Annotated in this window: 101 protein-coding genes, 1 pseudogene and 1 riboswitch (1 of these 103 cut by a window edge); of the genes and pseudogenes, 36 read left to right on the top strand and 66 right to left on the bottom strand. The window is 71.4% G+C overall.

Annotated features, from left to right (window positions below; translation table 11 throughout):
* From EBN88_RS00520 to EBN88_RS00470, 11 genes are all read right to left on the bottom strand, one after another.
* Positions 1–113, bottom strand: the 5' end (the start) of a protein-coding gene (locus tag EBN88_RS00520) for a hypothetical protein (RefSeq protein WP_122181750.1). It extends 319 nt beyond the left edge of the window; only the first 113 of its 432 coding nucleotides appear in the window; its start codon is at positions 111–113; its stop codon lies off the left edge, out of view.
* A gap of 96 nt (positions 114–209) precedes the next feature.
* Positions 210–869 carry a hypothetical protein gene (locus EBN88_RS00515; protein WP_158621292.1) on the bottom strand — a complete coding sequence of 220 codons (660 nt, stop codon included), beginning with the start codon at positions 867–869 and terminating at the stop codon, positions 210–212.
* Positions 870–1,154: 285 nt separating this feature from the next.
* Positions 1,155–1,724 carry a hypothetical protein gene (locus EBN88_RS00510; RefSeq protein WP_122181748.1) on the bottom strand — a complete coding sequence of 190 codons (570 nt, stop codon included), beginning with the start codon at positions 1,722–1,724 and terminating at the stop codon, positions 1,155–1,157.
* 175 nt (positions 1,725–1,899) lie between these two features.
* Positions 1,900–2,352, bottom strand: coding sequence for an XF1762 family protein (locus tag EBN88_RS32525; RefSeq protein WP_122181747.1), 453 nt, complete (start codon positions 2,350–2,352; stop codon positions 1,900–1,902).
* On the bottom strand, positions 2,349–3,917 hold the full coding sequence (locus EBN88_RS00500) for a type IV secretory system conjugative DNA transfer family protein (protein WP_233580350.1): 1,569 nt from the start codon (positions 3,915–3,917) through the stop codon (positions 2,349–2,351). Before EBN88_RS00500 ends, EBN88_RS32525 begins: the two co-directional genes overlap by 4 nt.
* The gene (locus tag EBN88_RS00495) at positions 3,914–4,306 is read right to left on the bottom strand and encodes a DUF6238 family protein (protein WP_233580349.1); all 393 of its coding nucleotides are present in this window, start codon (positions 4,304–4,306) and stop codon (positions 3,914–3,916) included. Before EBN88_RS00495 ends, EBN88_RS00500 begins: the two co-directional genes overlap by 4 nt.
* Before the next feature lie 46 nt (positions 4,307–4,352).
* Positions 4,353–5,831: an SCO6880 family protein gene (locus EBN88_RS00490; RefSeq protein WP_122181768.1), complete on the bottom strand. Its 1,479-nt coding sequence runs from the start codon at positions 5,829–5,831 to the stop codon at positions 4,353–4,355.
* A gap of 2 nt (positions 5,832–5,833) precedes the next feature.
* On the bottom strand, positions 5,834–7,078 hold the full coding sequence (locus tag EBN88_RS00485; RefSeq protein WP_456114796.1) for an SCO6881 family protein: 1,245 nt from the start codon (positions 7,076–7,078) through the stop codon (positions 5,834–5,836).
* A 60-nt stretch (positions 7,079–7,138) separates the two neighbouring features.
* Positions 7,139–7,546 carry a hypothetical protein gene (locus tag EBN88_RS00480; RefSeq protein ID WP_147472610.1) on the bottom strand — a complete coding sequence of 136 codons (408 nt, stop codon included), beginning with the start codon at positions 7,544–7,546 and terminating at the stop codon, positions 7,139–7,141.
* 284 nt (positions 7,547–7,830) lie between these two features.
* Positions 7,831–8,142, bottom strand: coding sequence for a hypothetical protein (locus EBN88_RS00475; protein WP_122181743.1), 312 nt, complete (start codon positions 8,140–8,142; stop codon positions 7,831–7,833).
* 94 nt (positions 8,143–8,236) lie between these two features.
* Positions 8,237–9,268: a C40 family peptidase gene (locus EBN88_RS00470; RefSeq protein WP_456114795.1), complete on the bottom strand. Its 1,032-nt coding sequence runs from the start codon at positions 9,266–9,268 to the stop codon at positions 8,237–8,239.
* Between the two features lie 363 nt (positions 9,269–9,631).
* Here EBN88_RS00470 and EBN88_RS00465 point away from each other — a divergent pair, with 363 nt between their 5' ends.
* The 4 genes from EBN88_RS00465 to EBN88_RS32620 all read left to right on the top strand — a co-directional run bounded on the left by EBN88_RS00465 (position 9,632) and on the right by EBN88_RS32620 (position 12,993).
* Positions 9,632–10,396, top strand: a complete 765-nt coding sequence (locus EBN88_RS00465) for a DNA-methyltransferase (protein WP_122181741.1) — start codon at positions 9,632–9,634, stop codon at positions 10,394–10,396.
* Positions 10,396–11,058, top strand: coding sequence for a DUF4913 domain-containing protein (locus tag EBN88_RS00460; RefSeq protein WP_122181740.1), 663 nt, complete (start codon positions 10,396–10,398; stop codon positions 11,056–11,058). Before EBN88_RS00465 ends, EBN88_RS00460 begins: the two co-directional genes overlap by 1 nt.
* 412 nt (positions 11,059–11,470) lie before the next feature.
* A complete protein-coding gene (locus tag EBN88_RS30335; protein ID WP_158621291.1) occupies positions 11,471–12,214 on the top strand; it encodes a winged helix-turn-helix transcriptional regulator in 744 nt (247 codons plus the stop codon).
* Between the two features lie 317 nt (positions 12,215–12,531).
* Positions 12,532–12,993 (top strand): DUF317 domain-containing protein, encoded by a 462-nt coding sequence (locus tag EBN88_RS32620; protein ID WP_122181738.1) that lies wholly within the window; start codon positions 12,532–12,534, stop codon positions 12,991–12,993.
* Positions 12,994–13,487: 494 nt separating this feature from the next.
* Here the strand turns inward: EBN88_RS32620 and EBN88_RS00445 are convergent, their stop codons facing one another.
* From EBN88_RS00445 to EBN88_RS00420, 5 genes are all read right to left on the bottom strand, one after another.
* A complete protein-coding gene (locus EBN88_RS00445; protein ID WP_122181737.1) occupies positions 13,488–13,910 on the bottom strand; it encodes a hypothetical protein in 423 nt (140 codons plus the stop codon).
* A 141-nt stretch (positions 13,911–14,051) separates the two neighbouring features.
* The gene (locus tag EBN88_RS00440) at positions 14,052–15,059 is read right to left on the bottom strand and encodes a hypothetical protein (protein WP_147472609.1); all 1,008 of its coding nucleotides are present in this window, start codon (positions 15,057–15,059) and stop codon (positions 14,052–14,054) included.
* Complete coding sequence (locus EBN88_RS00435; RefSeq protein ID WP_199742202.1) at positions 15,052–17,028, bottom strand: relaxase/mobilization nuclease domain-containing protein; 1,977 nt, start codon at positions 17,026–17,028, stop codon at positions 15,052–15,054. The genes EBN88_RS00440 and EBN88_RS00435 overlap by 8 nt, the downstream gene beginning before the upstream one ends.
* 682 nt (positions 17,029–17,710) lie before the next feature.
* A complete protein-coding gene (locus tag EBN88_RS00425; RefSeq protein ID WP_233580348.1) occupies positions 17,711–19,315 on the bottom strand; it encodes a vWA domain-containing protein in 1,605 nt (534 codons plus the stop codon).
* A 149-nt stretch (positions 19,316–19,464) separates the two neighbouring features.
* Positions 19,465–20,613 (bottom strand): AAA family ATPase, encoded by a 1,149-nt coding sequence (locus tag EBN88_RS00420; protein ID WP_407703357.1) that lies wholly within the window; start codon positions 20,611–20,613, stop codon positions 19,465–19,467.
* 865 nt (positions 20,614–21,478) lie between these two features.
* On the opposite strand from EBN88_RS00420, the gene EBN88_RS00410 reads away from it, so the two are divergent.
* Positions 21,479–22,261 carry a hypothetical protein gene (locus EBN88_RS00410; RefSeq protein ID WP_147472608.1) on the top strand — a complete coding sequence of 261 codons (783 nt, stop codon included), beginning with the start codon at positions 21,479–21,481 and terminating at the stop codon, positions 22,259–22,261.
* Positions 22,262–22,317: 56 nt separating this feature from the next.
* Here the strand turns inward: EBN88_RS00410 and EBN88_RS32615 are convergent, their stop codons facing one another.
* The 9 genes and pseudogenes from EBN88_RS32615 to EBN88_RS00365 form a co-directional block, all read right to left on the bottom strand.
* A complete protein-coding gene (locus tag EBN88_RS32615; protein ID WP_407703356.1) occupies positions 22,318–22,911 on the bottom strand; it encodes a MobC family plasmid mobilization relaxosome protein in 594 nt (197 codons plus the stop codon).
* Between the two features lie 798 nt (positions 22,912–23,709).
* Positions 23,710–23,946 (bottom strand): hypothetical protein, encoded by a 237-nt coding sequence (locus tag EBN88_RS00400; protein ID WP_147472607.1) that lies wholly within the window; start codon positions 23,944–23,946, stop codon positions 23,710–23,712.
* Entirely contained in the window at positions 23,943–24,188 is a 246-nt protein-coding gene (locus EBN88_RS00395) for a hypothetical protein (protein WP_122181729.1), read from the bottom strand. Before EBN88_RS00395 ends, EBN88_RS00400 begins: the two co-directional genes overlap by 4 nt.
* Positions 24,185–25,174: a DUF2637 domain-containing protein gene (locus EBN88_RS00390; protein WP_122181728.1), complete on the bottom strand. Its 990-nt coding sequence runs from the start codon at positions 25,172–25,174 to the stop codon at positions 24,185–24,187. The genes EBN88_RS00395 and EBN88_RS00390 overlap by 4 nt, the downstream gene beginning before the upstream one ends.
* Positions 25,171–25,764 carry a WhiB family transcriptional regulator gene (locus EBN88_RS32520; protein ID WP_122181727.1) on the bottom strand — a complete coding sequence of 198 codons (594 nt, stop codon included), beginning with the start codon at positions 25,762–25,764 and terminating at the stop codon, positions 25,171–25,173. The genes EBN88_RS00390 and EBN88_RS32520 overlap by 4 nt, the downstream gene beginning before the upstream one ends.
* Positions 25,765–25,893: 129 nt before the next feature.
* Positions 25,894–26,604: an ATP-binding protein gene (locus EBN88_RS00380; RefSeq protein ID WP_233580346.1), complete on the bottom strand. Its 711-nt coding sequence runs from the start codon at positions 26,602–26,604 to the stop codon at positions 25,894–25,896.
* Entirely contained in the window at positions 26,601–27,623 is a 1,023-nt protein-coding gene (locus tag EBN88_RS00375) for a hypothetical protein (protein WP_122181726.1), read from the bottom strand. The genes EBN88_RS00380 and EBN88_RS00375 overlap by 4 nt, the downstream gene beginning before the upstream one ends.
* Before the next feature lie 671 nt (positions 27,624–28,294).
* Positions 28,295–29,020: a helix-turn-helix domain-containing protein gene (locus EBN88_RS00370; protein ID WP_233580345.1), complete on the bottom strand. Its 726-nt coding sequence runs from the start codon at positions 29,018–29,020 to the stop codon at positions 28,295–28,297.
* Between the two features lie 550 nt (positions 29,021–29,570).
* Positions 29,571–30,379: pseudogene (locus EBN88_RS00365) on the bottom strand (IS5 family transposase).
* A gap of 134 nt (positions 30,380–30,513) precedes the next feature.
* Between EBN88_RS00365 and EBN88_RS00360 the strand changes: the two are divergent.
* Entirely contained in the window at positions 30,514–31,050 is a 537-nt protein-coding gene (locus EBN88_RS00360; protein ID WP_122181724.1) for a hypothetical protein, read from the top strand.
* A 470-nt stretch (positions 31,051–31,520) separates the two neighbouring features.
* Positions 31,521–32,078 carry an NUDIX hydrolase gene (locus tag EBN88_RS00355; RefSeq protein ID WP_233580344.1) on the top strand — a complete coding sequence of 186 codons (558 nt, stop codon included), beginning with the start codon at positions 31,521–31,523 and terminating at the stop codon, positions 32,076–32,078.
* A gap of 100 nt (positions 32,079–32,178) precedes the next feature.
* Here EBN88_RS00355 and EBN88_RS00350 read toward each other — a convergent pair whose 3' ends face one another.
* Genes EBN88_RS00350 through EBN88_RS00290 form a run of 13 tightly spaced genes read right to left on the bottom strand, consistent with a single transcriptional unit; the run spans position 32,179 to position 42,008 of the window.
* The gene (locus tag EBN88_RS00350; protein WP_122181722.1) at positions 32,179–32,811 is read right to left on the bottom strand and encodes a mycothiol-dependent nitroreductase Rv2466c family protein; all 633 of its coding nucleotides are present in this window, start codon (positions 32,809–32,811) and stop codon (positions 32,179–32,181) included.
* A 57-nt stretch (positions 32,812–32,868) separates the two neighbouring features.
* On the bottom strand, positions 32,869–33,531 hold the full coding sequence (locus EBN88_RS00345) for a 3'-5' exonuclease (protein WP_122181721.1): 663 nt from the start codon (positions 33,529–33,531) through the stop codon (positions 32,869–32,871).
* A 28-nt stretch (positions 33,532–33,559) separates the two neighbouring features.
* Positions 33,560–34,528, bottom strand: a complete 969-nt coding sequence (locus EBN88_RS00340) for a phosphoribosylaminoimidazolesuccinocarboxamide synthase (RefSeq protein WP_122181720.1) — start codon at positions 34,526–34,528, stop codon at positions 33,560–33,562.
* Complete coding sequence (locus tag EBN88_RS00335) at positions 34,525–35,190, bottom strand: HAD family hydrolase (RefSeq protein ID WP_122181719.1); 666 nt, start codon at positions 35,188–35,190, stop codon at positions 34,525–34,527. Before EBN88_RS00335 ends, EBN88_RS00340 begins: the two co-directional genes overlap by 4 nt.
* Complete coding sequence (locus EBN88_RS00330) at positions 35,187–35,939, bottom strand: nucleoside/nucleotide kinase family protein (protein WP_233580343.1); 753 nt, start codon at positions 35,937–35,939, stop codon at positions 35,187–35,189. The genes EBN88_RS00335 and EBN88_RS00330 overlap by 4 nt, the downstream gene beginning before the upstream one ends.
* Positions 35,936–37,048 carry a DegT/DnrJ/EryC1/StrS family aminotransferase gene (locus EBN88_RS00325; protein ID WP_122181717.1) on the bottom strand — a complete coding sequence of 371 codons (1,113 nt, stop codon included), beginning with the start codon at positions 37,046–37,048 and terminating at the stop codon, positions 35,936–35,938. Before EBN88_RS00325 ends, EBN88_RS00330 begins: the two co-directional genes overlap by 4 nt.
* On the bottom strand, positions 37,045–38,079 hold the full coding sequence (locus tag EBN88_RS00320) for a radical SAM protein (RefSeq protein WP_122181716.1): 1,035 nt from the start codon (positions 38,077–38,079) through the stop codon (positions 37,045–37,047). Before EBN88_RS00320 ends, EBN88_RS00325 begins: the two co-directional genes overlap by 4 nt.
* Complete coding sequence (locus EBN88_RS00315; RefSeq protein ID WP_233580342.1) at positions 38,069–38,791, bottom strand: dTMP kinase; 723 nt, start codon at positions 38,789–38,791, stop codon at positions 38,069–38,071. Before EBN88_RS00315 ends, EBN88_RS00320 begins: the two co-directional genes overlap by 11 nt.
* Positions 38,788–39,606, bottom strand: a complete 819-nt coding sequence (locus EBN88_RS00310) for a class I SAM-dependent methyltransferase (protein WP_122181715.1) — start codon at positions 39,604–39,606, stop codon at positions 38,788–38,790. Before EBN88_RS00310 ends, EBN88_RS00315 begins: the two co-directional genes overlap by 4 nt.
* On the bottom strand, positions 39,596–40,126 hold the full coding sequence (locus tag EBN88_RS00305) for a phosphoribosyltransferase (RefSeq protein WP_122181714.1): 531 nt from the start codon (positions 40,124–40,126) through the stop codon (positions 39,596–39,598). Before EBN88_RS00305 ends, EBN88_RS00310 begins: the two co-directional genes overlap by 11 nt.
* A gap of 40 nt (positions 40,127–40,166) precedes the next feature.
* Entirely contained in the window at positions 40,167–40,802 is a 636-nt protein-coding gene (gene folE / locus EBN88_RS00300; protein ID WP_122181713.1) for a GTP cyclohydrolase I, read from the bottom strand.
* Between the two features lie 52 nt (positions 40,803–40,854).
* Positions 40,855–41,601: a 7-carboxy-7-deazaguanine synthase QueE gene (locus EBN88_RS00295; protein WP_122181712.1), complete on the bottom strand. Its 747-nt coding sequence runs from the start codon at positions 41,599–41,601 to the stop codon at positions 40,855–40,857.
* Positions 41,598–42,008, bottom strand: coding sequence for a 6-pyruvoyl trahydropterin synthase family protein (locus EBN88_RS00290; RefSeq protein WP_122181711.1), 411 nt, complete (start codon positions 42,006–42,008; stop codon positions 41,598–41,600). The genes EBN88_RS00295 and EBN88_RS00290 overlap by 4 nt, the downstream gene beginning before the upstream one ends.
* 231 nt (positions 42,009–42,239) lie before the next feature.
* Between EBN88_RS00290 and EBN88_RS00285 the strand changes: the two genes are divergently transcribed.
* Positions 42,240–43,649, top strand: a complete 1,410-nt coding sequence (locus EBN88_RS00285; protein ID WP_233580341.1) for a Twin-arginine translocation pathway signal — start codon at positions 42,240–42,242, stop codon at positions 43,647–43,649.
* Between the two features lie 301 nt (positions 43,650–43,950).
* On the opposite strand, the gene EBN88_RS00280 is transcribed toward EBN88_RS00285, so the two are convergent.
* Genes EBN88_RS00280 through EBN88_RS00265 form a run of 4 tightly spaced genes read right to left on the bottom strand, consistent with a single transcriptional unit; the run spans position 43,951 to position 45,750 of the window.
* A complete protein-coding gene (locus EBN88_RS00280; protein WP_122181710.1) occupies positions 43,951–44,409 on the bottom strand; it encodes an NUDIX domain-containing protein in 459 nt (152 codons plus the stop codon).
* Positions 44,410–44,466: 57 nt separating this feature from the next.
* Positions 44,467–44,841 (bottom strand): DUF7848 domain-containing protein, encoded by a 375-nt coding sequence (locus EBN88_RS00275; protein WP_122181709.1) that lies wholly within the window; start codon positions 44,839–44,841, stop codon positions 44,467–44,469.
* A 13-nt stretch (positions 44,842–44,854) separates the two neighbouring features.
* Positions 44,855–45,301: a hypothetical protein gene (locus EBN88_RS00270; protein WP_122181708.1), complete on the bottom strand. Its 447-nt coding sequence runs from the start codon at positions 45,299–45,301 to the stop codon at positions 44,855–44,857.
* Positions 45,298–45,750: an ATP-binding protein gene (locus tag EBN88_RS00265; RefSeq protein ID WP_147472605.1), complete on the bottom strand. Its 453-nt coding sequence runs from the start codon at positions 45,748–45,750 to the stop codon at positions 45,298–45,300. The genes EBN88_RS00270 and EBN88_RS00265 overlap by 4 nt, the downstream gene beginning before the upstream one ends.
* Before the next feature lie 408 nt (positions 45,751–46,158).
* On the opposite strand from EBN88_RS00265, the gene EBN88_RS00260 reads away from it, so the two are divergent.
* The 5 genes from EBN88_RS00260 to EBN88_RS00240 all read left to right on the top strand — a co-directional run bounded on the left by EBN88_RS00260 (position 46,159) and on the right by EBN88_RS00240 (position 51,380).
* A complete protein-coding gene (locus EBN88_RS00260; RefSeq protein ID WP_122181764.1) occupies positions 46,159–47,061 on the top strand; it encodes a helix-turn-helix domain-containing protein in 903 nt (300 codons plus the stop codon).
* Positions 47,062–47,066: 5 nt separating this feature from the next.
* A complete protein-coding gene (locus EBN88_RS00255) occupies positions 47,067–47,264 on the top strand; it encodes a DUF397 domain-containing protein (RefSeq protein WP_122181706.1) in 198 nt (65 codons plus the stop codon).
* 222 nt (positions 47,265–47,486) lie between these two features.
* Positions 47,487–48,860: a helix-turn-helix transcriptional regulator gene (locus tag EBN88_RS00250; protein WP_122181705.1), complete on the top strand. Its 1,374-nt coding sequence runs from the start codon at positions 47,487–47,489 to the stop codon at positions 48,858–48,860.
* On the top strand, positions 48,857–49,750 hold the full coding sequence (locus EBN88_RS00245; RefSeq protein WP_122181704.1) for a phosphotransferase family protein: 894 nt from the start codon (positions 48,857–48,859) through the stop codon (positions 49,748–49,750). Before EBN88_RS00250 ends, EBN88_RS00245 begins: the two co-directional genes overlap by 4 nt.
* A 388-nt stretch (positions 49,751–50,138) precedes the next feature.
* Positions 50,139–51,380 (top strand): hypothetical protein, encoded by a 1,242-nt coding sequence (locus EBN88_RS00240; RefSeq protein ID WP_147472604.1) that lies wholly within the window; start codon positions 50,139–50,141, stop codon positions 51,378–51,380.
* Between the two features lie 94 nt (positions 51,381–51,474).
* On the opposite strand, the gene EBN88_RS00235 is transcribed toward EBN88_RS00240, so the two are convergent.
* From EBN88_RS00235 to EBN88_RS00225, 3 genes are all read right to left on the bottom strand, one after another.
* Positions 51,475–52,215 (bottom strand): class I SAM-dependent methyltransferase, encoded by a 741-nt coding sequence (locus EBN88_RS00235; protein ID WP_122181702.1) that lies wholly within the window; start codon positions 52,213–52,215, stop codon positions 51,475–51,477.
* A 56-nt stretch (positions 52,216–52,271) separates the two neighbouring features.
* A complete protein-coding gene (locus EBN88_RS00230; RefSeq protein ID WP_122181701.1) occupies positions 52,272–53,294 on the bottom strand; it encodes a choice-of-anchor M domain-containing protein in 1,023 nt (340 codons plus the stop codon).
* Positions 53,295–53,435: 141 nt separating this feature from the next.
* Positions 53,436–53,909: a Fur family transcriptional regulator gene (locus EBN88_RS00225; RefSeq protein ID WP_122181700.1), complete on the bottom strand. Its 474-nt coding sequence runs from the start codon at positions 53,907–53,909 to the stop codon at positions 53,436–53,438.
* Positions 53,910–54,117: 208 nt separating this feature from the next.
* On the opposite strand from EBN88_RS00225, the gene EBN88_RS00220 reads away from it, so the two are divergent.
* The 10 genes from EBN88_RS00220 (at position 54,118) to EBN88_RS00175 (ending at position 65,092) form a co-directional block, all read left to right on the top strand.
* Positions 54,118–54,768: a choice-of-anchor M domain-containing protein gene (locus tag EBN88_RS00220; protein ID WP_147472603.1), complete on the top strand. Its 651-nt coding sequence runs from the start codon at positions 54,118–54,120 to the stop codon at positions 54,766–54,768.
* 289 nt (positions 54,769–55,057) lie between these two features.
* The gene (locus EBN88_RS00215) at positions 55,058–55,321 is read left to right on the top strand and encodes a type B 50S ribosomal protein L31 (RefSeq protein WP_122181698.1); all 264 of its coding nucleotides are present in this window, start codon (positions 55,058–55,060) and stop codon (positions 55,319–55,321) included.
* On the top strand, positions 55,321–56,466 hold the full coding sequence (locus EBN88_RS00210; RefSeq protein ID WP_122181697.1) for a CobW family GTP-binding protein: 1,146 nt from the start codon (positions 55,321–55,323) through the stop codon (positions 56,464–56,466). The genes EBN88_RS00215 and EBN88_RS00210 overlap by 1 nt, the downstream gene beginning before the upstream one ends.
* Before the next feature lie 203 nt (positions 56,467–56,669).
* Complete coding sequence (locus tag EBN88_RS00205) at positions 56,670–58,736, top strand: choice-of-anchor M domain-containing protein (RefSeq protein ID WP_147472602.1); 2,067 nt, start codon at positions 56,670–56,672, stop codon at positions 58,734–58,736.
* A 176-nt stretch (positions 58,737–58,912) separates the two neighbouring features.
* Positions 58,913–60,448, top strand: coding sequence for an anchored repeat ABC transporter, substrate-binding protein (locus tag EBN88_RS00200; RefSeq protein WP_233580340.1), 1,536 nt, complete (start codon positions 58,913–58,915; stop codon positions 60,446–60,448).
* A 53-nt stretch (positions 60,449–60,501) separates the two neighbouring features.
* Positions 60,502–61,572, top strand: coding sequence for a choice-of-anchor M domain-containing protein (locus tag EBN88_RS00195; protein WP_122181694.1), 1,071 nt, complete (start codon positions 60,502–60,504; stop codon positions 61,570–61,572).
* Positions 61,569–62,315 (top strand): anchored repeat-type ABC transporter ATP-binding subunit, encoded by a 747-nt coding sequence (locus tag EBN88_RS00190; protein WP_122181693.1) that lies wholly within the window; start codon positions 61,569–61,571, stop codon positions 62,313–62,315. Before EBN88_RS00195 ends, EBN88_RS00190 begins: the two co-directional genes overlap by 4 nt.
* Entirely contained in the window at positions 62,315–63,211 is an 897-nt protein-coding gene (locus EBN88_RS00185; RefSeq protein WP_122181692.1) for an anchored repeat-type ABC transporter permease subunit, read from the top strand. The genes EBN88_RS00190 and EBN88_RS00185 overlap by 1 nt, the downstream gene beginning before the upstream one ends.
* A gap of 111 nt (positions 63,212–63,322) precedes the next feature.
* Entirely contained in the window at positions 63,323–63,976 is a 654-nt protein-coding gene (locus tag EBN88_RS00180) for a class I SAM-dependent methyltransferase (protein ID WP_122181691.1), read from the top strand.
* Positions 63,977–64,084: 108 nt separating this feature from the next.
* On the top strand, positions 64,085–65,092 hold the full coding sequence (locus EBN88_RS00175; RefSeq protein WP_122181690.1) for an NAD(P)/FAD-dependent oxidoreductase: 1,008 nt from the start codon (positions 64,085–64,087) through the stop codon (positions 65,090–65,092).
* A 279-nt stretch (positions 65,093–65,371) separates the two neighbouring features.
* On the opposite strand, the gene EBN88_RS00170 is transcribed toward EBN88_RS00175, so the two are convergent.
* Complete coding sequence (locus EBN88_RS00170) at positions 65,372–66,103, bottom strand: class I SAM-dependent methyltransferase (RefSeq protein ID WP_122181689.1); 732 nt, start codon at positions 66,101–66,103, stop codon at positions 65,372–65,374.
* Between the two features lie 19 nt (positions 66,104–66,122).
* A complete protein-coding gene (locus EBN88_RS00165; protein ID WP_122181688.1) occupies positions 66,123–66,914 on the bottom strand; it encodes a thioesterase II family protein in 792 nt (263 codons plus the stop codon).
* Between the two features lie 233 nt (positions 66,915–67,147).
* On the opposite strand from EBN88_RS00165, the gene EBN88_RS00160 reads away from it, so the two are divergent.
* Entirely contained in the window at positions 67,148–68,374 is a 1,227-nt protein-coding gene (locus EBN88_RS00160; RefSeq protein WP_122181687.1) for a cytochrome P450, read from the top strand.
* Here the strand turns inward: EBN88_RS00160 and EBN88_RS00155 are convergent.
* From EBN88_RS00155 to EBN88_RS00140, 4 genes are read right to left on the bottom strand one after another with little or no spacing between them, the layout of a single operon-like run.
* Positions 68,364–70,268 carry a Gfo/Idh/MocA family oxidoreductase gene (locus tag EBN88_RS00155; RefSeq protein WP_122181686.1) on the bottom strand — a complete coding sequence of 635 codons (1,905 nt, stop codon included), beginning with the start codon at positions 70,266–70,268 and terminating at the stop codon, positions 68,364–68,366. The two genes, EBN88_RS00160 and EBN88_RS00155, sit on opposite strands and share 11 nt — an antisense overlap.
* Entirely contained in the window at positions 70,265–71,407 is a 1,143-nt protein-coding gene (locus EBN88_RS00150; RefSeq protein WP_122181685.1) for a saccharopine dehydrogenase NADP-binding domain-containing protein, read from the bottom strand. Before EBN88_RS00150 ends, EBN88_RS00155 begins: the two co-directional genes overlap by 4 nt.
* Positions 71,404–76,893: a non-ribosomal peptide synthetase gene (locus EBN88_RS00145; protein WP_122181684.1), complete on the bottom strand. Its 5,490-nt coding sequence runs from the start codon at positions 76,891–76,893 to the stop codon at positions 71,404–71,406. The genes EBN88_RS00150 and EBN88_RS00145 overlap by 4 nt, the downstream gene beginning before the upstream one ends.
* Positions 76,890–83,513: a non-ribosomal peptide synthetase gene (locus EBN88_RS00140; RefSeq protein WP_122181683.1), complete on the bottom strand. Its 6,624-nt coding sequence runs from the start codon at positions 83,511–83,513 to the stop codon at positions 76,890–76,892. Before EBN88_RS00140 ends, EBN88_RS00145 begins: the two co-directional genes overlap by 4 nt.
* Before the next feature lie 190 nt (positions 83,514–83,703).
* Between EBN88_RS00140 and EBN88_RS00135 the strand changes: the two genes are divergently transcribed.
* From EBN88_RS00135 to EBN88_RS32310, 6 genes are all read left to right on the top strand, one after another.
* Positions 83,704–85,320, top strand: a complete 1,617-nt coding sequence (locus EBN88_RS00135; protein ID WP_122181682.1) for a (2,3-dihydroxybenzoyl)adenylate synthase — start codon at positions 83,704–83,706, stop codon at positions 85,318–85,320.
* 63 nt (positions 85,321–85,383) lie between these two features.
* Complete coding sequence (locus EBN88_RS00130; protein ID WP_122181681.1) at positions 85,384–85,581, top strand: ferredoxin; 198 nt, start codon at positions 85,384–85,386, stop codon at positions 85,579–85,581.
* A 70-nt stretch (positions 85,582–85,651) separates the two neighbouring features.
* Positions 85,652–87,235, top strand: a complete 1,584-nt coding sequence (locus EBN88_RS00125) for an ABC transporter substrate-binding protein (RefSeq protein ID WP_122181680.1) — start codon at positions 85,652–85,654, stop codon at positions 87,233–87,235.
* Positions 87,236–87,261: 26 nt separating this feature from the next.
* A complete protein-coding gene (locus EBN88_RS00120; RefSeq protein ID WP_233580339.1) occupies positions 87,262–88,185 on the top strand; it encodes an ABC transporter permease in 924 nt (307 codons plus the stop codon).
* Entirely contained in the window at positions 88,182–89,033 is an 852-nt protein-coding gene (locus EBN88_RS00115) for an ABC transporter permease (protein ID WP_122181679.1), read from the top strand. Before EBN88_RS00120 ends, EBN88_RS00115 begins: the two co-directional genes overlap by 4 nt.
* On the top strand, positions 89,030–90,514 hold the full coding sequence (locus EBN88_RS32310) for an ABC transporter ATP-binding protein (protein WP_122181678.1): 1,485 nt from the start codon (positions 89,030–89,032) through the stop codon (positions 90,512–90,514). Before EBN88_RS00115 ends, EBN88_RS32310 begins: the two co-directional genes overlap by 4 nt.
* A gap of 43 nt (positions 90,515–90,557) precedes the next feature.
* Here the strand turns inward: EBN88_RS32310 and EBN88_RS00105 are convergent, their stop codons facing one another.
* Entirely contained in the window at positions 90,558–91,946 is a 1,389-nt protein-coding gene (locus EBN88_RS00105; protein WP_122181677.1) for a salicylate synthase, read from the bottom strand.
* A 132-nt stretch (positions 91,947–92,078) separates the two neighbouring features.
* Between EBN88_RS00105 and EBN88_RS00100 the strand changes: the two genes are divergently transcribed.
* Positions 92,079–93,302 (top strand): GTP-binding protein, encoded by a 1,224-nt coding sequence (locus EBN88_RS00100; protein WP_233580338.1) that lies wholly within the window; start codon positions 92,079–92,081, stop codon positions 93,300–93,302.
* Positions 93,303–94,232: 930 nt separating this feature from the next.
* Here EBN88_RS00100 and EBN88_RS00095 read toward each other — a convergent pair.
* From EBN88_RS00095 to EBN88_RS00080, 4 genes are all read right to left on the bottom strand, one after another.
* Positions 94,233–95,099, bottom strand: a complete 867-nt coding sequence (locus EBN88_RS00095; protein ID WP_122181675.1) for an SAM-dependent methyltransferase — start codon at positions 95,097–95,099, stop codon at positions 94,233–94,235.
* Between the two features lie 303 nt (positions 95,100–95,402).
* Positions 95,403–97,157 (bottom strand): ABC transporter ATP-binding protein, encoded by a 1,755-nt coding sequence (locus EBN88_RS00090; RefSeq protein ID WP_233580337.1) that lies wholly within the window; start codon positions 97,155–97,157, stop codon positions 95,403–95,405.
* Positions 97,154–98,941 carry an ABC transporter ATP-binding protein gene (locus EBN88_RS00085; RefSeq protein ID WP_199742200.1) on the bottom strand — a complete coding sequence of 596 codons (1,788 nt, stop codon included), beginning with the start codon at positions 98,939–98,941 and terminating at the stop codon, positions 97,154–97,156. Before EBN88_RS00085 ends, EBN88_RS00090 begins: the two co-directional genes overlap by 4 nt.
* Positions 98,942–98,999: 58 nt before the next feature.
* Entirely contained in the window at positions 99,000–100,400 is a 1,401-nt protein-coding gene (locus tag EBN88_RS00080; protein ID WP_233580336.1) for an MFS transporter, read from the bottom strand.
* A gap of 151 nt (positions 100,401–100,551) precedes the next feature.
* On the opposite strand from EBN88_RS00080, the gene EBN88_RS00075 reads away from it, so the two are divergent.
* Positions 100,552–101,202, top strand: coding sequence for a TetR/AcrR family transcriptional regulator (locus tag EBN88_RS00075; RefSeq protein WP_158621289.1), 651 nt, complete (start codon positions 100,552–100,554; stop codon positions 101,200–101,202).
* Between the two features lie 199 nt (positions 101,203–101,401).
* On the opposite strand, the gene EBN88_RS31065 is transcribed toward EBN88_RS00075, so the two are convergent.
* Positions 101,402–102,049 carry a SpdA protein gene (locus tag EBN88_RS31065; RefSeq protein WP_199742199.1) on the bottom strand — a complete coding sequence of 216 codons (648 nt, stop codon included), beginning with the start codon at positions 102,047–102,049 and terminating at the stop codon, positions 101,402–101,404.
* Positions 102,050–102,745: 696 nt separating this feature from the next.
* On the opposite strand from EBN88_RS31065, the gene EBN88_RS00065 reads away from it, so the two are divergent.
* Entirely contained in the window at positions 102,746–103,861 is a 1,116-nt protein-coding gene (locus EBN88_RS00065; protein WP_122181672.1) for a tyrosine-type recombinase/integrase, read from the top strand.
* Here the strand turns inward: EBN88_RS00065 and EBN88_RS00060 are convergent.
* Positions 103,839–105,212, bottom strand: a complete 1,374-nt coding sequence (locus EBN88_RS00060) for a peptidase C39 family protein (RefSeq protein WP_122181671.1) — start codon at positions 105,210–105,212, stop codon at positions 103,839–103,841. The genes EBN88_RS00065 and EBN88_RS00060 overlap by 23 nt on opposite strands.
* A gap of 227 nt (positions 105,213–105,439) precedes the next feature.
* On the opposite strand from EBN88_RS00060, the gene EBN88_RS00055 reads away from it, so the two are divergent.
* Both EBN88_RS00055 and EBN88_RS00050 read left to right on the top strand, forming a co-directional pair.
* Entirely contained in the window at positions 105,440–106,087 is a 648-nt protein-coding gene (locus EBN88_RS00055; protein ID WP_122181670.1) for a uridine kinase family protein, read from the top strand.
* Positions 106,088–106,138: 51 nt separating this feature from the next.
* Positions 106,139–108,019 (top strand): AAA family ATPase, encoded by a 1,881-nt coding sequence (locus EBN88_RS00050; RefSeq protein ID WP_199742198.1) that lies wholly within the window; start codon positions 106,139–106,141, stop codon positions 108,017–108,019.
* A 56-nt stretch (positions 108,020–108,075) separates the two neighbouring features.
* On the opposite strand, the gene EBN88_RS00045 is transcribed toward EBN88_RS00050, so the two are convergent.
* Complete coding sequence (locus EBN88_RS00045) at positions 108,076–108,315, bottom strand: MarR family winged helix-turn-helix transcriptional regulator (RefSeq protein WP_122181669.1); 240 nt, start codon at positions 108,313–108,315, stop codon at positions 108,076–108,078.
* A gap of 60 nt (positions 108,316–108,375) precedes the next feature.
* On the opposite strand from EBN88_RS00045, the gene EBN88_RS00040 reads away from it, so the two are divergent.
* Positions 108,376–109,023 carry a nitroreductase family protein gene (locus tag EBN88_RS00040; protein WP_122181668.1) on the top strand — a complete coding sequence of 216 codons (648 nt, stop codon included), beginning with the start codon at positions 108,376–108,378 and terminating at the stop codon, positions 109,021–109,023.
* A gap of 70 nt (positions 109,024–109,093) precedes the next feature.
* Here the strand turns inward: EBN88_RS00040 and EBN88_RS00035 are convergent, their stop codons facing one another.
* From EBN88_RS00035 to EBN88_RS00005, 7 genes are all read right to left on the bottom strand, one after another.
* Positions 109,094–109,588, bottom strand: coding sequence for a PH domain-containing protein (locus EBN88_RS00035; RefSeq protein ID WP_407703355.1), 495 nt, complete (start codon positions 109,586–109,588; stop codon positions 109,094–109,096).
* Positions 109,585–110,433, bottom strand: a complete 849-nt coding sequence (gene hisG, locus EBN88_RS00030; protein WP_122181667.1) for an ATP phosphoribosyltransferase — start codon at positions 110,431–110,433, stop codon at positions 109,585–109,587. Before hisG ends, EBN88_RS00035 begins: the two co-directional genes overlap by 4 nt.
* Before the next feature lie 125 nt (positions 110,434–110,558).
* A complete protein-coding gene (locus EBN88_RS00025) occupies positions 110,559–110,831 on the bottom strand; it encodes a phosphoribosyl-ATP diphosphatase (protein WP_122181666.1) in 273 nt (90 codons plus the stop codon).
* A gap of 13 nt (positions 110,832–110,844) precedes the next feature.
* A complete protein-coding gene (gene ribH / locus EBN88_RS00020; protein ID WP_122181665.1) occupies positions 110,845–111,351 on the bottom strand; it encodes a 6,7-dimethyl-8-ribityllumazine synthase in 507 nt (168 codons plus the stop codon).
* A 50-nt stretch (positions 111,352–111,401) separates the two neighbouring features.
* Entirely contained in the window at positions 111,402–112,805 is a 1,404-nt protein-coding gene (locus tag EBN88_RS00015; protein ID WP_122181664.1) for a bifunctional 3,4-dihydroxy-2-butanone-4-phosphate synthase/GTP cyclohydrolase II, read from the bottom strand.
* Complete coding sequence (locus EBN88_RS00010; protein WP_122181759.1) at positions 112,802–113,416, bottom strand: nicotinamide mononucleotide transporter family protein; 615 nt, start codon at positions 113,414–113,416, stop codon at positions 112,802–112,804. The genes EBN88_RS00015 and EBN88_RS00010 overlap by 4 nt, the downstream gene beginning before the upstream one ends.
* Before the next feature lie 50 nt (positions 113,417–113,466).
* A complete protein-coding gene (locus EBN88_RS00005; protein ID WP_122181663.1) occupies positions 113,467–114,114 on the bottom strand; it encodes a riboflavin synthase in 648 nt (215 codons plus the stop codon).
* 363 nt (positions 114,115–114,477) lie between these two features.
* Positions 114,478–114,608, bottom strand: a riboswitch (FMN riboswitch).
* Positions 114,609–114,796 lie beyond the last annotated feature (188 nt).

Raw genomic sequence — 114,796 nt, 5'->3', positions numbered from 1 at the left:
AGGATGATCAGGACCTGCTCGCCGGGCGCGAAGTGGTCGTGGTCGACGCGGCGCGTGAAGGTGGGCGTGTCCACGATGATCGTCATTCGCCGGGTCGGCTGGTCTTCTTCCATGACAGGCTCCTTCACGAACAGAGACGGAGCCGTCAGGGTGCGTGCCGTTCCGGAGCTTGGTGGTGCCGGGATCTCGTGCTAGCAAACGGCGTGTTCTCACCGTCCAGGTCGGGGTGGTGCCGGCGGTGCCTCAGGCTTTGGCGGCGCCGGGTTCGCGGGGTGCGCGGGGTGCGACGAGAGGTCTGGGGAGATGGCGCGGGCCAGCCTGGTGACCTCCGGCTGCAGTGCGGCCCCGAGGCTGGCGGCCGAGCGAAGGTGGCCGACGATCTCCTCGATCCGGTCCAGCACGGAGTCGCCTGCTGGCGGGTCGCCTGCGGCTAGCGCGTGAGCGACCTCCTGGAGGACCTCGACGGTCGCAGCGATCAACGAGTGCCGCCTGCCGAGGAGTTGATAGATCTCCCAGCTCAGCTGCTCGGGGTGCCAGATCTCCGGCAGTCGATCGAAGAGCTGGAACACCGTGTCGATCGCCGTGTCGGTGTCGTCGATGTCCGGCACCGGAGGTAGAGGGCCGCGCATGACGCAGGTGACGCCCTTCGAGTCCAGGAGCCTAGTGACCAGGGAGATCTGCCGGGCAGCCTGGTAGGGGTCGACGCCACGCAGCACGTGGCCCCCGACCTCCACTTGGCGAAAGCCCTCTGCCTCCAACACCTCCACCACCTCTGATGCCGGCTTGGCTCGGGCGATGACGACGGTGGTTTCTCCGGTGACCTGGTCCCACTCGATGACCACCTCGGGTTCAGGGGCGAACCAGTTCATGTCTGCTCGCAGCAGTGCTCGATGTCCGCGGTGCGGTGTCCGTGGTGCACGTGAACGACGGGGTGTCCCGAGGCGCCGAGGTGGGCGACGGCGTCGGTGATGGCTCGATGCTGCTGGTCGACGGGTAGGTCGGCTGGCGGTACCCAGGCGCGCAGTCGAGGGCAGCGAGCGAAGCGGCGGGAGGTGAGGTAGGGAGCGGGGTCGGTCCGGTCGTGAGGGTGGTGGCCGACAGCCAGGCTGAGCGGGTGGTGCAAGCACGACTCCAAGGGGCTGGTCCGGATCGACTCAACGGCCGCGCGAGGTCGAGGCGTTGGGTGGGTTGTGCGGGGAGGGCGGAGTGGGGGCGGGTGGCTGACTGCGGGACGACCCAAGCCCGTCCGCCGGGGGGTGGCGAAGAATCTCGGCGACGGAAAGGAAGTCAGACGTGGCCCAGGACACCCGGGAAGAGATGATCTCGAGGTCGTCCAGCAACTGCGTGGCGCCCGGGTTCAGGCGCCTGAGTGACTCGTATGCGGCGTCGATGGCTTCCTCGAAGCGCTGGTCCTCGTGATTCACGACCGCCTCAATAAGCGTCGCCAGTTCGTCGACGTCCTCCGCCGTGGGGATGGCGCTGACGAGCCGATCCACCGAAGTGGTAATCCCGAAATGGGTGATCCCGGCCGCGACCAAAGTATCGACGGCACGGTGAATGACCGCTTCCTGCCGCTTGGGGTGGGCGGGGTGGTAGTGCTCCCCGGTGACGGTATCGCGGCGAAACCCGACGCTCTCCAAAGCTCGGCTGGCTTTGGAGCTGTAGGCGCCGAAAGCGGTCACCCGGGTGTCAGTGCGTGCGAAGCGGATGGTGGACCAGGGCAAGCTGCCTCCCGTGGGAAAGTGAGGTGATTTCTTTATGCGGGGAATTCCCCATTGAGCCCTGCAGCGGGCTCCCTGGTCAGTAAGCACAGGTCAGCCAGGTGAAAACCTCGAAATTCTTTCGGGCCTTTTGAAGACCTCTCGATATCCCTATTCCATGCGACGAGTATCCGCTGCACTATCCCACCGCCTCCCACAACGTGCGGGCAACATACTCAGTGCCTTGCGAGTTTCGTGGGCGAGATGGGGTGTGCCATCCAGGGCGGGGGCGCCGACGAGCGACGACCCGCCAATTGGCGCCCCGAAGGCTTGCCCCGCTCTCTCCGTCCTGGGTGTAGGTGATCAAGCGCGTGTAGCCCAGAGCTTTCGCCGCCCGCCATGCGGCACCGTACAATATCGAGTTGGCATTTCGGGCGCCGTCGCTGCAGGTACGAGTAACTTCCAGGGTGGCTCCGTCATCATAATGACGTGCGACTGGCCGGCCCACAATCGCGACTGCTCGGAGAATCCCGTCGTCGCCTGCGGCACCTACGGAAAATATCTGTCCGACCGGCGGGGGGTGATGACGATGCCAGTCCCGAACGAACGCAGCGGCCTCGCGGAACCGTACCGGCACGAGATGCAGACTCATACACTCCTCCCCGGCCCGTCTTGGGGCCGGAAATCCACAGCAGGGGATGAATGCGTCATCGGGCCGCCCCCCTTGGGTTCATCGGATTGAGGGTCTGCAGAGGTCGGCACCTCGTGGACTTCGCCAGTCATGCGGGCGTCGGTGTCGAACAGGGCCGCTTCCCTTTCGTGGAGGATGTGGTGGGTGATGAAGGAACGGTCGGCGACCTTCCACAGGCCTCGGCCGCGGGTCAGCGCGGAGATGGCTTGGATTTCGGTGCGGGTGAGTCCCAACAGCGTTGCGGCGGCGTTGAGTTGGTCTGCTTCTTGGCGGTAGATGACGCGGGTGGAGCAGTCGGCGAGGAGGCCTTCGGCCAGGGCCCTGCCACGTGAGCCAACGTCGCCTGCGGCCAGGAGGTCCGAGAGGCGGTGGATGATCATGAGGTTGGCGATGCCGAGCCCGCGCGAAAGCTTCCACTGGGCTTGCATGCGTTCGAGCAGTGGGAGGTGGCGCATCAGTCGCCAGGCCTCGTCGTAGATCACCCATCGCCGGCCGGCGTGCGGGTCGGCCAGGGCAGTCTCCATCCACGCGGAGGCGCAGGTCATGGCGAGTTCGAGGGCGGTTTCGCCGGTGTCGCCGAGGCGGGAGAGGTCGATGGTCAGGATGGGCAGCTCGGGGTCGAAGGCGACGGTGGAGGGGGCGTCGAAGAGGTGGGCGAGGTCGCCCCCAACGAGGCGGCGCATGGCGTGGGCGAGGTCGACGGCTGCCTCGCCCAGGTCGCCGGCGACGGTGCCGCCGCCGGAGCGCAGCAGGTCGGCCCGGTTGAGAGCGTGGTCGATGTGGCCTAGCAGCAGGGTGTGTCCGGCGGCTTCGGTGTGCGTGGTGGCCACGTCGAGCGCCACCTGCAGAGCGGTGTGTTCCATCGGCGCCAGGTCCCGCCCCAGCACCGTCTTGGCCAGGGATGTCAGGAGGGCCAGGCGCCGGCTGCGGGTCTGCCCGTCCCAGTCCTGGCGGCTCACCGAGCGCGGCCGGGGCGCGTCCAAGGGGTTGAGGCGGCCCGGCAGTCCTGGCCCCAGCGCGATGCTCGCCCCGCCGAGCGCGCGGGCGACCGGAGTCCACTCCCCCTTGGGATCGCACGGGACATAGACGCGGTAGCCGAAGACGCTGCTGCGCAGCGCGATGGACTTCGCGAGCGCTGACTTCCCCGTGCCGATCACCCCGGCCAGCACGACGTTCGGGTTGGTGAAGCCCTCGAGTGTTCCGTAGAGCTGGAAGGGGTCGAAGCAGAACGATGCTTCGGCGTGGACATCGCGGCCAAGGTAGATGCCGGCCGAGCCGAGTCCGCCCTCGGCCAGGAAGGGGTAGGCCCGGGCGGCGATGTGGGTGGTGATGCGGTGGGCTGCGGGAAGCCGTAGCCATCCGGCCCGGCCCGAGTCGGGTCCGGGACGTCCGCCCGACCCGAACAACGGCGCCGGCCACGCTCCCGTGGGCTGCTCCTCCTGCTCGTCCCGGCTCGTCCGCCGCCGCTGCGGCTGGTGGCGTTGGCGGCGCAGGAGGAGGTCGAGGTCCCGCTCCCCGGCCTTCATCCTGTCTCCCCGGTGGTCGGGTCGGGGTGGGTGGTATGACCGTGGATCGGGTCGTGTAGCTGGCCGCGGGTGGTGCGCAGCCGGGCCAGTGTGGAGGCGGCCAGGTGCCGGCGGCAGATCCCAAACCGGCGCCCGGCACCGGCTGTTGGGCTGGAAGGGGTGGCGTGGAACGCATCGTGCAAGCAGGAGGCTGCCTGCCACAGGCGCAGCCGCACAGCGGCCAGGTGGGATGCCTGCGCGGACAGGTCAGCGACCCGAGCCCCGCTGGTGAGGTCCTCGGCGACGTAGTGCAACTCCACCAGGTGAGCGTGGAGTTGGTCGAGGTCCTCGCGTGTGGCCGGCCCGGCGGCGGGGTGGGCCCATGGGTTGTGATGGGCGGGTGAACGCACAGCAAGGGGCCTTTCAACGCACGGACGGAGAAGAAAGAAGGAGGGGTTAGAGGGGGCGGGCCAGCGGCAGCGCGGCGGCGGTGAACGCGGAGGCCTGTTGCCAGGTCAGGCGGCGCAGGTCGATCCCGGCGTGGCCTGCGGCGGTCTCGATCGCCGCGCACGCCTCGGCCAGGGCCTGGCGGGTGTCGGCGGAGACGGTGACCAGCCCGGTGAACCGCACGTCGGCATGGCCGGCGATCAGCTGCCGCTCCCTGTCCTGGACGTCGGCGTACTCGATTCCGTGTGCTTCGGCCTCCACGCGGCCTCGGCGGGCTCGCTCGGCCGCGTCTGCCACAACGGAGGCTTTCCGGCGCTGGACATCGCGCAGGGCGGCGTCGATGGAGGAGGGCCGGTAGGTCAGCGAGACGGTCCTGCGCACGCCGGGCGCGAACAGCACCTGGTGGAGGAAGCCGGCGTGGGATTCGGTGCGGGGCCAGTCGTGGACCCAGTAGGTGGTGTGGCAGGCGGTGTCGGTGACCAGGTGGTCTGGGGTCTCCATCTGGACCAGGGGTCCTGCGGCGGCGGGGGCCGCTCGCGCGGTCGAGCTGGTCGAGCTGGGCGACCAGCGTTGGAGTGCGGGGAGGACGGCCGGGTCGTAGGCGGTGCGCATCACCGCGGCGATCTCCTCAGCCGTCAGCCACCCCAAGGACAGCAGTCCGGCCTGCCGGGCCGACTGGCCGAAGGAGGCGAGGAGTTGGCCGGCCACCGCGCAGGCGCCGCTCAGGCCGCCGCCGGCCCGGTTGATGACCCGGCGGGCGGCTCGCAGGTCGATCGCCAGCGCCACATAGGTTTCGTGGGGCGCGGCGGCCGGTCCGGCCGCTTGGATCAGGTCGCGGTAGATGGGCTCGGCCGGCGGCGCGATCGGCCGCGCCTGGCGGTCGGCGTGCCGGATCAGGGCGTCGCCGGCGTCCGGCACGGTGCGCTCCACCACCTGCACCGCGCGCAGGTGCCCGGTGCGTGCCAGCGTGGCAAGGGCCCGGCCCCAGCCGTCGACTTGGTCGGTCTGCACCGAGGGGTCCAGCAGCGCGAACGCGCGGGCGGCGGCGCGGACCACGACGGTCAGGGTGCGGGCGTGGGGGTCATACAGCGCGCCGAAGTGCCGGCTGGGGGCGGTGATCACGCGCAGGGAGCCGGCCGCGCCGGGTAGGTGGAGCGCGCCTTCCTGCTGGGGGCGGGTGGCCGGGTGGGCCAGCCACCGCAGCTGTCCGGTCATCCGCCGCCACAGGTAGGCGAGGATCAGCGGCGCCCAGTCCACCACCGGGCGGCCAGCGCGGCGCACCCAGATCACCGCCGCCAACCCTCCCCAGGCCGGGGCGAGTTGGAGGGCGCGCGGGATGCCGCCGGCGGTCAAAGCGGCAAGGAGCGCCACCACCCCGACCCCGGCGGCGGCCAGTTGCATGGCGGACAGGCCCACCAGCACGCCGCGCCGGGAGCGGTGGGGGAAGCGCACCGTCGGAGCGGGCGAGCCCTCGGCCGGCTGCGGCACGCTCACCGCCCGCCTTCCGGCGGCGCGGCCGGCGGGCGGCTGGACGGCGGCTTACGCAGGTCCGCAGGTGCCGGTGTCCAGCTCGGTGGCGGCACGGGCTGGGACGGTGCCTGCCGGTGCGCTTGGCCACCGGTAGGCGCTTGGGGATTGGCGGCCGGCGGCGTCGGGGACGGTGTTGATCCGGATGCGACGCCCTGCCCAGCAGATGCCGAGGTGGAAGAGGAGGAGGGGACCAGGCCCTCGGAGAAGGAGGCGGATGTCGGCCCCTGCGGCGCTGCCTTTCCCGCGCCCACGCCGGCGCCGGCCGCCAACACGGCAGTCTGCCGTAGGCGTTGGGCTCCGATCCCGATACCGGACGAGCCGGTGCGGTGTGCCTCCTCACCCGCACCGTCACCAGCCCACCGCACGAACCGGTACACGGCGACCGGGGAGAGCAGCACCAGGAGCATGACGACCAGGCCCGCGATGGCATCGGACAGCGCGGCCATGTCACCGGTATCCGCCGGAGAGGCCTCCCCCAGTGCCGCGACGCCCACCACGAAGACAACCGTCATCACGGCCTTCGAGACGATCAGCGTGGCGGTCAGCTCGATCCACCCACGCCGCATCCGGCGGCCGAACTCAAACCCCGCACCGGCGCCGGCGAAAGGGGCGAGTGCGAGGAGGATGAGGAGGCCGACCTTCCGAAGGATCATCACGCCCCAGAAGAGGAACGCGCCGATGGCCATCGCGAGCGCGACCAGCGCGGCCAGCGCCCACCCCAACCCGCCCAACGAGGCCAGCAGGGCGACGTCGACCAGGCGGCGCACCGCGTCGGGCAGCGAAGTGCCGGCGGCCTCGAAGAGCCCAGCGGAGAGTGCGTCGGTGACCGTCAGGGCGATCATCGTCACCGGCACCACGACGAAGGCGAACAGGCTGCCGTGGATGGTGCCGGTCAGGGCCCGGCGCAGCGCCACCCCATCCGCCCGCCACGCGGCGACCACAAGGTTCAGGCAGAACGCACCGACCAACGCAGTCAACGCGATCGGCACCAGCAGGGCGTAGTGGTCGCGAAACCACTGCGCTTCCAGGTTGACGGTAGTGGTGGAGTCTACGGCCGTGGCGGCGAGTTCGGCGGCCGAGCCCGCCAAGTCCCCCAGGGACGCGGCGATCCAGTCGCCGACCGGACCCATCACGGCGCCGGCCCCGGCGGTGGCCGCCTCGCCGACGGCGTCGCAGACCATGTTGATCCCCGGAACATCACACACGCCCGGCACCGCAACCACCCCCCGACAAGTTCGGCTTGGTGGTGCTGATGGTGGCGCGGGTCATGGGGCGACCCCCGGGAGGACGCCGACCAGCGCACACAGGGTGTCGGGGCGGCACTGCACGGCCAGGGTGATGGCCCGCTCCTCCGCACCGCGTCCGCCATCAGTCCAGTGGATCGACTGCCGACCGGTCACCGTCACCGCATAGACCCCGTTCTGGCGAACCAGCTCGGGCCGGTTTTGGAGGACCTCCCGGAAGGACTCCGGATACCGGCCGGCGTCGACCTCGGCGGTGGCGTACTGCTCGATCTGCGCCAGCTGCCCCCAGACCTCCTCCGGCGGCACCGTCGCCAACACCGAGTCGACGTCGGCCAGTTCCTCCTCGCCGGTCATCAACCCGGCCAGCTGCTCGACGCGTTCCCGGTGGGTGGTGGTGCGGGTGTCGTAGACCCACAAGAGGCCGGCCACGGCTTCGGCGTAGGCGATCGGGTCCGTCGAGGACGGCTGCGGCACCGGCCCCGGGCGCTCAGGCGGGATGGGCAGACGAGGAGTAGGACTCGAAGCGCCATCACCCGGCCGCGGCAGCCCCCTGCCTTCCTCCCGTGCCGACATCCCAGCGCCAGATGAGTCGTTCCCGTTGAGCAGGGCGACCGCCAGTCCGCCGGCTGCCACGATCGCCAGCACCAGAAGGCCGATCAGCACCCGCCGCACGCGCGGCACCCTGGCATGGAGGAGGGGGGAGGTGGTCTTCGTCATTCGACACGCTCCCCAAGCGCGCTGAAGAAGGCAATGATGCCGTTGGCCGCGCCCAGCAGCAAAGCGGAGCCGGTCGCGACCAGCAGCCCCCTCTTGCCCGTCTGCTCGGCACCGGGGCTCGACCCGAAGTGCCCGTAGGCCCAGGCCGTGGCGGCCAGGGCGAATGCGCCGACGATCGCGATGATTCCGTAGAGATTGATCGAGCCCATGACGTCCACCAGGACATCGAGCCCGGGCAGCCCGCCCTCCTCGGGTGATATGCCGGGGTCATATGCCAGAACGGAGCGGACGAGGGTGGATATGCCCATGCGGGATCTGTCTCCTCGGGGAACGAGAAAGCGAAGGGAGAGAAAGAGGGGGACGGCGGGGTGGTCCGCCGGAGAAAGTGCCGCGAACGCGGACTTAGGGGACGATGCGCCTGATGTAGCTGATCTGGCCGGCCCAGTCCTGCAGCCGGGAGACCTTCACGACATCGCCCGTGCGGGGTGCGTGCACCACCAGGCCCTGCCCGAGCGCCATCCCGACATGGTCGGGTCCATCCGGCCCCAGACCGGTCAACACCAGATCACCCGGCCGGATATCGGCTTCGGCGACGGGCTGCCCGTCATGGATCTGGGTGTAGGTGGTGCGGGAGATGCTCACCCCGGCCGCGCGGTAGGCGGCCTGCATCAGGCTCGAGCAGTCGCACCGGCCCATCGGATCGGGCCCTCGCGGCGCCGTGCAGGTGCCGCCCCACTGGTAGGGGGTGCCCAGCTGCGCCAGCGCCCAGTGGATCGCGACCGCCACCTCACCGGGCACCCCGGCCGGGATCTGGTAGCCGGCCGGCAGCTCGCCAGCCGGGATCTCCAACAACACGCCAGAAGGAGTGGCGCAGTTCGCGAGGGCGTCGTCGGCGGCGGTCGGCACGAGGGCGGCGTGCAGGTCGACGGCGAGGGACTCCCACCGGGCGTAGGCATCCGGGTAGGCGCTGCGCTGCACCCGCTGGGCGGCCACGGCCAGCGGCATCTCCTGCCACCCGGCCACCTCAAGGAGCGCGCGGTAGAAGCGGGTTGAGGCGTAGGTGGGGTCTTGGATCTCCTGCGCGCTGCCCCACCCCTGCGAGGACCGTTGTTGGAAGAGGCCCAGGGAGTCGCGGTCGCCGTACTCCAGGTTCCGGAGGCTGGATTCCTGCATCGCGGTGGCCAGCGCGATGATCTGCCCCCGCGCCGGCACCCCAAGATCCCCGCCGGCGGCCAGGATCTGGGCGGCTGAGGCGATCTGCTCCTCATCCAGCAGCACCTCGTGCCGGTCCTGGATCAGGGCCGCCACCTCGCGGGCATCGGCCGGGATGCCTGCGGCAAGCCAGTCGGGTGCCAAGCAGCCAGCGGCAGCTGGGGCACCGCCGCCCACAGCGACGGCCGCAGCGAGGGCGACCATCACCGGGGAGGTGGCCATCACCAAGCCAACCCCCAACGCCGTCTTCTTCACTGGTTTCTCCCGCGTTTTCCGCGCCGTCCGGAAGAGAGAGCGATCTCTTCCGGACGGCTCGCCCATGCCCTCGAAGCGATCACCCGAGGCGTAATCTGCCGCGCACGACACATCCCCCCTTCTGTCGAATTACAAGCAGGCCAAGCCCGCGATGTCGAGTTGCCTCTCGACGTCGTGATCGACTGTAGAGACGAATCACGGTCGCCCCAACTGGCACTGTCAGCAGGCGGGGTTAGCCCGCGGTTGCGGCGGGCTATACGCTTTCTTGGGGCGACACGATCCGGCGCCTATCCTCGGCTCTCCTTCGTCTTTTGATTTCGGGGAGTCGATTTGCCTTTCTCTCTCCACCAGGGGGATGCCCTGATGGTGATGGCCACCCTGCCCGACCAAGCGGTCGACTGCGTCATCACCGACCCGCCCTACAACTCGGGTGGCCGCACCACGACCGAGCGGACCAGCCGCACCGCCCGCGCCAAGTACGTCAGCGGCGGCGTGCGCCACCACCTCGCGGATTTCGACGGCGAGAACAAAGACCAACACTCGTACGGGTATTGGCTCACGCTCAACCTGACGGAGGCATACCGCCTTTCGAAGCCCGGCAGCCCCGCGCTGATCTTCACAGACTGGCGGCAGGTATCCACCACGGCAGACGCCCTGCAAGCCGCTGGATGGACCTGGCAGGGAATCGCCACCTGGCACAAGCCCGCCGCCCGCCCCCGAAAGGGAGGCCTGCGCCAGGACAGCGAATACATCGTCTGGGGAACCAAGGGACGCATCGCCGCCTCCCAGAACCCGGTCTATCTCCCCGGCCTGTACTCCGCATCACAGCCTCGCAAGGACCGACAGCACATCACGCAAAAGCCTCTCGCGGTCATGCGGCAGCTGGTGCGGATATGCCCCCCTGGAGGGACTGTCCTCGATTTCTGCTGCGGGTCCGGCTCCACCGGCGTCGCCGCCCTCCAGCAAGGGCTGGACTTCATCGGCATCGAGATGAGCCCGCACTACGCCGGCATCGCCCGCAGCCGCCTGGAGACCGCGCTCAACCAGACCACCGGACCGGACGACCTGGGCCTGGCCGGCCCCGAGGAGCAGTGATGACCGACAGCCCCGAGCCCACCACCCCCAACCAGCTCACCCTGCGGGAAGCAGCCCCACCACCGCAGGAACCGGCCGCGCCGGAGCAGGTCGACGAGCCGGAGCAGGTCGAGGAGCATCTGCCCGAGCCGATACGCCTGGACCCCGCCGACCTCGCCACCCATCTCGCCCGACTCAGCAACGTCTTCAACAACCCCGCCGAAGACAACGAGTTGGACCCCTTGGAGGACCTCGACGACGAGCTGCCGCAGCCAGCCCGGCCGGGTGGAGCCGGATTCATCCTGCTCAAGCACGGCCGCGCACGCGAGCGCGAACTGGCCCGGCTGGTGCGGTGGGTAGATGACATCCTGCTACCGAACTACGGCCGGGAAATCTCCACCCCGGTGCCCTGGTGCCCCTGGTGGCCGCAGCACCCCGAGGCCGTCGCCCGCCTGCACGCCCTGTGGGCGGCCTGGCGCCAGCACATCGCACGGGACGCCGGCCCCTCAGGTCCGGCGATCTGGCACCGCGACTTCCTGGACCACACCATGGCCCAACTCCGCTCTGCTATGGGCCCGTTCGCCGCGTGTATGACCCACCCCCACCGGCCCGCCCACCGCCTCCTGCCCCCTCCCCCCAACACCAACACCGATGACCCCGGCGTCCCGAACGCCGAAGCCTGATGCCGGCCCGCTTCGGCTTCGCCGCGGACCCCCGCGCCATCGAAGACCTCCGCCGCCTACCCATCGGCATCCGCGATATGGCCCTCCTGCAACTCCAATCGCTAGTCCACGGCGAGCAGCGCGGCACTTCTCTTGGGAAGCGCGCGGGGGTGGACCTCTCGGGGTATCGGCGTCTGCACGTCGACCCGGACGCCGAGTGGCGCATCGTCTTCCGCGAACGTGCCGCCCCGACATCTCGCGAATTCCGGCGCGAGATCTTCGTCATCGCGATCGGTCCACGCGAGGCGCACGAGGTGTACAACACCGCGGCCCTCCGCCTCGGCCGCCTCCCCTCCCACGCTCCCGTCCCGCGACACCTCTCCGTGCTCACCACCCGACCGGCCCCCACCAACTCATCTCCTGGACGCCGCCGATGACCACTGCCACGCTCCACGCACCGACCTGGCACGCCCTCACCGACCACCAGCTCACCCACGCCACCACGGCCGTCGAGGTGCTGGCCCGGCCATGGACCACCCGCCTGCTCCATGCGGTGCACCAGCGCGGGCCCTCCACCGTCGCCGAACTCGCCCGAGCCATACCGCATCTGACCCGCAGCACAGCCGAGGACCACCTCGCCCGGCTCGTCGACGAACGCCTCCTCCACCCCCTCGTCCACACCGGCCCGGCACTGTGGGCCCTGGCCCCCGCCGGGCGCGCTCTGGCCCCCCTCTACGCCCAACTCCTGCACTGGTGGCCCGAAACCTCGGCCCGGTGCCCGCGTACCCAGCGCATCGAGACGGCGCTCGCGCTCCTCGCCCGCCGCCACACCCTGCTCCTGCTGTCCACCTTCGCCGCCACCGGCCCGGCCACCCTGCACGCCATCGCCCACCGGCTGCCCACCGTCTCCCGCGCCACCATCTACGCCCGAGGAACCCACCTCCTCCTCCGCCACCTCCTGACCCCCACCAGCGGGTCGGACAGCGCCCGAGGCCAGACCTACCACCTCACCCCCCACGCCCACGCACTCCCACCCCTCCTGCACCGCCTCGCCACCTGGCACACCACTCACCACCAGCCACAACCCGCACCACACCGCTCCCCTCGCCTGTCCTACCGGCCCAGCGACCTGTTCTCCGAGGCCGCCTTCGACCACGTGGGAGATGACCGCGCCTGAACACCGCCGACCAGCCCACCCCGGAAGCCTGGAGTTGGGTCAGCCCCATCTATCTGGCCGGCTCCCGCGACGCCCCCGAGCACGCCCTCGCCCCGCTGCTGGCCCAGGACTGGCCCCTCCACCGCGACTCCGCTGGAAACTGGCACATCTCCAGCCCGGACCACACCATCCGCATCGGCTACCTGCTCGAACGAGATCCCGCACAGCCCTGGCGCATCACCACCGCGAGCGACCCCTACGGACAGCCCCTGTGGACGGCCCACGCCACGGTGGCGCCCGAGGAACTCCTTCGTCCGTTCTTTCGTACGCTCGGGGAGATGTGCCACCACGGTGCCCACCAACACCTCATCGGCCCGCTCGCGCCTTACCTCGCCACCGCTCCCCTGGAGCGGGCCGGGTGGACGACGCACCAGGCCCAAGGCCGCGTCTTCACCACCTCCCCCGACACCCAGGCAGTGGCCATCCAGGCAACCCCGTCCACGCCCGAGACCAGTCCCCTGTCGGTCCCCGGCTGGCAGATCGGCGCCGGACGCCAAGACGCCGCCTGGTGGATCACCTTCAGCCGGGCGACCCCCACCCCCCTGATCGGCGCCCTCACCACCGCCATGACCGACCCCACCCCCACGCGCCGTCACCCACACCGACTCCCCGCCCCCAGCGCCCACATCACCATCTCCCAATCGTCCACAGGCCCCTCACCGCCTCCTGCTCGTCCCGCTCCTCCGCCGTCAGCGGCAGGTGCCAGCCGAAGCCGAGCAAGCAGCCGACTCACCCGCTAACAAGGTCAACGGGCTACGCGAACAAGGTCGCGTAGCCCGTTCACCTTTCTATGTCGGTCGTCATCCTCCAGCGAGGTCGACCGTCAGGTCCAAGTCCATGGACAAGGGTCTCCAGCCGGCGCTCGGCGGTCACACGGTCCGGAGCGGTGACGATGGCGAAGCTGACCCTCGCGTCCGCCGCAGTCCCGCGCGGCGGAAGCGTCAGCAACTCGCTGGGGCGGCGGAGCCAGCTCAGTTCGTGGACCCAGGGCCGGCCGGTGGTGAGCAAGGAACACGTCCGCAGCGTTGCCGCTGCCCCGCACCTTCAGCTGTTCAACTCCGGGTGCCAGAGGCGCTGTCTCGCGCGCTTCGCCTTACGGCAGGCGCACCGTCGCGTCCGTCGTCGAGAAGCACCTCGTACACCGCGCCCGATCGCCCAGTAGTCCCCGATCCGCCTGCTGTTGATCGTCTCGTCGGTTGGGGGTCGGTGCTCGCCTCGGTGCCGGAGGGCGGGGTCACCAGTAGATACCGGCGAAGGTACCGTCGAACCCGAGCGACTTGTCCCGGTGGTGGGCGTCGGTGAAGTATCCGCAGATGCGCCCGGTGTGGCGGCGATACCAGTCGGCGGGGATCTGTAGCTCGACCCACTGATGGGTGCAGCGGCACCGCACGGAGACCTCGTCGGTCGCAAGGTGCAGAAGCAGCAGCCAGTCACGCCGCGCGCCACAGGCCGCGCAGGTCAAAATGCCCTGCTGCAGGGGCAGTTCGAAGGGGTAGTCCCATACCCAGTGGGTGACCTCGCGGCCGCGGCCAAGGGCCTTGGCGGTGTCGGGGCAGGGGATGGGCTCGGTGGTCGCCGGCGGCGCACCAGCGGGGCCGGGTACTGCCTCCTGCTCGTGCGGGCGGTGGGTAACCCGCCGTCTGAGTCGGTTGAACACCGCGCCCCTCCGGTCTCGTTGCTGTCGTGCGAGACCAGCATCATGCGACCAGCCTCGGCAGTTGTCCACCGACGTTTCCCAACACACCCACCAGGCAGGCTGAAAGCCTCGCGGAGGCGACGAGGGGGAGCTTCGCCATCGTCAATCGCGGGTACGCCGCCGGCCTGGTGAGGACGGCGGCGTCGGGGGCAGGCGACCGACAGCGAAGTCCGGCGGCGGCGGGAGAAGGGCTTCGAAGGCCTCCGACGCCTCCTGCGCGGTGGCGAAGCCATGCTCGACCACGCGGTAGGTGAACGTCGGGGACGTGGTGAACGTGTCCTCCACGAGTAGCCGGTAGGGCGATGCGGTGTCCTGGTGGTCGAGCAGGATGACGCTGGTCTTGATGGCGCCTGTTCCCGGGTTGTGGGTGTAGTCCTCCACGAGGCTGTATCGGTCGGGGCTGGTGGCGATCGTGTGCTCGATCCTCACAGTGCCCGCGTCGGCCGGAATAGGGCTGCCAGCCGGGTAGAGCGGGGCCGGGCACCCCAAGGCCAGGAGCCAGACCCGCGCCAGCGGCCACAACGGCACTTCCTGGTCGGCAAGATCAAAGGTGCCGGCGGTCGGATCGCGGGTGATGTGCAGGCCGACGTACTCGCGCGCTCCGGGGATGTCGCTCAACATGGCCGCGTTGTCGTAGAGGAGGAGGTAGCTGTCGCGGTGATCCAGGCTGTGCTGGTGTGCGAGGACGCTCAAGTCCGCAGCCCGCAGGTCGAGACCGTCGGCAACGGCGGCTACCGAATCGCTGACGGGCTCCAAGTCCTCCAGCAGGTGAAGGTCGTCGAGAGTGGCGCGCACCACTGCGGCACGCAGCAGGCGTTCGGTGTCGACGGCGCCCACCCGGGAGGCAAGGTAGGCAACTTGGCGGCCCGGGCCGGCAGCGTTGATGGAGAGGGCCACGTCGAACGCATCCTCCGGCTTTCGGCTGGACGTCGGTGAGACGGCGGTGGCGTCGCCAGTGAGAGCTTCCTCGTAGGCGGTGTGATGCACGACGCCGGCCAGATCGGAGGGTGCGACGCCAAGGGAGGTGGCGAGCGCGACGAGACGCCGCTGGTCGTCCCCACCATCGAAGGGCAACTGCTGGTTCGAGATCGGGTCTCCCGGGTCAAGCAAGGTGGCGGCGGGTGGCGGGCGCGGCGGTCGCAGAGGGAGTAGTGGGCAGGGAGGGGGCCTCGGGGGCCGCGCCGGGGATGCTGCGGATCAGGGCCTCCGTGTCGACCGCGCCGAGGCGGGCCGACAGGAAGGAGATCTGGCCGGCCAGGCCGAGGTTGTTCACTGCGGCGGCAGCTGCTGCGGCCTCGTCGTGAACGGCCTCGTCGAGGTCCAAGGGCTCCAGGTGAAGGGCCTGGGCCAGGTCGAGGAGGCGGTCGACCTCATGCTCGTTCGGCTCATGAGCGGTTGGCGGGCCCTGGGGCATGGTGTGTTCTCCACGGGCTATCGGTTGCGGGTGGGTCGGGCTGTTGGTCTGCGGACGGTTGTGCGGGTTCTGGGCCTCGGCGAGGCGTTGCACGCGCCAGACGAGCACGTCGATCACGGAGTCGGCGGAGCGCAGTTCGCGGCGAGCGATGACGTGGCGCAGCGTCGGGACGAGGTCGACGTCCGGGTGGGAGCTGTGGAAGGTGGCGAGGGCGGCGGCCAGGATGGGCCAGCGGGGGTCGGTGAGGATCTGCTCGGCCAGGTCCGGCGCCGCAGCGGAGTGAACGGCGTTGGCGAGTTGCGCGTGGACGGGCGGGGCGAGGCGGAGCCCACGCTCGTAGAGGCCGGCCATGTGGGGGCGGGCGGTGATGCCGTAGGCGGCGCGCAGGTGGGCGGCGGCGGCGAGTGCGGCGGCGGCCTGCTGTTGGTGCTTGTGAGCGGCGTGCCAGCGGTGGGTGGCGACCACGAGGAGAAGGAGGGCCGAGAGGAGCATGGCGCTGGTGGCGCCGTCCTGCCCGCGACCCAACGCGGGGCCGGAGGAGAGGAGTTGGCGTGCGGCGTGGCGCAGGGCTTGGTGGTGGGCGTGGGCGGCGCGGTGGTGGAAGCGCGTCGCGCGTTCGAATGCGGCAGCGGCAGCGACGACGTGGTGCCGGGTGGGTCCGGTGGCGGTGGTGGCCAGGGCGTCGAGGATCTCGCCGGTGCCGGTGAGGTAGTCGGCCGCCTGGTCGTCGTCTGCGTCGGTCAGTTCGGCGGCGGTGTGCCAGGCGACGTCGGCGGCCTCGCGGGCAGCCGTTGCGGGTGTGGGCAGCACCTCTGCGCTGTCAACACTGGTGGCAGTAGAGGTGAGGCGTCGGGTGATCTGCGGCCAGGACAGGTCGGGGGCGAGCTTTCCGCCGGAGTACCAGATCGGGTCACCGGCGGCGGTGACGTGGTCGGGAAGGGCGAGGGTGTAGCCGATGATGTCGCCGGAGGGGGCCCGCCGAAGCCGGACGAGCACCCTGTGTTCGTCGAGGCGGTCGAGGAACTCGGGGGCGTCGCGGGAGCCGGCCAGGGACTGCCGCACGAGGGTGCGTAGTTGGTCGCGCGGGGCGGTCTCCCGCCCCAGCCGGATGGCCGCATGGCGTTCGGCTCGCGGGGCGGTCGGCGCGGCGGTTCCATCACCGGGGTTGAGCTGGCGCAAGCCGTACTCCTTCTCGATGGCGCGGCAGGTGGCCTGGGCCTTGCGGCGTTCGAAGGATCGGTCTGGGCGGCGACCGTCTTCGCGGACCAGGGTGGCCACGATGTGGATGTGGTCAGCGGCGTGACGGACCGCGACCCACCGGCAGCCAGCCGGGTCGTCCCTGTCGGCGATGCCGACGGCGGCCAGCACGCGCCCGGCGATCGCGGCCCATTCCGCGTCCGAGAGGAGGCGGTCCTTCGGCGCCGCTCGGATCGAGCAGTGCCACACGTGGGAGGTGGGTCGGCGTGTGCCGGCGGCGGCCAAGGGTTGATCCAGCAGGCGCGCCAGCGCCGCGAGGGAGGCGTCCGGGTCCCGGCCCGGGTCAGGTGCGGCCGGGTCCCAGCCACCCACGAGGTGGGGGTCGGTGTGTTCTTCGCGGAGCCCTGGCCCGTAGAGGTAGACGAGCAGGCCGATCGTCCGGGAGCCGGTGGAGATTTTCGGTATCACCGGTCAGGATCAGCGTCCTCGCCCCTCGCTTCGCGTGGGGGGTTCCGGGGCGACGGCAGGAGAGGGCGGGGCGGGGGCAGGGTGCTTGGCGGCTCGCTGAAGATCGACCGCGAGGGTGCCCAGTAGGAAGTGCATGTCCTCGGCGAGGTCGCTGAGTTGGTCTGCGGTCGTCACCACCGCGTGGTGCGCCCAGCGATCGTGTGTGGACGCCTGGCCCTGTTCGTCTGGCCCCCAGGAGGCGATATCCAGCAGCATCTCCCGGAAGCGTTCACTGACCTCGTCAGCGTCTCGAAGGGCGGACCGGAAGACCTCGTGAAGCTGCTCGACGGTGGTGCAGTCGGCCACGCGTTGCCGCCACGCGGCCGTGGTCTGCTCCGCTGCGGCGGTTGCCGGCCGTTCACGCAACCATCGCCGGGCCCAGCGCTGTTGGTCTGCCTCAGTGGGCTCTCCCGTCCGGTGGGAGCGGATCTGCTCACTGTCTCGCCCCACGTTGTCGTACAGCTCGAAATCAGGGGCGTATCCCATATCGTTGGCTTCCGTTCGGCAGAGGCGCGCGACGGTTTCGCACGCGCGGTCAAGGGACTTTGCATCAGTGGGGGCGACTTGGACCTGCTGGCGATCGGTGGTAGAAGGCCAACCCCTGCGCTGCCCCGTGAGGGCCGGCTCAAGGGGGTGCGTCCCTCTAGCGCCTGCGGGTCGAGGCGCCGCGGACAGCTGCGGTGGCGGCCTGCGCGATCACGCTGGCAGCTTGGTCGGGGCGGTGGAGTTCCACCAATGTGACGCCAGGCAGGGGTTTGGGGTGGGGGGCGAAGGCCAGCCACAGCACTGAGCAGCCGGCGGCCCGCAGGCGAGCTACGCGGTCGGTCGCACGCTCTATCTGCTGGTCCGGATGCCAGCCGTCGGAGGCGATGGCCAGGAGACGGCCGGCGCCGGGCCGGTCGAGGTCAAGCGCGGCGGTGAGGGCGTCGATGGCCTCGGTGATGTGTTCGTTGCCGCCCTTGGTGTCGAACTCGGTCACGTCCTTCGGGGCTCGGCCGGGGGCGGTGATCGGCGTGACGTGCCGCGCGAACGCGACGGTGGCGGTGCGGGATTGGGCGTCGAGGCGGGTGGCGGCGTTGGCGACGATCCACGCTGCCGACGCGATTGGCCCCACTGCGTTCGTCATGGAACCGGAGATGTCCACCGCGATCCCTACCCGCAGGGGTGGCGTCGGTGTCGCGCGCCGCACGGAGCGCTTCCAGGGGGTGGCGGTCGGGGTGGCTCCGGCGGCGAGTTGGGCATCCCGGGCGAGGGCCTGGCGCACGCTCAAGCGCCCGGGGGGCGTGGTGGAGGAGACTTGGGTGACGGTGCGTTCGCGGTAGGCGGCACGGCGCAGGCCGCGGGCGAGCTGACCGGCCGCTGCCTTCTCGGCGTCCGTAGGCGCGCGCGTTCCGCGGATCGTGCCCTTTCTTCCGGCACCGCCGGGACCGAAGACCTGCTTGGCCAGTTCTTCGGCGTTCCTCCTGATCGAAGTTGCCTCGCTTCGGGCGGCACGGGCTGCGGCACGCGCGGCATCGGCGCGCGCCGCCTCCTCGGCCTCGTCGCGGTCCCGCTCCACCATCCGAGCGTCCAACTGGTCCAGGGCGTCCGCGAGCGCGGTGTGGACCGCGTCGACCTCGGATCGTGTGAGGGCGGGCGTGCCGCCTCCGGGGCCTTCCAGGGCTTGGCACCAGTCCAGGCCGTGCTGGAGCATCGCTTCGTGGTCGTCATCCGCGGTGCGATGAGCCGCCTGCCAGATCTCCCGCAACCGCGCGAGGAGTTCGGAGCCGAGCAGGCGGTCCAGCACGGGTTCAAGGGGTGCTGTTTCCTCGGGATCGAGTATTCCGGCATCACGGCGTGCCAGGAGTAGGCCGCCTGCCACGGCCGCCGCCTCCCGGGTCGTCGGCATCGAGGCCAGGATGTCCTGGGCGATCAGTGTGCGAGTGGCCTCGCGTAGCCAGCGTCGATCTTGAGGTCGGCGGGCCACGTGCGCGTGCTCCGCCCTTGATTCCTCCAGCAGGGTCGCCGCCTGGTCCGCCTCGGTGCCGCGCCGTCCCATCGGGGCCTCCCATCGGGAGTGCGCGGCGTGCGCGGCCTCATGCACCAGGACTCCCCAGGCGGCCGGGTAGCGCTCCTCGTCACCGGCCCGCCTGGGGTCGATCGATGCCGGAGCCAGGTGTTCCAGCAGCTGGGCGTCGAACTCCAACTCGGCGGTGGCAGGGTAGAAGGCGGCCGGTGCGCCGGAACGGGTGCCGTGCCGGCAGGTCACCAGGACGTCCTCGCGGCCGGCTAGTTCCGCCACCCGTTCCGTGAGCGCGGCTGATATGCGAGGCCAGTGCGGGGACGTGGGCCGGTACCACGACGGGGCCGGCGGTCCACCATCGTCCTCCCAGCTGGCGTGGGCGAGCGCCTCCGCGCTTACCTGCGCGGCAGCGCGCCGGGCGTCGGGGAAGAAGGACACGGCGGGGGAACTCCCTTGGTCGTCGCGGTCGAGGGGGATGAGGTGACCTTGGAGGACGGCCCGAGCGCCAGCGCGGTGACCGTTTTCCCGGTCGCCTTGGAGACGACTTCGGCGACGACCTCCTGGTCCTCCTCGGGCGCCACGCCGATCAGGTTGGCGAAGGCGATGTCGATCCCAAGGGCCTGCGTGATCCGTTTGGCCGCCAAAAGTTCCCGCAGCTGCGGAGCCCAGCCGATCTGTCCGCTCTCCCATCGTTTCGCCAGGTTGCGCGCCACGCGCACCATCGTGCGATTCACGCCCAGATGGGCGGCGAGGTCGTAGTCGGAGGTGACCTTGATCTGCACGGAGAACCGCGATCCCAGCGCATCTGAGAGAACCGCGCCAGGCGCCCCGGGGTTGTGCGCGGCTATCACGTAGAACCCCGGTATGGCGGTGACCAGTTCGTTCCCGTGAGCCTTGATCCGGATCTCCCGACGACCGTCCATGGCCGGATACAGGGCTGCCATCACCGTCGGGGGAATCAAGGTGGCGTCATCCAGCAGCAGGGCCCGCCCTTCCCGCATCGCCGTGACCATCGGGCCGTGCAGGAACTCGTACCGGCCGTCGTCGCGTTGGCTGTACTCCCCCAGGAGATCACCCACCGTCGTGTCGCCATCCCCTGCCACCGTCACCAGATCAGGGAAGGCCGCCTCCAGCAGAGAGGTCTTGCCGGTGCCCGGCGGACCGTGCAGAAGAACCGGAACGTCGGCCTCGCGCAAGCGCTGCAGCGCCTCGACATCCGGCAACCCGGCCAGCTCGCGCGGGAAGTACTCCTGCCCCGACGCCCGGACCACCCCTCCCGACCCGCTCGCCCCACGGGACGCCCTCGAGGTCGCGGCGGCCGATGTCGGTCGACTCCCGGCCGAGGGCGAGAAGGTGGCGGCCGAAGACGTGCTATCCGTCGCCCGGTACCGGCGTGGATTCACCCCAATCCGCTCAGCCTGGCCCCGCTCCACCAGCCGTTCCAACGCCGCACCGATCGCCCCCGATGAATGTCCCAACTTCGCGGACAGTTCCGTCACGCTCAACGCAACGGAGGAATCGGCCGCCATCAGCGCACGCGCCACCATCGCTCGCAGCTCCCCCGGACGCAGTCCCGACGAGGGCAACCCACCACCGGGCGGCGCTGTCATACCTGTTCCTCCTGCCGCGATCCCAAGACCAGCCAGACAGGCACCCTAAGGACGATTCACGGCGGCACCAAGCAGCTTCAGATACCGAAGATCGCCCAAGAAGACGAGCCGCACGGTGATTCGAAGAACCCGGTCACCGGAAAGGAGAAGGACACGCCATGCCCCGCTCAACATATGAAGGCAAGAGGTTCACCTCACTGTCCGAACTCGCCACCGGAAGCGCCCAGTGCGTCATCACGCACCTACGCACACGGCGATTGAGCGACGGGGATCTGAGCGGCGTCCTCACAGAATGCCGCCGCGTCACCGGACCGAAGAGCCCATGTCTCCTGCTCGTCGCCAGCACAGTGCTGGCGCCCACCGTGAAGGCCATGAAAAGCGCGGGATGGCCATGGCGCGGCGTGACACCATGGCCCAACACGGGGGCCGACTTTCTCCTGTGGGGAACAACCGACGCCTACCGAAGCCCCATACCCACAACGCCCGGCTATTTCACGGGAGATCACGCACGCGACCTCCGCCTCCTCATCCGAACATGCCCCCCGGGCGAACCCGTCCTGGACTTCTCCCCCAGCGGCTCGATCGAACGCGCCGCACAAGCAGAAGGCCGCCCCTACATCGGCATCACCACTCCCTTGTCGTAGAACTCGTCGTCCTCGTTGTCGGCAGCACCTCGGCGTGAGCGACGCGGTTCGTCATCCGTCCTGCCGAATCCCCCGTGTTGAACACAGACCCGCCGGCTCAACATCTGTGCGCGCCGGGCCAGTTCTTCGCCGCACAGGTCGGGCATGATCCCGCCGTGAACCAACAGACTCTCCTCGAAGTCACTCCGCACGAGGTCGCATTGATGGCCGTCCTTGTCCCGGTGCTCACGGCCTGGTGGGTCCGAGACGCGACACGACGGGCGTCCAACGAGGCCGCTGCCGTCGGACGGCGGCAAGCCGACACCGCAGTGGAGATCGCACGACGCCAGGAGGAGACAGAAAGGGCCCAGCGGTCTCAGGAGATCAGGCGTGCCGCGTGCGAGGCATTCCTCAGCGCCGCTGATCGACTGGCACACGAGGTCGACAGGCTCCCCCAGGTGACCGACGACCTACGAGAGGCACTCCTCAGCGAAGCCACCGTGGAGGTGCACAAGTCATGGGCCGCGCTGGAACTACTCGGAATCGATGAACTCTCCGAACAGGCCAGAGGATTGCTCACTCATTGCCAACGGATGGAACGGGTAGCCCTCGACCGAGCTGTGCTCCACCATGCAAGCGCCAGGCTGGAAGAGAAGCTGTGCCCGGGCAACTCTGAGTGGTGTGAAGATCCAGTCCACGGCTCGGCGATCCATGCGTGGATATGCCTCACCGAATGGGGCCATATCGAGGAAGACGAGCGAGAGCAACACCTGGAGGAACTCGAATTCTCCCTGCGCGAAAGCGAAGCGCTCACCAACGCCCAGATTCAACGAGTCCTCGCTGTCACCACCCGTCCCTTCGCTTGGAGCGACATGGTCGTGACCTGGCATGCAGACCCACTGAAGACAGGCTTCAAGGCGGCGAGGGAGGAATTCGTCCGGGCAGCGGTGTCCAACTGAGAGCACAACCGGACACGTTCTCACCACCCGGAGCACTCCATGGTTCACCGTCTATCTCAGCTGCGTAGGACCATGTCCACAATCGCGTCGATCCGCCGAACCGCCGACTCGACGGCGACGAGAACGGTATCCGTCTGCGGGGGAGCTTCCGATCCGCTGTTGATCGCCTTCGCGATCTGATTGAGGTTGTTTCCCACCTGGCGCAGGTTTCGTCGGACGGCGAAGAACTCCGTGATCAACTCGCGGTCACCAACAATCCGCCCTTCGGCGCTCTCCGCATCCCGGGAAGCCTCGACCGCCGCTTGGGCAAGGAAGCCGGCCAAGGTCATCCCGCTCGCCCGCGCGGCGGTGGTCACGCTCGCCAGCTCGTCGACGCTGAGGCGGACGCTGCGGACCTGGTCGCGGACCTGCGCGGTGGCCAGCCGGTTGCGAAGCCTGCGGCGAGGGCCAGCGGGCCCTCGGACGGCCCGCTCCGGCGGCCCCTCCCCCTGGTTCGGCTCCCCCTGGAGCCGAACCCTCCCCGCCTCCCCTGGGGCGGGGAGAGGGTTCGAAACTCCTGCGCGTGCGCAGGAGTTTCGAACCCCACAACTTGCTCGGACACAGCAGGTCGTCGCACACCTGCACCCTGTCGCGTGGGTGGCGTCGGTCACGAAAGCTTTCTCCTCATGCAGGGGGTGGGGCGGACGGACGAGGTCCGGCCGGCACGGCGCACCTGGCCCCGGTCCCAGGACGGACCGGCCGAGCAGCCACAGCTCGACCTCGAGCGGACGGACGAGCGCCTCCCCCCGGGGCGCCCTCGAACGAGACCCGACCACGCCCGGGGACGATCTTGGACAGATCGACGTGCCAGCCGGCGCCGCCACCTCGGTGTCCGCGCTGGCGGACGGACGAGCGGACGGACATCTGGCAGCGGATGAACGGACGAACACCCCGCATTCCCGTCGGGTGGACCCGATCCCGCCAGCTCCTATGGGAACGGACCGTCCGCCAGCGCGGTCCCTCAGTCGACCGGGCTGTCGTCCGCCCGCAGATAGACCAACGGGGCAGGCCACCACGGTTGAGGACTCCAGCGAGGTGACGTCGGCGGCCCGTGCAGAGCGCTCGTGCGGCCCGGACGCGGGGTTGCGCACCGGCTGGTGGACGCGGACGGCGGGCCACCGGACGACCCGCACGGACACATCTCTTCGCCGGTCCACGAAGTTGGCGAACCTCCATGGCGACGGGCCCGGGGCGGACGAGGGAGGGAACCGAGCGGCGACCGGGTGGGGGGACGGACGGACGAAGTCCGCGACGCGGACGGGAGCGAGGGTGATCGGCGCAGGGGTTCCATCCGCTGTGGGGGTGGATGGAACCCCCGGGACCGGTCCGCCCCGGGCCCGTCGCCCGGGTGGTGCGGACGGACGAGAGGGACGGACGAAAGGGGTGGACGGACCAGAGGGGTGGATGGGCTACGAGGGGGCGTGAGGTCCGCACCGTCTCGGGTGCCGAAGGTGCTGGAGGTGGGCGACGAGTTCCAGGACCGAGGAGGCCGTGGGCAGGCTCATCGCACCCGCCTGGGCAGTGAGTTGGATGACCCAGCCCTCGCCCTCGGACCTGGCCTGGTGGATCACGCCGTGGCGGTGGAGGGTGGTGATCCACACTGCGGCGAGGTCCTCCTCGTGGCCTGGCGCCATGGAGCTGGTCACCCGCACAGGCGGCAGCGCGCCAGGTGGGAGGAGAGCGCGGCGGCCATGCGCCGTTTGTAGGTGTGGGCGTTGCCGCGCAGGGCGTGTCGGTTGTGGTCGGTGCGACGGCCGGCGCTCTCCTCTTCCCGGGCCGCCGCTGCCTCGTAGTCGGACTTGATCTTGGTGAAGCGTGAGCAGCGATAGGGCCGGCGCTTCGGTTGGTGGGGGTGCTCGGTCTTGTGGTGGGCGTGTTCGGTGGTCACGAACTCCTCCTCGTGTGCTCTTCGCGGAGTTGGGCGATCAGTGCGGTCAAGCGCGCGTTGCTAATGGAGATGGACTGGCTGCGCAGGGCGCCGGCGATGGAGTCGCGACGCACTCGCCCTTCGGCCTGGACGGTCGTGCGGGCCGCCCGGAGCACGCGCTCGTCGAATCCGGTGGCGCTGTCGGCATCGACTTCGGACCTGGGTCTTGCAGATGGCGGCCGGCCGGCGGACGGACCGGCGGACGGGTTGGAGGCCGGTCCGCCCGATCCGGGGGATGTGCTGGTGGCTGCCAGTAGGGCTTGGGGTGCGGCCGCTTGGGCGAAGCCGGAGCGATACCCGGTGCGGTGCCCGGTGCGGGCGGGCTGGGGGATGCGTTCGACGTGGTGGTGCACGGCCGCGTGCGGGGAACGGGTGCGGTGGCGGCTGTGCGCCAGGGATCGGGCAGTGCCGGGATGCACAGGAGATGGGTGGGAGCGGGGCGGTGAAGGCGCGCTCGGGGATGCCGCCTTGGCCGCTCCGGTGTCGCGCTGGGTCTGGTGGGTGGCGGTGTCGGCGCCTCGGGCGATCAGGATGTACAGGTGCACGGCGCCGGCCAGCGCGAGGGGGGCGACGGTGGACAGCACCCCGACGGTGGCGTCGTCCAGCCGCAAATCCCCTGCGGCAGTGGGGGCTTGCTGGTTGAGGCGGACGGCGTGCAGGGCGTTGGCCCAGATGCTGGTGGTGGTCGCGACGCCGAACAGCAGCCAGACGTAGGCGCGGGCCCGCAGGGGCGCGTGGCGGTTGACCAGCAGCGCCCGCACGCCATAGGCGATGAACCCGTCGATGACCAGGGGGAAAAGCCAGGTCAGGCTGTCACGGACGTGGATGGCTCCCGCCATCTGCTGGAGTGCGTCGAAGGACAGGATGGCGCCGGCGCCGCCAAGGCCGGCGATGGCCGCCTTGTCCCAGCCGCTGATCCGCCCCGCAGCGGGATGCTGGCTGGTCATGCCGCCCTCCCCAACTCCGGCTGGCCCACGGGGCGCCCGGCGGACACGGGGGCGACAGCGGAGCGGCGCCGCCCCTGGCGGTGCTGCCGGTGCGCCGCGCGCAGCAGGCGCTCGGCGTGCGCCTCGCTGACCTTCAGCAGGTAGGCCAACCGCTCGGGGGTGACGCAGTGTTGGACAGCGAGGTGCACGAGCGCGCGGCGCTCCAGGAAACTGAGGTGGATATCGCGGCCGGCCAAGGCGGCGTGCACCCTGTCTGGGTCCAGGCGGTGGTGGGTCAGATGGTGAAGGTCGGCACGCTCCTCCTCCGTCGTGCCGCCCCAGATGCCGTCCCGCGCGCCGCTCTCCAGCGCGGTCTGCAGGCAGATCTCGCGGACGGGACAGCCGGCGCACAGCGCCTTCGCCGTGGCGACACGCGCGTCGTCGTCGGCGTCAGGGAAGAACAGCTCCGGATCGTTCGTCGCCTCGGGGGCGGTGCGACAGACGGCGCGCTCCTGCCAGCCATGATCCCCAAGTCGACGCGGTCGCCCACCACTTGACGAGGGCGGTGACACCTGGCGGAGGTATGGCGATATCGGGGTGATGTCGGTCATATGGTGGAACTCCTTGCTCGCTCGCCGGCTCGGTGGTGGCGCCGCACCCCGATCACCCGGGGCTTCGGGTCCTCGGGGGGCGCGCATCACACCGATCCGCATGGGTGGTCGCGGAGGGCTACTGGTGGTTCAGGTGAGGTGGTGGCGTCTGCGGTCGGGGCCGGTCAGCACGACGCGGTCGGCCATCTGCGCGAGCCGGGAGGCGACGCGATCCCCCAACGCCTCGCGGAGGCGGGCGAGCGGCTCGTTGCTGGTGATCAGCATCGGCAAGCAGTGAACGTAGCGGTGGTTGACCACCCGATAGGTGATCTCCTCCGTCCACGGCGATGGTTTCGCGGCGGCCAAGTCGTCGATCATCAGCAGCGGGCAGGTCGCCACCCGCCACACCTCCCGCTCCGTATCAACCCCTTGGCGGGGTCGCAGACTGCCGTAGAGGTCGGCGGCCGACTCCGCCCGCCACTCCACACGCACCCCATGCCGGGCCAGCAAGGTCAGGGCGCCGAAGGCCTGGTGGGTCTTGCCCGTCCCCGTCGGGCCGAGGAGGAGCAGGCTTCGGGCGCCGGCCACGCTCACGGCCCCGACGGGTGTTCTACGGGCGCAGGCCACCACCTGCTCCACCCAGCCCAGCACGCCGGGATGATCGGCCACGGCGGTGCGAAAGAGCGCGGGGACACGCGGATCGAGCCGACCACCGAAGTCGGGCTCCGGCGGTGAAGGCGGCTGGGCGACCCGGATACCTCGCGCGGCCATGATCGCGAACACCCGCTCCACCGCCGTCCCGGCACGCCCTGGCGCCACCTCGGCAACGGAAGCGCGCTCACCCGCGCGTTGGCTCGTCACAGCTCCCCCTCGTAGGCGGCCGGGTCGACGGGGTTCGTCCACGCGACATGCCTCGGCACGGTAGACACCGATCGCGGTCGCCCCAAACCACCACCATCGGCTGGAGGGTTGAGTGCCTCGTTCACCAGGCTTGGCAGCACGCTCGGATGCATCGGGCGCTGGCGGAAGCGCTCCAGCCCCGCCCGCACCGCACCAGGGTCCACCCCCTCGTCGAGCAGGGCGCCAACCTGGCGAGCGAGATGCCCCACCACCTGCTTCGGCGGACGGTGGGCACACCCGGCCACGTACTCCGCGATCAACATCTGCGCGGCGGCGCGGTCGGCGGGCGCGGCGCGCCCCGCTTTAGCGGTAGATCCCAGGTCCACGGTCCTAGATCCAGACGCGACACCCTCGCGAGGACTCGACGAGTCCTCGACGAGGGCTCCTCGAGCGTTCGTCGAAGACTCGTCGACACGCTCCTGACCTGCGCAATCACCCCTCGCGTCCCGAACATCGCCATGATGCGGGCCGGCCTCGTCGACTCCTCGACGAGTCCTCGACGAGCCCTCGTTGAGGACTCGCGGCACGCTCGTCGACGGCTCGTCGAGCCCTCGCGCGGGCTCGACGAAGGAGGTTCCCGGTCGGCTGGGGTGCTGGCAGGTGGCGGCGCCGCACCCGCCGCACGTGGCCTTCGGCTGATGGATCGGGCAGGCCGGGGTGCGCGACTTCGAGGGCCGGTCGATCTTCTGGTGCAGGTGCCAGGTCACGATGTGCAGGTAGCCCCGGCCGTCGCAGCCGGTGTACCGGCAGATCAACCCCGCCTCCGCCAGCGCCCCCAGATCGGCCTCGACGTCCACAGCCGTATGCTCCGGCCGCAGCGGCCACAACACCCCAGCGATGATCGCCGGATGATCCCGAAACCGCCCCTGATCATCCGCCTGCGTCACCAGCCCGAAGAACGTTCGCTCGGCCGTCAACGACACCCCCGCCAGGGACTCGGAGAAGAACGCCTCCGGCTTGATCGTACGAATACGAGCCACCGCTCAACCCACCACCGTTCTCACCAGTGCGGGTAGCCGTAGGAGACAAGACATGTCAGAATCCTTCGCTAGTAGGCGAAGCAGCCCTCACGCGTCACAGTGCAGGGGCGCTTCGATTGCCGAATGTGCTCGCCTCGGCGCGCACTCCGTGGTGCCCGGGGCTGCAAACCCGGGCACCACGGCGCGACCCGCACATCCAACTCCCGTACAGCACAAGGGAAATGAGCGGATACCGCGCGATTCCGCGCAGCCACTGCCGCTGGCGACCAGAACGATAGACACGGCCCGGCAATCCATCCAGACCAAAACCAGAGGTCAGGCAGTCACACATGGCGACCGGGCCGAAACTGGCACCTGGCATCACACCCCCCTTTCAGCGAGAGTTCACTGACCTTACAAACGACCAATTACTTGATCAATACCTTCCATTGACCCGCACACACCCCACCACCCGACCACCCCATCGCTTCAACTCGACGTGGCTTTAACGCATTTGACGGGGCGGTAGGCGTTCGCATGAGGCCGAAGAGACTGCAAAGCGACCGTGGCGCAGATGTGCCAGGCGAGTTTCCGCCATAAAGAAATCGGCACGTGCGTGCCGAATCTGAATCCGGAATCGGCACGCACGTGCCGAATTGGCATTCCAGCACGGCAGAAAGGAGTACACAGGGCTACGGCACCGGAGGCTCCATCGGCGTGATCACCGCGACGCGAGCCGACGTGTCTGCCAGGGGCCGCAGCACGTGCGCGAACACCGCCACCGACCCCGCGCCCGTGCGGGTGGGAAGGTAGAGGCGGAAGGGTCCTCGCGGGACCGCCATCGGCACTGTGGCCTCCGACTCCCCGATGTCGAGGCGACGCCCCAGCTCCGCGATCCGCCCATCCGGATTGTGCGCACGGGCCAGACGCAGAGCAGAGCGCAGCCGCTCCACCTGCTCCTGGTGCGCCTCCTCCCCGAAGACCTCTTGCGCCTCGGGCCGCAAGAGCCACGCAGCGAGGTTCGCGCCAGGCTCCGACATCCACGGGAAGCGCTCCTCCATCGCCGCGTTGGTCGCGACCACGTCCCACGCCCCCGTCGTCAGCACCGCCGGAGCCCGTACATAGGCCACCATCAGCCGCAGCCCCTGGTAGGTGACCTCATCCTCCTGAGCCTCAAGGGAAGGGACCGGCAGCAGTTGCACCGCTTGGAGGAAGAGCGCGGCTCGCGCCGGCTGATCCAGCAGCAGCGCGCTCGCCAGCCGCTCCAGCGTTTCACGATCCAGACGGACCGACTCGCCCTTCTCCAGCTTCCTGTACCAGCGCTCGCTCACTCCGGCCCGCTCCGCCACAACCGCCTGTGTCAACGCACGGCGACGGCCCTCCCGGATGCCAGCCACGCGTCGCCAACCGCGCAACATCTCCCCGAGGCCCGTCTCGTCTCGGCGCGAACGCCCTCCCGCCTCTACTCCTCCTTCGTCGGACACAGCCCCATACTCGGGCAACTCGACCATGGGCGCCGGTCGAGCAGAGCCAATCGAGGGAGGAAACCGTGCAACCAGGAGAAGCACGACTATCGAGAATGCCCACGACGCAACGGGCGTCATCAACAGGGTGAGTGGAACTCCACCACCTCCGTCGTCGCACCACTGGTCGATCCTTGGTTGTCTCATGGCACGTGCTGCGCGCACGGCCGTCAACCCACCAGGCCGGTTCTGCCTCAGGACACAGGTCCATGCACCGTCTCCCCGAACGGCCTCGACTGCGGCCTCAGCCGGCAGGCCGGCATCGAGCTGAGCGGCGCCCGCGGTCGGTGTGTCCTCCCGCAGCGCGGAGGGCCCGCGGCGCCCGGGCGGCTCCCGCCGACGCCAGCGTCGCGTTGCCTACCACTTCGTCCCCGCGCCGGACGGCTACACCGGCGGCCGCCGTCCGCCACCTTCCTCGTCGGCAACCGGCTGCTTAGACCGTGTCCTACGTGGTGAGTCGTCGGAGACGTTTGTAGCAGCACAGGGCTGCGGTGAGTCCGAGAAGGGCCAGGTAGTTGCGCGGCTGACGCTCGTAACGGGGTGAGAGGCGGCGATAGCCGGAGAGCCAGGACATGGTGCGTTCGATTACCCACCGGTGCCGGCCGAGCTGCTGGCTGGACTCGACTCCCTTGCGGGCGATCCGGCACCCGATGCGCTTTCCGCGGAGCCATCTGCGCAGGTCAGGCTGGTCGTACGCTTTGTCGGCGTGGCCTTGCTGGACGGTAGTGCCGGCTGCGGTCGGGATCGTGTCTCGCTTGGAGACCGGCGAGGAGCGGCTTCAGACCCTGGCTGTCGTGGACGTTGCCACCTGAGACAGCGACCACGACAGGCAGCCCGCCCGCATCGGACAGGATGTGCATCTTGGAACCGGGCTTACCCCGATCCACAGGGCTCGGACCCGTGTGTCCGCCCCATTTTTAGCCCGTACGTGAGCCGTGTCGAGAATGACGCGGGACAGGTCGAGAAGCCCGGCCGCGGCGAGTTCGTCGAGCACGGCCCGGTGTAGACGGCCCCACACCCCGGCTCGAGACCAGATCAGGAACCTGCGGTGGGCGGTTGACTTCGATATCCCGAAGCACGGCGGCAGATGCCGCCAGGCGCACCCGCTCGTCAGCACGTACCGATGGCCGCGAACACCGCCTCATCAGGCGTGTTCTGTGTCCCGCCGCCCTGCGGACGCATCCGTGAGGGCGGCAACAACGGCCGACTCACCACGTAGGACACGGTCTTAAGGACACTCAGGTGGGGCCCCACCCGGGGGACGCACCCGGCTTCGGGGAACGGGAGAGGCCGGTTTGCGCTGTGTGCCAACAAGGTGGCGCGCTCGGCTAACGACCGGGCCATTCGCGCGCAGTACGGTGCCGACGCCATCTACGAGAAGAGGGAACGTGAGACGCATCCTGTTCGCTTTCATTGCGGCTATGGGACTGGTGTTAGGCCTGCCCGGCGCCGCAAGCGCCCACAGCACGGACGACTGGTACACCGCAGACAAACCACCGGCGGACCACACCTTCGCCGGCTGCACCCTCAGCCATGTCAGTGGCGTGTACCAGGAGCTCTGCTGGGGCCGCAACGGTAACTGGTTCTCTATGGACGGCTTGATCTCCGACACTGTCACCGACGGATACTGCGCGACGGCGCAGCTCCGCTACGAGATCTATGAAAATGGAGCCTGGGCCGGGCACTGGCACTACCGCAAGGTCCCGGGCCACGACTGCACAACCGGAGGGCCGTACGATGGCGTTTTTGTCGGGGAGTTCGTCTCCAAGTACCCGATACGCAACATCTCCTCACGGGCCTGTCACGCCGACTCCAATGGCGCGATTATCCACTGCGAGTCGAACTGGCACGCGCTTGCGCAGTCGACAGCAAGACATGAGGACCACGGACGACCCATGGAACATCCGTGGGTCAACGGTGAGTAGCCAAGCTCCTTCTCCGGGGTGCGTTTGACGATCCGCAACCCGCAGGGCGGTAGCCCAGGCGCCCACGCCCTGCGGACGCACCCGCGAAGACGGCAGCAGGTTCCGTGCGATCTCCCACGGACCATCTGGAACACGCCATCCCCACCGCGAACTCCCCGTACCCGACCAGCGGCCGACTCACCACGTAGGACACGGTCTAAGCCTGCCCGGTCAACGACACCCCCTCGTCGAGGAGCGGCTGGCCTTATGGAACCGGGCTCCGAGGAGCCTGTCGCCTCGACAACGACGTGTCCGCCACGCCGCAGGAGGGACGCGTTGACCCGCGTGGCCCCGGCTCTGACTTGTAGAGTGCCAACCCCCCGTACGCCATGGACTTTTCGCGGAGTTGCCCGTGCACGTGCTTGTCGCTCGTATCCGAGCAATGGGTTATCGGAGGTTCGGCTCCCGGGTCGGAGCGAAGGTGGCTCGTGATGATCAGTGACTCCGACATCTCGGAGGCCGTTGCGGCCTATCTCGGGCGCTATCCGGAGGAGGCCGAGCAACTGGCCGAGCCGTTGCGGCTGCTGGCCGAGGGCCGGGGCTTCGCCTCCCGGCGCAGCTTCCCCATGCACGTGACGGTGGGCGCGCTCCTCGTTCGCGACAGCACCGAGATCCTCCTCGTCGAGCACCTGGCCTACGGGATCACTCTGCAGCCCGGCGGTCATCTTGAGCCGGCCGACGTCACGCTGGTCGACGCGGCGATGCGCGAGCTGACGGAAGAGACCGGTATCGACCCAGGGCAGATCTCCGTGGTCTCGTCGGCACCCGCCTATGTCGAGTACGGCCAGGTGCCCGCGAGGCCAGCGAAGGACGAGCCGGAGCACCACCACTTGGACATCGGGTTCGCCTTCGCGACGGCCCGTGCGGATGTCGGGCGCATCCAGGAGTCCGAGGTGACCGGTGCCGGCTGGTACCCGCTGGAGCTTGCCGAGCGTCTCGTCGGCCCCCGCATCACACGAGCGATCAGCGGACCCGCCAAGGTCCGCTGACCAGGACAGGTAGTCGTGGGCGCCGCCGTGCCCTCACGTCGTATCCGATGTGAGGGAAAGGGAAGGCCCTTGGCCGGCGTCGGCTGCCGGGTGGCTTCGCTCATGAGAAGGACGGTTTGCCGTCCCGGCTTCGCTTGAGTTCGTAGAAGCCGTCCGTCGCGGCGATCATGACCAGGCCGTCCCAGAGTCGTCCGGCGGCCTCGCCGCGAGGGGCCCGGCGGAGTACGGGTCCGAACAGAGCCGTGCCGGCAACGCGTAGGACGGGCGTTCCGACGTCGAGGCCAACCTCGTCGAACGCCTCGTGGTGCGAGTCCTTGATGCGTTGGTCGAACTCCGTGCTTGTGGCGGCGGATGCCAGGGAGGCGGGCAGGTGCGTCTCGGTGAGCGCCTGGGTGACCACGGTGGGGTCGTCTCGGCGTCGATGGTGGTGCAGTCGGGTGCCGATGGCGGTGTACAGCGGGCCGAGAACGTCGCGGCCGGCGTGCGCGGTGGCGGCCGCGCAGACGCGCACCGGGCCCCATGCCTGCTCCATCAGCGCGCGGTAGTCGTCGCTGAGCCCCTTACCGTTGCGCTGTTCGAGGTTGAGGTAGGCCAGCGACATGATCCGCCAGTCCGCGCGCACCGGCCGGACTTTCTCGACTTCCAGGAGCCAGCGCGAGGTGACCCATGCCCACGGGCACAGCGGGTCGAACCAGAGGGGCACGTCGGTGCGTTCCCGCTCTTCGTTCGGCATCGAAGCGGGCACCGTCCTTTCATGGATCGGCATACGGATGCCTTGTGGTTGGGGTGGTCAGGCGTCGAACAGCCCCGCCTGGATGGGCCGGTTGGTCTTCGCCATGCGCCCCGCCGTCCTCACCAGCGCCGCGAGGTCGACGAGTTGGGGGTCGTTCTCGGCGGCGCTGATGAGGTGGAGGAAGACCTTCGCGGTGACGTCGACATCGGCGGGGGCCCGGTGCCGGTCGGCGGGTTGTGGGATGCCGAAGTGCGCGAGCAGGGTGTCGAGTTTGTAGTTCGCGAGTCCCGGGATGAGGTGTTTGGCCAGGGGGATCGTGTCGAGGAAGTCGGTGCGGGCCAGCGTCGGGCAGTGCTCGGCCTGGTGATGGATGATGCCGGCCTCGGTGGCCGCGTGCTGGGCCACCAGCAGGTACGGGGTGCCGGCCGTGAGCCGCCGGTCCAGCGCTCCCAGCGCTCGGTCCGGGGTGGGCGCCTGCTGGAGCTGCTCGGCGGTCAGGCCGGTCTGGGCGGTGTCCGCCGGGGTCACCGGGGCGAACGAGGGTGGACGGATCAGGGACGCGCTGCGGCCGGTCTCCTGCCATGTGCCGTCCGCGCAGCGCAGGGCGAGCGCGGCGACCTCGATGGGCTGGGCCGGATAGCCGGTGGGGGTCGTCGTCTCGAAGTCGATCACCACGAACGTCGTCGCCCGGAAGGCGGGGTCCTCGGTCAGGCTGCTCATGCGGTCACCTTTCTGGTTGGCTGCGCCGTCACGGGTTGATGAGGCGGGCGGCGGCGTGGGTTGCCGTCGGCAGGTCCGGCGCGTTCCAGTGCCGCTCGCCCGTCCAGGTCTCGCTCAGGGACCGGTACAGGTCCGTCATCACCGGAAGGAACTCTGGTGGGAGTGGGGCCGGCTTCGGCCACCGGCTTCTGGGGACGCCTTCGGCGATCAGCTCGCTGGTGGGGATCTGGAGCCCGGAGCGCACGTACCAGTCCCGCAGGATCTGCTTGCCGCAGTGCACGCCGCCGAACATCAGACGGCTCTCGTCCGGTGTGCCGGGACTGTCGCCGAGCACCAGCTCCTGCTCGACCGTCACCAGGTACTCGACCTTGCCGTCGCAGTGGCTCAGCCCGAGCCCGGCCGCGTGCCCGGTCAGCACCTCGTCGACCTTGACGGTGATCTCCCGCAGGGCGGGGAACCGCTCGTCATCCAGGCCGGAGAGGTACTGGGCTTCGCCGGGGGTGAGGAACCGGTTGGTGTCTTCCCGGGTCGTCGCGTACTCGATGAGCGGTCGCGCCAGCTTCTGGCCGACCGACGGGAGCGCGTCGAGTCCGATGTCGGCCGGGACGAGTTCGCCAGCGGCCAACCGCCGGTGGACGGAGCTTCCGGGCGGAAGCTCGTTTCGGAAGAGGACCTGGAGAGGCAGGAGGTAGTTGCCGGAGGCCGGGGAGTGGGGGCGGTCGGCCGGGTCCGGGAGGCGCGCGAGGGTGAACTCGATCTGGTTCGGCGCGATGTGTCGGCGGAAGTGCGTCCGCACGCCGGCCTCCTCCAACATCAGGAAGTTGAAGGCAGCCATCCGGCAGATCGCCTCGCCCTTACCAGGGATCGGGTCCGGCATTCGGCCGTAGTGGAAGACGGTGTAGTGGTCGGTGTACTCGAAGACGCCGATACCTTCCCGCGTGGCGGTGGGCGGCTCGACGACGTGCAGATTCTTGGTCGAGTTCAGGACCGGCATCATGCTCCTCGAAGCCGACGGCGGCGCGCCGTCATCGCTTCTTCGTGGGCGGTGGCCAGGTGACCGTCGATCACCGTGATGACCCGCGTGCCTGCCGCGCGGGCGGAGGCGATGCCGTCAGGGGCGTCGTCAACCGCGAGGCATCGCCCCGGGGAGACGCCCAGGTGGCGGGCGGCCGTGAGGAACAGTTCCGGGTTCGGCTTGCCGTGGGTGACGTCTTCGCGCGTAACGACGGCGACGAACGCGTCGCGCAGGCCCAGGGCGTGGAGTCCCGGGTTGACGAGCAGTCGGCTCGCGCCGGACGCCACGGCACAGGGCAGCCCGGCGCGTCGGGCCTGCCGCAGGAGTTCGACGACGCACGGGACGGGTGTGATCGTGTGGACCGCTGCCAGCAGGTGGGCGCGGCTGCGTTGGACGATCTCGTCGCGGGGCAGCGCCTGGCCGCCGGGCAGCTTCGCCAGGAGGTCGTGGATGGACAAGCCGATGTGCCGGGCGTACCAGGAGGGGTCCAGGTCGACGCCGTACGGATCGAGGGCCGCTCTCAGGGATTCCTCGTGGCCGCGCCTGGTGTCGGCGAGGGTTCCGTCGAAGTCGAGGATCAGGGCCTCGACGCCCTCGTCGATGGTGGGCACCCAGGTCCCGGCGGTGCTCCCGGCCTGGCTCATGAGGCTTCCACCGGGGTGAGCTGCCCGCAGCACATGCACACCGCGTCCGAGCGCTGCCACGGCTCCACCAGGCAGGCCAGGTCGCTCCCGGCGTCGTTGATCCACGTCCGGATCTGCTCGACCGCCGCGTACTCGTCGACGACCCGCCGGTCCACGACGCGGTAGCGGACCGGGTCGGTGGCGGCGAGCTGTTCGAAGAGGGCGCCCGCGTCGCGCATGAAGTCCACCTGCTCGCTGGTGAGTTCACGGCGGTCACGCCGTTGTGCGCGCTCCACGGCCTTCGAGGTGTCGTCGGTGACGAGGATCGTGAGGTCAGGCAGCGGTCGGTAGGACGAGGCGAGGTCCAGCAGGTCGATCGCCGTCTGGAGGGCGGCTTCCGGGTCGTCGGGGTGCAGCAGGAGTGCCTGGCACACGGCGGTGGTGTCCACGCTGCGGCCCTCGACTACGACCTGCCCACGGGCCAGATCGGTCAGGACGGTGTCCAGGTCGTGTCGCTTGATGGCCATGAGGATCAGGGCCTCGGCCATCGGGGTGCCGCCGCGCAGGAACGGGTCGCCGCCGCTGGCCTCGCGCAGCGCGCGGAGCAGGGCCTCGCCCAGGCCCAGGCGCCCGTTCGCGCGCTGGGAGAACTCGTCCAGCATCAGCGGCTTGACCGCGAGGGCTTCGACGGCACGGTTCGTCAGGTACGTCTTGCCGACTCCGTTGAGGCCCTCGGTGGAGATCAGCGGGCCGCGGCTGCAGTAGGTCATGCGCGCCATGCGGCGGCCTCCCGGGCGATGATGGCGGCGTAGCGGTCGAGCACCGCTTCGTCGTCGCGTTCGGTGATGATGAGCGCGAGGGTGTGGTCCAGGATCTGGGCGGCGCCCCGGCACGGTGCCCGGTCCGCGCTGGTGAACATGGGACGGGTGTCGCACGGCACCAACCGGAAGCTGCCGGTGGAGTTGGGCACGCCCCGTTCAGCGAGGTGCTCGGCGAACGCCCGAGGATTCGGCAGGCCGATGTGCAGGAGCGGGGCGTAGTGGTTCCACGTCTCGTCCGTCGCTGGCCGCAGCGGCGTGAGTCCGCGAGCTTCCCGCAGGGCGCGGAGCAGGTGAACCGTCTGGGCCCGGCGGCGCCCCAACAGAGCAGAAAATTTGCGTAAGTTGGCCCGCGCGAGCGCGGCGAGCGGCTCGGCCAAGCGTGCGTTGACCGCGAGCTGTTCTTGAGGGAGGCTGCCGGGCGGCGGCGTCAACCAGTGGCTGCGGAAGGCCCGTACGTGGGCGGCGAGAGCGAAGTCGTCGGTCAGGACGAAGCCGCCCTCACCACTCCAGAGGAGCTTGCCGTCCTTCATGCTGAAGCACCCGGTTGCGCCGACCGTTCCGGCTCTGACGCCGGCACGCGAGGTTCCCAAGGCCTGGGCGGCGTCCTCGACGATGATGAGCCCTTTCGCGGCGGCGAAGGCGCGGAGGGCGGCCGGGTCGCCCATCCTGCCCCACAGGTGCACCGGGACGATCGCCATGGTGCGGGCCGTGATCTTGGCGGCGGCGTCGGCGTAGTCCAGGTCAAGGGTGGCGGGGTCGCTGTCGACGAAAACCGGTCTCGCGCCGAGCTGAACGACCGGTGCGGCCGTCATGATGACGGTGAGCGCCGGGACCAAGACCTCGTCGCCAGGCCCGACGCCGATTGCGGACAGCGCGGCGTGCAGGGCCATCGTGCCGGAGGAGACCGAGACCGCGTGGCGGCTGGCGAACGCCTCGGTGAGGTCGTGCTCGAACCTGGTGGTGCATTCGGCGCCGGCGGGGTCGGGCATACCGGCCAGCGCGGCCAGGGTGCTCTGGCTCAGCTCCTCCGTCGCGCGGAGCGGTGGCAGGCCAGTCACGGTGCCTCCCTTCCGAGGAGGCGGGGCATGTCCAGCACGAGCGGGCCCATGTTCACGCAGTCCCGGGAGAAGTGGGAGCAGTCCGTGCACGCGGGGCGGTCGGCGAACAGGGTCCGCGCGTCGCCGCCGACGATGGTGCGCCGCGCACTGGCCGATGTGGCGGCGATCCGACGGTCGGAAGGGCAGTCCCATAGCGAGCCGTCGGGCTGGATGAAGAACAGGCGCGCCCCGCCGAAGCAGTCCGCGACCCGGCCGCTGCCCTGGGTGGAGATCGAGACGAGGAACTGCCGCATGTAGGCGGGGTCGGGGAGGGAGAGTCCTCGGGGTTCCGCCTGGAGACGGCGCAGTTGGTCCTTGACGGCGGGGACGTCCCCGGAGGTGTGGCACCGCTCGGCGAACAGCTTGTGGTCGGGCGGGAGGGAGATGGGCTGCGGGACGTAGTAGTCGACGCCGATGTCGGAGGCGAGCCGGGCGACGTCGGTGATCTCCTGGGGGCGGTCGCGCATGACCACGGTGTAGACACCGACCCGGGGGCCCGGCTCGGAGCCCCGCTCTCTCAGCAGGGTGCGGATGCCGGCCAGGACTTCGCGGTGGCCCACCCGACCGGAACGGGAGGGCCGCAGCCGGTCGTTGACGGTCGCGTCCGCGCTGTCCAGGGACACCGAGACACCGTCGACGCCGAGTTCGACGAGCCGGCGGGCGATGCCGGGCCGGATGAGCGGCACGCCGTTCGTCGCGACGACGACCTCGCACCCGGCGTCCTTGATCGTCTTGATCAGGCTGAGGGTGGGCAGCCAGTCCAGCGGCTCACCGCCGGCGAGGACGACCCGTTCGACCGGCGAGCCGGCCAGGGTCCGGGCGAACTCCTTCCTGACGGCACGGTCGAGGTCGCGGACCGGGATATGGGACAGCACACCCGGCCCCTCGGGGAGCGTCTCCTTGTGCTCCTCCAACTCCCCGAAGTAGCAGTGCGGGCAGCCAAACGAGCAGGGCGAACGCACGGCCCACAGCAGGGTGATGTCACGAGGCACGGCTGTCCTCCCGCTGGGTCACGAGAGAGCGGACGGCGTCTTCGACGGCCTCGCCGGTCTCCGCCGGGCCTTGGCCGGTCACGTCGATCACGGTGAACCGGTCGGGCTCGGTAGCGGCCAGTTCTCGATAGAGCCGGTCGGTCTGCTCGATCACGTCCACGGCGCTCGCCGGGAGCGGTCGGCCGATCCGGGCGGTGAACCGGGTCGTGCAGATCTCGCGGTCGCCGGCCAGCAGGAGGGTGGCGTCCGGCATCGACCGCCACCGGCGAGCGGTGGCCAGGATCTGTTCCGCCACGGCCAGGGCGGGGGTGGCCCGGTGCTCGGCGTGCAGGATCGCCCCCTGGCACACGGCCACGCTGTCCACGCCTCGGTCCTCAAGGATCACGTCAACGCCGTCCAGCAGTTCGGGGGTGAGGCGCTCGAACTCACGGAACTTCAGCGCCAGCAGCGCCAGCGTCTCCACGACCGGGTGCCCGGTCCGCAGGCAGACGTCCCCTCCCGCAGCGAGGGCGGCGATCACCTGTCCTGGCAGGGTGTCGGCGGCCTGGTCGGTCAGCTCGTCCAGCCGCAGGCACCGCGAGCCGAGGGAGGCGGCCGCCGCACGGACGGCGGTGGTCTTCCCGACCCCGTTGATCCCCTCCACGCTCACCCACAGCGGACGGCCGGGAACCTCCCCGGCGCGGCGGGGCCCGGGGATCGTGCCGGCGCTCATGCCGGCCTCCGGCACACGAAGAGCAGCTCGGTCGCCCGGTCGGGAACGACGACGGACGACACGGTGTCCAGCAGCGCCTTCGGCACTCGGCCGGCCAGGTCGCGGTACCAGTGGACGGCGCCGGGTCCGTATCGTTCGGCGAGTTCGACGGCCACCTCGTCCGGCTCGGGCGGCAGGAGCCCCATCACGTCGTCCACGACCAGGCCGGCGGTCTCGACGGCGCTCACGACCTCCTCGCGCGACCACTCGTACACGTGGACCCGATACCGCAGCGGGCGGGGCGGGAGCCCGAACGCCTGCGGCGTGGAGAGGTACAGCACGCCGTTGGGGGCGAGCGCCGCCCCGGCGGCGGCGAGGCTCCTCACCCCGAGCTGGTACGGCAGGTGCTCCAGAGCCGAGGTGTACAACGCGACGTCGAACTGCGGCAGCTGCGGCCACGGGCCGGCGACGTCGCACTCGACGAAGTCGACGGGGAACGGGCTGCCGTACTCGCGGCGCAGGCCGGCCAGCCGCGTGCGGGCCTCGGCGAGGTTGTCCGGGCTGATGTCCAGACCGACGTAGCGGGAGATCTTCGGCGCGTACCGGTGCAGCAGCGGCAGGGCCAGCCCCCGGCCGCAGCACACATCGAGCACACTGGCGCCATCCGCGCACCGCTCGGCGACGATGAGGTGCTGCATCAGGTTCATCAGTCCGGACGGCTTCGCCTCACCGAGGTTGAGCGCGGCGTAGAAGTCGTCCATCTGGTTGGTGCTGTACGGGCCGATCATCGGCGTGCCCGGCCGGGTGCGGTACTGCTCGTCCAGTTCAGCGCTCATGCTGTCCCTCCCAGGGGAAAACGATCCAGGTGTCGTTCAGCGACGCGATGTGGTCGATGGCGTGGTGGGGCTCGGTCTCCTGCGTCCAGTTGGCCCGGTTCACCGTGAGGACCGCGGTGCGCACGCGGGCGGTGCCGAGGCCGCGGAGCAGGCTGGCCGTGTGGGCGAGCGTCGCCCCGCTGCCGGCGATGTCGTCCACGAGCAGCACGTCCAAGCCCGTCAGGTCGCCGAGCGAGGCGGGGTTGCGGGTGGTTGGCAGCAGGGTCTTGGCGGCGTGGATGCCGTCGCCGGTGGTGTGGGTGACCTCGATGGCGCGCACGTCGCGGATTCCGAGACGGTGGGCGAGCCAGGCGGCCGGGATCATGCCGCCGCGTACGATGCCCACCACCACGTCAGGCGCCCCGCCGGCCGTCACCTGATCCGCGATGGTCTGGGTGGCGGCGCCGATGTCCTCCCACGTCAGAAACACGGGGGCAGGCCGGTCAGCGTTGCTCGCGCGCGGAGTTCGTGACGTGGCCATCTGCTGTCCCTGCCTCCTTGCTTTGCTTGCCAGTTGAGAGTCAGGCCGCGTTCCACCGGGCAGCGGCGAGGGTGACGAACTGCTGGTTGAGCACCGGGTCGCTCCAGAACCTGCCGCCGGTGTGCACCGTGGTGGTGCGGGCGTCTTCCATCCGCACGCCGCGCATGGTCATGCACAGGTGCGTGCCGCGTACCGCGACGGCGACGTCCTCGCGTCCGATCACGCCGGCCAGGTGCTCTGCGACCTGCCGGGTGAAGCGTTCCTGGACCTGAAGCCGGCCGGCGAAGTGCCGGGCGATCCGCCCGAACTTCGACAGACCCACCACCTCGCCTTCCGGCACGTAGCCGGCGGTCACGTGGAGGTTCATGGGCAGCAGGTGGTGCTCGCACAGCGACCACACGCTCATGCCGCCGACGACGACCAGTTGGTCGCTCACCTGGGACTCGGCGAAACAGGCGGCCGGCGCGGCGCCACCCGGGGACAGGAAGGTGCTCCACCAGGCCGCGACCCGGTCAGGGGTGCCGAGCAGCCCTTCGCGGGAGGGGTCCTCGCCCAGCTCGACCAGCAGCTGGGAGATCAGGTCGGCGACCCGACCGGTGTCGATGGCGGCGATGGATCGATTGGTCGTCGGGGCGAGGCTCGGCTCAGGCGTGGAGCCGGTGGCGAAGCTCGTCATGGACCTCTTCCTCCCGGGAGTTGAGGGGAACGGATGGGCCAGGGGCGGGAGATCAGCGGCCCCGCGCGCCGGCGAAGGCAAGCACGTGCAGCCGGGTGGTGAAGTGCCAGTGCCGGGCCGCGACCGCGTCCGCGAGCGCCCGCGTCGTCGCGGTGATCGCGTCCACGGTGTTGCCCTCGGGCATCACCCACACCGGCGCCAACCGGTGCGCGTCGGCCAGCTCGGCGATCCGGTCGAGGTCGGCCACCGAGGACGCGACGAACTTGAACACCGCCCGCCCGGACGCCGCGAACGCCTCCAGCGCGGCGGGCACGACGCTCTTGGCCTCGTCCACACCAAAGCTGGCGATCTTGGGCGAGACGTTGAAGTGGACGCCGTCAACCACCAGCCCGGGCAGCGGCGCGAGGGTGCCGTTCGTCTCGAACTCCACCCGCTTCCCGGCAGCCAGCAGCTGCCGCACGAGCGGCACCAGACGCTTCTGCTGGAGCAGCGGCTCCCCGCCGGTGATCACGACCAACTCCACCAGGGAGGACGTGGCCCAGGCCACGAGGCCAGCCACCGTCCGCCTCGCCGACTCCTCGCGCGGGTCGAACCGGGACCAGTCCCAGGTGTACTGGGTGTCGCACCTGGCGCAGGTGAGGTTGCACCGGGACAGGCGGATGAACAGGGCGGGGTGCCCGCAGCTCGGGCCCTCGCCCTGGAAGGTCGATGCCTCGACGCCGAAGCACTCCGCGACGATCAGCCGGAACGCCGCATCGTCTGCCGCCGGGTCGATGTCGGTCGGCTCGGAGGTGGTCACCGCTCCTCCACGTCGAAGCGGGCCCAACTGCTCCTCGTCTCACGGACGTTGACGGCGACCAGGCGGCCGTGGACCTTCGGCTGGAGGTGTTGGATGAACCAGCCGGCCAGGAACTGGGCGAGGCGCTCCGAGGTCGGCTCGAAGGGGAGGATCTCGTGCAGGTCGCGGTGGTCCAGCTCGGTGTCCAGGAACTCCTTGAACGGGCCGAGCAGGCCGAAGTCCGTGACGAACCCGGGGATCTCCAGGGTGGGCGCGGTCAGGAGGACCTCGACCTCGTAGCTGTGGCCGTGCTGCCGGGCGCACTTGTGCCCGGGGGCCAGCCCGGCGAGCCGGTGGCCGGCCTCGAAGTCGAACTTCTTGCCGATGGTGAAGGTCCCGGGCGGCAACAGAATGGAACGTAAGTCCATGATGCTCCTTCTTGTGTTGCGGACGAGGCGCCTCCGGCCGCCGAAGGCCAGAGCGGCCCGGTGGGCTGGCGGAAGGTTCAGCGGGCGGTTGACACTGCCCTCCCACGATGCGTGCGGAGCTGATCAGCCGTCATTGCGGGTGTCTTGTTGGAACATTGATGGGTCTGCGCAATGTCCGTCCGGTGTCCACCGGGACGCTGGCGGGCAGGGGTTGTGGCGAAGGGGCGGGCCATGAGCAGAGTCACCCGAAGTCGGCGCGCGGAGATTCAGCGGGAGGCATCCCGTATCCGTGCTCAGTGCCAGCGCGACGGGCACCCCCAGGAACGGATCGTCACCAGCCTCCGAACGGCGCTGCCGGAGCTGACGGCCCTGGAGGCGTGGCGTCTGGCGCTGGGGTGGTCGCGCCCGCAGGCGGTGCGCGAGGTGGCGGCCGTCTACCGATCCGACGGCCTGCTGCCACCGGGCCTGACGCCGGCCGCGCTGTGCCGGTACGAGCACGGGCAGGAGGCGCCCGGAGACGAGTACCGGCTGATGATCTCCCGGGCGTACGGAGCCCGGCCCGACCAACTTGGGCTGGCGACACGCTGCTTGTGGTGTAGCACCTGCGCGTCCCCGCAGCCTCTCCACTACCGTCAGCACCAGAGCGAGGAGACGACCACCAGCCGAAGGGGACCCATGACGACCGCCAGCGGACTGCCCGCCATCCGCGAATCCGTGCAGTGGGCCGTCCTGGAAGCCCCAGGCGACTCCCCGGCCCTCGTTGCTCTGGCCGAGGCGGCCGTGGAGCACTACGCCCTCAACTACAGCAAGCACCCACCGGCCGTCCTGCTCGAAGAGGTCCGCGCAACGCGGAACCTTCTGTCCAAGGCCGTCGCCGGAGCGGACCCCGGGGAAACGGAAGGCCTTCGGCGGCAGGTCGGCTGGCTGTCGGCGCTTCTCGGTAACCTCGCCTACCACCTGGACGACCGCGCCGGAGCCAGAACTCATCTCACCCTGGCCGGCGCACTCGGCGAATCCACGCACGAACCCGCGCTCTCCGCGTGGGCCAGCGGGGCACTGGCCATGGTCGCCACCGCCCGCAGGGACTGGGACCACGCCCAGAACCACGCACGGTACGGCCTGCAACACGCCCCCGAGGGCCTGCGCCGTGCCCAACTCCTGGGCTGGGCGCTGCTGCCCACGCTCGCGGCCACACAGCAGGTATCGGAAGCAGACGACGTCATCAGCGAAAGCGACGAGATCATGCGCTCCGCCGTGGAACTCCCCGGACGCTTCGGCTACGACCGAGCCGAGCACCGCCTGCACGTCGCCGAAGCCCACCTCACCCTCGAACGCTTCGACCGCGCCGCCAACGTCGCCCGCGAATCCATCGCCGCCGCACCCGCCGAGACACCGGCGTGGGTGGCCGCCACCCTCGTCCTCGCACTCGCCGAGGCCCGCGACACCCCTGAAGAAGCAGCCAACCGCGCCCTCGGCGTGCTCGACCTGATCCCTCCACAGCGCCTCCGGGCCACCGCCCGAACCCGCCTGGCCCGACTCGGACGCCTCCTCAACACCTCGACGATCGACTCGGCCACCCAGCTGACGGAACGCCTGAGCACCCTTCCCGCCCCAATCCGAGCCGACGGCACAGCCGCGTAGCTCCCGAACACGACCACAGAGCCGTGCCCACACCGCGAGACGCTTGGAGCTGATGCTCACGGCCATGATCTCCTCTCGCGGTGTGGGCGTGTATGCCGCAGTGCCACACCCTTCGTGGATCAGACGAACGCTGGTATCGCGGGGCCGTTGGCGTCCGGCGATCAGCGCCAGAACACCGTGGTCGCAGAACGCGTCCCCAGCTGTTGGACCAGCTCAGCGAAACCCGGTATCGAGGTTCACCAAGGTGCGGCGCTTTGGCCTACCACCAGCAGGAACTGCGGGGCCGCGCTGTCGGGCTGGGTCAGATGAACGCGGCGTCGGGGCGGTCGGCGTTGACGAGGAGGGGGAGGCGGCGGCGTTGGCCGGCGGCGATGATCGCGTACTGGTAGAGCGCCGGCGGCTCGTGCAGCTCGCGCATCGGCACCCAACTCGCGCCCTCGGCCGGGTCGTTGGACGGCAGCTCCGGGATCACCCCGCCGTCCAGGACATAGGAGAAGCCGGTGAGCGCCCCGTCGTCGTCGGTGGTCGGCGTGACGGCCAGCACCTCGGAGAGCGAACGGTCGAGCCCCGTCGTCTCGTTGAGGACTTCCCGCGCGGCGAGGATGGCGCAGCGCCCCTGCGGGACGGTGCCGTGCGGGAGCACCCAGCCGTCGTCCATCCCCTCCCGCTTCCCCCGCACCATCAGCACGTGGTTGGTCGCGGTGGTGGCCAGGATGTGGAAGGTGAACGGAACGGGCGAGGTGCGGATGGTCGTGCGCATGAAGGTTCCTTGTTCCTTGCTCTGTTGGTGAGTTGGTGAGTTGGTTGGGTCGGATGGCTAGTAGGTGAGGGCGGGCAGCAGCCCGGACAGGGCCGTCAGCAGGCACATCAGCCCGACGAACGCCGGCCCCAGCACACTGCCGCCACGGTGCGTGGACGGTTCGGCCGGAGGGTCGGGGCGCGGCACCACCCGCCAGTGCCTCTCCGTCCGTGCGAGGAAGAGCGTGTGCTCCGGCTGGTCCTGGGAGTGTTGGATCGCCCATACCGCCACCGGCAGCGGGTCGTCGTCGAAGAGCGGGGACGTGGCCTCGCACGTCATGCAGTCCACGCCGAAGATTCCCTCCGGCACCCCGGGCCCGCGTTCTTCCACCAGCACCCGGTCCGAGCCCCTGACGATGGACACCCTGTCGCCGCCGTCGTCGTCGTTCGTCACGAGTCCCCTTTCTTCATCCGTTGGTCGTGTCCTTCGTTGCCCGGTCGCTGACGTCGGTCTCGGGGTGCCAGAACCGTGTGCCGAACGTCGTGCGCGCCGGGTGGTGCCACCGCCCGTGAGGCGGTGACGGCGCCCGGGCGCGTCCGAGCGGTTGGTACGGCGGCACCGGCTGTCCTTCGCCGTCGAGCGGGGCTGCCCGGGCTGCGTCGGTGAAGTCCCAGGCCATGGCGTTCAGTTGGCGCAGGCAGGTGTCGCAGGCGTACAGCGGAGCGGCACCGCCCTCCGAGGTCAGGCACCCGATCCACACCACCGGCGCGACCCGGTGCCCGCAGAAGAACCAGCAGGGCCCCAGGGCCCACTGCTCCTCGCCCAACCGCCCCGGCAGGGGGATCTGGAACTCCCACTCCGCGTCGCCGAAGAGCGCGGGAGCGGTCGGGCGGCCGTCCCTGGCCACGCTCATGCGGCGCCCGCCTCGGGCAACGCACCCCAGCACGAGAACCACACGACCTTGCCCAGTCGGTAGGACGTGTCGGTGACGAGCGGGATGGGCATGTAGCCGAACCCGTCCGCCATCTCCCGCAGCAGCCACAGGCCCCGGCCGTCCTCCGAGCACCAGTCGGGGGTCCGCACCACGGGCAGCTGCTTCGACTCGTCGAAGACCTGCACCACCACGTCGGCCCCCACCCGCACCAGCCGCAGGCCGCACCGCCGACTCGCCGTGTGCTTGGCGACGTTCGCCAGCAGCTCCGAGACGCCCAGCCGCGCCAGCTCCACGGCCTCCCGCGAGGCCCGCCAGTCGGACAACGCGCCTGCGATCGCCGCACGCCACCGCTCGATCTCCTGCGGGCTGACGGTTAACAGCCAGCGGACGTCCTGCTGAGCGCCAACGGTTTGGACATGAGCGGTCATGCTTCCTCCAGCGGGCCGTACCTCCGAAGCACGGCGATCGACCGGCTCCTCGACGAGTTGGTGCGGTCGAGGACGGCCGTCGCCGAGCGGCAGCTGATCGGGCCGGCCGTTCGGCGATGCCGTGGCCCCACTGCCCCTCAGGAGGGCGCTCTCGGAGCTGGTCACCCGGCGAGGGGCAGCAGCCCTGGAGTTGAGTGGTCTGGCCACCGGAGAGCCTCTCGGGTCGGCTGCGGTTGCGTGGAGTTGGGAGTATGGCAACGACTCATGCGCCATGAATCAGTCATGGCGGAAGTGTCCGCATGGCTGATGCGCGTCGACTCGGAAGCCACACATGATCCGCCGTGCAATCCTTGTGGCTGCCCGCACCTAGCGCGGAGACTTGTGGCACTGCTTCAGAGGGAGCGCGTGATGGCGGACAGACAGGGCGATACAGCCGAGTTGGAGCAGGTGGGACCGACGACGCGGCGTCGGCAACTCGGCCTCCGCCTCCTGGCGTTGCGCGAGGAGGCCGGCCTGTCGGCGGGCGTGGCGGGGGAACGCGCCGGGGTCTCCCAGGCCACGGTCAGCAGGTACGAGCGTGGCCACGGCAACGTCCGATGGAACCAGGTGGAGGCGCTGTGCCGCGTCTACGGCACAACGGACGAGGAAACCCAGGAACTCATCTCTCTGGCGAAGCACAGCAAGGCGACGGAGGGGTGGTGGGTTCCCTACGCCGGGCGGCTCAGCCGGCCGATGCGGCTCCTGCTCGCGATCGAGGACGAGGCATCGCGCGTCGAGCAGTACGCGGCCGGCGTGGTGCCGGGTCTCCTCCAGACCCTGGAGTACGCGAAGGCGATCAAGCAAACCCCGGGCAGCACGATCCCACCGGAGGACGTTGACGAGTACCTCGCCATGAGGATGCATCGCCAGCAGATCCTTGACCGGGCAACTCCTCCGGAGTTCCAGGTAGTTCTCGACGAGAGCGTGCTCCGGCGCGTCGTGGGCGACCCGGAGACCACGGGGCGGCAGCTCGACCATCTCCTGAGCCGGGGAGCCGAGCCGAACATCACCATCCAGGTCCTGCCGTTCTCCCAGGGCGTCTACGCTGCCGCACTCGGCAACGTCATCGTCTACGGCGGGGCTGACCCATCCCTCGATGTCATCTTCATCGAGACAGCAGGCGGCTCGCTCTTCCTGGAGGAGCCGGAGGCGCGCCAGGTCTACGCCCAGGGCCTTGCGTTCCTGCGCGAGGAAGCACTCGCCCCGGACGCCTCGGCGCAACTCATCGCCGAGGTCCGTTCATCGCATCTGCGAAAGAAACGAAAGAAGTAAGGGACATGGCAGATCAGGCCGAACCGCAGTGGTTCAAGAGTTCGTACAGCGGCGCGCCCAACAGCGAGTGCGTCGAGTGCGCGACGGCAGGGCAGAACGTTCTGGCCCGCGACTCCAAGCAGCCCGGCGGCCCGCGCGTCGCCTTCTCCCCCGCCGCCTGGTCGACGTTCGCGGAGGCACTGCGCGCCCGGATACTGGGCTGAGCCCGGCCACTTCCCAGGAGCCAGTAATCCCGGCTGGTCGGCTCGGGCCACCCACGTGCCGACCAGCCAACCGTCCCGAAGTACCGCTGCCCGGCCGTGTCTTGTGACTCCCTCGGGCAGGGTAGAGGACCGCCAGTTGATGGAACGTCTGCGGAGAACCCACCGCGATGGGGACATCCCCACACTCGCCGGGTTGTCCGCATCAGCGCAGGCGAGGATGCCATGCCACAGCCAGAACGCCCCCTGGACGACACCGTGTCGATGCGCGCCTGGTTCGGCGTCGAACTGAGGAACTGGCGCAAGGCCAGAGGGCTGAGCACCCAGGCTCTCGGCGACAAGGTCCAGCTCAGCAAGACCTCGGTCGAGAGGATCGAGAAGGCCGAGCGTTCCTGCACACCGAGACTGGCCGCCGCGTTCGACGACGCCCTTCAGGCCGGCGGGGCGCTGAAGCGCCTCTGGCGGCGGGTCGAGGACGATGCGGACCGGGACCGTGATGCGGACATCGGTCGGCTGCCGGGAGACCGACGTCGCATCGGCCCGACGACCCCGGGCAGGATGGCTCCAGACCGACCACCGCTCCTGGAGTCGCCCGTGGAACGCCGCGCCTTCCTCACCGCAGGCGGCATGGCCGCCGTGTCCCTCACCGACCTGGCCCCGCACCTCGCTCACGCCCTGCCCAGGAGCGTGCGGCCGGAGGACATCGAGCAGATTCGCTCGGCGGCTCGCGACCATGCCAGCTGGGACAACCGCTACGGCGGTGGCGGCCTGGCGCGCGCCACGGCGGTCGGGCAACTCCACTGGGCATCCAACCTGCTCAACGTCGCGTGCCCGCCGAAGCTCGAACCGGAGCTGTTCACGGCCGTGGGCGTCCTCGCCGCGACGTTGGGGGCATCCGCCTTCGACGCCTACGAACACGAGCACGCGGCGCAGCTCTTCGACCTCTCGGTCCACTGCGCCGAGCGCTCCGGGAACTGGCATCTGCGGGCCCGGGCGCTCAACTGGCGCTCGCGGCAGGCGACTTGGCGAGGGTCGCCCGACTGGGGGCTGACGTACGCCGAGATGGGGCTGGTGCGAGCCGACCGCCTCACTCCACGTGAGCGGGCGATGCTCCACGGAGCCCGCGCCAGGGCGCTGGCGAAGATGGGACAGCGTGAAGCCACGCTGGCCGCCATCGGACGCGCCGACGACGCCTTCGCCCTCGCCCGCCCCCGCGAAGACCCGGAGTGGATGGCCTACTACGACTACGCCCAACACCATGGCGACACCGGGCACGCCGCCTTCGACATCGCCCTCCTGGACGGCCAGCCCGCGCACCTGGCAGAGACGCGCCTGACGACCGCGATCGAGCACCACACCGACGCCTACGTGCGCTCCCGTTCCCTGTCCGGAACGAAGTTGGCGACCCTGGTCATGCGCCGAGGCGACCCGCAGCGGGCGGTGACGATCGCCCACCGGGCACTGGAGGAGATCGGGCAGCTCCGTTCGCAGCGTGCGGTCACCGACGTCGAGGCACTGGCATCGGCGTCGTCCCGGTTCGCCCGGCGAGCGGACGTCGCCGAGTTGCGCGAGCGCATCCGGACCGCGGTCGCGCCATGACCGATCCCCGCGTCGAAGCGTCCTTCGCGCTCCTGCGACGGATCGCCGCCGCAGCTGGCCTCTCCGCGGAAGGCGCCCAGCCCATCCGCCTCGGCGAGAATGACCTGTGGCGGCTGCCGAAGAGGGTCGTGGTCCGGATCGCCCGCGCCGGCCAGGATGCTGCCGCCGCACGCGAGGTCGCGGTGACCCGCTGGCTCGCCGAACACCACGTCCCCGCCGTCCGCCCCCTGCCGATCGAACAACCGGTTCAGGTCGACGGCCGATGCGCGACCCTGTGGGAGGAACTCCCGCCTCACCGCGCCGGCACCGGAGCAGAGCTGGCTAAGCTCCTGAAGGACCTCCATCAACTCCCGCACCCCGCCCGCGACCTCGGCCTCAGGCCACTGGACCCGTTCGTCCGCCTGGAGGCGCGCATCAGCGCGGCCAGCGCGCTCACCGACGACGAACGACGGTGGCTGCTGGAACACCTCGCCTCCCTGCGGGAACAATGGGCGACCCTTCCTCCCGGCATGGACCTCTGCGTGCTCCACGGCGACGCCTGGTACGGCAACGTCGCCGTCACCGAGAACGGCACGGCCTACCTGCTGGACTTCGAGCGAACGGCGATCGGTCCTCCGGAGTGGGACCTCACGGCCACTGCCGTCGACCACGAAACCCTCGACGCGCTCTCCCAGGACCAGTACCGGGACTTCCGCACCGCCTACGGCCACGACGTCATGACCTGGCCCGGATACCCCACCCTTCGCGGCATCCGCGAACTCCGCAAGGTCACCTTCGCCTTCCAACTCGCCAACCAACGCCCGTCCGCGCTCGAACGGGCCCGCCACCGCCTCGCCTGCATCCAGGGACAACGCGGCCCCCGCCCCTGGACCTGGCCCCCAGCAGCCTGATCATCCCCGCCAGCCGCCGCGACGTCTCCGGTAAGCCACGCGAGCAATGTGGCGGGTGATCACCAACTGACGTGCCGACGCGTTGAGCTGAGAGCTGGCGGATGCTGATCAAGACGCTTCCACTTCGTGGTGGGAGCTGGCAGGCCTTCGCGTCGACGGCGATCTGCTTCCGAGGGCTTCGGTGCGCGCCGGCTGATGGTCTTCGTTCGGCTCAAGTCGGCGCGGATCACTCCCAGACCGGCCGGCGAAGCAAGCCCCCAGCGAAGGGGCGTATCCGGGGTGCCACAACACAACGCGCCCCCCGCAAGCTTTTTCCCAGCCGCACGTCTGGGAACGCAATGCATCCGAGCCACTGCTCATACCAGCGCCGGCGCCTATGATCGACCGCATGTCCTACAGATCTGCTCGCGATCTTCCCTCTTTCCTCGAACTGGACCGACAGTTGAAGCTGCTGCGACTACTCGGGAAGACGAGCCGGGGACAAGCTGCGTCGATCGAGATGCAGATACGTGAGCTAGCGGACACCGTGGATGCCTTCTACGAACTGCTCGGCGACAAGCACTGGATCTTCCACGACCGACTTTCCCTCACGGCGATCCGCGCAGTCTTGGACACCGCAGGCGACGATGCTGACCGAGCGGAACAGCTTCTGATCAAGCATTACCACGACCCCGAACAGCTCAGACTCATGCTGCTCCCCCTGCGGAAACTGCCCGCCATGCGTCGCAGAGGCGACCTGATTGACAAAGCTCGCCGCGATTACTTCGAAGGCCGCTTCTACTCCACCGTCCACGTCCTACTCAGCGTCATGGATGGCTTCGTCAACGAGTTCGAAACCGTGAGGCGAGGCCTCCACGCCCGTCAGCCCGAAGGACTCCACGCCTGGGACAGCGTCGTCGGCCACCACCTCGGCCTCGCCCACGCCCACAGGACGTTCACCAAGGGTCGCGGCGCCACCCGGGAGGAACCCGTCCTCGAGCTGTACCGCAACGGCATCGTGCACGGCAGCATTCTCAACTACGACAACATCACCGTGGCGACAAAGGCCTTCAACCGGCTCTTCGCCGTCGCCGACTGGGCCTTCGCGCGCGAGAAGGAGAAAAAGTACCAGGCCGAGGGGCCTCCCACCTGGTCCACCGTGTGTCGGCAACTCAAAGAGGCGTTCGGCGCGATCAGAGAGCAGGCCGAGGCGGACCGCGCCAACAGGGAGTGGACGCCAGCCGAGTACCTGCCCGACAGCGACGACTTCCGCAACCACCTCCTCTATCAGCGAACTCATGAGCTGCTGAGCTACTGGAAGCGTCGTAACTACGGTTCTCTCAGCGATCTGCTGACCCACGACCTGCACCGCAAGCACGGGAGGTCAGTGCGCAGCGAGACCCGCCGGGCCTTTGAGCCGTTTCCACTGGCCGATTTCGAGATCCGTGCGATCCGTCACGACATGGCAGCCGCGGGCACGGTGGTGGTGACCCTGGTCCACTCGGACGCAGAGCGCGTCACCGCCGAGCTGCGATGGGTAAGGGAGAACGCCGAAGCCAATCCGCGTCCTGAGCCAATGCAGGGGCAGTGGCGTCTGGTCTTCCTGCCTTGTGTCTTCCTCGCCCAAGGCACCCCGCTGCCGGCCGAGTAACGACTTCCGGCTGCCGGCTCAAGAGCCGCCTCGAGGACATCAAGCGAGAAAACCACGTGACCGATGGCACGGAGAGACGGGTGCTATGAGGCAATCAGGGGCTGAGCACATGGAGGTTGACGTTCCCAAGGGTCCGTGCGCCGAGGCCGCAGGCCGCCCATTCCGCGTGCAGCTCCTCGTCGGTGACGACCCACCAGTCGTAGTCCACCTCAACCCGTGCGAGAACCCGCCCCTGCTGGAGGGTTTCGTAGGTCATGTGCCACACCAAGCGTTGGTCGCCGGCGGGTTCGGCCTCCGACCACCCTCGGTACTCGTAGGTGCCCACTCGGACGACCGGCCCGGCGGAACGCGGGACGGTCGCGGCAACGGTCGGTGGGAGGTTGTTGACCAACACCGCTCCGGCCGGATCCAGGTGTGCGGCGATCCTCTCCCACAGCGAGCGCCGGTCGTCAGGCGCCAGGTGCCCGATCATGTTCATCGCGAGCACCACGGACACCCGCTCGGGGAACGGGAACTCCAGGGCGCCGCCGGCCACTACCGTGGTCCGCGCGGCGAGAGGCGCGTCGTCCATCAGCCGCGCCAGCAGCGCCGTTCGCATGGCCGCCGACGGTTCCACGGCGAAGATCGGGGCTTCGGGCAGCGACGCCGCGACGATCCGTGTCCCGCGCCCCGCGCCAGCGCCGAGGTCGATCACGGGGCCGCTCAGCCCCGACAGTGGTTGGAGTTCGGCGACGAGCGACGGCCCGACCTGCTGCCAGAAGCCGGCAATCATGGGATCGATGAACGGCGCGGACAGGGCGTAGGGATCGGTCGTGGTGTCTTCTTGGAGGTTCAACGCTTCTCGCTTTCCCTTGGACAGGTGGCACGGATCATGAGTGCGACGGCCATGTCTCAGTCGATGCGCGTCCGCTGCCGCCGCCGGATGACGGCCACGAGCCCGGCACCCGCCGTCAGGAGCAGCAGGGCGCCACCGCCGAGGAGCACCGCGTCACTCCCGGTCTCGGCCAGCTCGCCCGAGGAGTCGCCGGTGCCGCTGTCTCCGACGTTTGAGGGGCCGGCCGATGTATCCGCCGGCGGACCGCCGGCGGCTCCTTCGCCCGCCGAGGTCCCCGCGCTGCCGCCCGAGTCCCCTGCTCCGCCCGCCTCACCACCATCGGCATCGCCGGGCTCTTCCGGCTCCTCGGGCTCTTCCGGTTCGCCGGGCTCCTCCGGGGCGGGAAGTTCGACCTCGTCGGGGTCGGTGTCGCCGACCACGGCGGTCAACGTGCCCGTGTCGGCGACGCGTTCGCCGGTCGACAACGTGGCGCTCATCTCCAGCCGGATGCGGTAGACGCCCTCCTCGGTGAAGAACCACAGCGGGTGCGCGTGGACGCCGGGCCGCAGCTCGACGGCGCCGGGCTCGGGCTGGGTGCCGTCGATGTCGATGCCGACGACGTTCCCCAGCTCGGGGTCGTCCCGCCATTGTCCGAGGAAGAACCCGTCCGGCCTCGCAACGTCGCTGAAGGTGGCGGTGATCGGGGTGCTCACGTTCCCGGACGGCACCTCCTCCGTGTTCCAGCCCGGCCACAGCAGGTCCGGGCCGTTGGTGACGGAGTGATCCACCCACAGGGTGTCTCCCGGGCGCCCCACCTGCTCGGGAATCCTTCCGGCGCCCGACTCGGGTATCTCCCAGGCGTGTCGGGGGTCGAAGTGCAGAATGACGTCGTTGGGCTCCCGCCAGACCTCCTCGCCGGGGGTGGTGCCGTCCTTGACCTGGAAGGTCAACTCCCCCTCGTCGAGCCGGGCCGCGAGATCCAGGTGGCCCCCGTCGAGCACGACCCGATCCCGTTCCCCTTCGTCGGCCCGCTCCTCGGCCGAGACGGGTGGGGCCGCCAGCAGCCCGCCCGCCACCATGGCGCCGATCCACAACGACATTCGCCGCCGGCACACTGACATCTCAGAAGTCCCTTCGGTAGGGGAGCGCGACAGCCGGCCGGAGACCACCACGGCGCTGGCGGGGTGGCCGAGCGAGCGGGCGCCCCCGTTCCCGCCCCAACGCCAGCGACGCCCCCCAGCTCACCCGAGGTCAGCGGAGTCCTCCCACCCGGGCGCGTCCTCACGTGTGACGTCCTGACAGGGAGCGCAGACCCCGGAGAGCTGGACAAGATGCTCCAGCGCCGCGAAGTCCGAGTCCTTGCCCACGCGTTCGACCCAGTCCTCAAGCGCCGACGAGTCAATCGCCCTGCTGGTGCCGCAGGAACGGCAGATCAGGTAGTGCTGGTGACCGTCGGCTGCCCGCATCCGATAGAGGCGCTCGCCGCTTTCGTCCAGGACCACGTCCGCGCGACCGCGCTCCTCCATCTCACGAAGCGCCCGGTAGACGGTGGTCAGGCCGACGCGCACCCCCTGAAGCGTCGCCAGGGAGTGCAACTGACGCGCGGACACGAACTCCTCGTGGTCCGCCAGCACGCTCTCCACCGCAACTCGGCGTCGGGCCGTCCGCGCACCGAGCGTGACATGCGCGTGCTGCCCACTCCTTCGGCGCCCCATGGAGGATCACCTCGCAGGATCTGGGTACCAGTCAACCCGCTCCACCGTAGTTGACAATGATTACCATGTCTATCACCGCCAGGGGTGCCTCGCCGAGCGGCATTGACTGTGACATGCCACACCCGCCAGAGCCTTGCGACCCACAAATGAAAATGATTATCGTATGCGTCGTCAGCGCAAGGTGACTCCCCATCAAGTGAGGTCAACTGTGCATGCTCCCCGTAGGTCTCTCACCATCGCCGGCGGCATAGCCGCCGCGCTCTCCTGCGCCTCCCTGGCTACGGCCTCGGCGGCGGCGCCGACGGTGATCTCCACCGGCCATGTGGACGTCGTCGGCGTGGAGTTGGAGGACGGCGCCTTCCACGTGCACGTCCACGACGAGGAGAACGGCGTCGAGTACGAGCCGGCCGACGTGGTCCTGGCCGCGCTGCCCGGCTCGGCCTACACCGTGCCGAGCGACACCTGCTACTCCTTCCTCGGCGAGGCCGGCGACACCGTCTACCGGCTGCCGCAAACCCAGAACCCCGACCTGCTGTGGGCCGGGTTCTCGGCGCACATCGACGCGGGCGTGCTCCAGAACGACACGTTCACCCTCTCTCTGGAGAGCGTGACCGGCCCCGGTGACGTCAGCGTCTACCAGGACGGCCTGTGCGCCGCCGACTCCCGCTTCTTCGACAGCGGCGACGGGATCGACGGCGCCGACGCCACCGAACTCGACGCCCACAGCCACGTCCACGCCAACTGGGCCTTCACCGAACCCGGCAGCTACACCGTCTCGTTCACCGTCAGCGGCACCCTCGCCGACGGGACCGCCGTCCCCTCCGTGACCGAGGACTACACCTTCAGCGTCGCCGAGTAGGCATCCCCCCACCTCGCCCCGTTCCCCGTTCCCGGGCGCCCGTCGTCGAGGGCAGGCCACACGACAGCCCGGGAACGGGACCTCCCCCACCCCTGACGGCGCTCGCGGTGCCGCTTGGCCAGCGCGGGCGCCGTTCGGGCGCCGATGTGACCACCCGCGCGGCGTCACCCGCGAAGCGCGTCGACCACCCCTCGGGCGGCGACCCCGAGAGATTAGATGAAAATGATTGCCATTTCTGTATAGTGGTGGCTCGCCGGTTTCACCATCCAGGAAAGAGGGTTCCGTCCCTATGCGGTCCGACATCCACCCCTCCTACGGCCCCGTGGTCTTCCGCGATCGGGCTGCCGGCTTCGCCTTCCTCACCCGTTCCACGCTGGCCTCCCGCACGGACGCGCCGACCGTGGAGTGGGAGGACGGCGAGGTCTATCCGGTCTTCGACGTCGAGATCTCCTCGGCCAGCCACCCCTTCTACACCGGCCAGATGCGCGTGGTGGACTCCGCCGGCCGCGTCGAGCGCTTCCGCCGCCGCTACGAACGACAAGAGGTCCGGTGATGCTGCCCGTGCTGATCGTCGCCGGGCTGCATTCCGACGCCCGGCGTGCCACGGTCGACGCCGTGCTGCGCGCGGTGCCTCGCAGCGTCGCGCTCCACCACGACCTCACGACCGCACCCGAGCGCGTGGTTCACCGCCTCCTGCGGGATCACAGCGGCACCACCGCCACCGGGCAGGCCCCCCTGGTCAACGACTGCGCCTGCTGCGCGCTCCGCGAGGACCTGCTGCCGGAGCTGGAACGGCTCGCGGACAGCGGGGAGTTGTGCGCCCTGGCCGTCGTCGAACTGTGGGACTCCGTCGAACCACAGTCCATCGCCCAACTGGTCAACGCGCACGCCGACCGGCGGCTGGACCTGGTCGGCGTCGTCACGGCCGTCGACCCGGCGCTGGTCCTCCCCTACCTGTCCAACGGCGACGACCTCGCCGATGTCGGGCTGGCCGCCGCGAGCAGCGACAACCGGACGGTGGCCGACACCTTCGCCCGCCAGCTGGAGTACGCGCCGGTGCTGGCGCTCGTCGAGGGAGAGACCCCACCGAGCGACGCCGACCGGTCCCTGCTGTCACAGCTGCACCCCCTGGCCCGGCTGACGACCCCCGACCACCCCGCCTTCCTCGGCGAGGTCACAGCCGGCTTCGACACGGCGGCCGCAGCCACCCGGGTCCACCCCGCCACCGCACTGCTTCCCCAGGCGAGCGACGACGGTGGCGTCACCACCCACGTGTGGCGGGGCGACCGGCCGTTCCACCCCGACCGCCTGTATGCCGCCCTGCCCGACCTGGCCTGCGTGGCGCTCCGCAGCCGGGGCAGGTTCTGGCTGGCCAACAGGTTCGACGCCATACTCTCGTGGGAAGCCGCCGGTGGCGCCCTGTGTGTGGACGAGATCGGCCCCTGGCTGGCCGCCCTTCCCGAGTCCGCCTGGCCCGACATCCCGGCCGAGCGCCGCGCCGCCGCCCTGGTCGACTGGCATCCCCACCACGGCGACCGGGGCCAGCACCTGGTGTTCACCTCCCCCGGCCTCGACGCGGAGGGCCTGGTCGCGCTCCTGGAGTCCTGCCTCCTCACCGACGAGGAACACGCCGAGGGGCCGGCGGCCTGGACACACCGCGACTCCGACTTCGACCAACTCCTCGAACCGATCTCCTGACGTTCGCGTACCCCGTCCACTCGGGGAGCCGCGCGCCGATCGGAGAGCCGCGAGGCGGCCTGATTCGGACTTGATGGGAACGATTATCGTTTTGTAAGCTGTGGCCCTCATGCGCCGTTCTCGCTCTCCTGTCACCGAGAGCCCTCAACGTGCGTCAACGCGCGTTGAGTTGTGGGGGTCCAGGTGACCGGTTCGAACTACTCGTGTCACGCCACGACACCGCATCGGGGCACACCCAGCAGAAGGAGCACCACACCGACATGACCACCACCCGGATACGCCCGAGAGGGCGGCACGCCGTGGCGGGCCTGATGGCCGCCGCCCTGCTGGCGGCGGGCGCCACCGGCAGCGCGCAGGCCGCCGATCCCCTCGTTCTCGACCACGGCCATATCGACGCGTTCCATGTCGCGGTGGAGGACGGGGCGTTGGTCCTCGACCTCGCCGAGGACGTCACGGGCTCGCATGTCCGGCACGCGCCCGAGGACGTGCTGCTGCATGTGAAGGAGGACGCCTGGCTCGACGGCATTCCCGAGGAGTACCCGGGCGCGCCGGCCGGCTATGTGGTGCCGCTGACCCAGGACCCGAACCTGATCTGGCCCGGCTGGGACACCAACGGAACGGCCGGTAGCGGCTACACCGATGTGGAGATCGACATCAGCTCGGTGGAGGGGCCGGGCGAGGTCTTCCTCTACACGCTGACCGGATTCGGCACGGTGACCTCGCTGTTGGAGGACGGCGGCTACGAACTCCCGGGCACGTTGCGGGAGGAGACCCCCTCGCACACGCACGCCCAGTGGACGTTCACCGAGGCCGGCACCTACACCCTCACCGCCGAGGCCACCGCCACCAACCCGGACAGCGGTGCGTCGCTGACCAGCCAGGCCGCCACCTACACCTTCGCGGTGGGCGAGCGTCAGGAGCCGGACCCGGAGCCGACGGCCCTGGCCATCGAGGGGTTGGGTGACCACTACCACACCGGCGACGCCGTGGAGTTGACGGCCGTGCCGAACGCCCCGACCGAGCTGGACCACTACCACTGGTACAGCCGGGACTCCGCCGACGCCGAGTGGGAGGCCGCCGAGGGCGGCGACGGCGACACCTACACCGGCACGGCCGAGGTCGACGGTCAGCAGCTGAAGGCCGAACTCCTCGACGGCGACCACGAGGTGGTCGCGGCCTCCGAGCCGGTGACCATCCACATCGACGACCACGGCGGCGGTGACGACTCCGGCGGGTCGGACGGTGATGCGGGCGGTTCCGGCGGCGACACGGGCGGTTCGGACAGCTCCGGCGGCAACGCCTCGGGCGGCGACGGGGGTTCGGACGGCGACGAGGGCGCGGCCTCCTCGACCGGCGGCGACTCCGGCGGGGCCGCTTCGACCGGCGGCTCCTCGGCCGGAGGCTCCTCGACCGGCGGCGGCGACGGGGAGCCGCAGTGCTTCCCCGTCGAGGAGGAGCGTGAGGTGCCGGCGGAGCCGGGTGAGGCGCTGGTGTTGGACCACGGGCATATCGACGCGTTCAACGTGCTGGCCGAGGGCGGGGACCTGGTTCTCAACCTCAAGGAGGACGTGACGGGCAGCCATGTCACCCACGCGCCCGAGGACGTGGTGCTGCACGTCAAGCCCGAGGCGTTCACCGAGGAGATCCCCGAGGGCTATCCGGGCGCGCCGGCCGGCTACCTGTTGCCGCTGACCCAGGACCCGAACCTGATCTGGCCCGGCTGGGACACCAACGGGGTGGCCGGCAGCGGCTACACCGACGTGGAGATCGACATCACCTCCGTCGAGGGGCCGGGTGAGGTCTATCTCTACACGACCAACACCTTCGGCGGCGCCGTTCCGATCCTCCAGGGCGGTGACCTCGAACTGCCCGGCACCGTGCGGGAGGAGAGCCCGGCGCACACCCACGCCCAGTGGACGTTCACCGAGGCCGGCACCTACACCCTCACCGCCGAGGCCACCGCCACCGACCCGGACAGCGGCGAGTCGCTGACCAGCGACGCCGCCACCTACACCTTCGCGGTCGGGGACGCCCCCGACGGGCTCGCGCCGCAGGGCGGGACGACCACCGAGACGGTGACCGTGGGGAAGACCGCCGACGGCGAGGACTGCGAGCTGCCCGACGCCCAACTCGGCGGCCGGGACGGCAACCTGGCCAGCACCGGCAACGGCGTCTCCCCGCTGCTGGTGGGCGGGGTCGGCGCGGCACTGCTCGCCACCGGCGCTGCGGCGTTCGTGTTCGCCCGCCGCCGCCTGGCGGCCCGCGCCTGAGAAGGACGCGTATCCCAACGGGGAGACGCACCACAGCTGGTGGGGGATGGGGCAGCAGGCCGCTCCATCCCCCACCGCCAGTGCGTTTCCCCAGCCCTTTCGATCTGAGCGTAGAAGGGTTTCCCGAGCCGATGAGGCGAAGAAGCGGCGTCCGGCGTTGCGCGGCCCTAGCGGTCGTGCTGGCCGTGACGGCCGGCGGCTGCGGCCGGTTGGCCACCCCGCCCGATGACGGCCGGGTGTCCGTGGTCACCACCACCGGCATCCTGGCCGACCTGGCCCGCCAGGTCGGCGGCGAGCTGGTGGACGTCGAGTCCCTCGTCCCCGAGGGCGGCGACCCACACTCGCACGAGCCGACCCTGCGGGACGTCCGCGACATCGTCTACGCCGACGCCGCGTTCAGCAACTACCTGATGCTGGAGGAGCAGAACCTGATCCGCGCCCTGGACGCCAACCTGCCCGAGGACGTGCCCAACGTCCCGCTCGCCGAGCGGGCGGCCCGCTACGCGGCGGAGATCATCCCGCTGGTGGAGAACGTCAACCTCGACACCATCTGGCTGGGCCTGCGCGTGCGGGGAACCGGCGCCGAGTTGGGCGCCACCCGCTCCTCCGAGGTGCGGCTGGCGGCCACCGGCCTGGACGGACCCGGCGAGCTGGTCGGCTATCTGACCGAGACCTTCGGAGAGCCGGCCGTCTTCTTCGACTCATCCGACGGCTTCGACGCCGGCGACGGCTACGCGGACGACACCGCGACACTGCCACCCGACGCACACACCCACATGAGCTGGGCGTTCACCGAACCCGGCATCTACCGGCTGGACATGACGGCCCAGGCGGTACCCACACCACAGGACCGGCCGGTGCCACTGGGCGAGACCACGATCACCTTCGCCGTCGGCGTCGACCCACACACCGTGCCCGGCATGGACGGGGCGACCGTGCTCGACGCCGGCCACGCCGACATCGCCGTGGACCTCGACGGCGCCGAACCGGCCGGGGGCCTGTACCTGTACGCCGACCCCGAGGGCGGCCGGCACGCCCACCAGGAGGTCCACTCCCCCACCGAGACCGTGATCGAGGTGCCCAACAAGGCGATCACCGAGGTGCCCGGCGACCCGAGATTCCGGATGCTGGGCCGGGCCGGCGAAGAGATCCACCAACTGCCACAGGCAGTCCTGGGCCGCCACGTCCACGGCGAGATCGACCCCCACCTGTGGCAGAACGTCCGCAACGCCATGGCCTACGTCAAGATCATCCGCGACACCCTGACCGAGATCGACCCCGAAAACGCCGCCACCTACCGCGCCAACGCCGCCCACTACCTAGAGGAGTTGGAGGACCTCGACACCTACGTGGCCGCCACCATCGCCGAGATCCCCGCCTCCCGCCGCTACCTGGTCACCACCCACGACGCATTCGGCTACCTCGGCGAGGCATACGGCCTGGACATCGCCGGCTTCGTCACCCCCAACCCGGCCACCGAACCCAGCATGGCCGAGCGCCGGCGGCTGGGCGAAGCCATCGACAACCTCTCCGTTCCCGCCGTCTTCCTGGAACCCAACCTCCGCAGCCGCTCCAGCACCCTCACCCAGATCGCCGAGGAACGGGGCGTGGCGATCTGCCCGATCTACGGCGACGCCTTCGACGAGGAGGTCACCAGCTATGTCGCGATGATGCGCGCCAACGCCGACTCACTGCGCGACTGCCTCGGCTGACCCCCGGCCCCGGGCCAAGCCCCAACCCCCCTTCCCCGCTTGAGGAATCACCCATGTCTCACCATCCCGCACCACCCGGCGCGCCCCGCCGGCACGCCAGGCCGCTGGCGGCCCTGCTCGCCGCACCCCTACTCGCCGCGCTGCTGGCGCCGGCCGCCCACGCCGCCGAGGACGACGCCGAGTACCCCGACGAGGACGCCGGCCTGGACCAGACCGTCGCCCCCGACGAGGAGAACGTCGACGGCCAGGCCATACTCGACATCGGCCATGTGGACATCGGCCCCCGCTTCGTCGACGGCGAATGGCGCGTCCAGGGCCGGGACGACTCCCAGACCCCGCCGGTCTGGCGCGCGTTGACCGACGTCGCGGTCCAGGTCGTGGACGCCGCCGTCCAACAGGCCCCGGACAGCCAGGACTTCGCCTTCCTGGACGCCGAACCCGGCAGCGAGCTGTATGTCATCCCACAGACCCAACACCCCGAAGTCGTCTGGCTGGGCTGGAACACCCAGGACCCCGAGGTCATGGAGCAGGTCAACCGGGGCGTGACGCTGACCCTGCACGGCGTCGAGGGCCCAGGCCACCTGGCGGTCTTCCTCCAGAACGGCGACCTCGGCGCGCCCGAGGTGCTGTGGGACGGCGACGAGGCCGGCCCCCAGGAGCTGTGGGTGGACCTCAACACCCACACCCACGCCAACTGGGTCTTCACCGAACCCGGCATCTACGTCGTGGACTTCGAAATCACCGCCGACCTCATCACCGGAGAGACCGTCACCGACCGCGCACCGCTACGCTTCGCCGTCGGCGAGGGGACGGAGGTGGCGGACGCGTTCGCCGCGCCCACACCCGAGGCTACGGGGACGCCGCCGGCCGCCGAGGAGCCGGCCGACACCGGGGCCGCCTCGGACGAAGACGACCAGGGCTCCTCACTCCCGGCGGTACTGCTCGTCGTCGGCGCGGCGGCCATCGCGCTGGCCGCCGCCGGGGCGACAGTCGCCGCACGCGGCCGACGGGCACGCCGCATCGCCGCCGCCTCGCACGGACAGAACGACTCGGACACCGCCGACACCTCGAACGCCTCGAACGCCTCGAACGCCGGGGACGCCTCGGGCGGGAGCGGATCATGACCGCCGCCCTGGCGGTGCGCGGGCTGAACGTGGACCTCGGCGGCCGGCGGGTGCTGCGCGACGTCGATCTGAAGGTCGAGGCCGGCGACTTCATGGGGCTGATCGGCCCCAACGGCGCCGGCAAGACCACCCTGCTCCGCGCGGTGCTCGGCCTGGTACGCCCCGCCTCCGGCACCGTCGAGATCGAGGAGGCGCCGATCGCCCGCGTCCGCCAGCGCGTCGGCTACGTTCCCCAACGCCACGAGTTCGCCTGGGACTTCCCCATCAGCGTCGCCGACGCGGTGCTCTCCGGACGAGTGCGCCGCATGGGGTGGCTGCGACGCGCCGGCGTCGCCGACTACCGGGCGGCCGGCGCGGCGCTGGCCCGCGTCGGGATGACGGAGCTGGCCGACCGCCCGGTCGGCCAGCTCTCCGGCGGCCAACGCCAACGCGTCCTGGTCGCACGGGCGTTGGCACTGCGCCCCAGCGTGCTGCTGCTCGACGAACCGTTCACCGGCCTCGACATGCCGACCCAGGAACTCCTCACCGACCTCTTCACCGAGTTGAGTGGCGAGGGCAGGGCCGTCCTGATGACCACCCACGACCTGGCCGCCGCCATGCACACCTGCGGCAAGCTCTGCCTGGTCAACCAGACCGTCATCGCCACCGGCGCCCCCGAGGCGCTGCGCGACGCGGAACTGTGGCGCACCGCCTTCGGCATCCGGGCCGGCAGCCCGCTGCTCGCCGCACTGGGGGTCAACTGATGCTCACCCCACAGGAGTTCGTGGCCGACCTCTTCAACCCGGCCCTCTCCTTCCTCCCCAAGGCCCTCTTCGTCGCCCTGCTCTCCTCGGCCGTCTGCGGCGTCATCGGCTGCTATGTGGTACTGCGCGGGATGGCGTTCATCGGGGACGCGGTGGCCCACGCCGTCTTCCCCGGCCTCGCCGTGGCCTTCGTGGTCGGGGGCAACCTGGTGCTGGGCGGCGCGGTGGCCGGGGTGCTGACGGCGGTGGCCGTCGCGGTCTTCGCCCAGAACCGGCGGCTGCGCGAGGACAGCGTCATCGGCGTCTTCTTCGTCGCCGCCTTCGCCCTGGGCATCGTCATCATCAGCCGCTCCCCCGGCTACTCGGGCTCACTCCAGCAGTTCCTCTTCGGCTCGATCACCGGCATCCCCGACGAGGACCTCGTAGTGGTCGCCGTCTCCACCGTCGCACTGCTGCTGGTCGCGTTCCTCCTCCACAAGGAGTTCGTCGCCGTCACCCTGGACCGCGAATCGGCACGGGCACTGGGCCTCCCGGTCTTCGCCCTGGACCTGGCGCTCTATGTGATGGTCTCGATCGCGGTGGTCATCTCGGTGCAGACCATCGGCAACATCCTCGTCCTCGCCCTACTGGTCACCCCCGCCGCCACCGCCCGCCTCCTCACAGACCGACTCGGCGTCATGATGTTGCTCGCCCCGCTCCTCGGCAGCGCCTCGGCCCTCATCGGGCTCTATCTGTCCTGGAGCATCGACCTGCCGACGGGCGGCACGATCGTCCTGGTCGCCACCGCGTTCTTCCTCCTCGCGTGGACGCTCGCGCCGCGCCACGGCCTGCTCGCCCGGCTGGCGCAGCGCCGCCGGCCCACGGACCTCGCACTCGTGGGGGGCGAACCGACGTGACCGCCTGGCGCGGCCTGCCGCACCTGACGTCCGGCCCGTTCCGGTCCGCTTGGGCACCGCGCTCGCGCGGACGGATCCGCCGTCCCGTCCCTGAACCTTCCCAGGAGCGACATGACACAGCAGCCGAATCTCGACCAGCCGCCAGCGGCGTTCTGGGAGGAGGTCTACCGGCCACACCGGGACAGTCCAGCCATCTGGGGCACCCGGGTCAATCCGCTCCTCAGCGAGGTGGCCGCCGGGCTGAAAGCCGGCGACGCGCTCGATCTCGGCTGCGGAGCGGGCGGTGACGCCGTATGGCTCGCGCGTCGGGGGTGGCGGGTCACGGCCGTGGACATCTCCACGACGGCGATCGAGCAACTCCGGTATTGCGCACGCGACCAAGGCCTCGACCGCCTTGTGACCGCCGAGCACCACGATCTCGCGTACAGCTTTCCCGAGGGTGAGTTCGACCTGGTCTCGGCACAGTACCTGCACACCCCCTACGCCCTACCGCGATCGGCGGTCCTGCGCACCGGAGCACACGCCCTGCGCCCCGGTGGGCGGCTGCTGATCGTGGATCACGGCTCCATCGCCCCCTGGTCCTGGAACCAGAACCCCGACGTCCAACGGCCGACCCCGGACGAGATCCACGCCGAACTCGCCTTGCCGGCATCCACCTGGACCATCGAACGTTCTGACAGGCCCCGCCGCGAGGCGAACGGCCCGGATGGGCAGACCGCCGTCGTCACCGACCATGTCCTGCTGGTGCGGCGCACAGCCCCCTGAGGCGACACGGTTCAGCGGTGTGGCCACCGCGGGCACGGAAGAAGCGGCGGCCTTGCTGGTTCAGCAAGATAATTTGAGGATCTCGCAAACTATCGTTGGAATGGACACATGGACGAACAGCCATGGGACGTGATGGTGATCGGGGGCGGCGCGGCAGGGCTGAGCGCCGCCCTGTTGCTCGGACGAGCACGACGGCGCGTGCTCGTCATCGACGCGGGCAGCCCGCGCAACCGCTTCGCCACGCACATGCACGGTGTTCTCGGCAACGAGGGGGTCGACCCGGCCGAGTTGAACGCGCGGGGCCGAGCCGAAGCCGCCGGCTACGGTGTCCAGTTCCGTGACGGCCTGGTGGACCGGCTCGACGAGACGGAGAGCGCGGTCTCAGTCACGCTGGTGGGCGGAGAAGAAACGGTGAGCCGAGCGGTGATCGTCGCCACCGGCCTCGCCGACGAACTGCCCAACCTCCCTGGCCTCGCCGACCGCTGGGGGAAAACGGTGCTGCATTGCCCCTACTGCCACGGTTGGGAGGTCCGGGACCGGCACCTCGGTGTGCTGACCACCTCACCGCTCGGAATGCACCAGGCCGAACTTATTCGCCAGTGGAGCGACAGGGTCACCGTCTTCACCGCGGGGCTCGGGCAACTGGAACCCGACGCGGAGTACCGCCTGCGATGCCGTGGCATCGACCTGGTTCCCGCAGCGGTGGTCGAGGTGTCGTCGGGCCATGCGGATTCCCTCGTACTGCGCACCGACGACGAGGCCGAGCATCCGATCGACGCGCTCTTCACCGCCGGCACCCCACGTCCCCACGACGGTTTCCTGGCACACCTGGATCTGGAGCGCACCACCACTCCCTTCGGGAGCTTCCTCGCCGTCGACCCCGCCGGCAGGACCAGCGCCGAGCGGATCTGGGCCGTGGGAAACGTCGTCAACCCGGGCGCCAACGTCCCGATGGCCGTCGGGGCCGGCGCAATGACCGGCGGGGCGGTCAACGCAGCCCTGGTCGCCCGGGACTTCGACGAGGCCGTCTCGATCAGCTCCCCTCGGGACAAGGAAGTGAGCGCGAGCCGGCCCCCGAGCGGTCAGGGCGATCGCCCAGAGGGGAACACCCCATGAGGGACATGACCACGGACACGATCACCACCTGACTGACCAACCGGACATTCGCGGCCCCGACCGTAGAGCGAGCTGTGGGGTCCTGGAACTGCGGGGGCGGCGACGTCTGTTGGATGCCGGCATCGGCGCGGCGGCGGACTCCTCGCACCGGCCCGAGCGGCCGATCCAGAGCACTCCTGGCTCCAGCAGAAGCTCCGCCAGGAGGTCGGGATGAGCGATGCTGAGCTAGCGCGGGCCACCGAGTTGATCACATCGGGCAGTGGCCGCTACGCGCTCCCTTCACCGGTGCAGGATGCCGATCTCCGGTGATCCCGGAACACCACCCGCGCTGATCATACGGCTGCTCATGCCGGCCTCCTCGGCCAGCGCCTCCAGCGTGAGGTTCTCCCACGCGTAGGTGTCGGTGGTGCTGCGAACGAGGCGGCCGTCGCGGAAGACCTTCCACGACGTGCGCCACCTCATGAGAGCGCCGGCGACGGGCTCCGCCTCCGTCCACCACTCGTAGCTCTGCTCCCCGATCGTCTCGCGCAGCATCCTGAACGGGGGAATGCTCCGGGTGCTGCCGGCCCCCATCAACTCCACGACGATGGGGGCGCCCGGCGGCAGGCGGTCACCCAACTCGCCCCAGAGGTCCGTCCGTTCGCTCCTGCTGAGGTGACCCACCACGCCGAAGATCACCACGGCGCTGAGGCGAGGCGGCAGTTCGACCCGTTGGACCGGCTCGGCCAGGATCGTGACGCGTCTCCGCAGGTCCGGGTCGCCGAAGACGCGGCTGGTGAGCATGGCCCGCATGGGCGTGGAGGGTTCGACGGCGATCAGCGAGGCGTCCGGGAGGGCCCGGGCGATCGCGGCGGTGACGCGACCGGTGCCGGCGCCGATCTCCACCACGGGGCCGTGCCCGGTGTCCACCGTGGCCAGCGCGGTGGTCAACGGCCCGGCGCTGGTGGCCACATGGCGGGCGGCGACCATCTCGTAGAACTCGGCGGACGCGGTGTAGTAGTCGGCGACCACGGTGGGGCTCTCCTTTGTCTCAGGGGGTGCTCGGCCAGGTCCTGTTCGGGCGGGGCGCCGGAAACCCCAGGTCTCGGCAGACGGTCGCGGCGACGCGCTCGCGCTGGGGCGCGAGGAAGAAGTGGCCCCCCGGGAAGACGGTCACGCTGGGCGGCGTCCGTGTCGTGGCGGCCCAGGTCCGTGCCTCGTCGGGGCCGCACTCCGGATCGTCCTCCCCGACGAACACGCTCACCGGGCAGGGCAGCGTCCTGGGTCGGGTGGGGCGGTACCGCTCGATCAACCGGTAGTCGTTGCGCACGTAACGCAGCACCGCGGCGCGGAGGTCGGGGTCGGCCAGCACCTCGCGCGGAGTGCCTCCGAGGCGCACCATGTCATCGACCAGCCCCTCGTCACTCCTGAGGTGGACGTCCCCCTCCGGGACGCGGTGCGGCGCGGGCCGCCCCGAGGCCAGGAGGCGGACAGGGGGCGGGTGCCCGATGCGAGGGAGTTCCAGGGCGACCTCGTAGGCCACCGCGCTGCCCATGCTGTGGCCGAAGAGGGCGTAGGGCCGGTCCAGGACGGGGACCAGGGCGGCGACCACCTCCCGCACCAGGTGGTCCATGGTGTCCACCAGCGCGTCGGGGAAGCGGTCCTCCCGGCCCGGGTACTGGACCGTCAGGACGTCGATCTCCTCCGGGAGAAGGCTCTGCCACGGGCGCAGCGAGGAGGCCGCGCCGCCCGCGTGCGGCAGACATACCAGGTGCAGACGCGCCCCGGGGCGGGCGAAGGGACGCCGCAACCAGGGCCCGGGGTCAACGATTTCCTGCGCCATGCGTATTCCTGTCCGTTCTTGTCTTCTCGTCCTTCCCGAGCGGTTCGGGGAACTCCCAGTATTATGAATGCCGTTGCCATCTCCAGGCAATCGAAGAATCATCGAGACGCCGTGAACTCGACGACACATCCGGCCGAGATCACCGCGAGCAACGGCATCTAATTCACTCAAGCGAACGTTCGTTATGTGCGGTGGCCTCACGGTCCGAGGCCACCGCCGGAAGGGCGGAACACATGACCGCACCCGAGGGAGACAACCCCACCCCGCCGGCGTTCCCGATGGCCCGGGACTGCCCCTTCGCCGCGCCGGCGGCCTACCGAAAGTTGCGCGAGCGGGGGCCGGTGACCCGGGTGACCCTGTCCACGGGCAGGACGGCCTGGGTGGTGACCGGGTACCACGAGGTCCGCGCGGTGTTGGCCGACCCCCGGGTCAGCGCAGACATCCGGCATCCCAACTTTCCGGCCCTGGTGGCGGGTGAGCAGGAGGTGGGCGCCAGGACGCGGCCCTTCATCCGGATGGATCCGCCCGAACACACCCAGTTCCGCCGCATGTTGCTGGCGGAGATGACCGTTCGCAAGGCGCGCCGGATGCGGCGGGACATCCAGCGGGTGGTCGACGAGCGGGTGGACGAACTCCTGGCCTTCGGCCCGCCGACCGACCTGGTCAGGAACTTCGCGCACGCCGTCTCCAGCACGGTGATGTGCGAGCTCGTCGGCGTGCGACGGACCGACCCGGCGTTCCGGCGGATCACGGGCACGCTGGGGTCGCAGGTGTTCGGGGGCGGGTCCAGCACCGCCGAGGGCGCCAGTGAGGGCATAGGGGAACTGTCCTCGGTCGTCGACGACGTGATCGCCGCACGGGTGGCCGGGCCGGGCGAGGACCTGCTGAGCCGGCTGGTCGTCGAGCAGTTGGCCACCGGACGGGTCAGCCGCGAGGAGTTGGTCACCACGCTCGCGATCCTGATCGTCGCCGGCTGGGAGACCACGACGAACCAGATCGCGCTGAGCGTGCTCGCGCTGCTGCACCAGCCCGCGCTCCTGCGGGAGTTGCGCGAGGACTACTCCCTGCTGCCCGCCGCCGTCGAGGAGTTGCTCCGGGTGCTGTCCGTGGGGGACTCGATCGCGCTGCGCACCGCGACCGAGGACATCGTCGTCGGCGGGCACACCATTCCCGCCGGCGACGGTGTCATTCCGCTCCTTGCGGCAGCAAATCATGACCCGAATGTTTTCAAGGAGCCCGAGCGTATCGATTTCCGGCGCGCCGAAAAGCAGCATGTCGCCTTCAGCCACGGCGTGCACCAGTGCGTCGGACAGAACATCGCCCGTATCGAACTCAACGTGGCTGTCGGGACTCTGCTGGATCGCGTTCCCACCCTCCGATCGACCGTCTCCCTGGAGGAGATCCGCTTCCGGCACGACGGCATCGCCTTCGGCCCCGAGCAGCTGCCCGTCACCTGGTGACGGCGCCTCGTTCCGCGCCTCGCAGCACGCCGAGGTGTGGAACGAGCGTGCGGTGCGGCGGCGGGAGGCGGTGGAGCGTGAGGCCGCTCTCGTGAGCCAGCCGCTCCAGGCTGACGGTGTACCAGTGGTACTGGTCCCGCACCTCCCGCACCAGTCGCTCACCGTCGAAGACCCGCCAGGTGGTGTCCAGCCGCATCCGTTCCTCCCCCGACGGCTCCCCGGCCATCCACCACTCGTACCGCAGCCGCCCGAGGCCGGCTCGTCGCAGACGCGTCGGCGGCATCGACACCGGGGTGGTCAGTCCCATCACCTCCACGACCATCGGCGCCCCCGGGGGCAAACGTCGCGCCAGTTCCCGCAACAGCGCCCGCCGCGAGCCCGGGTTCAGATGGCCCAGCACGCCGCAGAGCACCGCGCCGCTCAGGCGCTCGGGCAGCACCAGTTCGTGCGCGGCGTCGGGGAGCACCGTGACGCGTCGGGTGAGGTCGGCGCGTTCCGCGAGCCGGGCGGTGAGCACGGCGCGCATTCCGGCGGCCGGCTCGGTGGCGATGATCTCGCACGCCGGATAGGCGTCCGCGACCTGGCGGGTGACCAGGCCGGTGCCGGCCCCGATGTCGAGCAGGGGCCCGGCCGCCGGGTCGAGGCCGGCGAGCGCGGCCACCACGGCGGGCCCGGTGCGGGAGGTGTGTTCCGCTGCCCCCAGGTCGAAGAACTCGGCGGGACGGTCGTAGCCGGCCCCCGGGGGCGAACCGGAACCGGCCGGCGGGCCGTTGACGGGGCTGCCCGCGAAGTCCCCGGCGGCGAGCGGCGTCGGTGCCTCGGGGCGGATGAGGTCCGGCGGCCCGAGCCGTGCCATGAGGTCGCGCCAGAGTCCGAAGACCGCGAGGTCGTGACCGGCGGCGCGCAGCGGGTCGCGGCCCGCCCCGATCGCCTCAGCGAAGTCCGTGAGCGCGATGCCGAACGCCTCGGGCCACCAGGTGGAGAAGACCTCGTCGAACCGGGGCGGCGGCGCGGCGCCGTCGAGCGATTCGCTGACGGGCAGGGCCAGTTGCTCGGCGCCGGGTCCCGCCTCAAGGACCAGGCGGTGTCCCTCCTCCCTCGGTGAGTGGAGTCGTGGATGCCACAGCACCGGCCCGTGCGTGTCGGTCAGGGTGAGCACCCCGCCCTCCGTGCCGATGCTGACGCGGTGCCAGAAGAGGGCGTGGTTGTCGCGGTCGCCCGGGTGGATCTGGTGGTGCACCCGGAGCGTCAACGGGGCGCCCGCGACGGTGCCGTGCAGGAGCCTCAGCGGCGCCCGGCCGTCGGCCGCCGCGGCGACCTCCTCCGGCACCGGCGCCGGGTCGCCCAGCCGCCAGGGCCGCAGACCACCCAGCGCCCGGCCCAGGACGTCCACCAGTGGGGCCAGCACGTGCACGGGCGAGGCCGCGTCCACGAACAGCACCCGCTGCCGCGCCCGCAGACCGGCGGCGGCCCGCAGGAACCGCTGGACGGAGGCCACGTGGGGATAGTGCGTGTTGACGCGGAACTGACGGCCCACGGTGCGGGCCAGCCGCAGCGAGTCAGCCAACTCGTCGGGATGCAGGGGGTGTTCCTGGAGGACGTGCACCCCGCGCCGGAGCAGTGCCTGGCCCAGCTCCGTGCCGGCGCCGCCCATGACGGCCGAGGGCACCACCACGCAGGCGGCGTCCACGGTGTCGGGGACCTCGTCGACCCCGACGTGGCAGGGCACGCCCAGCCGTTCGGCCAGTTCCCGGGACCCCGCCCCGCCCTGGGAGAGCACGCCGACGAGTGTGAACGCCGGATGGGCGCGGACCGCGTCGACATAGAACCGGCCGAAGTTGGTGCCGGCCACGATGGTGCGCAGCGGCCTGTCGGGGCCGGCGGCGGTCGTCACAGGGCACCGTCCTCGAAGGCGCCCACCGACGGGACGTCCTGGCCGGTGCTGGCCGCGAAGACGGCGAACTCGGCGGCGCCCACCCGTTCCAGGGCGGCCACCACCCGGGCGGGATCGAGCGCTTCCGCCGCGAAGTGGAGTCCGGGGGCGACCCGGCCCGCCAGCACCTCCCGGACGGCGACCGCGGCCACGGCGCCGGTGAGCCGATAGCTGTCGTCGGCGCGGACCACGGCGGTACGGGTCCATCCGGGGCCGGACAGCTCCACGACGAGCCGGTAGTAGGGGGTACGGCCGGCCAGGTCGATCTCGCCGGCCCTGATGATCCGGTCGACGACCTCCTGCCGCCGCTCGTCGGTGTCGGTCGGCAGGGTGGGCAACGTGGTGAACAGGGCGCGGACCCGGGCCCCCGGGAAGACGTTGTACCAGCGGGCCTCGGTCAACCCCAGGGCGGCGGCGAGCCGTTGGACCTCGGCGGTCAACAGCGGGTGGGTCGCCACGCGTCCGGGGAAGAACGGGACCTCGGCGTCCTCCTCGGCCCGCAGCGCCCTGACCTCCCTGCGGCCACCGCGCCACATCGCCAGCGGGTGCCCGTAGGGCTCACCGTCGGGGCCGCCGGTCCGCAGGGAGAGCAGGATGTCGGCGGCGACGGTGCGGGTCGCCCGTTCCAGGCCGCCGGCGTGGACCGTCAGCGCGGTGGGGCCGCTCGTCCCGGGCGCGCGGGACTGGGCGAGGTGGCGTGGCACCAGGCCGGAGAGGCCGGGAACGGTGCCCGCCGAGAGGACCACCGTGCGCCCGTCGGCTGGCGCGCCGACGCGCGCGAGGGCTTCGGCGACCGGGTCGTCGCCGAGAACGTCCACGTAGTCGGCGCCGGCGGCCAGCGCGGCCCGCGCCACCTTCTCCTTCAGGAGGTAGCTGGGGCCCGCGCAGTTGAGGACGACGCGCTGTCCCCGGCAGAAGGCCGCGAGCGAGGCCCGGTCGGTGGCGTCCACGGCGACGGTCTCCACGTCACGCCAGGAGGCGTCGACGGTGACGGCCTCGGGGTGCCGGGCCCCGAGACGCAGCGGATAGGGCCCGCCGCGCGCCAGGGTCTCGACCGCGTGCCGGCCGACCTCACCGGACGCGCCCAGAACGGCGATCATGACGTCATCTCCCCGATCCCCTCGATCAGTTCACTCAGGTGGCTGAAGACGGTGGGCACGTTGTCGCCGGTCATGCAGGTGAAGTGCTCCCCGGGGATGTCGCGGGTGCGCAGCTCGCCCAGGCAGATCCTCGCCCAGTGGTCGGTGACGGTGTCGGCGCTGCCGGGGAACGGGTAGGCGCCGTTGTGCCGCAGGAAGGTGATGTCCCCGGCGTAGGGCTCGGCGCGGTGCCGGCTGAGCGCGAACGTGGACTGCTGGTAGGTGCGCAGTGCGCGGAGCAGCCCCTCGGGCTGGTAGGTGTCGGCCAGTTCGGGCGGCAGCGCCTCGACCATCCTCGCCACGCGGGCCATCCGGGGCAGGGACTCCATGGCGGCGAACGCCTCCCCGATGTCGGCGTACGCGCCGTCGAGCGAGGCGACCGCCCCGTCGGAGACCGCGTCGGGGGAACGTTCCAGGACGGCGCCGACGGCCGCGCCCACCCGGTCCTGGTCGGCGGGGAAGCCGATGTGGGCGAGGTCCATGCCCATCATCAGGGCGAAGGAGTACTCCGACAGCAGTTCGTCGTCGATCCGGAAGGTCGGGCTGTGGCTGCTGATCACCGTGAGGGTCCGCACCTCGGCCCCGGACTCCGCCAGCACCCGGGCGACCTCGGTGGCGATCACCCCGCCGACGCAGTAGCCGACGATGTCGAACCGGTCATGGCCGGCGTCCCTCAGGGCCCTGGCGTAGCGGGCGGCGAGCCGGTCGATCAGCCCGGTGGCATCGGCGTTCAGGAACGCCTCGAGCTCCGGGATCTCCAGTCCCACCAGGGCGTTGTCCCCGGTCAGGGCGGCGCGGAGGCGGGTGATCAGTGGGCGGTAGGGCAGCAGCGTGCCCGTTCCGGCGTGCACCAGCACGGTGGCGGGCCCCGGCGCCTCCCGCAGCGGGACGACGGGCGTCGCCTCAACAGGCCGACCCCCGTCCTCGCCCGTGCCGACCTCTCGCAGATAGGCGGCGAGTCCGGCGACGGTCGGCCGACGCAGCAGGTGGCGCAGGACAACCTCCCACTCAAGGTCCCACTCACCGTTCTCCACGCCCGCCAGACCGTCCCTGAGCCGGCCGACGATCCGGGCCACCAGTAGGGAGTCGCCGCCGAGCGCGAAGAGGTCGTCGTCACGGCCGACGCTCTCGTGGCCCAGCAGTTCCGACCACAGGGCGGCGAGTGCGCGTTCCAGGTCGTCGCGGGGCTGCTGGGCGCCCGGGGCACTCGTGCCCTGTTCCGGTGTCTCGGCCCAGCGTTCCAACAGGGCGCGGTCGACCTTGCCGTTGGCGGTGCGGGGCAGTTCGTCGAGGACCTGCCACCGGCCGGGCACGGCGTACTCCGGCAGCCTCTCCTGGGCGTGGGCGATCAGCGACGCCGGGGTGACCGGCGCGCGGTCCGGCTTGGGCCGCGCGAAGTAGAGCCGCTGCCCGAACGCCTCGGCCACCGGTCCCGGGGCGGGGAAGGCGGCGACGGCCTGGCCCGCGTCCTCGCTCAGCAGCGCGGTCCACTGCTCGGCGCTCAGGAACGTCCGTTCCTCTTCCTCGCGCAGGTCGGCGAACGGCCCCGCGTGCTCGGGCAGGAACTCGGTGGAGACGCGCACCGCCGGGTCGTCGTCGTCCGTGTTCTGTGCCAGGACGAGCCAGCCCCCGGGGGCCACCAGGGTCCGGAGCCGGCGCAGGGCGGCCGGCACGTCGCTGAGATTGTCCAGGACGCCGACGCACACCAGCACGTCGACGGAGTTGGGCGTGAAGCCCTGGGCGCGCGGGTCGAGCTCGGGGTCGAAGGCGACGGTCCGCACGCGCGGGTCGTCGGCGAATCGGCGCTCTACCTCGGCGCGTTCCCGTGCGGAGGGGTCGGTGGCCAGGTACTCGACGGCGGCGGGGCCCGTTCCGTCGAGGGCGGCCAGCACGTCGCCGACGGCGCCGCCGCCCCTGAGCCCGACCTCCAGGACGCGCGCCGGCTCCGGGCCGGAGCGGCGGACGAGGTCGGCGACCCCGGTGGCCAACACCCGGTGGAGGGCGCGGGCGGGGGCGTTGGCGCGGTAGGCGGCGGCCAGCGCGTCGGAGGACGCACCCGAGAACGGGAGTTCGTCGGCCTCGTGACGGCCGGTCAGCAGTCTGGGGAGCGCGCGCGCCGCGTCGCGCACGGTGGCGAACAGGTCCGCGCTCCAACCGGTCTCCCGCTCCAGGGCGGCGGCCCGCTCCCACCGCTCGGTGGTGTCCGCCTCGTCCGGCACCCGCAGGTCGAGGTAGCCGCCCTCGGGGGCCTCGGTGAGCCATCCGGCGGCGACCAACCCGCGCAGCCACCTTCGCACCAGGCGCCGGTGCGCGGGCAGGACCTCCAACGTCGCGCAGATCCGGTCGGCGTCGAGCGGTCCTTCCGCCGTGGCGAAGGCGCGCGCGAGGGCCCGGGCCATGGCGTGGCGCGCGGCCTCCGCCAACGCGTCGCGGAACACGGCGAGTCGGTCGGTGTCGATCTCGGCCAGCGCCTCCGCCATGGCGTGGTCCACGGTCCGGCGCCACTCCGGGGGCGTGGGCCGGGCCAAGGCCAGGCGCGCCGGCTCGACGAAGCCGGCCAGGGCGCGCGAGGCCGCGCTGGCGGCGTCACCCCGGCCGCCGGCGACGACCACGGCGGCGGCGCCGACCGTGGGCAGGTCCTCGACGACGGACTGGATCTCCCCCAGCTCGATCCGGTACCCACGGATCTTGACCTGCTGGTCGTTCCGGCCCAGGAACTCGATCGTGCCGTCGGTGTGGTAGCGGCCCAGGTCACCGGTGCGGTAGAGCCGGTCGCCGGTCACCGGGTGGCGAACGAAGCGTTCGGCGGTCCGCTGGGCGTCCCCGAGGTAGCCCAGGGCCAGCCCGACGCCGCCGATGTACAGCTCTCCCGGCACCAGGTCGGGGCAGGGGCGCATCAGGTGGTCCACCACGTGGAAGGTCTGGTTGGCCAGCGGCCTGCCATAGGGGATGCTGGGTCGTTCGGCGTCCTCCGGGGCGATGGCGTGGTGGATGGACCAGATGGATGCCTCCGTCGCCCCGCCCAGGCTGTGGATCTCCGCCGACGGCGCCCAACGGGCGGCGGCCGCCGGCAGCCTGGGCGGTATCCAGTCGCCGGAGAGGAGGGCCAGCCGCAGTGAGGGCAGCGGCGGGTCGTCGGCCCGCAGGTAGTCGTGGAGCATCTGGAACTGGCCGGGAACGGAGTTCCAGACGGTGACGTCCCGGGCCCGCACGATCTCGGCCCAGTGGGAGGGGTCGCCCCTGCGCTCGGGGGCGGGCAGGACCGTCGCGGCCCCCACGGCGAACGGGCCGAAGAGGTCGTAGACGGACAGGTCGAAGCCGAGCTGGGCGAGCGCGAGGACCCGGTCGTCGGGAGTGAGCGCGAAGCGGTGGTTGATGTCGGCGATCGTGTTCAGCGCGGCGGCGTGGCTGATCATCACGCCCTTGGGGGCGCCGGTGGAGCCGGACGTGTAGATCACGTAGGCCAGGTCGTCCGGTGCGGTCCCCGGGTCCTCGGGGGGAGTTGAGGAGGGCGGACAGGAGTCCACCGGGATCACCGGTGGGCCCTCCGGTCGGTCGTGTCCGACGTCGAGCCAGGACTGGGTGAGTTGGGCCGCGGCCTTCGCGTCGGTGAGGACGGCCTCCCGGCGCAGCCTGGGCTGGTTGGTGTCCACCGGCAGGTAGGCGCCGCCGGCCAGCAGGACGCCGAGCACCGCGACCGGCTGTTCCCACCCCTTGTCCAGGCAGAGGGCGACGGTGTCGCCCGGGCCGACCCCGGCGACACGGAGCGCCCTGGCAACGCCCTGGGCGTGCTCGACCAGTTCGCGGTAGGTCAGCGAGCGGTCGTGGGCGATCACGGCGACCCGATCCGGGTTGTGCCGCGCGGTCTCCAGCACGCCGTCCTGAAGGCGGGCCCGGTGCGCCGGGACGGCCGTGTCGTTGACCCGCTCGCGCACCGCCCGGGTCGTCTCGGGGAGTTCGACGCGGGCCGGGGCCTCCCAGGCGGCCGGGTCGTCGGCGAGGGCGGTGACCAGCGCGGTGAACGCCTCGAACATGTCCTCGGCCGTGCTGCCGGCGAGGACGCCCAGCCGCACGTCCCAGCTGAGGGCGAGCCGGTCGCCGCGCTCCATCACCTGGCAGTCCAGCCACACCTGGGGCGTCTGGGTCCTGGCGTAGCGGACCTCGCCCTCCGGCCGCCTGGTCGTGGCCGAGCCGAGGGTGCTGGTGAAGACGACCGGCATCAGCAGCGGCCCCGATGCGCCGCTGGCCCGGCTCAGTTCGTTGAGCACCTGGCTGCCGGTGAACAGGCCGTGGGAGAGGTCCTCCAGCAGGGTCGCGCTCAGGGCACGCGCGCGCTCGGCGAAGCCGCTCTCCTCGCTCAGGTCCACGGCGAGCAGTTCGACCGCGGTGAAGTCGCCCACCAGTTGGTCGACCTGCTCGTGCAGCGGGAGGCGGGTGAAGGTGGGCACGTTCAGCGTGAAGCGCGGGCCGCCGCTCCAGCGGCCGACGACCTCGGCGTAGGCGGCGAGGACAGCGGCGGAGACGGTCAGCCCGTGGGCGGCGGCGTGGTCGGCGAACGCCCGCGCCCGGTCGGGGTCGAGCACCGCCTCGAAGCGGGTGAACGGGCCGGGCCGTTCGGCGCCCTGCGCGAGGGGCAGTTCGGGGGCGTTGGGCAGCTCGGGCAGCCGGTCCAGCCAGTAGGCGCGGTGGCGGTCGTACTCCGACGTCAGGCTCTGTTGCCGCCGCGTGAGCACGTAGTCGCGGAAGCCGACCTCCAGCGGGCGCAGCGGCCTGCCGTGGTAGACGTCCTCCAACTCGGCGAGCACCAGCAGCAGGCTGGCGTAGTCGACGATCAGCTGGTCCATGGAGAGGTGGAGGAGCAGAGCCTCGTCGGAGTGGGTGAAGCGCACGGCGAACAGGGGCGGCTCGTCGGTGGGCGGCACCCGGGTGGCCAGTTCCTCCCGCACCTCGGCGATCCGCCGTTCCACCTCGTCGGCCGGTGCGCCGCGCAGGTCGCGCCGCTCGACGGGCACCTCGGGGAGTTCGGGCAGCACCTCCTGGGAACCGTCGGGACGCACGAGGGCGCGAAGCATGTCGTGACGGCGGACGACGGCCCACCACGCCTCGTTCAGGCGCTCCGGGTCCGTCCGCGCCGGGTACGCCATTTCGAGGTAGACGTGACAGGCCACTCCCCCGTAGCCGTAGGCCTCGCCGCGCCCCACCAGGTAGGCGGCCTGGATGTCGGTGAGCGGGAAGGGCGCGTGGGCCGAGGCGCGGTCGGGGACGATGCGGGCCGCGCCGGCCCGGGCGGCCAGATGGGCCAGGACCTCGTCCCGGTGGGCGCGGAGCAGGTCCCGCCGCTCCTCGGTCAGCGCCCCCCGTGGGGCACGGAAGCGGAGCTGGCCGTCCTCCGTCCAGAGCCGGATGCCGTCCTTCTCCAGGTCGGAGACGATCTGCTGGGCCTTCATATGATTCCGCTCTCTTCCGGGATGTGCGTCGGCTGACAGCTCTCGACCCGGGCGGCCAGGTCGGCGAGGGTGGCGGCGGCGAGGAAGGCGCGAACGGAAACGTCCACGCCCAGGGAGGTGTTGACGGCGGCGACCAGCCGCAGCGCGCTGAGGCTGTCGCCGCCCTCGGCGAAGAAGTTGGCGTACCGGTCGGTGACCTGGCGCCCGAGCGTCTCGGACCACAGGGACGCGATCCGCTTCTCGACGTCGGTGCGCGGCGGGCCGGACGCTCCCGCGGCGGCGGTCGCCTCCGCAGCCAGCGCGACGCGGTCGGGCCGGCCGTCCGTCGTCAGGGGCAGGCGGTCCAGGAGGTCGACGTGGGTGGGCACCGCGTGGGGCGGCAGGAGGTCGCCGAGGTGGCGCGACAGGTCGCCGGTCTCGACGGGGGCGTCACCGGCGGGGACGACCCAGGCGTGCGGGCGACGCCCGCGCTGCTCCCCGAGGGGGACCACCACGGCGTGGCCGACGGCGGGGTGGGCCTCCAACGCGGCCTCGACCTCGTCGAGTTCGACCGGTCGCCCGGCGACGGTCACCCGACGCCTAGGGCCGCCTCGCACCTCAAGCGTCCCGTCGGGACGGAACCGGCCGCGTGCCCCGGTGCGGTACCAGCGCTGCTCCTCGTGGGTCCGCGGTGCCGGCGGCCGGTCGTGGCCGGCCTCGTCCACCTCGACGGGAGCCCCGACACCGCCGAGGAGCACCTCGCCCACGACCCACTCCGGGCAGTCGCCGCCCAGGGCGTCCACCACGCGATGGAGGTGGCCGGCCAGCGGGGTCCCGCGCGGAAACGCCGAGTCCGGGCCGGGTTCGCCGTCGGTGGCGAGCAGGCTGGTCCATCCGGCGGCGCCGGGGACGGTGCCCAGGGGGACCAACCGGCAGTGGGCGCCCACCCGTTCGCCGAGCAGTGCGGGCAGACCCGACGGCACGCGGTCACCGGAGACCAGCGCCAGACGGAGCCGGCCGAGGACGGTGTCGGGGGCGTCGGGGCTGCCGCCCAGCAGGGCGCCGAGCTGCCAGGGGGTGCCGTTCCAGACGGTGACCTGGTGCCGTGCGACCAGCCGCCGCCAGGCCCCGGGGTCGGCGCGCTCCTCCGCGCCCGGCAACACCAGCGTGGCCCCGGTGCCCAGCAGGCCGAAGACGTCGAACAGGGCCGGGTGGCTGTCGAGTCCGTGCAGGGCGAGCCCCCGGTCGTTCCGGTCGAGGCCGAGGCGGTCGCGCAGTGCGGCGAGCGGTGCCAGCGCGGCGCGGTGGCTGTGCCGCACGGCCCGCGCGGGCGAGGTCCCTTCGCCTCCGGACAGGACGCACAGGGCGGGCGCGTCGGGATCCTTCACGTCGCGGGGCGGCGGGGTGTCGTTGCCGGCCAGCAGCTCCGCCAGCGTGACGGTCGGCCACGCGCCCTCCTGTTGAGGGGAGTCGGCGATCGCCAGCGCGACGCCGGCGGCCAGCAAGCGGGCCCGCCGGACGTCGGGGGGCGTGTCCGGGGCGCAGGCGGCGAAGGCCGCTCCGGCCCGCAGCACCCCGAGCGCAGCCGTCACCTGCTCCTGGCCGGCGGCCAGTGCCAGCGCCACGGTGTCTCCTGGGCCGATGCCCCGGGCGGCGAGGGCCGCCGCGACGCGCAGGGCCCGGCCGGCCACCGCCCCGTGGGTCAGTGATGCGCCGGGAAGGACCAGCGCCGTGCGGGCCGGGTCAGCCACGGCCTGCCGGAAGAAGGCGGCGTGCAACGTCTCGCCGGGCCCGGAGGCCGTGAACGCGGTGAGTTCCCGGCGGCGCGGGCGCTGTCGCTCGGGCAGCACGACGGGGAGTGGGCCGGCCCACTCCCCGTCGTCCACCAGTCGATCGAGGAGCCGACAGTAGGTGTCGAACATGGCGTCGAGGGTTCCGGGGAGGAAGAGTTCCTCAACGGCGTCCCAGCTGACGACGATGCCGCCGGCCGCCTCGGTGACCTGGTTGTCCAGCATCACCTGCGGGGTCTGGGAGATGCCGTACACCTTGGCGGGGAAGGACTCGGAGAGATCCTTCGCCTCCCGCTCGCCTACCCCGACCGAACTGCTGAAGACCACCGGCATCGCGGCCTCGACGGTCCCCGTGCGCCGCGCGAGTTCCTGCATCAGCCAGATCGCCGACTCCTCGCGGTGGTCGAGGTCCTCGGCCATCGTGCGCTGGAGGCGGTGGGCGGCGGTCAGCCAGTCCTCGCCGGGGGCGGGGCGGTGCCCGATGAGGGAGACGGAGGTGAAGTCGCCGACCACGCGGTGGATGTGGGGGTGGACCGGCAGCCTGTTGAAGAGCGTCAGGTTGACCGTCACCCCGGTCCGGTCGCTCCACACGGCCAGCACCTCGACGTAGCAGAGCAACAGCACCACCGACGGTGTCAGTTGGTGCCGGGCCGCGCGCTCGCGCAGCCGCTCCCAGCGGTCGGCGGCGAGCGGGCGGGCGCGGCGGGTGAAGCGCGGGTGGGCGAGCGTCGAGGGATCCTTGGCCAACGGCAGCGCGGGCGCCGGGGGAAGGTGCTCCAGCCGGTCGAGCCAGTAGGCGCGGGCGCGTCGCACCGCTTCGGCGTCGGGGACCACCTGAAGGACGTAGTCCCGGAAGGAGACGTCGATGGGCGGCAGGGGCGCGTTTGGGTCGCGGTAGAGGGCGTCGAGTTCGCCGTAGAGCAGGATGATCGACGCGCCGTCGAGGGCGATGTAGTCCAGACCGATCGCCAGGCGCGTGCGGATTCGTCCCTCACGCGGGTAGCGCACCGCCCTGAGGTCGAACAGGGGCCATCGGGTGGGGTCCAGACGACGGTGCGACGACTCCTCGCGCAGGCGCGCGAGTTCGGCCTCGGCTGCCTCCTCCGAGGTGACGCTGGTGACCGCGATCGGATGGTCGGGCACGGTCGGCAGGATGCGCTGCCGACCGTCCTCGTCGAAGACGGCACGCAGCATCTCGTGGCGCTGGACGAGCCTGCGCCAGGCCCGTTCCATCCGGTGCGGATCGACGTCCACGCCGTCGAACTCGCTGTAGTGGTAGGTCCCCACGCCGCCCAGCGGCAGGCGGTCGTCGCGTCCGATCCAGAAGGCGCGCTGGACGTCCGTGGGCGGGAACGGCTCGTGCCGCCGCTCCGGGTCGCCCTGGGCCAGCACCTCCTCCGGAGCCGTCTGGCGGGTGAGGCCGGCGGCGAACTCCGCCAGGCGCGGCCGGGAGAACAGCCGGGCGACGCCGGCCCCGCCCACCCCGGCCCGGCGCAGCGCGACGATCACCCGGGTGGCGAGGAGCGAGTCGCCGCCCAGGGCGAAGAACGAGTCCTCGCGCGCGATGTCCGCGACGCCCAGTACGTGCGACCACACGCGTGCGACGACGGTCTCGGCCCATCCGGAGGGGGCGGCGCCGGCCCTCACGGCCCGTTCTCCGTCGGCGAGTTCCGCCGCTCGGGCCCGGTCGGGCTTGCCGTTGCGGGTCAGCGGCAGCGTCTCCACGACGGTCACCTGGCTGGGCACCATGTACGCGGGAAGGTGGGCACGCAGGTGGCACAGCACGTCCTCGCGGGCGGCACGTCCGGCGACGACGAGCACCAGCCGCGCTGGGTCACCGGTGACCAGCGCCACCGCCGCGTGGACATCGGGGTGACCGACGGCGGCGGCCTCCACCTCGCCGAGTTCGATGCGATAGCCGCGTAGCTTGACCTGGTGGTCGGCCCGACCGAGGAACTCCAGGACCCCGTCGGCGCGATAGCGCGCCCGATCCCCGGTCCGGTACCAACGGTGCCCGGCGTGGTGAACGAATCGCTCGGCGGTACGACGGGGGTCGCCCCGGTAGCCGGCCGCCAGGCCGGTGCCGGAGATCCACAGCTCTCCCGGCACCCAGTCCGGGCAGTCCCGTCCACGAGCGTCCACCACGCGAGCGCGCATGTTCGGCAGGGGAACGCCCCACGGGACGGAGGACCAGCCGGGGTCCACCTCGTCCACCTCGAAGACCGTGGAGTGCACGGCCGCCTCGGTCATGCCGCCGAGCGCGACCGTCCGTGCCCCCGGCACCAGTGCGCGCAGCCGCCCCGGCTGGTCCAGGCCCACCCAGTCCCCGCCCAGGAGCACCAGCCGCAGCGAGTTGCCCAGCTCAGTGCCGGCCTCCGCCGCCGTCAGGAGCATCTCCAGCAGCGCGGGCACGCAGTTGACGACGGTGACGCCCGCCTCGCGCACCAGCGTGGCCCAGTGCGGGGCGTCGCGTTGGGCCTCCTCGCCGACCAGGACGACGGAACCTCCTGCGGACAGCGGGCCGAAGATGTCGTAGACGGACATGTCGAAGTCCAACTCGGCCAGCGCCAGTCCACGGTCGTCGGGACCGACCCTGAACCGTGCGTTGATCGCTCCCAGCGTGTTCATGGCGGCCCGGTGGGAGACCTCCACGCCCTTGGGCACCCCGGTGGAGCCCGAGGTGAACAGCACGTAGGCGAGGGAGTCCGCCGGCTGGTCGAGAGCCGGCTCGGCGGGGACCAACCGCCCAGCCTGTTCGACCGGCAGCACGGCGAGCGCCTCGCCGGCGACGCGGCGCCACCGTTCCCGGTGCCGCTCGTCCGTGAGGACGGCGGTCGCCTCTGCGGCCCCCAGGACCAGCGCGGCCCGGTGCTCGGGCTGTCCGACACCGACGGGGACATAGGTGGCGCCGGCCCCGAGGACCCCCAGGACGGCGGCGACCTGCGCCGCGCCCCTGGGGAGACTGACAACCACCGGGTCGCCGGGGCGCACCCCCTGGGCCAGCAGCAGGGCCGAGATCTGGCCGGCCCAACGGGCCAGGCAGTGGTAGGTGCGGGGCCGGCCCGACTCGTCGATCAGGGCCACCCGTTCCGGGTGTTCGGCGGCGGTGCGGTGGAAGCCCTCGTGGAGGCGCGTGTCGGCGATCGGGGCAGCCGTGTCGTTGACCCGTTCCCGCACCCGCCGCTGGGCGGCGGGGAGTTGCGGGCCCACGGGCCGACCCCAGCTCTCCTCGTCGTTCAACAGGCCGTCGAGCAGCGCCACACAGGCGTCGAAGGCGGCCTGGACCGTGCCGGGCGCGAAGACCTGTTCGCGCACGTCCCAGTTGAGCAGGAGTCCCCCGGCCAGTTCGGTGACCTGGGCGTCCAGCCAGACCTGCGGCCCCTGGGAGATGATCCAGGACGGCTCGCCGAAGGTCTCCCGCACCGGACGGTCGTAGACCTCGCCGAGGCCGAGGGCGCTGGTGTAGACGACCGGCGCGAGAACGGGGGCACCACCGCCCGCTCGTGCCATGTCCCGCAGCACCTCGACGCCGGAGTAGGCCCCGTGCGCGATGGCGGCGCGCAGCCGGGACTGGACGTCCTTCGCCTGCGCGGCGAACGGGCGCGCGGCGCTCAGGTCGACCTCCAGCAGGATCGAGCTGCTGAAGTCGCCCACCAGCAGTTCGGCGTCCGGGGTCGCCGAATCGCGGTGGAAGAGCGGGAGGTTGAGAAAGAACCGTGGTTCGGCGCTCCAGGCGGCCATCACCTCGGCGAAGGCCGTGGCGAGCACGGCGGTGGGGGTCAGCCCATGCCGGCGAGCCGCCGCGTACAGGCGCGCCGTGTGGTCCGCGTCGAGCCGATGGTGCAGGCGCATGGTGTGGCGGAAGCGCTCAGCGGCGGACTCCGGGCTCAGCGGGTCCACCACGGCGGGCAGTGCCGGCGGCGCGCTGATGTCGGACAGCCGCGCCGCCCACCAGGCGCGGGCCTCCTCCCGTTCCTTCGCCCGCTCCTCCTGGGCGCGCCGCAGGTAGGCGCCGTAGCCGGTGGTGAGGGTGGGCAGTTCGGCCGCCGGGTCGACGTAGAGCCGCTGGAGGTCCGCCAGCAGGATCCTCATGCTGGCGGCGTCCGCGGCGACCATGTCCAGGTCGAGGTGCAACCGGGTGGCACCGCCCGGGAGTAGCGAGAGAGCGACGTCGAAGACCTCCCCGTTCTCCACGTCCATGCGGCGGTGGGTGAGACGGTCGCGCGTCTCGGCCAGGAACGTCTCCACCTCCTCGGCCGGGCGGCGGCGGAGGTCGTGCACGGTGACGGCCGGCTCGATCCGGCGGTCCAGAACGCGCTGGTGACCGTCGTCCAGCACGGTCACGCGCAGCATCTCGTGGCGCCGGCGCAGCTGAGTGACCGCGTCGGCGAGACGCTCCGGCTCCACGCCGCTCCCGTCCAGTTCGGCGTAGAAGTGGGCGCCGACACCGCCGAGCGGCTGCTCGTCCCTGCGCCCGATCCAGTAGGCGTGCTGCATGAGCCCCAGTGGGAACGACGGTTGGGACTCGACGTCGCCCGTCGCGGGCCGGGCCCGACCGTCCTCCTGCTCCGCGCGGGGTGCGTCCGGAGGCTGAGGCCCGATGGCCGCGTTGAGGAGACCCGTCCAGTCGCTGACCGTGGGCGCCTCCGCCAACTGCTCGAAGTTGACGGCGAATCCGCGTCGACGCCACTCGGCGGTCAGCCGGATGAGGCCGAGGGAGTCCAGCCCCAGTTCGAACAGGTCGTCCCCGGGGCCGATGTCGTCCACCGACACCTCAAGCAGTGCGGCGACCGTCGCGAGGACCTCGGGTCCGTCCGTTGTCGCACGTCGGGTTCCAGTTGCGTCGGTCACGGGTGCGGAGCGCCTCCTTCGCGGGCGGCGAGTCGAGGCCTGTCCCGCTGGATGGGTCGTGGTGCTCACGGAGCGATGGCTCCGCGCTTCCCGGAGCCTATGTAAAGATGATAATCATGTTCAAGGCCGCACACGGGAGATCCCCGACACGCGAGGGAGTCTCCCCGGCGCGGGTGGAAGGAGCATGAGGATGGACGGGACGCCGGACTGGCCTGGCTGGCCCTCGAAGGCCGCGCTGCGCTACCGCTCGGCGGGCTACTGGGGAGACGAGCCGCTGGGCGACATCCCCCGGAGACAGGCCGCGCTGCGCCCCGAGGCGACGGCCCTGGTGGACGGTGAACGTCGGTGGACCTACGCCGCGTTGGAGGACGAGGTCACGACCGTCGCTCGCGCGCTCTACGGCGTCGGACTCCGACGCGGTGACCGGGTCATCGTCCAACTCCCCAACGTCGCCGAGTTCGTGTTGCTCTGGTTCGCGCTGCAACGCCTGGGCGTCGTCCCCGTCCATGCCATGCCGGGGCACCGCCGAACGGAGATCGGCCACCTCGCGCGGCTGACCGACGCGGTCGCCCACGTCGTCCCGGACCGTCACGCCCGGTTCGACCACCGGGTGTTGGCCGCCGGGATCCGCGCCTCCGAGAACGCGGTCCGCCGGGTGATCGTCGTGGGTGACGTCGGCGACCACGACGACTTCATCCCCTTCGACGCGCTCCGTCGCGGTGACGCGGCCGGTCGCGAGGAAGAAGACCGGCCCGCACCAGGCGACCTGGCGCTGCTCCTGATGTCCGGAGGCACCACCGGCACCCCCAAGCTGATCCCGCGTACCCACCAGGACTACGCGTACAACGCGCGGGCCGCCGCCGAGATCTGCGCGCTCGGCCCCGACAGCGTCTACCTCGCCGTGCTGCCGATCGCCTTCAACTTCGCGGTCGCCTGTCCCGGTTTCCTGGGAACCCTGCACGCCGGGGGCACCGTCGTGCTGGCCCCGAACCCCAGCCCCGTCACCGTCTTCGAACTCGTCGCACGCGAGCGGGTGACCATCACCGCCGTCACCCCGCCGCTGGTGCCGCACCTGCTTGCCGAGGCGCGGGAGAACCGGCCGGACCTGACGAGCCTGCGAGTCCTCCAGGTGGGCGCGGCCCGGCTGCCGGACGAGGTGGCACGGCGGATCGGCCCGGAGTTGGGCTGCCGGCTCCAGCAGGTCTTCGGCATGGCGGAGGGCCTGCTCAACCTCACGCGCCTCGACGATCCGGACGAGGTCGTCTGTACCACCCAGGGCCGGCCGATCTCCCCCGACGACGAGGTACTCGTCGTCGACCGCGACGACAGCCCCGTCCCCGAGGGCGAGGCGGGCGAGCTGCTGACCAGGGGGCCCTACACGCTGACCGGCTACTACCGATCGCCGCAGCACGCGCGGACCCACTTCACCGAGGACGGCTACTACCGCACCGGGGACCTCGTGCGCCGCCAACCCGGCGGCAACCTGCGGGTGGTGGGCCGGGTGAAGGACCAGATCAACCGAGGCGGGGAGAAGATCGACGCCACCGAGGTCGAGGAGCACCTGCTGGCCCACCCCGAGGTGGTCTCCGCCGCCGTGGTGGCGGCCCCCGACCCCGAACTCGGCGAGCGTTCGGTCGCGTTCCTGGTCTGCGCGGGCTCCCCGCCCGACGCACGACAGGTCGCCGTCTTCCTGCGCGAGCGGGGCGTGGCCGCCTACAAGGCTCCCGACCGGGTGCGCGTCGTCCCGGAGATGCCGTTCACCGCCGTCGGCAAGATCGACAAGCGGGCGTTGCGGGCGCTGCTCTGACGCCCCCGACCACCCCGCCGGCCGGGCCGGCGGAACACACACCGGAGCGGAGGTGAGGAGTCCGTGCGCATCGAGGTGCGACCGGACATCTGCGTGGGAGCCGGGCAGTGCGTGCTCACCGCGGAGCGCTTCTTCGACCAGGGCGAGGACGACGGACTCGTCGTCCTGCGCCGCGCCGAGCCGGGCGGGCACGAGATGGCGGAGGTTCTCCGCGCCGTGGACGGCTGCCCGGCCGGCGCGATCACCCTGCACGACAGCTGAGCGCGCGCACCGTGCCGCGCTCTTCGCCGAGGCCCCGCGTGGGCGCGGCGCGATTGAAGGAGAAACACCCATGGAGCCTCTGGCGAGACGCACGCTGCTGCGTTCCGGCCTGTTGGTGGCCGCGACAGCCGTCGCCGGCCCCGCCCTGCTCACCGGATGCGGCTCGGGAGAGGAGAGCCCGGCGCGCTCGGACGGAAAGCCCCGACGCGGCGGCACCCTGCGCGCCGCGTTCACCGGCGCCGGTGCGGGCGAGACGCTGAACCACTTCGTCGGCGGAACGGCCTTGGACATGGTCAGGGCGCGGGCACTGCACGCGACCCTGGGCGACCTCGACCCGTCGGCGCCGGACGGCGTGCGGTACGGGGTGCTGGAGACCATCGAGGTGAACGGGGAGCTGAGCGCCTACACGCTGCGCCTGCGCCGTGGCCTGACCTTCAGTGACGGCTCGGCGCTGACCGCGCGCGACGTGCTGTGGTCGCTGCGTTCCCCCGCCGAGGACCCGGCGTCGCTGCCGGTCTACAAGAACCCGGCGGCCACCTTCGACTTCGCCGGCGCCCGGGTGGAGAACGACCACACCCTGGTGCTGCCGACCCTGGCGCCGGTCGCCGACGGCCGGCTGCTGCTGTGCCAGGGCAACTACCTGGTGGTGAAGGAGAACAGCGACTTCTCCCCCGAGGTCGCGACCTCCGGCCCGTTCCGACTGGAGGAGTTCGTGCCGGGCGAGGGCTGTGCCCTGGTGCGCAACGAGGAGTTCACCCACCCCGAGCTGAGCGACGCGCCCTACCTGGACGGCCTGGAACTGCGTTCCCTGCCCGACAGCGAGGCCCGCGCGGCGGCCCTCACGGGCGGCCAGGTGGACTTCGCCCACGACCTGTCCCCGGTCACCGCCAGAACCCTGGGCGAGGACGAGCGCTTCACGCTGACCAGCACCAGCCCGCCCTACGTCTCCGGCCTCTTCTTCCGGATGAACCTCGCCCACGAGCCGTTCCGGGACAACCGGGTGCGCACCGCCTTCAAGTTGGCGGCCGACCGGGAGGCCATGGTGGAGTCGGTCTTCTTCGGCGATGCCACCGTCGGCAACGACCTGCTCTCCCCCGGCTTCCCCGACTACGCGGACGAGATCGAACAGCGCCCCTTCGATCCGGACCGGGCCAGGCGCCTGCTGCGCGAGGCGGGGGCCGAGGGGATGCGCGTCACCCTGACCACGGGCCCGGAGACCCCGGGGATGGTGGAAGTGGCCACGCTGTACGTGGAGAACCTGGTCGCGGTCGGCGTGGACGCGACGTTGGAGGAGCTGCCGGCGGGACAGCTCTTCGCGGACTACCCCGCCTACACCAGGCTGCCGTTGGCGGCCAGCTTCTCCGTCCCCACCCCGGCCCTGCCCCTCTACCAGATGTCCTACGGGGGACAGAACCCGGCGGCACTGGGCTGGGACCGGCCGGACGTGGACGAGTTGGTCGCCACCGCGCGCGGCACCTCGGGCGAGGAGTCGGCGCGGGCGGGGCTCGCCGCCCAGCGTGCCCTGTGGGAGGAGGGCAACACCATCGCCCCGGTCTTCAAGCCCTTCACCACCGCGCACGTGCCCGGGATCTCCGGCGTGGCCGAGGACCTCTTCGAGCAGTTCCCCGGATTCAGCCGGGCCACCCTGTCGTGACCTGGGGCCCGTTCCTCCTACGGCGCGTGGTCGCGTTCGTCCCCTCGCTGGCGGCTCTGTCGGTGCTGGTCTTCGGCGCGACGGAGCTGCTTCCCGGCGATGCGGTCAGCGCCGTCGCCGGCCCGAGCGCCACCGAGGCCGAACGCGCCGCCGTGCGCGAGCGGTTGGGGCTCGACCGCGACCCCGTGACGCGCTACCTGGAGTGGGCCGGCGGCGCGCTGCGCGGAGACCTGGGAACGGGCTACACCGGCGGACGGTCGGTGACCGAGCTGATCGCCGACCGGCTGCCCAACAGCCTGCTGTTGGCCGGGCTCGCCCTCGCGGTGGCCCTCCCGGCGTCCGTCGCCCTGGGCCTGCTGGCGGGCGCCCGGGCCGGGCGGCGCGCCGACCGCGCGGTGTCGACGGGGGTCCTCCTGGTCGCGGGGCTGCCGGAGTTCGTGCTGGCCGCCCTCCTGCTGTGGCTGCTGGCCGCCCGGACCGGTCTCCTGCCCCAGGTGTCCCTGGTGCCGCTGGGGGGCACTCCCCTTGACGCGCCGGAGATCCTCGTTCTGCCCGTGCTGACACTGGCCGTCTCCGGCGTCGCCGTGGGCACCCGGCTGGTCCGTTCCGCCAGCGCGGAGGTGGCCGCCTCTCCCTGGGTCGAGGCCGCCCGGCTGCGCGGAATCACCGGCCCCCGCCTGGCGGCACGTCACGTGCTGCCAGGCGCGCTGGCGCCCGCCGCCCAGGCCCTCGGCCTGATGACCGGGGCCCTGGTCGGCGGAGCGGTCGTGGTGGAGACCGTCTTCGGCTACCCGGGCATCGGACTGGAACTCCAACAGGCCGTGGCCCACCGGGACATCCCGCTCGTCCAGGGCATCGCTCTCGTCCTGTGCGCCGTCACGCTCGCCACCGTGCTGCTGGCCGACGTCGCCGCCAGGGCCCTGGACCCGCGTCGAGGGAGCCCGAGGTGAGGCGGCCTTCCCCCGACCCGCGTGGGTCCGGCGGGCCCGGCGTTCTCACCTGGTGCTGCGCCGCCGTCTGTCTGCTGGTGCTGTCCGTCGCGCTCCTCGGTCCCCTGCTGGCCTCCGGTTCGCCCACCGAGCAGGTCGGGCCGCCGCTGGCCGCGCCAGGCGCCGGACACCCGCTGGGCACCGACGTCCTCGGCCGCGATGTCGCCGCCCGCGTCCTGCACGGCGGCTGGGTGGTGCTGGTGCTGGCCGTCGGCGCCACCACGCTGGCCACGCTCCTGGGCGCGGGAGGCGGCCTGTGGCTCGGGCTGGCGGCGGAGCACGGCGGGGAGTGGGTGATGCGCGCGGTGGACGTGCTGGCGGTGTTCCCCCCGTTGCTCCTCATGTTGCTGCTGGCCACGGGTGCGCCGGACAGCGACGCGGCCGTGCTGGTGGCGGTGGGGCTCGCGGCCACGCCGTTCTCCCTGCGCGTGGTCAGGGCCGCGACGCGCCGGGTGGCCGCCACCGGCTATGTGGTGACCGCCCGGGCGAGGGGCGACGGCTGGCCGGCCGTGGTCCGACACGACGTGCTGCCCAACGTCGCCGGCACCGTGCTGGCCGACGCCGGCATCCGGTTCGTCGCCGCCGTGCACCTCACCGCCACGGCCGGGTTCCTCGGCCTGGGCCGGGGAGCGCCCAGCGCGAACTGGGGGCGCATGATCCGCGAGAACCTCCCCGGTGCGCCCCTGAACCCCCTGCCCGTTCTGGTGCCCGCGGCGCTGCTGGCCGCGTTCGCGGTCGCGGTCAACCTTCTCGCCGACCGCCTGGCGGAGCACCTCGCGGACCCCGACATCACGAGGAGCGGCGCGTGAGCGTGCCCACCACGGCGACGGCACTGGCCGAGGTCGACGACCTCGTCGTGACCCGCCGCACCGACGGCGAGCCCGTCCTGGACGGAGTCAGCCTGACCCTGCGCGCCGGCGAGGTGCTGGCCATGGTGGGGCGTTCCGGCTCCGGCAAGACGACGCTCGCGCTGAGCCTGCTGGGCCGGGTCCGGGAGGGGCTCACCCCGCGCTCCGGCACGGTGCGTGTCGCCGGGCTCGACCCGTTCACCTCCGAAGGACGGTCACGCGTGCGCCGCCGACTGGTCGGATTCCTCGGCCAAGACCCCGCGTCCGCGCTCAACCCGGCGCGACGGCTGGGCAGCACGCTGCACGAGGCCGCCGCCCTGACCGCGCCCCGGGGGCGGGGTGCGGCGGGCCGCGCGGAGCGGGAGCGGCGGGTCCGGGCCGCCCTGACCGAGATGGACCTTCCCACGGACCCCGGGTTCCTGCGGCGCTACCCGCACCAGGTCTCGGGCGGCCAGGCGCAGCGCGTGGCGCTGGCCGTCGCCACCATCGGCGAACCACGGCTGCTCGTCCTCGACGAGCCGACCAGCGGACTTGACCCGAGCCTCGCCGAGGACCTGGCAGCACGCCTGAGCGCCCGTCATCGCCGCGCGGGCGGGGCGATGCTGCTGGTCAGCCACGACCGGCTGCTGACCGAGACGCTCGCGGACCGGACCCTCGGCATCGAGGGCGGCCGCCTGGGGCCGCCACGTCGCCCCGCCCCATCGCGCCGCCCCCCGCCCCGGAGGCGAGCCGAGCCCGCCTCGTCCGGGGCTCCCCTGCTGGAACTCGCGCACCTGCGGGCCACCCACGGCCGGCACGTCGCCGTCGAGGGGGTCTCGCTCACCGTCGCGGCCGGCGGCTGCACGGCGCTGGTCGGTCCCTCCGGCGCGGGCAAGAGCACGGTCGCCCGCTGCCTGCTCGGGCTGCACGGGAGCTGGTCGGGCGAGCTGCGCCTGGCGGGTTCGGCGCTGCCGACCGACTTCCGCCGTCGCACCGGGGAACAGCGCCGTGCCCTCCAACTCGTCGCCCAGGACTCGGTGGGGGCGCTCAACCCGCGCGAGTCGGTGCGCGGGGCGCTGCTGCGGCCGTTGGCCGCGAGCGGGAACGGCAGCGAGGAGGAGGCCGCACGGTTGCTGGAACGGGTCGGGTTGTCGCCGGCGTTGCTCGGGCGGCTGCCCCACGATCTGTCCGGCGGGGAGCGGCAACGCGTCAACCTGGCGCGCGCCCTGGCCGCCCGACCCCGCGTGCTGCTGTGCGACGAGGTGACCTCGGCCCTGGACGGGGAGACCCGCGACGCCGTGCTGGAGCTGCTGAGGGAACTGCGGCACGCGCAGGGATTGGGGGTCTTGTTGATCACTCACGACTGGGAGGTCCGCGCCACCGCCGACCAGGTGGTGACGCTCGTGGACGGCCGGATGGTCGACGCGGAGCGGGAGGCGGCGGAGGACGGCGCCAGCCGTTGAGCGGGCCGGTCCGACCCCGGCGCGGACCGGCCGGGTCCGCTCCTCAGCCCGCACCCGTCCGGCGGGGCGCGGGGACCAGGTGGCGGCCCACGCCGCGCAACTTCTCGCGGGTCTCCTCCAGTTCGCGCTCCGGGTCGGACTGGGCCACCACGCCCGCTCCCGCGCGGAGCCAGGTCTGGCCGTCGCGCCGGTAGACGCTGCGCAGCACGAGCGCCGCGTCGAGCGAGCCGTCGCCGCCCGCGACGATCACCGCCCCGCTGTACAGGCCCCGTTCGGTCCCCTCCCTCTCGTCTATCCACGCGCAGGCCCGCCGCTTGGGGATGCCCGAGGCGGTGACGGCGGGGAAGAGCGCCGCCAGGACGTCCCACCGGGTGCGCCCCTCGGCGAGATCGCCGGTCAGGTGGGAGGCGAGGTGCTGCACGCTGCCCCGCTCGCTGACGGACATGAAGTCGTCGATACGAACCGACCCGGGAGCACAGACGCCCGCGAGTTCGTCGGCGGCCAACCGCACCGAGACGGCGTGCTCGTACACCTCCTTGGCGTCCCGGTACAGCTCGGCGCGGCGGGCCAGGTCGCCGGCGCGGTCCCCGTGCAACGCCCGTGTCCCGGCGAGGGGTTGGGCGTGCACCACCCTCTCTGCCGTGACCTGGGTGACGATCTCGGGGCTGAAGCCGGCCGCCTCCCATCCCCCGGAGCGCAACAGGAAGGAGCGCGCCGGGTCGTTGGCCCGGCGACCGACCAGGTAGGTGGCGGGCAGGTCCACGGCCTCCGGCACGGGCACCCGCCGGGAGACGATGACCTTCTCCAGGAGCCCGGCCCGGATGTCTCCGATCGCGGCGGCGACCGCCCGCCGATAGTCGTCCGCCCCGTGCTGGTCCAGGTCCGTCGAAACCCGGTCGTCCCGGGGCGTGGGCGCGGCGGTCGAGGCCGCCGACAGCCCGGCCTCCAGCGTGTCCAGAGCACGGCGGGACTCGGCCCGGAGTCGCACGACGTTGCCGGCCAGGAACCTGACCTCCCGACGCGGCAGCACCAGCCGGAGGACGGACTCGGCGACGGGAGGCGCGCCGTGGAGGGACCGGCTCAACTCATAGGTGGCCCAGCCGTACGCGGGCAGACCTGTCGCGTCGAGCAGCCGCCCGACGGCGGCCAGCGGGGACGGACCGTCCGGAAGCTCGACGCGTTCGCCGGCCACCGTGAACGAGGGGCCGGCGGGGCCGATCTCGGCGACACCGGCCTCCCCTTCGACCCAGGTCACCCGCCCGCGATCCTCGTAGAGGAGGTGCGCCTCACGCGACGCGGCGGTCAGCGCCACGGCCGTCGTCAACGGGTCGGCGCGCAGAACAATCTCGCGCTCGACATAGCGCGGAGCGGGGATGCCCGCCTCCGCGACCGGGAGGCGGGCGCGCGCGGGGCGCGTGGCGTCGGAGGTCATGACGGGTACTATACGCAAACGGCAATCATTTCCAATAAGGCGAGGATCACGATGCGCGAGGCCGGAACGGCCACCAGCCCCAGCGCCGCCGCTGCGGCAACCACCAAGAGAGACACCGACGTTCGACTTCCGGTGACCGTACTCTCCGGTTTTCTGGGCGCCGGCAAGACCACCCTGCTCAACCACGTCCTCGGCAATCGCGAGGGACGGCGCGTGGCGGTGATCGTCAACGACATGAGCGAAATCAACATCGACGCCGCCCTGGTCCGCGACGGAGGAGCGCTCTCCCGCACCGAGGAACGTCTGGTGGAGATGACCAACGGCTGCATCTGCTGCACGCTCAGGGACGATCTGCTGGAGGAGGTGGAACGGCTGGCGCGGGCCGGCCGCTTCGACTACCTGCTGATCGAGTCCAGCGGGATCTCCGAGCCGATGCCCGTCGCGGCCACCTTCTCCTTCCCCCGCGACGACGGGGCGACGCTCGGCGACCTGGCCCGACTGGACACCATGGTCACCGTGGTGGACGCCGCCAACTTCCTGACGGAGCTGGAGCGTGGCGACGCCCTGCTCGAACGCGGCCTGGACCAGTACGAGGAGGACGAACGGACCGTCAGCGACCTGCTCGCGGACCAGATCGAGTTCGCCGACGTCCTCCTCCTGAACAAGATCGACCTCGTCCCGGCGGCGACAGCCGACCGCCTTGCCGCGACCCTGCGCCGACTCAACCCGTCGGCGCGGGTCGTTCGGGCCTCGCACGGCCGCGTCCCGATCGGCGAGATCCTCGGCACCGGCGCGTTCGATCTCGCGCGAGCACAGGAGGCGCCGGGCTGGCTCGCCGAGTTGAACGGCGACCACGTGCCGGAGACGGAGGAGTACGGGATCTCCAGCCTCCTCTTCCGCGCGGAACGCCCCTTCCATCCCGGACGGCTGTGGCAGCTCGTCACGGAGGAGTTGGACAGCGGCACGTTCGGCGCGATCCTCCGCTCCAAGGGGTTCTTCTGGCTGGCGACCCGGCCGGACATCACCGGCCTGTGGTCCCAGGCCGGCTCAGTCGCGCGGTTCGAACCCTCGGGCATCCGCGCGGCACCGACGGCCGGCGGCCTCTCCGACGGTCAGGAACTCGTCTTTATCGGAACGGAGTTGGCTCGCGAGAAGCTGCACGCGGCACTGACCGGCTGCCTGCTGAACGATGACGAGTGGCGCTCGGGCCCCGAGTCCTGGACCCGGCTGGCGGACCCGTTCCCCGCTTGGGACGCGCCGCCCGCGCACCACGAGCACCACCAGCACCACGACCACATGGCGCGCCAGCTGCCGACCGCCCCCACCTCGCCATCGTCCGTCGTGGCCAAGCGGTAGAAGGGCGCGGTCCGCGCGGCGGCGGGGCGCGTAGACGGTTTGAGCCCGCCACACCGGGGTGCGGTGTGGCGGGCTCCTGGCGTCGCGCTCCGTTCGCGCGGAGGCGACGCCGGGGTGCGCGTCCCGACCAGGCGCCGACCCCTCGGGGTGCCGGGTCGAGCCCCGGGGGCGGCGCGCCGGCCTCGGTCGCGGAACGCGGCACCGGCCTGGCGTGACCCGGGAGCGCGCGGTGGCCGCCGCCGGGACCGCGCGCCCCCGGAACACCCCTTAATGATAATGATTTTCATCTACTGAGCAAGGTGCGCCGGCGTGACCTGCCCCACCCCGCCCGCCCTCCGGACCGTCCCTCGGCGTCCGCGCGCGGGCGGGACGAGATGCGAAGTCGCCCTCCTTCGCGGTCTCGGAGCCGGCGGCGGGCCCTCACCTGGCACGGCACCATCGGGCTGTGGTGCTGATCTCGGGGGCGACCGCCTCGTCCCGGCCGTGTTCTCCGTGTTCTCCGTGTTCCCCGTGGGCCTCCTGTTCGGCCTTCCCGGGCAACTGCTGCTGATCGCCGTCGTGCTCTCCCTGATGAGCCTGATCGTGTTGGGCTACCGCATGTGGTGGCTGCGCCGCCCCACCCGGGGCGGCGGCCTGGCCTGGGGACGCTCACCGCGACACGGGGCCTGGCGCCGGACGCCGTGGGCCGTGCCGCTCCCGCTGCTCGCGGTGGCCGCCGTGATCGGCTGGTACGTTCCGCTGCTCGCGTTCCTGGCCGTCGACGCCGTCCTCGGCGCCTGGCACCGGCGGCACGGCCCAGCCGGCACCGCGACTCCGGTCGAGAACGAGGAACCCCCGGTCGAGCGAGGCTCTGGGCTGCGGTGGGGCACCGTGCGTGGCGTCTCCGTACACCACCCCGGCCGTCCGCGCTGGACGACAGCGCGCCCACGCTCAACTGGACGGCGTCGCCGCCTCGTTCGCCCGCCTCGCCGTCACCAGCAGCATGGGATGGAGCAGGTGGTATCCGGGCTCGTCGAGGATGTAGTCGTCGTCGCTCGGCGTCATCAGCGCGGCGGCCCGCGAGAGTTCCTCCTCGCTCATCCCGGCCTCCCCGCCCCGTTCCCGGGCGGCGTCGAGGAGTTCGGGCCAGACCACCCGCTCCAGATAGGGACGCGCCGTCGGGTCGTCCGCCAGGGGGAAGACGACCCGGGGGATGAGCCGCACCCGGGTCTCGCGCAGCCCGCTCGCCAGCGTCCAGTGCGTCAGCCGCTCGTTCTGTGTGGGCCCGTCCCCCGGGATGCCCCAGTTCAGCTGGGAGGCGACGCGGAGTTTCTGCTGCACCCAGGAGTGCCCCGGCAGGAAGGTCGCCTGGTAGTAACCGCTGCTGAAGAGCGCCAGTATCCCCCCCGGGTTGAGCGCTCCCGCCAGGGCGGCCACCGCGGCCTCGGGGTCGGAGAAGTTGCCGGGCCAGATCACGTCGCTCGCCCAGATCGCGTCGTAACCCGCCCCCGACCGCGCCGCCTCGCCCAACACGTCCAGCAGGTCGGCCTGTTCCAGCCTGACCCGCTCGGCGACGCCCTCCTTCTCGGCGTAGGCGGCGGCGAGTTCGAGGGCGTCCGCGTTCTGGTCCACGCCGACGACGCGGGCCTCCGGGTCTGCCGCGCGCGCCAGGGCGACCAGCCCACCGCCCGCGCCCGTGCCCGCGTCGAGGAGCCGCCGTCGGCCACCGAGGTCGAGCGTGCTCACCGCCTCCTCGACGGTCGGAGCGACGAAGGCCCGGTTGGTCAGCAGATATGTCGTGACGGTATCCGTCGTCATTTCCCTCATGGCAGGTTCGCCCCTACTCTCCTGGTGCCGCTGCGAGTGCGTGTCACAGCCGGTGCGCCGAACCCGAGCCGGGCGGAGCCCTCGGCCCCACCACCGGCCCCCGGCCCCGGACGACGCCACGGGGGAGAGGCAGGCCACGGCCCGGGGCGCGCTGGCCGCCTCCAGAGGGTCACGCGTCCCGGGCCGCAGGGCCCAGCTCGGCAGCACGCCACTTCTCTCGTGGCGCGCGCGACTGAGCACGCTTAATGGTAACGGTTTTCAAGAGCAGGTGACAGTCCGGCCTCCCGCCGAAGGTCACTCCCTCGCGGCGGGCGCGGTAAGCCGCCACCCCACCGAGCGGGTGCGTTCCTCCCAGAACGCCCGGTACCGGCCGCCCCGTTGGAGAAGCTGTTCGTGGCTCCCCTCCTCCACCACGCGACCGCCGTCCAACACCACGATCCGGTCGGCCGAGCGCACCGTGGGCAACCGGTGCGCGACCACGACCAGAGTGCGGTCAGCGCGCAGCGAGGCGAGCGCGGCCACCACGGCGGCGTCGTTGGCAGCGTCCAGGGCCGCGGTCGCCTCGTCGAGCAGCACGATCGGCGCGTCCTTCAGCAGCGCGCGGGCAATCGAGATCCGCTGGCGTTCGCCGCCGGAGAGGGCCGTGCCGCCCTCGCCGACCCGCGTCCCCCAGCCGTCGGGGAGCCGGTCCACCACCTCGGTGACGCGCGCGAGTTCGGCCGCCCCGCGCAGTTCCTCGTCACTCGCCTCCGGCCTGCTCATCCGGATGTTCTCCTCGATGGTGCCGTCGAAGAGATAGACGTCCTGGAAGACCAGCGCGATGTGGCGCATCAACTCCTCGGTGGTCAGCTGCCGCACGTCCCTGCCCCCGATCGACACCGTGCCCGCCTCCACGTCCCAGAACCGGGCGATCAGCCGCAGCACCGTGGTCTTGCCGGAGCCGGAGGGCCCCACCAGTGCCGTCATCGTGCCGGGCCGCGCCACGAGGGAGACGTCGCGCAGTACCGGCTCTCCGCCGTAGCCGAAGGTGACTCCCCTGAGTTCGACGGACGGCTCGGCCGGCCCCTCCCCCGTGGAGGAACCGCTGGTCGGGCCGGGCAGCTCCGGGGCGTCGAGGATCTCCTGGTACCGCGCCACGGCGTTGCCCGCCATGCGCACCATGGCCGCGTTCTCCACGGCCGTCATCAGGGGCTCGACCAGCCGGACTCCGAGCACCAGCAGGGCCACCAGCTCGGCCGTGGCCAGCTCACCGCCCAGGGCGAGTTGGGCGCCCGTCGCCAGCAGGGCGACGAGGAGCAGTTGGATGACGAGGTTGGTGGACAGCAGCGCGGGCGCCGCGACCACGGTGGTGGAGCGCTGGGCCGCGCTCTGTTCGGCCAGGGCCTCCTCCAGCCGGCGGTGCCCTGCGGCGGTCTGGCCGGCGGCCCGCAGGGTGGCCTGGGCCTGGGCGAACTCCACGACGCGGTTGGCCGCTTCGGTGGCGGTCGTCTTCTGCACGTCGTCAAGTCGGGCCACCAGCCGGCCGGCCCAACGACCCACGACGGCGACCAGAGGAAGCCCCACCAGGGCGACCAGCCCGAGCCGCCACTCAAGGACGAACATCGCGAGGACGAGGACCACCGGCGTGACCACCGAGGCCACCACCGGGCGCAGCAGGTGCGCCGGCACGCCCATGATGTCGACAATGCCCCGGCTGGAGAGCTGGCTCAGCTCGCCGACCCGACGCGGATCGGAGAACCAGCCCAGCGGGAGCGCGGCGACCTTGTCGCCAAGTCGGCGGAAGAGCTGCCTGGCCAGGGCCACGGAGCCGCGATAGGCGGCGATCTGGGCGCGGTAGCGGACGACGGCGTAGGACGCGAAGAGCGCGGCGACGGCGACGATCCACGGCCACGCCTCCCGTGGCCGGCCGGAGAGAACGTGCTCGCAGGCGGGGACCATGCAGGCGTAACCGATGCCGGCCAGCGCCGACTCGAATGCCAGGCTGACCACGTTCGTGCGAAGGGGGCGGGCCCCCGGCCGGTCCCCGAGGCTCAGCAGTGTTCCGATCACGATGTCCGCCCTTCGGCGAGCGCCTCCTGGGCGCCCCACAGCTCCGCGTAGAGGCCCCCTCGGGCCAGCAGCGACTGGTGGTCGCCGCGCTCCACGATCCGTCCCTCGTTCACCACGCAGATCTGGTCCACTCCGACGACCGTGCGCAGTCGGTGGGCGACGACCAGCAGGGTGCGGCCGACGGCCAGTCGGGACAGCGCGTCCTGGATGGCGGTCTCGGAGTCCGGGTCGGCGTAGGCCGTGGCCTCGTCCAGGACGACCACCGGGGTGTCGGCGAGCAGTGCCCTCGCGATGGCGACGCGCTGGGCCTCGCCTCCCGAGAGGTGTGCGTCCTCGCCGTGGACGCTGTCATAGCCGCGCGGCAGGGCCAGGACGCGCGCATGGATGTTGGCCGCCTTGGCCGCCGCGACGATCTCGTCCTCCGAGGCGTCAGGGCGGGCCATGCGGATGTTCTCCCGGATCGAGTCGCGCACCAGCCGGATGTCCTGGAGCACCATCCCCACCTGCCGGTACAGGGTGTGCTGCTCCATCTCCCGCACGTCGGCGCCGCCGAGGGTGATGCGCCCTTCGGTGGGGTCCCAGAAGCGCGCCAACAGCGAGGCCAGCGTGCTCTTTCCGGCGCCGGAGGGCCCCACCAGCGCGGTGACCGTGCCGGGCGGCAGTTCCAGGTCCACCCCGCGAATCACCTCGACGCCGTCGGAGTAGCCGAAGCGCACACCGGAGAAGCGCACCCGGGCATCGACGGGTACCGCGGGTGTGTCGGAGGGCGGCGGGAGCGTGTCGGTGCCGAGCAGCCGCTGGATGGCGCCCGCCGCGTGCCGGGCGGTGATCAGGTGCTGATAGGCGTAGTTCAGCTCGAGGAAGGGACCGGCCACGGCCACCCCCACCACGAGGAACGGCAGCGTGTCCGCCGGCTCCGCCCAGCCCGCCTGCACGAAGGCGGCGCCCGCGACCAGGGCGGCCAACAGGGTGGTGAACGGTGCCAGCGCCATCTCGGCCAGGGTCGAGCCGCGCAGCATCCCCCGCACCCAGGCCCAGAAGTCGTCCACGAACGCCTCGGTCGCCCGCACGAAGCGCGTGTGCGCCTGCCCGGTCTGCCCGAAGGTCTTGACGACGGCGATGCCGTCCACGAACTCGACGGCGGCGGCGCTCACATCGGCGATGGAGCGCTGGTAGCGCTCCATCGGCTCTCCCTGGCCGCGCATCAGGAACGCGTACTGGACGGCTCCCAGCAGGACGGGGAGCAGGGTCAGCAGCGTGAGCCTCCAGTCGGAGACGAGAAGGTAGACCAGTGCGGCGGCGGGCGCCACGACGGCGGTGGTCAGTTCGAGGTAGGCGTGGCCCACCAGGTGGTGGAGATCGGCGACATCGTCGGTCAGCGCCTTCCTGACCCGCCCCGACGACCGGTCGGTGAACCAGCCGAGAGGCACCCGGCCCAACCGCCGCGCGGCGCGGCGCCGGACGTCGAGCTGGAAGGTGGTGTCCGCCAGGTGCGTGATGGTCAGCGCGGCGCCGCTGGCGAGCAGGCGCAGCACCAGCGCCCCGGCGGCGACGGCCACCGTGGCCCACACCCGGTCCTCACGCACCGGGTCGCGCAGCAACTCGCGCGCCAGCTCCACGAGCGCGATCAGCGGCACCACCTTGGCCAGGGCACCGACCGCCTCCAACAGGCAGGCGACCAGCAGACGGGAGCGCACGGGCGCCAACAGGTCGCCCAGTGCGACCTTGCCCTGTGGGATCGCGCCGGAGCGCTCCTGACGGGCCGTCGCGTCGGGGGGTGACATGGGGAGTGACCTTTCTGGAAGGGCGGGCCGGTGCTTCCCGCCAGTGGCCGGTGGAGGATCAGGCGTTCTGGGTCTGGTTTCTCGGCGCGGGGAGTCGAGGCACGAGCAGCACCGCCAGCAGGGACGCGGCCAGAACGCCGACGCCGACGCAGGAGAAGGCCCTCGCGTAGCCGTCGGCCAGGGCGGCGACCGGGTCAGCCGTGGCGGCGTTGTCCGTGACGGTCACGGCCACGGTGGAGAGTGCCGCCAGGCCGACGCTGCCCCCGCACTGCCTGCTGGCGTTCAACAGGCCGCTCACCAGACCCGCCTCGTCGCTGGCGACCCGGGACGTGCCCATGGCGGTGTTGGCCATCACGCTCAGCCCGATGCCGACGCTGGCAACCAGCGACGGACCGAGAAAGCCGCCCAGGAAGGTCGAGTCAGGGCGCAGCGTCCCGAACCACAGCATTCCGACTCCGCCCAGGGCGAGGCCGCCGCCGATCAGCAGCCGCCCGTCGACGCGTCCGACGAGCCGTGAGGCCGCGAAACTGCCGAGAACGGCACCCCCGCAGAAGGGCAGGAACGCCACGCCCGCGGCCAGGGGGTCGTAGTCCAGCACATGCTGGAGGAAGAGCGACGCGAAGTAGAACCCCGCCACCGTGGCCGCCCCGACCAGGAGCGACAGCACGTTGGCCAACCAGACGGTGCGGCTCGCGAACACGCTCAACCGGACCAGGGGCGCGGCCGAGCGGCGCTCCCACAGCACGAAGGCCACCGCCAGCAGGGCCGCGCCGCCCAGCGTCGCGAGGGTGCGAAGGGAACCCCACGGGTGCTTCTCGGTCTCCAGCAGCCCGAAGACCAGCACGGTCATGGCCGCCGTGCCCAGCGACGCACCAGCGATGTCGAGCCGCCGGCTGCCGCCGCCGCCGGTGCGCACGGAGGACAGAGCCAACGGGAGAGCGAGCACCACCAGCGGGACGTTGACGAACATCACCCACCGCCAGTCGAGCAGGTCGGTCAACACCCCGCCGAGCAGCACCCCGAGAGCGCCGCCGGATATGGCGACCATGGTCCAGCTCCCCAGTGCTCGGCGTCGCGGGGCGCCCTCCTCGAAGGTGACCATGATCACGGTGAGGCTGATGGGAGCCAGCACGGCCGCCGCGAGCCCCTGACCGGCCCGAGCGGCGACCAGTTGCCCAGGCGTCTGAGCCAGGCCCCCGAGCAGGGAGGCCACGCCGAAGAGCGCGAGCCCGGCGATCGTCGCCCTGCGGTGACCGAAGAGGTCGGCGATGCGGCCGCCCAGAAGCAGCAGGCCGCCGAAGACCAGCGTGTAGGCGTTCACCACCCACGAGAGCCCGCCGGGAGCGAAGCCCAGGTCCCGGCCGATCTCGGGCAGGGCCACGTTGACCACGCTGATGTCCAGAACCACCATCAGCTGGCACAGGCAGACCGTGGCCAGCACCCGTCCCGGCCGCGCCACCGGTCCTCCCCGTCCCGTGTCGGACCCCGTTCTCGACTCCGCCATGCCACCTTCCCCCGCCGACGCGTACAGTGTTCGCGTAAGGTATGCCTAACTTCAGCGTGGTGGCAAGTGGCGCCGGCCCCCGGGGCACCGTGCGACGATGAGCCGCATGGCACAGCAGCGACGTCCACGGCCGGGCCTGACCACCGCGTCAGTCGTCACGGCCGGCCGGCGGGTCATCGAACGGGATGGACTGGACGCGTTGTCCATGCGCTCCGTCGCCGCCGAGCTGGGCACGGCCGCGACCTCGCTCTACCGCCATGTCGACGGACGCGAGGACCTCCTGGTGGCGATCCTCGAACAGGTGGCGAAGGGACTGCCGGTGTCCGTGCCCGGCGAGAGGCCTGGCGACCGGCTCCTGACCCGTTTCACCGAGGCCCACGACTACATGGCGCGGCACATCTGGGTGCTCCACATCCTCATCAGGGGCGAACTCGTGGCGCGCAACGCCTTCTTCTTCGCCAACGCGTGCGTCGAGGACTTCCTGGAGGCCGGGCTTCCCTCCGACGAGGCCATGTCCGCTTTCCGCTCCTGCTGGTACCTGATCATCGGCGAACTCCTCGCGGAACACCCGCTCCACCCGGTGCGCCACCCTTCCCAACGCGACCGCCTCACAGCCGAGATCACCGCCGCCCAGTTCCCCGCGCTGGCGCGCTACCGCACCGAGGTCGCCGACGGGACGCCACCTTCCGACCTGTCCCGACACGCCCTGCGCGCCCTCCTCAGCGCACTTCTTCCCGGCACCTCGCACTCCTTCTGACCCAGCGCCGGACGCCGGGGCCGCACCGCGCGCGAGCCCCTCTCGCCATAGCGGAGCATCGAGGTCGCCGGGAACAGTCCCGCCGAGACTCCCGACCGATGACGCCTGAAGACTCTCGGGCTCACGGGCCTCGGAACGCACCACTGCCATCAGGGCCCGGGATCTCCGTGCGCCAACTCCGAGTCGGGAACGAAGGGTCTCAGCCGAGATTGGCCGTTGCTGCTCCCGCCTGTGCTGAACATCCTCCGCACGTGCCCGCTCCAGCACTTCCTGTTCCAGCTGGGGGCATCTCACGCACGGAAACACGAGGCGCCGCGATCGACTGGAGCTGCCGCTTCTCGGGAACCGCAGTTGCCTTCGCCGTCCGAGGCAGGTTACTTGCAGACGAGGGACCCGGTTCTCTCTCGCTTCTGGCGAAGCTCGGCTGGTCGACGGACGCCACCGACCCGGACGCCCTTGCCGTGGCGGCGATGGCCTGGAGCAGACCAGGTCCCACCTCGGCCCAGCCCATCAGCAGCAGCTGACCGACGGCGTCGAAGGCAGCCTTGCCGTAGTTGCCGGCCAGCACCGGCTCCGCCACGTTCAGCGCCAACGTCATCACGCTGGCCAGCACCAACAGGCGCCGCGCGGGGCGGATCTGCTCCTTCGGCGCGCCGTTCATCGCCAAGTAGCGCACCCCGAGCAGCAGTCCGAGGACCGACAGGTCCACGGCCGGTGCGACCAACGGGGCGACATGCGCCGGCACCCCCAGCCGCAGCCCCAGTGCCAGCACGTTCCCGAAGCCGAACAGAAACGTCAGGCCGATCACGGCGCCCATGATCCCGGTGACCGCACGCTCGATCGCCACATGGCCTGCTGCCGGCCCCTGGCTGGGCAACGAGGGAGGCGCCATCATCGCCTCCCGAGTACAACCGCAGGCTCGAATCGCCCTTCGATCACCAGCCGGCCCGCGAGAACCCGCTGGTCGGCCGTACGACCATCGGCGAGGTGCCCCGCCGGGGGCACGAACCGGCGAGAGCACTGAGGACGCCGCCGGAAGCTCCTTGCGTGGAGCCACCTCGGACAGGCGAGCTTCACACCCGGAGCAGCAACTCCCTGAGAGATCACCGAGAACCACCCCGCCGGGACGACCGCTCTGCCTCTTCTCTGCAAAGACGCAGGTCATGGCACAGAACGAGCGGTTGGGGTTTCGGTTCAAGTCCCCCTCGGACACATTCACCACGCCGGGCTCGCCGGAGAGGGCCCAGGTGATGCCTACCTCCCTCGTATCGGCATCGGGTGCTGCGCGGTACAAGTCCAGGCCTTCCACGGCTGCCGCACCAGCCGCCCCCATACATGGGCCCCCACCAGGTCACGGCTGGACTTCCCCTCCGGTGTCGTCCTGCCGTCGACCTTCCGCACCTCAGTGAATCAACCTCATGAGAGCAAAACGTGTGCCCTCATCTATCTCCGGCGACTTGGCCACACCGCGAACCAGAGCTACAACAGGACCCGCTCGACAAACCCGTCGAACGAACGTAGTCAGACGTGGGCGGAATCCTGGATGGCAACCATCATTGACAAAGGCGCCTCCTCGCCGGGGAGGCGGTGGCTCGTGCGTTACCGCGAGCCAGGAGGGCGAAGTGCGCGCCAGCGCGAGAAGTCGTTCGCCCGCCGGAAAGACGCCGCCGATTTCGCGACCAAGGTGGAGCACGACAAGCGCTCCTTCACTTATGCCGATCCCCATGCGGGCAACAAGCCGCTCCACGTCTTTGTCGACGAATGGTTGGACGCGCTTCACCACGTGACCGATGGCACGTGGGAGAGCTATGAGCGCATCTGGCGACTCCACGTGCTCCCCCATCTCGGCCGAAGGACGTTGGGCCAGGTCAGCATGACGGACGTGGAGAGGCTCTTCGCGACATGGAGCAGCGGCGGGGCGCCACGCAACACGATCGAGTCGCGGCGGATCGCGGTCTCGTCGGCCTTCACCTACGCCGTCCGCCACAAACTCGTCCCACTCAATCCCGTGAGGGGCGCGGAACTCCCGGGCCGCTCGGTGACGGCGATCGACGAGCACGCTCTGCCGTCCATGGAGGAAGTGCAAGCGATTGCCGAATCAATCGGCTCTCGACTCGAACCGGCGATATGGCTGATGGCCTGTTGCGGACTTCGCATAGGCGAGGTGCTGGGACTACACGAGACAGATTTCCACGGCAACACAGTTCGCCTCAGGCGTCAGGTGACACGCACCAAAGCCCGAGACGGAATTTATGTCGTTCGCTACGCGCCACTCAAACACCGTAGCGAGGGGGAATGGCGGGATGTCCCTCTTCCGGAATCCATCGCGCCGTTCGCTCAATGCTTTCCGATCCTCACCGAAAAGGGAACAATCCCCTACCCGGATCTCCTGAGGCGGTCCTGGAACCGGGCCATCAAACGCTTGGGCCTCCCCCACTACACGCCACACGATCTGCGACATCTGTGGGCGACCATGACCCTGACCAGGAATGTCTCCCTCCACGAGGTTTCTCGTTGGTTGGGACATCGCTCGATCAAGGTCACGGTCGACCGCTACGGACATCTGACACGGGACGGTCACCAGCGGTGCCGCGAGGTGGTGGAGGCCCTCTGTGCCCCCTTCGTGGGGCCCGCGCTCAGCGGAGCCCCAGTCGCCTGAGGACGCGGTGCTGACGTGGTGCTGGGTTCGCCGGGAAGTACAGGTAGCAGACGCCACCTGTACCGCTTCTGACCTGGCCGTTCTCGTCGTAACGCTGGGTCCGCAGCCAGATGTTCTCGAACTGGCGCCTGCGGTAGACGCGGCGGACCGTCGAGTTGTCGCTGCTGGCCGGGTCGTTGGCGATGACGTCGCCGTCCTCGGTGAAGCCGACCACGGTCATCAGGTGACCGGAGGTGCCGTAGCCGGCGCCGTCGAGTTCGGCCTCGTAGAAGGACTGGGACGTGATCAACGGGATGCCGGCGGCGATGAGTTCCTCGGCCTCGTCCAGCGAGGCGATCCGGGTGACGATCCCCTCCAGGTCAGGGTAGGTCGCCGCGTAGGCCGCGTTGAACGGCCAGTTGCCGCAGCCGTCGTACTGGTAGTCGAAGGTGAAGCGGGCCGCGTGGCAGACCTGGGGGTCGTCGTAGTCGGGGTTGACCCAGGCCAGGTCCTCGGGGGTGGGGGCGCGCCCCCAGGACTCGATGATCATCTGCGAGGAGGTCGGGCTGCACCAGGCCTCGCCGCCGTTGTCGTACTCGGGGTAGCGGCCGACGTGGATGTTCTGCGAGTACGTCGGGACGTCCAGCTCGATCCCGCTGGCCACCCCGGGGCTGCTGGCGGGGACCTCGAAGCGGGCCGGAACGTCGGAGGTCATCGCGCCGATCCGCCACACGGTGGGGGTGGCGTCGCCGCCGGCGGCGCGGTGCAGGGTCAGCCGCAGCTGGTAGGCGACGAAGCGGGGCCCCGTCTCGGTGTCGTCGATGGCCAGCGTGTCGGTCCAGACGGTGGACCTGCCGTCCTCCTGGCCGTCCACGGAGGTGCGGTGGATGTCCTCGTCGCCGGAGGCCCAGACGCCGAGCGTGTACCAGGGGGTCTGGGTGCCGTCGGAGTAGTCGGCCCGCACCTCGATCCTCACGAAGGTGCCGGCCGGGGTGTCCGCGTTCCAGGAGGCGATCAGCTCGCCGCCGGGCGTGGCGGGCGCGTGGCTCGGCGAGACCCAGGTGGCGTACTCGTAGGTGGCGGTCGTGCCCAGGTGGGGGTCGGTGTAGTCGACGGTGCCGGCCGGCGCGTCGATACGGACGCCCGGCCGGGCGCCGGCGACGACGGCGACGCCGTCGGCGGTGCCGGCCCGCCAGTCCGCCGCCGAGGTCCAGGCGTGGTACTCGATGGTGGAGTCGGCGCGCGGCCGGCCCGGGCCGGCGGAACGGCCGGTACCCGTGGCCAGGGCGGTGGGGGCGGCGGAGAGCGCGGTCGCGGTGCCCACGGCCGCCACGGCGGCGGCCAGTACGGTGCGTCGAGGGGTGCTGGTCACGTGATGGTCTCCCGGTGTGGTCAGCGAAACGCCTCGCCCGGCGGCGAGACGGCACGGGCGCGAGTGCGTACCACTATCCCGACTCGGGGCCCTGACGACCAGTAAGGCCAGGCCATGGACGGCCACCAATATTGGTGTCGACCTGTGGCGATCCCCGGCGCCCCGTCCCCGCGCGGGGCACCCGGCGGCCGTCCGGGGCGGTCCGCCGTGGCGCTAACCTGGCCGCGATGATCTTCGACGGCGGGGTGGACGGCGGGGCCGGCGGCGGAACGGGCGGCGGCGGAACGGGCGACGCGACCGGCGGCGGAACGGGCGGCGCCGTCGAGGCGTTGGCGGCGCGGCTGCCGTCGCTGTCGCCCTCGGTCGGCCCGGTGCGGCTGGTGGGCGTGGACGGGCACGCGGGCTCGGGCAAGTCGACGCTGGCGCGCCGCCTGGCCGCCGCGCTGCCCGGCACCCCGGTGCTCCACCTGGACGACCTGGCCAGCCATGACGCGTTCTTCGGCTGGACGGACACCTTCCTGACCCAAGTGGTGGCCCCGCTGGCGCGCGGGGAGGTCGCGCACCACCCGGTCTACGACTGGACCCGGCGCGCGTTCATCGCGAGCGCGCCGCTTGAGCCCGCGCCCGTGGTGTTGGTGGAGGGGGTGGGCGCGGGCAGACGCGCGGTGCGCCCCCATCTCGCGCTGCTGATCTGGCTGGAGGTGCCGCCCGAAGTCGCCTGGCGCAGGGGGCGGTTGCGGGACGGTCCGGCGCTCGCCTCGTTCTGGGACGCGTGGGAACGAGCCGAGTTGCGCCATTTTGCCGATGACCCGTCAAGACCCTTTGCGGATATCCTGATGACTTCAGGGGGAGACAGTCACCATGCCTGCGAATGAGGTCCACCGGATGCCAAGGGCGGGCGAGGGCACCCGCGTTGTGAGGAGTTCATGACTGCTGGCGATCCCGCTTCCCCGGTGCCGGCCCCGATGGCGGATCTGGCGTGGCTGCGCGGCGTCGACGCCTACACGGCCGCCGCCTACCCCGAGGCCGAGGAGGAGTTCCGCGCGGCGGTGCGGGAGGACCCCGGGATGGCCGACGCCTGGCTGGGGCTGCACGCGCTGCGCTGTGACGTGCCGACGGCGTTACGTCAGATGTACCGCAACCGCGCCAGGTTCGGCGAACAACGGGAGCGCCACGGGCGGCCGTTGAGTTCCTGGTACTGGCTGGGCTGGTGGGTCCAGCCGGTGTTGGAGAGCGAACGTGACCTGATACTGGCGCACGCCTCGCAGTTGCTGGACGGCCGGCGGATGACCGAGCTGGACCGGGCGCTGGCGGAGTGCCCGGCCCCGGAGTCCGATCCCTACGCGCGTTTCCTGCACGCCTGCCGCTGCTATCTCTCCAAGGACTGGGAGGGACTGTTCCGTTACACCTCCACCCTCACCGAGGACCCCCAACTCGGCGTGGAGGCGGGGCTGTTCGCGGGGATAGCGCGGGTGCGGCTGGAGATGTTCGACCAGGCGGAGCCGCTGCTGACGGCGGCGTTGATGCGCTGCCGCAGCGAGCATCCGCAGCGCAAGGAGCTGCGCTACTGGCTGGCGCGGGCCAGGGAGGGCAGCGGGCGCGGGGCCGCCGCGATCCCGCTGTACCGGGCGGTGCAGCACGCGGACCCGGACTTCATGGACACGTCGGTGCGGCTGACGGCGTTGACCACGGACGAGTCGGAGGGGCTGCTGCTCGGCGGGTTCGGGGACCGGGTCGACGAGCCGTCGGCGGTGCCGGCCGGCGGGGTCGGCGAGCCGCCCTTCCCCGACCTGCGGGTGCCCTCGCCCGCGCCCCCGGCCGGCGGCGGCGGCGAACGCCCGGGCGAGCGGGGCACGTCGCTGTTCGGCGCCGGGTCGGCTGGCCAGGACGCGGGGCCGCCGCCGGTGCCCGACCAGGCGTTGCTGGCGCGGACGTTGGGCGAGCTGGACCGGATGGTGGGCCTGGAGCCGGTGAAGGAGCAGGTGCGCGCGATGTCGGCGCAGCTGCGGATGGCCCGGCTGCGCTCGGGCCAGGGGCTTCCGGTGCAGCCGCCGAAGCGGCACTTCGTCTTCTCCGGTCCCTCGGGCACCGGCAAGACGACGGTGGCGCGCATCCTGGGGCGGGTCTTCCACGCGCTGGGGGTGCTGGCCAACGACCGGCTGGTGGAGGCGCAACGGGCCGATCTGGTCGGGGAGTTCCTCGGGCAGACGGCGGTGAAGGCCAACCGGCTGATCGACTCGGCGCTGGGCGGGGTGCTGTTCGTGGACGAGGCGTACAGCCTGGTGCACTCCGGCTACAGCAAGGGCGACGCCTATGGCGACGAGGCGCTCCAGGTGTTACTCAAGCGGGCGGAGGACAGCAGGGAGCACCTGGTGGTGATCCTGGCCGGCTATCCGGAGGGAATGGACCGGCTGTTGGCGGCCAATCCCGGCCTGGGCTCCCGGTTCGCCGCCCGGGTCGAGTTCCCCAGCTACCGACCGAACGAACTCACCGCCATCGGCGAGCTGTTGGCCGCCGAGCACGGCGACTCCTGGGACCCGGAGGCGCTGGAGGAGCTGCGCAGCATCAGCGAGCACGTGGTGGCCGAGGGCTGGATCGACGAGTTGGGCAACGGGCGCTTCCTGCGCACGCTCTACGAGTCCAGCTGCGCGTTCCGCGATGTGCGGCTGGCGGAGTCGGGCACCTCGCCGACCCGTCAGGAGTTGTCCACACTGCGATTGTCGGACCTGATGCTGGCCTATGGCGAGGTGCTGGCCGGCCGGGGCCGCACCCTGCCGACGGACGACGAACTGCCGCCGCTGACCTGAGCGTTGGCGGCGCGGCGTGCGCTGACGGTCCGTCAAGGCCCGCCGGGATCACCACCTCACAGCAACCGCCCGAGGAGCGTGGCGAGTTGGGCGCGCTCCTCGGCGGTCAGCGGCGCCAGGACGTTCTCCAGCAGGGCGGGCACGCCGCGTTCGGCGGCGGCCAGCCGCTCGACGCCCGCATCGGTGAGGGTGACGGCGTAGGCGCGACGGTCGCCCGTGGCGCGTTCGCGGCGGACCAGGCCGGCGGCCTCCAGGCCGTCGCAGAGGCCGACCATCACGGAGCGCTCGCCGATCATCTGCTTACAAACTATCGGCGGGCCGACGGTATGCCGGCGTGCCGAGCGAGGAGACCTTCGGTGACGCTGCCCCGCACCCCCGACGAACTGCTCTCCACCACCCGCGCCGTGCGCCGGCGCCTCGACCTGGACCGCCCGGTGCCCCGCCGTCTGATCGAGGAGTGCGTGGACCTGGCCACCCAGGCGCCGACCGGGCGCAACCGGCAGCGCTGGCACTTCCTGGTGGTCACCGAGGCCGCGCGACGGCGGGTCGTCGGCGACCTGCTCCGCCGCGCGCTGCTGACCGGCGGCGGACGCGGGCCGACCGAACGGGACCTGCGCCGGATGTACGCCCACCCCGGCTCCATGGAGAAGGTCTCCGATGGCGTGCGGCATCTGTACGACAACATCCACCGGGTGCCGGCGTTCGTCATCCCCGCCGTGGAGGGCCGCACGGACCGCGCCTCGGTGCTGGAGCAGTCGATGACCTGGGGCTCGATCCTGCCGGCGGTCTGGTCGTTCATGCTGGCCGCCCGCGCCCGTGGGCTGGGCACGGTGTGGACCACGGCCCAGGGCGCCGTGGAGCGCGAGGTGGCCGAGGTGCTGGGCGTGCCGCACCGGGAGGTGATGCTGGCGGCGTTCGTCCCGTTGGCGTTCACGCTCGGGACCGACTTCCGCCCGGCCCGCCGGGTGCCCAGGGACGAGGTGCCGCACTGGGAACGCTGGTGAACGGCCGCCCCCGCCCGGCCCCTTGACGGGTTCGTCGACCCGTTCGTCAGCGGTCGTCGGCGGTCGGTCGTCAGCGGTCGTCGCGGGCGGAGCCGAGCGACTCGGCCAGGGAGCGCAGGGTGCGCGCGTCGGCCAGGGAACGCTCGCGGGAGACGCCCGGCTGGATGGCCATCACCGGGAGCACGGTGCCGTCAGCGAGGTCGAGGGTGACCCACGGGTCGCCGGGGCGCAGGGTGACCCGCACGATCTCCTGCCACGCGAGCCGGCGCACGGTGGTCAGGTTCACCACCGTGACGCCGTCGGCGTCGGCGCTGACCCGGGGGCGGGCCAGCAGCGCCAGCACCGCCAGGACCAGCAGCCCGCTGCCGACGATCGCGAGCCGGTCGCCGAGGCCCCAGCTGACCGCGCCGCCGGCCGGCAGCAGCACCGCGATCAGGGTCAGCACCCCGACGACGGTCACCCCGGCGACGAGCAGCACCACCCGGGTCAGGGTGGGGCGGAGCGTCAACGGGAGGGTCGGCTCGTCGGTCGGCGCGCCGGCCGGCTCGTTGGCGGTCACGGTCACAGCCGCGCGGCGTGGATGCCGGTGGTGAGGATCGCGCGGGCGCCCAGCTCGTACAGCTCGTCCATCACCCGCTGAGCGTCCTGCACCGGAACCATGGAACGGACGGCGGCCCAGCCCTGGTCGTGCAGCGGGGAGACCGTCGGGGACTCCAGCCCTGGGGTGAGGGCGACGGCCTTCTCGACCAGTTCGGTCCTGATGTCGTAGTCCATCATCACGTAGCGGCGGGCGACCAGGACGCCCTGGAGGCGGCGGAGGAACTGCCGCACCTTGGCCTCCTGTTCGGTGTCGCCCCGGCGGCGGATGACCACCGACTCGGACTCCAGGATCGGCTCGCCGATGATCGACAGGCCCGCGTTCCGCAGGGTGGTGCCGGTCTCCACCACGTCGGCGATCACCTCGGCCACGCCCAGCTGGATGGCGGTCTCCACCGCGCCGTCCAGGTGCACCACGGACGCCTCGACGCCGTGCTCGGCGAGGTGCGCGCTGACCACCCCGGCGAAGGAGGTGGCCACCGTCAGCCCGTCGAACTCCCGGACGTCGCTCACCGTTCCGGGCGTGGTGGCGTAGCGGAGCGTGGAGGCCGCGAAGCCGAGCTTCATGATCTCCTCGGCCTCGGCGCCGGAGTCCAGCAGCAGGTCCCGGCCGGTGATCCCGAGGTCGAGCCGCCCGAGCCCCACGTAGACGGCGATGTCGCGGGGGCGCAGATAGAAGAACTCGACCTGGTTCTCGACGTCGATCAGCACCAGTTCCTTGCGGTCCTTGCGCTGCCGGTACCCGGCCTCATGGAGCATGGCCGCCGCAGGCTCGGCGAGAGAACCCTTGTTGGGGACGGCGATGCGCAGCATGAGTGAGCTTTCCTTCGGTGATCGGTGTGGCGGTCGGAACAGGCCGAACGGGGCTGAACAGTGCTGAACAGGGGGAACGGGCAGGGTCGGTCGTCGGTCGAAGGTGGGCGGTCGGAAGTGGTCGGTCAGAGGTGGGCGTAGACGTCCGAGAGGGAGATGCCCCGGGCCACCATCATCACCTGGAGGTGGTAGAGCAGCTGGGAGATCTCCTCGGCCGTCCGCTCGGCGCTCTCGTGCTCGGCGGCCATCCACACCTCGGCGGCCTCCTCGACGACCTTCTTGCCGATGGTATGGACCCCCGCCCCGACCAGCTCGGCGGTGCGCGAGGTGGAGGGGTCGCCAGTGGCGGCCTTCTGCTGTAGCTCGGCGAAGAGCTGGTCGAAAGTCTTGTTGGCCATGGTGACCCTCAGCCTACGGCGTGGGCGGCACCGGCCAGCGCCCGGGTTCCACGGCGGCCCGCAGCACGGCGGCGGTGGCGACGGCGGCCGAGACGGCCTCGTGCCCCTTGTCCTCCGTGGAACCCTCGAGACCGGCGCGGTCCAGGGCCTGCTCCTCGGTGTCGCAGGTCAGCACGCCGAAGCCGACGGGCACGCCGGTGTCCACGCTCACCCGGGTCAGCCCCTCGGTCACCCCCTGGCAGACATACTCGAAGTGCGGGGTGCCGCCCCTGATGACCACCCCGAGCGCCACCACGGCGTCCATGCCCTGCCGGGCCAACACCCCGGCGGCGACCGGGAGTTCGAAGCTGCCGGGGACCCGGATCACGGTGTGCCCGGTGACGCCGAACTCCGCTAGGGCGCGCTGGGCCCCGTCCAGCAGGCCGTCCATCACCCTGCGGTGCCACTGGGCGGCGACGACGGCGACCCGCAGGTCGGTGGCGTCGGAGATGGTCACCTCGGGGGCGCCCGTTCCGCTCACGACTCACTCCTCACATGTTCGAACTGGTGCGACTGCCACTGGTGAAACTGTCACAGAACGTCAGGTTTTGCGTACCCAAGGTAACGCGGCTGCTGGTCCGCGTGGGCCGACGCCGGCGCCGCGTCCAGCCAGGGCAGGTCGTGGCCCATCCGGTCGCGCTTGGTGCGCAGATAGCGCAGGTTGTGCTCGCCCGGCGAAACGGGCAGCGGCAGGCGCTCGTTGACCTTCATGCCGAGGCCGCCCAGCGCCTCGGCCTTGGCGGGGTTGTTGGTGATCAACCGCACCGAGCGCACGCCGAGGTCGGCGAGGATGCCGGCGCCGACGGCGTAGTCGCGGGCGTCGGCCGGCAGGCCGAGGTCCAGGTTGGCGTCGAGGGTGTCCCGGCCGCGTTCCTGGAGTTCGTAGGCCCGCAGCTTGGAGAGCAGGCCGATGCCGCGCCCCTCGTGGCCGCGCAGGTAGACCACCACGCCCCGGCCCTCCTCGGCGACGCGCTCCAGGGACGCGGTCAGCTGGGGGCCGCAGTCGCAGCGCTGGGAGCCGAAGACGTCCCCGGTCAGGCACTCGGAGTGCACCCGCACCAGCACGTCCTCGCCGTCCCCGAGGTCGCCGGCGACGAGCGCCACATGCTCCACGCCGTCGGCCACCGAGCGGTAGCCGTGCGCGCGGAACGTGCCGTGCGCGGTGGGCAGCGAGGTGACCGCCTCCCGGACCACCTCGGCCACGGGCGGCGCCTCCTCGGTCTCCTCGCGGGCGGCGCGGTAGGCCACCAGGTCGGCGATGGAGACCAGGGTCAGGCCGTGGCGCCGGGCGAAGGAACGCAGCGCGGGCAGCCGCAGCATCCGGCCGTCCTCGCCGGCGATCTCCACCACCACGGCGGCGGGCCGCAGCCCGGCGAGGGTGGCCAGATCGACGCCGGCCTCGGTGTGCCCGGGGCGGATCAACACCCCGCCGGCGCGGGCGCGCAGCGGGAAGACGTGGCCGGGGCGGGAGAAGTCGGCCGCCCGGGCCGTGGGGTCGGCCAGCAGCCGGATGGTCGCGGCGCGGTCGGCGGCGGAGATCCCGGTGGTGACGCCGTGCTCGGGGCCGGCGTCGACCGAGACGGTGAACGCCGTCGCCATCGACTCGGTGTTCTTCTCCACCATCTGCGGCAGTTCCAGCCGGTCCAGCTCCTCGGCGGCCATGGGCACGCAGATCAGGCCCCGGCACTCGCTCATCATGAACGCGATCGTCTCGGGCGTCACCAGCTCGGCGGCCAGCACCAGGTCGCCCTCGTTCTCCCGGTCGGCGTCGTCCACGACGACCACGGGGCGCCCCAGCGCGATGTCGGCGATCGCGCGCTCGATCGGGTCGAGCGCGGTGTCCGCGTCGGTGGGGGCCCCGGCCGCGTGGGGCCCCGCGTCGGCGAGCGCCCCGAGGCCCCGGGGCTCGCTCGCGGCGGGTTCGGTGAAGGTCATGCCGGGGCTCCTTCCAGCCGCTCGGCCGCGGGGTCGGGCGCGCGGCGCGCGGCGGAGCGCTGCCACCAGTCCCGCATCCCCCACAGCACGAGGAAGAGGTAGATGACGTAGACCAGCCCGGAGAACGGCAGGTCGCTGCTGAACGCGAGCGGCACCCCGACCAGGTCCACCAGCAGCCAGGCGATCCAGAACTCCACCAGGCCCCTGGCCTGCGCCACCATGGCGACCAGGGTGCCGACGAAGATGTACGCGTCGGGCCAGGGGTTCCAGGACAGCTCGGGGTAGGCGGTGAAGAGGCCGCCCACCAGCAGCGTTCCCACGACCGCGCCGGCGGCCAGCGCGCCGCGCTCCCGCCAGCTGGCGAAGCGGACGGCGATCTTCTGCCCGTCGCCGCTGTTCTGCCGGCCGACGGTCCACTGCCGCCAGCCCCACAGCGCGGCGGTCATCACCAGCAGCTGCTTGCCGACGCCGCCGCCGAGGTCGGCGGCGCTGTAGGCGGCCACCAGGATCAGCCCGGAGAGCAGCTGCACGGGCCAGGTGAGGAGGGAACGGCGCCAGCCCAGGGCCAGCGCGGCCAGCCCGGCGAGGTTGCCGACCATGTCGGACCACATCACCGGCTGGTTGAACGCCTCGAACGCCGTCGCGTTCAACTGGTCGAGGTTCACCGGACGTTCACTCCCTCGAAGAGCGCGCCCTCAGGCCGCCCGGACGGAACCTGGGCGCCGTGCGCCAGCAGCCGCTCGACGTGCTTGGCCAGCAGGTCGACCTCCAGGTTGACCAGGTCGCCCGGCTGCCGGCGACCCAGCGTGGTCAGGTCGAGCGTGGTGGGGATCAGGCCGACCGAGAACCGGTCGGAGCCGGCCTCGACCACTGTGAGGCTGACGCCGTCGACGGCGATGGAGCCCTTCTCCACGACATAGCGCGCGAGTTGGGGCGGCAGGGTGAAGGTGACCGTCTCCCAGCGTTCGCCCGGCTCCCTGGCCAGCACCTCGGCGGTGCCGTCCACGTGCCCCTGCACGAGGTGGCCCCCGAGCCGGCCGCCGAGCGCCATCGGGCGCTCCAGGTTGACGACGTCGCCCGGGGCCAGCGTGGCGATGTTGGAACGGCGGAGCGTCTCGGCCATCACATCGGCGGTGAAGCCCTCGCCGTCGAACTCCACCACGGTCAGGCAGGTGCCGTTGACGGCGATGGAGGAGCCGTGCGCGGCGTCCTCGACCACGGTCGAGGCGCGCAGCCGCAGACGGGCGGAGTCGCCGAGCCGTTCGACGGCGACGACCCGGCCCAGCTCCTCGACGATTCCGGTGAACATTCAGGACTCCTCGGTGCTGCGAAGGGCGACGGGCTGCGGGGCACGGAGCGACCGCCACGCGGGGACGGTCGGGCGCCGGCAGGAGCAACACCGGGGGGAGAGCGCTGATTCCACGGCGGTCCCCGGACGGCTCGGGGACGGCACGGGACGCGCTCCGGCGTGGCCGCCGGAGCGAGCACGACCGCCGGAGCGAGGGGGCGCGAACGAGAGGGCCACCGGGTCTCCTGCCTACATCGGGCACGACTCCGGGGCGTCCATCACACATCAGGACCGACGGGAACGGTGGCCCGCCGCCGGCCCGAACGCGCCGGCCACCCGAGAGTGGCCCGACGACGGGGCGAAACGGCACACACACCGCGTCCGCCGCGCACTGCCTCCCATCCGGACTTTCACCGTCGGTCCAGGAATTCCACCTGGTCAACCGGCCGCTGGCTGCGGACGGGTCGCGGACTATAACCGCCGGTTCGGAGTTTCACCGACCCCGGAGTGCGCTACGTCACTGGTACCCCACCAGTCTGCCACGCGATCCGCCGGACCACGCGGGGCTGTGTCCCGCCTCACACCCGACGCCCTGGCGGGCGTCCGGCGACGGGCCGCGCTTCGCGCGAGCGACGGTTTGCCGGCGGCCGGCGCCACGCGCGGCCGCCTGCGGCGGGGGCGTTGGCGTCCCCGGCGGCGGCGG

This window comes from Streptomyces triticirhizae (genome assembly GCF_003696235.1).
In the GTDB taxonomy this organism is placed as follows: domain Bacteria; phylum Actinomycetota; class Actinomycetes; order Streptomycetales; family Streptomycetaceae; genus Streptomyces; species Streptomyces triticirhizae.
The sequence above is the reverse complement of the archived record's forward strand: the minus strand, read 5'-3'. Positions and strand labels throughout refer to the sequence as shown.

What these genes read in the sequence shown, in the direction of transcription:
- EBN88_RS00265 (WP_147472605.1), bottom strand. Translation starts at nt 45,750, where the DNA reads ATGACCGCTCATGTCCAAACCGTTGGCGCTCAGCAGGACGTCCGCTGG.
- EBN88_RS00095 (WP_122181675.1), bottom strand. Translation starts at nt 95,099, where the DNA reads ATGACGACGGATACCGTCACGACATATCTGCTGACCAACCGGGCCTTC.
- EBN88_RS32520 (WP_122181727.1), bottom strand. Translation starts at nt 25,764, where the DNA reads ATGACCGACATCACCCCGATATCGCCATACCTCCGCCAGGTGTCACCG.
- hisG (WP_122181667.1), bottom strand. Translation starts at nt 110,433, where the DNA reads ATGCTGCGCATCGCCGTCCCCAACAAGGGTTCTCTCGCCGAGCCTGCG.
- EBN88_RS00245 (WP_122181704.1), top strand. Translation starts at nt 48,857, where the DNA reads ATGACCGATCCCCGCGTCGAAGCGTCCTTCGCGCTCCTGCGACGGATC.
- EBN88_RS00315 (WP_233580342.1), bottom strand. Translation starts at nt 38,791, where the DNA reads ATGAGCGCCGGCACGATCCCCGGGCCCCGCCGCGCCGGGGAGGTTCCC.
- EBN88_RS00165 (WP_122181688.1), bottom strand. Translation starts at nt 66,914, where the DNA reads ATGGCGCAGGAAATCGTTGACCCCGGGCCCTGGTTGCGGCGTCCCTTC.
- EBN88_RS00145 (WP_122181684.1), bottom strand. Translation starts at nt 76,893, where the DNA reads ATGAAGGCCCAGCAGATCGTCTCCGACCTGGAGAAGGACGGCATCCGG.
- EBN88_RS00335 (WP_122181719.1), bottom strand. Translation starts at nt 35,190, where the DNA reads ATGAGCCAGGCCGGGAGCACCGCCGGGACCTGGGTGCCCACCATCGAC.
- EBN88_RS30335 (WP_158621291.1), top strand. Translation starts at nt 11,471, where the DNA reads ATGACCACTGCCACGCTCCACGCACCGACCTGGCACGCCCTCACCGAC.
- EBN88_RS32525 (WP_122181747.1), bottom strand. Translation starts at nt 2,352, where the DNA reads ATGAGTCTGCATCTCGTGCCGGTACGGTTCCGCGAGGCCGCTGCGTTC.
- EBN88_RS00310 (WP_122181715.1), bottom strand. Translation starts at nt 39,606, where the DNA reads ATGAGCGCTGAACTGGACGAGCAGTACCGCACCCGGCCGGGCACGCCG.
- EBN88_RS00515 (WP_158621292.1), bottom strand. Translation starts at nt 869, where the DNA reads ATGAACTGGTTCGCCCCTGAACCCGAGGTGGTCATCGAGTGGGACCAG.
- EBN88_RS00330 (WP_233580343.1), bottom strand. Translation starts at nt 35,939, where the DNA reads ATGACCTACTGCAGCCGCGGCCCGCTGATCTCCACCGAGGGCCTCAAC.
- EBN88_RS00240 (WP_147472604.1), top strand. Translation starts at nt 50,139, where the DNA reads ATGTCCTACAGATCTGCTCGCGATCTTCCCTCTTTCCTCGAACTGGAC.
- EBN88_RS00500 (WP_233580350.1), bottom strand. Translation starts at nt 3,917, where the DNA reads ATGAAGGCCGGGGAGCGGGACCTCGACCTCCTCCTGCGCCGCCAACGC.
- EBN88_RS00175 (WP_122181690.1), top strand. Translation starts at nt 64,085, where the DNA reads ATGGACGAACAGCCATGGGACGTGATGGTGATCGGGGGCGGCGCGGCA.
- EBN88_RS00475 (WP_122181743.1), bottom strand. Translation starts at nt 8,142, where the DNA reads ATGGGCATATCCACCCTCGTCCGCTCCGTTCTGGCATATGACCCCGGC.
- EBN88_RS00065 (WP_122181672.1), top strand. Translation starts at nt 102,746, where the DNA reads ATGGCAACCATCATTGACAAAGGCGCCTCCTCGCCGGGGAGGCGGTGG.
- EBN88_RS00135 (WP_122181682.1), top strand. Translation starts at nt 83,704, where the DNA reads ATGGACGGGACGCCGGACTGGCCTGGCTGGCCCTCGAAGGCCGCGCTG.
- EBN88_RS00075 (WP_158621289.1), top strand. Translation starts at nt 100,552, where the DNA reads ATGGCACAGCAGCGACGTCCACGGCCGGGCCTGACCACCGCGTCAGTC.
- EBN88_RS00355 (WP_233580344.1), top strand. Translation starts at nt 31,521, where the DNA reads ATGATCAGTGACTCCGACATCTCGGAGGCCGTTGCGGCCTATCTCGGG.
- EBN88_RS00180 (WP_122181691.1), top strand. Translation starts at nt 63,323, where the DNA reads ATGACACAGCAGCCGAATCTCGACCAGCCGCCAGCGGCGTTCTGGGAG.
- folE (WP_122181713.1), bottom strand. Translation starts at nt 40,802, where the DNA reads ATGACGAGCTTCGCCACCGGCTCCACGCCTGAGCCGAGCCTCGCCCCG.
- EBN88_RS00255 (WP_122181706.1), top strand. Translation starts at nt 47,067, where the DNA reads ATGGCAGATCAGGCCGAACCGCAGTGGTTCAAGAGTTCGTACAGCGGC.
- EBN88_RS00260 (WP_122181764.1), top strand. Translation starts at nt 46,159, where the DNA reads ATGGCGGACAGACAGGGCGATACAGCCGAGTTGGAGCAGGTGGGACCG.
- EBN88_RS00185 (WP_122181692.1), top strand. Translation starts at nt 62,315, where the DNA reads ATGCTCACCCCACAGGAGTTCGTGGCCGACCTCTTCAACCCGGCCCTC.
- EBN88_RS00305 (WP_122181714.1), bottom strand. Translation starts at nt 40,126, where the DNA reads ATGGCCACGTCACGAACTCCGCGCGCGAGCAACGCTGACCGGCCTGCC.
- EBN88_RS00350 (WP_122181722.1), bottom strand. Translation starts at nt 32,811, where the DNA reads ATGCCGAACGAAGAGCGGGAACGCACCGACGTGCCCCTCTGGTTCGAC.
- EBN88_RS00150 (WP_122181685.1), bottom strand. Translation starts at nt 71,407, where the DNA reads ATGATCGCCGTTCTGGGCGCGTCCGGTGAGGTCGGCCGGCACGCGGTC.
- EBN88_RS00280 (WP_122181710.1), bottom strand. Translation starts at nt 44,409, where the DNA reads ATGCGCACGACCATCCGCACCTCGCCCGTTCCGTTCACCTTCCACATC.
- EBN88_RS00390 (WP_122181728.1), bottom strand. Translation starts at nt 25,174, where the DNA reads ATGACCAGCCAGCATCCCGCTGCGGGGCGGATCAGCGGCTGGGACAAG.
- EBN88_RS00190 (WP_122181693.1), top strand. Translation starts at nt 61,569, where the DNA reads ATGACCGCCGCCCTGGCGGTGCGCGGGCTGAACGTGGACCTCGGCGGC.
- EBN88_RS00055 (WP_122181670.1), top strand. Translation starts at nt 105,440, where the DNA reads ATGATCTTCGACGGCGGGGTGGACGGCGGGGCCGGCGGCGGAACGGGC.
- EBN88_RS00215 (WP_122181698.1), top strand. Translation starts at nt 55,058, where the DNA reads ATGCGGTCCGACATCCACCCCTCCTACGGCCCCGTGGTCTTCCGCGAT.
- EBN88_RS00125 (WP_122181680.1), top strand. Translation starts at nt 85,652, where the DNA reads ATGGAGCCTCTGGCGAGACGCACGCTGCTGCGTTCCGGCCTGTTGGTG.
- EBN88_RS00210 (WP_122181697.1), top strand. Translation starts at nt 55,321, where the DNA reads ATGCTGCCCGTGCTGATCGTCGCCGGGCTGCATTCCGACGCCCGGCGT.
- EBN88_RS00340 (WP_122181720.1), bottom strand. Translation starts at nt 34,528, where the DNA reads ATGATGCCGGTCCTGAACTCGACCAAGAATCTGCACGTCGTCGAGCCG.
- EBN88_RS00225 (WP_122181700.1), bottom strand. Translation starts at nt 53,909, where the DNA reads ATGGGGCGCCGAAGGAGTGGGCAGCACGCGCATGTCACGCTCGGTGCG.
- EBN88_RS00250 (WP_122181705.1), top strand. Translation starts at nt 47,487, where the DNA reads ATGCCACAGCCAGAACGCCCCCTGGACGACACCGTGTCGATGCGCGCC.
- EBN88_RS00105 (WP_122181677.1), bottom strand. Translation starts at nt 91,946, where the DNA reads ATGACCTCCGACGCCACGCGCCCCGCGCGCGCCCGCCTCCCGGTCGCG.
- EBN88_RS00285 (WP_233580341.1), top strand. Translation starts at nt 42,240, where the DNA reads ATGAGCAGAGTCACCCGAAGTCGGCGCGCGGAGATTCAGCGGGAGGCA.
- EBN88_RS00050 (WP_199742198.1), top strand. Translation starts at nt 106,139, where the DNA reads ATGACTGCTGGCGATCCCGCTTCCCCGGTGCCGGCCCCGATGGCGGAT.
- EBN88_RS00230 (WP_122181701.1), bottom strand. Translation starts at nt 53,294, where the DNA reads ATGTCGTTGTGGATCGGCGCCATGGTGGCGGGCGGGCTGCTGGCGGCC.
- EBN88_RS00025 (WP_122181666.1), bottom strand. Translation starts at nt 110,831, where the DNA reads ATGGCCAACAAGACTTTCGACCAGCTCTTCGCCGAGCTACAGCAGAAG.
- EBN88_RS00460 (WP_122181740.1), top strand. Translation starts at nt 10,396, where the DNA reads ATGACCGACAGCCCCGAGCCCACCACCCCCAACCAGCTCACCCTGCGG.
- EBN88_RS00160 (WP_122181687.1), top strand. Translation starts at nt 67,148, where the DNA reads ATGACCGCACCCGAGGGAGACAACCCCACCCCGCCGGCGTTCCCGATG.
- EBN88_RS00015 (WP_122181664.1), bottom strand. Translation starts at nt 112,805, where the DNA reads ATGACCTTCACCGAACCCGCCGCGAGCGAGCCCCGGGGCCTCGGGGCG.
- EBN88_RS00290 (WP_122181711.1), bottom strand. Translation starts at nt 42,008, where the DNA reads ATGGACTTACGTTCCATTCTGTTGCCGCCCGGGACCTTCACCATCGGC.
- EBN88_RS00195 (WP_122181694.1), top strand. Translation starts at nt 60,502, where the DNA reads ATGTCTCACCATCCCGCACCACCCGGCGCGCCCCGCCGGCACGCCAGG.
- EBN88_RS00345 (WP_122181721.1), bottom strand. Translation starts at nt 33,531, where the DNA reads ATGAGCAGCCTGACCGAGGACCCCGCCTTCCGGGCGACGACGTTCGTG.
- EBN88_RS00270 (WP_122181708.1), bottom strand. Translation starts at nt 45,301, where the DNA reads ATGAGCGTGGCCAGGGACGGCCGCCCGACCGCTCCCGCGCTCTTCGGC.
- EBN88_RS00370 (WP_233580345.1), bottom strand. Translation starts at nt 29,020, where the DNA reads ATGTTGCGCGGTTGGCGACGCGTGGCTGGCATCCGGGAGGGCCGTCGC.
- EBN88_RS00005 (WP_122181663.1), bottom strand. Translation starts at nt 114,114, where the DNA reads ATGTTCACCGGAATCGTCGAGGAGCTGGGCCGGGTCGTCGCCGTCGAA.
- EBN88_RS00045 (WP_122181669.1), bottom strand. Translation starts at nt 108,315, where the DNA reads ATGATCGGCGAGCGCTCCGTGATGGTCGGCCTCTGCGACGGCCTGGAG.
- EBN88_RS32620 (WP_122181738.1), top strand. Translation starts at nt 12,532, where the DNA reads ATGTGCCACCACGGTGCCCACCAACACCTCATCGGCCCGCTCGCGCCT.
- EBN88_RS00085 (WP_199742200.1), bottom strand. Translation starts at nt 98,941, where the DNA reads ATGTCACCCCCCGACGCGACGGCCCGTCAGGAGCGCTCCGGCGCGATC.
- EBN88_RS00010 (WP_122181759.1), bottom strand. Translation starts at nt 113,416, where the DNA reads ATGTGGTCCGACATGGTCGGCAACCTCGCCGGGCTGGCCGCGCTGGCC.
- EBN88_RS00470 (WP_456114795.1), bottom strand. Translation starts at nt 9,268, where the DNA reads ATGGCCACCTCCCCGGTGATGGTCGCCCTCGCTGCGGCCGTCGCTGTG.